The organism is Hydrogenophaga sp. (assembly GCF_050182545.1).
Lineage (GTDB): Bacteria > Pseudomonadota > Gammaproteobacteria > Burkholderiales > Burkholderiaceae_C > Hydrogenophaga.
On record NZ_JBFXCD010000018.1, the window covers coordinates 1 to 88,455 of the forward strand.

Consider the following 88,455-nt stretch of genomic DNA (forward strand, 5'->3'; position numbering starts at 1 on the left):
CGCTCCGCTTCGTTCGTGTCCCCCGCCAACTGCGTGGGCTCCTCCATAACCTACCGCAGCGGAGCGCCACGCCGTCCTGAGTCCGTCAACGATGTGGGCGCACCAAGGTCTTCAGTCATTGCGCGCAGCTGTGCAGGCAGCCGAGGTCAGCGGGGCGGATGCTGCAGCGAGCTCCAGGAGGAGCCCACGCGGTGGGCGGGGGACACGAACGGAAGCATCCGCCCCGCTGACCTCGGCCCCCACAAAAGCAGGCATGCAAAAGCAGGCACGCACCTCGCGCCGAATGAACAGCCAATGACCCTCACAGCACACCCCAACCGGAGCACCCCATGAGCCACTTTCTGGACCGATTGACCCACTTCTCCCTGCCCAAGGAAGCCTTCTCGGGCAAACACGGCCAGACCACCGGCGAAGACCGCACCTGGGAAGACGCCTACCGCAACCGCTGGGCGCACGACAAGATCGTGCGCAGCACCCACGGCGTGAACTGCACCGGCTCGTGCTCGTGGAAGATCTACGTCAAGGGCGGCATCGTCACCTGGGAAACCCAGCAGACCGACTACCCACGCACACGCTGGGACATGCCCAACCACGAGCCGCGCGGTTGCGCGCGGGGGGCCTCCTACAGCTGGTACCTCTACAGCGCCAACCGCGTGAAGTACCCCATGGTGCGCGGCCGCCTGCTCGAGCGCTGGCGCACCGCATTGAACGTGGCGAAGACCCCGGTCGACGCCTGGGCCTCCATCGTCGAGAACCCCGAAGCCCGGCGCGACTACCAGCAGGTGCGCGGCATGGGCGGCTTCGTGCGCAGCACCTGGGACGAGGTCAATCAGCTGATCGCCGCAGCCAATGTTTACACCATCAAACAGCACGGGCCCGATCGCATCATCGGCTTCAGCCCGATCCCGGCCATGAGCATGGTCAGCTACGCCGCCGGCAGCCGCTACCTTTCGCTCATCGGTGGCGTGTGCATGAGCTTCTACGACTGGTACTGCGACCTGCCGCCGGCCAGCCCGCAGATCTGGGGCGAGCAGACCGACGTGCCCGAGTCGGCCGACTGGTACAACAGCAGCTACATCATCGCCTGGGGCTCCAACGTGCCGCAGACGCGCACGCCCGACGCGCACTTCTTCACCGAGGTGCGCTACAAGGGCGCCAAGACGGTGGCCGTCACGCCCGACTACTCCGAGGTCGCCAAGCTCTCCGACCTCTGGCTGCACCCCAAGCAGGGCACGGACGCCGCGCTCGCCATGGCCATGGGCCATGTGGTGCTGAAGAACTTCTATTTCCCCGCGGGCGGAAAACCCAGAAGCAGCTACTTCGACGACTACGCGCGCCGCTACACCGACCTGCCGTTGCTGGTGATGCTGAAGGAGCATGTGCTCGCCGACGGCACGAAGACCCTGGTGCCCGACCGCTACCTGCGCGCCAGCGACTTCAACGGCCAGCTCGGCCAGAAGAACAACCCCGAGTGGAAGACCGTGGCCTTCGACACCGGTGGCAAGGCCGTGCTGCCCAACGGATCCATCGGCTTTCGCTGGGGCGAGGCCGGACGCGCCGACGAGGGCAAGTGGAACCTGGAGGCCAAGGAGGCCCGCGGCGACACCGAGGTCAGGCTCAAGCTCTCGGTGATCGAGGACGGCGAGCAGGACCACCAGGTGGTGGACGTGGCCTTCCCCTACTTCGGTGGCAACGCCGCGCCGCACTTCACCGCCAATGCGCAGAACGGCGCCATCAACCACGCCCGCGTGCCGGCCGTGCGCCTGCGCCTGGGCAAGGCCGGCGAGGAACGCCACGCCCTGGTGGCCACCGTGTTCGACCTGCAGGTCGCGCAGTACGGGATCGACCGCGGGTTGGGCAGTGGCGCGAAGGACTTCGACGACAACGCCGCCTACACGCCGGCCTGGCAGGAGAGCATCACCGGCGTGCCGCGCGACCAGGTCATCACCGTGGCGCAGCAGTTCGCCGACAACGCCGACAAGACGCATGGCAAGTCGATGGTGATCATCGGCGCGGCCATGAACCACTGGTACCACGCCGACATGAACTACCGCGGCGTGATCAACCTGCTGATGATGTGCGGCTGCATCGGCCAGAGCGGTGGCGGCTGGGCGCACTACGTGGGCCAGGAAAAACTGCGCCCCCAGACCGGCTGGACCGCGCTGGCCTTCGCGCTCGACTGGATCCGCCCGCCGCGCCAGATGAACAGCACCAGCTTCTTCTACGCCCATACCGACCAGTGGCGCTACGAAAAGCTCGGCATGGAAGAGATCGTGAGCCCGCTGGCCGACAAGGCCGCGTTCGGTGGCAGCATGATCGACTTCAACGTGCGCGCCGAGCGCATGGGCTGGCTGCCCAGCGCGCCGCAGCTCAAGACCAACCCGCTGCAGGTGGTGCAGGACGCCACCGCGGCCGGCCTGGACCCGAAAGACTACGTGGTGCGCGCGCTCAAGGACGGCACGCTGGCCATGAGCTGCGAGGACCCCGACGCGCCGCAGAACTGGCCGCGCAACATGTTCGTGTGGCGCAGCAACCTGCTGGGCTCCAGCGGCAAGGGCCACGAATACTTCTGCAAGCACCTGCTGGGCACCGAGAACGGCGTGCAGGGCAAGGACCTCGGTCGGGATGAAGCGAAGCCCGAAGAGGTCGTGTGGCACGAGCACGCGCCGCAGGGCAAGCTCGACCTGCTGGTCACGCTCGACTTCCGCATGAGCACCACCTGCCTGTATTCGGACATCGTGCTGCCCACCGCGAGCTGGTACGAGAAGAACGACCTCAACACCAGCGACATGCACCCCTTCATCCACCCGCTGTCGGCGGCGGTGGACCCGGTGTGGCAGAGCCGCAGCGACTGGGAGATCTACAAGGGCTTCGCCCAGGCCTTCAGCGAGGTCTGCGTGGGCCACCTGGGGGTGGAGAAGGAGGTGGTGCTCACGCCCATCATGCACGACACCCCGGGTGAACTCGCGCAGCCCTTCGACGTGAAGGAGTGGCGCAAGGGCCACTGCGAACTCATCCCGGGCAAGACCGCGCCGCAGATCACCGTGGTCGAGCGTGACTACCCCAATGTGTTCAAGCGCTTCACGGCCCTCGGCCCGCTGATGGACAAGCTGGGCAACGGCGGCAAGGGCATCGGCTGGAAAACCGGCACCGAGGTCGAGCAGCTCGGCCAGCTCAACGGCACCACGCAGGACGAAGGTGTGAGCAAGGGCATGCCGAAGATCGTGAGCGACATCGACGCCTGCGAGGTGATCCTGCAGCTCGCGCCCGAGACCAACGGCCACGTGGCCGTGAAGGCCTGGCAGGCCCTGGGCAAGCAGACCGGGCGCGACCACACCCACCTGGCCTTGTACCGCGAGGACGAGAATATCCGCTTCCGCGACATCCAGGCGCAGCCGCGCAAGATCATCAGCAGCCCGACCTGGAGCGGCATCGAGAGCGAGACGGTGAGCTACAACGCCGGCTACACCAACGTGCACGAACTGATTCCGTGGCGCACCCTCACCGGGCGCCAGCAGTTCTACCAGGACCACCCCTGGATGATTGCCTTCGGCGAAGGCCTGGGCAGCTACCGCCCGCCGGTGGACCTGAAGACCACCGAGGGCATCCACAACATCAAGCCCAACGGCCACAAAGAGATCCAGCTGAACTTCATCACACCGCACCAGAAGTGGGGCATCCACTCGACCTACAGCGACAACCTGATGATGCTCACCCTCAACCGGGGTGGCACCGTGGTCTGGCTCAGCGAGGACGATGCGAAGAGCGCGGGCATCCAGGACAACGACTGGGTCGAGCTGTTCAACATCAACGGTGCGGTGGCCGCGCGCGCGGTGGTCAGCCAGCGCGTCAACCCGGGCATGGTGATGATGTACCACTCGCAGGAAAAGATCATCAACACCCCGGGCTCCGAGATCACCGGCGTGCGCGGCGGCATCCACAACTCGGTCACCCGCATTGTGCTCAAGCCGACCCACATGATCGGCGGCTACGCGCAGCTCAGCTACGGCTTCAACTACTACGGAACCATCGGCACCAACCGCGACGAGTTCGTCGTGGTCCGCAAGATGGACAAGGTGGACTGGCTCGACACACCGGCCGACGACCACCTCATCCGCGCCTACCAGTCCCAAGGAGAGAACCCATGAAGATCCGCGCGCAAATCGGCATGGTGCTCAACCTGGACAAGTGCATCGGCTGCCACACCTGTTCCGTCACCTGCAAGAACGTCTGGACCAGCCGGCCCGGCGTGGAATACGCCTGGTTCAACAACGTCGAGACCAAGCCCGGCATCGGCTATCCCAGGGAATGGGAGAACCAGGAGAAGTGGCACGGCGGCTGGACCCGCAGGGCCGACGGCAGCATCGTGCCCCGGCAAGGCGGCAAGTGGCAGCTGCTGATGAAGATCTTCGCCAACCCGCACCTGCCGGAGATCGACGACTACTACGAGCCCTTCACCTTCGACTACGACCACCTGCAGTCGGCGCCCGAGATGAAGCACGCTCCCACCGCGCGCCCGCGCAGCCTCATCACCGGCCAGCGCATGGAGAAGATCGAGTGGGGCCCGAACTGGGAGGAGATCCTGGGTGGCGAGTTTTCCAAGCGCAGCAAGGACGCCAACTTCGACGGCTTCGAGGCCGCGCAGAAGGCCATGGTGGGGGAGTTCGAGAACACCTTCATGATGTACCTGCCGCGCCTGTGCGAGCACTGCCTCAACCCGGCCTGCGTGGCGAGTTGCCCCTCGGGCTCGATCTACAAGCGCGAGGAAGACGGCATTGTGCTGATCGACCAGGACAAGTGCCGCGGCTGGCGCATGTGCGTGAGCGGCTGCCCCTACAAGAAGATCTACTACAACTGGAAGAGCGGCAAGGCCGAGAAGTGCATCTTCTGCTACCCGCGCATCGAGGCGGGCCAGCCCACCGTGTGCAGCGAGACCTGCGTGGGCCGCATCCGCTACCTGGGCGTGCTGCTGTACGACGCGGACCGCATCCAGGAAGCCGCCAGCGTGCCCAACGAGATCGACCTCTACAAGGCGCAGATCGACCTCTTCCTGGACCCGCACGACCCGGCGGTGATCGCGCAGGCGCGCGCCGACGGCATCCCCGAGAACTGGCTGGAGGCCGCGCGCCACAGCCCGGTCTACAAGATGGCGGTGGACTGGAAGGTGGCGTTGCCGCTGCACCCCGAGTACCGCACGCTGCCCATGGTCTGGTACGTGCCGCCGCTCTCGCCCATCACCGCCGCGGCCAACGCCGGGCAGGTGGGCAGCAACGGCGAGATCCCGGACGTGAGCCAGCTGCGCATCCCGGTGAAGTACCTGGCCAACCTGCTGACCGCGGGCGACACGATCCCCGTGGTGCGCGCGCTCGAACGCATGCTGGCCATGCGCAGCTACCAGCGCGCCAAGCACGTGGACGGCGTGGTCAACCAGGACGTGCTCGACCAGGTGAGCCTGAGCGTGCGGGAGGTCGAGGACATGTACCGCACCATGGCGATCGCCAACTACGAGGACCGCTTCGTGATTCCCACCACCCACCGCGAGTACGCCGAGAACACCTTCAACATCAAGGGTGGCTGCGGCTTCAGCTTCGGCAACGGCTGCTCCGAGGGCCAGACCGAGACCAGCCTGTTCGGCAGCGAGAAGAAGCGCACCATCCCGATCAAGGCGGGGGTCTGACATGGCGTTCTTCTCGTCCGCTCAAAAGCCCGCCGTGCACACGCTGCGCGTGCTCGCCCACCTGCTGCGCTACCCCACCACCGCGTTGCGCGAGCACGCCGCTGAACTGCGCGACGCGCTGCGCGCCGAGGCCGCCTTGTCGCCCGCACGCCTGGTCGAGCTCGATGCGCTGCTGGCGCACCTGAGCCAGCAGCCGGCGCTCGACGTCGAAGCCGCCTATGTCGAGCTGTTCGACCGCGGGCGCAGCACCGCGCTGCACCTGTTCGAACACGTGCTCGGCGATTCGCGCGACCGGGGCCCGGCCATGATCGACCTGATCCAGACCTACGAGAAAGCCGGCCTCTACCTCGATGCGGCCGAGCTGCCCGACCACCTGAGCGTGCTGCTGGAGTTCGCCTCCACCCAGCCCGCCCCCGTGGCGCGCGAATTCCTGGGCGAGAGCGCGCACATCGTGCGCGCCATCTTCAGCGCGCTGCTCAAGCGCCAGAGCCCCTACGCCAGCGTGCTGGCCGCAGTGCTGGAGATTGCCGGCGAGAAGGCCGAGCCGGTGCCGGTGGCCGCCGACCCCGGCATCGACGAGAGCTGGGCCGAACCCGCGGTGTTCGGCGGTTGTTCCACCGACGGCCAGGCCAAACCTGGCCAGCCCCAGCCCATCCGCATCGTGAAGGCGGTTCCCGGCCGCCACCCTTCCCCTTCACCAGGAGCGCAGGCATGACCTCACTGCATCACTTCCTCTTCGGCGTCTATCCCTACATCTGCCTGGCGGTGTTCCTCATGGGCAGCCTGGCCCGCTTCGACCGCGACCAGTACACCTGGAAAAGCGATTCCTCGCAGCTGTTGCGCCGGGGCCAACTGCGCTGGGGCAGCAACCTGTTCCACATCGGCATCCTGTTCCTGTTCTTCGGCCACTTCGTGGGCCTGCTCACGCCGCACTTCTTCTACGAAGGCTTCATGGATGCCGCGGTCAAGCAGCGCCTGGCCATCTATGCGGGCGGCACGGCCGGCGTGATCTGCTTCGTGGGCTTGTCCTTGCTGCTGCACCGGCGTATCTTCGACCCGCGCATCCGCCTGACCAGCCACCGCACCGACCTGGCCATCCTCGTCATCCTGTGGGTGCAACTGGTGCTGGGTCTGATCACGCTGCCGTATTCGTACTCGCACGCCGACGGCAGCGCCATGCTGGTGCTGGCCGAGTGGGCGCAGCGCATCGTCACCTTCCGTCCCGACGCGGCCGCGCTGGTCGACATGGACTGGCCCTACAAGGTGCACCTGGTGCTGGGCATGACGATCTTCCTGCTGTTCCCGTTCTCGCGGCTGGTGCATGTGTGGAGTGGTTTCGCCAGCGTGGCCTATCTGGTGCGGCCCTACCAGGTCGTGCGCAGCCGCCGCCTGGGCGTGCCGGCCAACCCGAACAACCCGGCGCACCCGGCCAAGCCCCACTGATTCACCCCACACCCCCGGGAGCCGCCATGAGCCAGGACCTTTCCACCTCCACCTCCACCGGCTGCGGCAGCAGCGCATGTGCCTGCAAAGGCACAGAGGCCGCTGCGGCCCCGGCCGCGATCGCCAGCGTCAACGGCATCGCCCTGCACGAAGCTGGCGAGGTGCTGGACGCGCAAACCCTGCGCGAACGCGCCTGCGCCGAGCTGCTGCGCCAGCAGGCGGTGCGCGCCGGCCTGCTGCCGCGCTACACCGGCCTGAGCGCGCCCGAGCCCGATGCCGACACGCGCGCGGCGATCGAGGCCTTGCTCGAAGCCGAGGTGCACTCGCCCGAGCCGGGCGCGGACGAATGCCGGCGGCATTACGAGGCCCACAAGCCGCGCTTCGTGATCGGCCAGGCGCTGCACGTGCGGCACATCCTGTTCGCGGTCACGCCGGGCGTGCCGGTGAACGCGCTGGCCCAGCGCGCCGAGGCCGCGCTGCTCGAACTCTCGCGCCAGGGCGCGCCGGCCGATCGTTTCGCGCAGCTCGCGGCCGAACTCTCCAACTGCCCGTCGAGCGCCCAGGGCGGCGACCTCGGCTGGATCACGCCGCAAGACTGCGCGCCCGAGCTGGCCAGGGCCCTGTTCCTGCAGAACGACGCCATCCAGGCTGTGGGCCTGCACCCGCGCCTGGTGCACAGCCGCTTCGGCCTGCACATCGTCGAGGTGCTGGAGCGCCAGGAAGGGCGCCTGCCCGATTTCGCCGAACTGCAGGCGCAGATCGGTGCGCGGCTGGCCCTGCAGTCGCAGGCCACGGCGCTGCGCCAGTACCTGCAGCTGCTGGTGGGTCAGGCGCAACTGGAGGGCGTGGAGCTGGAGGGGGCCGACACGCCTCTCGTTCAATGAGCGGGCCGGCCGCCGACGCCGCAGCAGCGGACGAGCTGCTGTTGCGCCTGCGGCATTTCCGCTCCGACTACTTCCCGCGCCACCAGCAGCGCTTCCAGGACCTGGTGGCCGAGGGCCAGCACCCCAAGACGCTGTTCATCGGCTGTTCCGACTCGCGCCTCGTGCCCTACCTGCTCACCGGCGCCGGACCGGGCGAGCTCTTCCTTGTGCGCAACGTCGGCGCGCTGGTGCCGCCCTATGACCAGTCGCACGGTTTGCACGGCACCATGGCCGCGATCGAGTTCGCCGTGCTCAGCCTGCAGGTGGAGCGCATCGTGGTCTGTGGCCACAGCCACTGCGGCGCGATCCGCGCCGCCTACGACGGCGCACCCGCCGAGGCGGTGGCGCTCACGGCCTGGCTCAAGCTGGTGGACGAAGCCCTGTTGCCGGTGCAGGCCTGCGCGGAATCCCTGCGCCGCACCGAGCAGCGCGCCGTGGTGCTGCAGCTCGAGCGCCTGATGGGCTACCCCATGGTGCGGCGCCAGGTCGAGGCCGGCGCGCTCACCCTGCACGGCTGGCACTACGTGATCGAGGACGGGGAAGTGCATGTGTTTGACGCACAGCAAGGCGATTTCATCGCGGCCTCATTAGCCTCCAACAGCGGCACCGGGCCGTACCAACCTTATGTGGAGCACGATGGACAAATCATCAGCGACTTACGACGCGGTGGCACGGGCGGCCGAACTGCGGGCCCTGGCGAGCCAGGGCGGCCTGCGCACCTGGCGGCTGCGCGGCCGCGAGCTGCTGCCGGTGGTGCAGGGCGGCATGGGCGTGGGGGTGTCGGCGGCCTCGCTGGCGGGCACGGTGGCCGGCCTGGGCGGCGTGGGCACGGTCTCCTCGGTCGACCTGCGCCGCCGCCACCCCGACCTGATGGCGGCGACCGCCCACCTGGACAAGGAAGCCGACGCGCGCGCGCGCATCGACGCGGCCAACCTGACCGCGCTGGACCGCGAGATCCGGGGCGCGCAGGCCATTGCGTGCGGCCGCGGCCTGGTCGCCGTCAACGTGATGAAGGCGCTCAGCGCCTACGAACCCTACGTGCGCCAGTCACTGCTGAGCGGCGCCGACGCGGTGGTGGTGGGCGCGGGCCTGCCGCTGGACTTGCCCGAGCTGGCGCGCGACCACCCCGACGCCGCGCTCATTCCCATCCTGTCGGACGCGCGTGGCGTGCAGCTGCTGGTGCGCAAGTGGGAGAAGAAGGGCCGCCTGCCCGATGCCATCGTGATCGAGCACCCGCGGCTGGCCGGCGGTCATCTCGGCGCGGCGAAGGTGGACGATCTGCGGGATACCCGCTTCGATTTCGAGGTCGTGATCCCGCAGGTGCTCGAATTCTTCCGGTCCGCCGGCATCGAGCGCGAGATCCCGCTGATCGCCGCTGGCGGCATCGGCAGCCGCGACGACATCCTGCGCCTGCAGGGCCTGGGCGCCAGCGCGGTGCAACTGGGCACGGCATTTGCCGTCACCCTGGAATGTGACGCCGATGCCGGGTTCAAGCGCGTGCTGGCCGAGGCCCGACCCGAGGACCTGGTGGAGTTCGTCAGCGTGGCCGGCCTGCCCGCGCGCGCCGTGCGCACGCCCTGGTTGGACAAATACCTGCGCCTGGAGCCGCGACTGAAGGCGGTTGCACATGTGAAGAAAAAGTGCAACATGGCGTTTGACTGCCTGGCCCATTGCGGCCTGCGCGACGGCAAGGGCGAGATGGGCCAGTTCTGCATCGACCAGCAGCTCGGCCATGCGCTCGACGGTGATGCGCAGAAGGGCCTGTTCTTCCGGGGTGCGGGCGTGCTGCCGTTCGGCCAGCAGATCCGCCCGGTGCAGGACCTCATGCTGTGGCTGCTGGGCGGCGTGCGGCCCGCCCTGGCCATCTGAAGGAATCCTCGAACATGAAACGCGACGCGATCAAGAACGCCAGCACCGCCATCGGCCAGCAACCCATCACGCTGGACGTGCTGCAGGAGAAGTACCTCAAGGAAGGCGAGACCGGTGCGCCCGACATCTACCGCCGCGTGGCGCGCGCCCTGGCCTCGGTGGAACCCGAGGCCGACCGCGCCCGGTGGGAGCAGCGCTTCTTCGACAACCTGCAGGCCGGCGCCATCGGGGCCGGCCGCATCATGAGCGCGGCCGGCACGGCGATCCAGGCCACGCTGATCAACTGCTTCGTGCAGCCGGTGGGCGACTGCATCCAGGGCGTTGACGAGGGCGGCTACCCCGGCATCTACGAAGCCCTGCGCGAAGCCGCCGAGACCATGCGCCGCGGCGGCGGTGTGGGCTACGACTTCTCGCGCATCCGCCCGCGCGGCGCCGAGGTCAAGGCCACCGGCTCGCTGGCCTCGGGCCCGTGCAGCTACATCAACGTGTTCGACCAGTCCTGCGCCACGGTGGAGAGCGCGGGTGCGCGCCGCGGCGCGCAGATGGGCGTGCTGCGCATTGACCACCCGGATGTGATCGAGTTCATCACCGCCAAGCGCACGCCCGGGCGCTGGAACAACTTCAACGTCTCGGTGGGCGTGAGCGACGCCTTCATGCGTGCACTCGCCGACGACCAGCCCTGGGAGCTGGTGCACCGCGCGCGCCCGGGCGCGGCGCTGCTGGCCCAGGGCGCGCACCAGCGGGCCGACGGCCTGTGGGTCTACCGCAGCCTGAGCGCGCGCGAACTGTGGGACACGGTGATGCGCTCGACCTACGACTTCGCCGAACCCGGCATCCTGTTCCTCGACCCTATCCAGCAGGACAACAACCTGCGCTACTGCGAGACCATCGAGGCGACGAATCCCTGCGCTGAGCAGCCACTTCCGCCGTACGGCTGCTGCGACCTCGGGCCGGTGATCCTGCCGCGTTTCGTGCGCCATCCCTTCGGCTTCGGTGGCCTGCCCAGCTTCGACTTCGAGGCCTTCGAACAGGTGGTGGCGCTGCAGGTGCGCGCGCTGGACAACGTGCTGGACCTGACCTTCTGGCCGCTGCCGCAGCAGCGCGAGGAGGCCATGGCCAAGCGCCGCATCGGCGTGGGCTTCACCGGCATGGGCAATGCGCTGGCCATGCTGTGCGTGCGCTACGACCGCGCCGAGGGCCGTGCCCTGGCGGCGCAGATCGCCGAGCGCATGCGCGACGCGGCCTACACGGCCTCGGTGGCGCTGGCGCAGGAGAAGGGCGCGTTCCCGAAGTTCGACGCCGACGGTTACCTGGCCGAAGGCACCTTCGCCAGCCGCCTGCCCGAGGCGCTGCGCGCGGCGATCCGCGCGCACGGCATCCGCAACAGCCACCTGCTGTCGATCGCGCCCACCGGCACCGTCAGCCTGGCCTTTGCCGACAACGCCTCCAACGGCATCGAGCCACCGTTCTCCTGGATGTACCGGCGCAAGAAGCGCGAGGCCGACGGCAGCACCACCGACTACGCGGTGGAAGACCACGCCTGGCGGCTCTACCGCGAGCTTGGCGGCGACATGGCGCAACTGCCCGAGTACTTCGTGAGCGCGTTGTCCATGCCGGCGGCCGACCACCTGGCCATGATGGAGGCGGTGCAGCCCTTCGTGGACACGGCGATCTCCAAGACGGTGAACGTGCCGGCCGACTACCCCTACGACGACTTCAAGGACCTGTACCGCCAGGCCTGGCGCGCGCAGCTCAAGGGCCTGGCGACCTACCGGCCCAACGCCGTCCTGGGCTCGGTGCTCGACACCGGCCCCACGCCCGAGACGACGGCGAGCGTGGCCACCGTGGACCCGATGCGCACCGTGATCGAGAGCCGCCCACCGGGCGCGCTGCCCGCGGTGGCCGACAAGATCGAGTACTGGACGCAGGAGGGCCACCAGACCCTGTACCTGCTGGTGTCCTTTCTGCCGGTGCCCACCGCGGACGAGTCAGGCACGGTCGAACGCGCGATCGAGTTCTTCATGCCGGTGGGGCAGAGCGGCGAGTCGCAGCAGTGGGTGTCGTCCAGCATGCGCCTGCTCTCGCTGGCCGCGCGTGGCGGGTTTCTCGAGCGCGCCCTGCGCGACATGCGCAAGGTGGTGTGGGACCGGGGGCCGGTGCGCATGGGCACGCACCAGAAGGCCGACGGCACGCACGTGCCGATGTGGCACGACTCGGTGGTGGCCGCCATCGCCTACGCGGTGCAGACCCTGATCGCGCAGCGCGCCGGCGTCACGCCCGTCAACATGCCCGCGCCACCCGTGGCGGTGGCGCTCACGCCGGGCGTGATGCCGGGCAAGAAGTGTGGCGAGTGCGGCGCGCACGCGGTGATCCGCAAGGACGGCTGCGACTACTGCACGCAATGCGGTCACCTCGGGGTGTGCGGATGAACACGGCGCTGCACGCCCGACCACCGCGCGCCGACGACCTAGGTGGGACCGGGTGCCATGCCGTCGAACGCGAGTGCGCGCGCATGGCCGCCGACCTGATCCACGCGCGCCAGACCGTGCTGCCCAAACGCCTGCTGGCGCCCGGGCCCGACGCCGACCAGCTGCAGGCCCTGCTGGGTGCGGCCGCCGCCGCGCCCGATCACGGGCAGCTGCTGCCCTGGCGCTTCGTGATCGTGCCCCGCAGCGAACGCGGCTCGCTGGCCGAGGTGTTCGCCCAGGCCCTGCGCGAGCGCGATGCCGACGCCACGCCCGTGCAACTGGACCAGGCGCGCGAGAAGGCGCACCGCGCGCCCTTGCTGCTGCTGGTGGTGGTCGACGGCCAGCGCGGCGACCCGGCGGTGGACCTGTCCGAGCGCATTCTCTCGGCCGGGTGCGCGGTGCAGAACATGTTGCTCATGGCCACCGCCATGGGATACGGCTCGGCGCTCACCAGCGGCAAGGCGCTTGGCTCCACCGCCCTGCGCCTGCGCTTCGGCCTGCACGCAGGCGAACACGCCCTGTGCTTTCTCAGCGTGGGCACGGTGGCGGCGCGCCGGCCCGCGCGCGTGCGCCCGGCCGTGGCCGACTACTGCAGCACGCTGGGCCCCGCGCCCGACAACGCCCCATGAACCTGGAGACCCCGTGAACATACAGACCTTCGACGACCTGCTGAGCGCCGCGCGCAGCCAGCCCCTGCCGCAGCGCCTGCTGTTCGTGTTTGCCGGCGTGGAACTGCCCGACGATGCCACGCCAGCCCAGCGGCTCGAATTCGAGCGCGGCGAAGGCGGCGCACTGGTGCCGCGGATGTGCGTGGACAAGGGGCTGGACGAACTCGCCTCGTTCGACCAGCTCGTGCGCGAGGCCGAGGCCTTTGGTCAACCCTGGGGCATGGTGTTCGCCGCCGCGCTCGCGGGCGCGCCAGGCCGCCCGCCTGGCAGCGCCGAGGCCGAGCAGCCGCTGCAGGACATGGTCGAGGCGATCCGCCAGGGCCAGCTGCACGCCTTCGTCCCGTTCGACCCGCAAGGCCAGGCCGTGGCCCTGGGCTGAGATGGACAGCTCGATCCCGCTGTCATCCATCGGCCTGCCCGGGCACCACGCCCCCGCCGCCGGGTTCGAGGCGCCGTTCGAGATGCTCGGTGCCTGCCACGAGCGCGTCGAACGCATGCTGGGCCTGCTGGCCCGGCTGCAGCAGCACGTGCTGGTGCGCGGCTGGGACGAGAGCGTGGCCAGCGCGGCGCGCGACGTGATGCGCTACTTCGATGTGGCCGCGCCGCTGCACCACGAGGACGAGGAACGCCATGTGTTCCCGCCCCTGCTGGCGGGCAGCGATGCGGCGATGCACCTGATCGTGCAAAGCCTGCAGCAGGATCACCGCGACATGGAGGCTGCATGGGCGCGCGCGCGCGAGGTGCTCGCGTCCGTGGCGCAGGCGCCGCCCGCGGGCTGGGCCCATTTCCGCCCGCAGGAGGCGGTCGTGCTCACCGGCTTCGCGCGCCTGTACGAGCGCCACCTGCGCGAGGAGGACGGCCTGGTGTACCCGGCCGCGCGGGCCAGCCTGTCGCCCCGGGCCTTGCAGGCCATGAGCGAGGACATGATGCGGCGCCGGGGGCTGGAGCCCGCCTGAGCCCGGTGCGCGCTCAGGCCTGGGGGCCGACCGTCAGCGCGACCTCGCCGACGCCTTCCACACGGCCCGTGATCTTGTCGCCCGGCTGCACCGCGCCCACGCCCTCGGGCGTGCCGGTGTAGATCAGGTCGCCGGGTTGCAGGTGGTAGAACAGCGAGAGGTCGGCAATGATTTCGCGGATGTTCCAGATCAGTTTGTCCACGTCGGATTGCTGCTTCACCGCACCATTGACCAATAGCTCGATCGCGCCGCGCTCGATCACCACGCCCGGCATGGGCACGATCTCGCTGCACACCGACGAATGCTCCACGTCCTTGCCCAGGTCCCAGGGGCGGCCCTTGTCGCGCGCGACCAGTTGCAGGTCGCGCCGCGTCATGTCCAGACCGGCCGCATAGCCGTAAATGATGCCGTGCGCGTCCTCGGCCTTCACGCGAAAGCCCGGCTTGCCCACGGCCAGCACGAGTTCCATCTCGAAGTGGTAGTTGCCGGTCTCGCTCGGATAGGGCGTGGTCGCGCCCGAAAGCGTGAGCGTCTGCGGTGCCTTGGTGAAGTAGAACGGCCGTTCGACGGTCTTGTCCACCGGCTTGCCCATTTCCACCGCGTGCGCGTGGTAGTTGCGGCCGACGAAGAACAGGCGGTTGACGGGGAAGTGTGCGGCCGTGCCGCGCACGGGCAGCGACGCGACAGGGGGCGGAGGGAACAGGTAGGTGGTCATGTGGGCGCAGCCAGCTTCAGGGCATGTTGGGTTGGTTGTCGGGACGCACTTCGTAGACGCCGAGCTTGCGGTGCAGCGGCGACTCGTCGGCGATGAAGAGGAAGGCCGGCGCGCTCGCCGAGGCATTGGTGAGCGTGGTGGCGGTGTAGCCCGGGATGCAGCTCGTGTCCGCCTCCACCAGGTCGAAGCCTTGCGTCGCGGTGGCCACGCGCGCCGCGCCTTCGATCACGTGGTAGACCACCGCGGGTGAGCGCGCGGGCAGCTCCAGCGTCTGGCCCGGGCGCAGCATCAGCGCGTGAAAGCCCAGGATGTTCTCCACGTCCTCGCCGGTTTCGGGGTTCACGTAGCTCACCTGCACGGCGCCCACGTCGGGCCGGTCGGCTGCGAGCGACTCCAGCGCGGCCTTCGCGTCGGCCCAGGGGTAGCGCAGCATGGGGTAGCGCTTGCCGCTGCGGCCGAACACGGGCGTGGGCACCACGCCGCCGCGCGCGTAGGCGCGGTCGCCCTGCCCGGGCTTGACGTCCTGGCGTGTGCCGTTGAGGTGGTAGCTGACCTCCAGGTAGTGCGCCAGCGGCAGGTCGAGCACGTCGAGCCAGATCACCGGCTCGCTGCCGTCATGGCCATGCTCGTGCCACAGGCCCGTGGGTGTGAGGATCAGGTCGCCGCGCGACATGGGGCACTTCTCGCCGTCCACCGTGGTCCAGGCGCCCTCGCCTTCGACCACCATGCGCACCGCGTTGGGCGTGTGGCGGTGGCTGGGCGCCCATTCGCCGGGCAGCAGCAGCTGCATGCCGAGGTACATCGCGGCACTGGCCTGCATCTTCTCCAGCGTGTGGCCGGGGTTGGCCAGCACCAGCACGCGGCGCTCGGCCTTCTCAATGGGGGTGAGCTCGCCGGCCTTCAGCAGCAGCGGTTTGATCGTCTTGTAGGGCCAGTGCGTGGCCTGCGTCTGGCGCGTGGGGATGGTCGGCGGCAGCACGCCGCGCAGGCTGGGCCACAGCGGCACCAGGTTGAGCGCGCGCAGCTCGGCCACGTAGTCGGCGGGCAGGTCTTCGAGTCGTCCGAGGTCGTTCATGGGGTCTCCTGGGTGTTCAGTGCGGGGCAAGGCAATGGGCCACGTTCCATCCGTACAGCCATTCCATCGCATCGTAGAAACGCTCGGGCGTGCGGCCTTTCCACAGGTCGTTGCGCACCAGCCTCTCCACGCCCTTGGCGTGGTAGATGCGGCCCATCTCGCGCGAGCTGAGCACGATGCGCGCGGTGCGCGCCACGCGCGAACGCTGGTAGAGCCCGAAGGCCTTCTCGAAGTCGTTGTGGTTCACACGCAAGGCCTCGCCCAGCGTCACCGCGTCCTCGATCGCCATGCACGCGCCCTGCGCCATGTACTGCGTGGTCGGGTGGGCGGCGTCGCCCAGCAGCGTGACGCGGCCGAAGCTCCACTGGCCAATGGGCTCGCGGTCGGCCGTGGCCCAGCGCTTCCAGCTTTTCGGCAGGTCGATGAGCTGTCGAGCTTTGGGGCAGATGCCCTGGAAGTAGCTCTGCACCTCTGCCTTGCTGCCTTCGGTCACGCCCCACTGCTCGGGCTCGCGGCTGTGGAAGGTCACGACCACGTTGTACTGCTCGCCGCCGCGCAGCGGGTAGTGCACCAGGTGGCAATTCGGGCCGACCCAGATGCTCGCGGCGTTCCAGCGCAATTCCTCGGGGAAGTCGGCCTTGTCGACCACCGCGCGGTAGACCACATGCCCGGTCACGCGCGCCTCGTCGCCCACGTACTGCTGCCTCACGACCGACTTCACGCCGTCGGCGCCGACCAGGGCCAGGCCTCGGTGGGTGTGGCCGCGCTGGTCGTGCACCGTCACGCCCTGCGCGTCCTGCTCGATGCGCTCGACGCGCGTGGACGTGAGGAATTCGATCCGGCCGCTGGCCTGCACGCCGTCGAGCAAGGCGCCGTGCGCGTCGGCGCGGTGGATCACCGCGTACGGATTGCCGAAGCGCTGGCGGAAGGCCTCGCCGGTGGGGATCTTGCCCACCTGGTACTCATCGAGCGCGTCGTGCATGACCATGAAGTCGGTGTAGACGGCCTTGCCGCGCGCCTGCTCGCCCACGCCCAGCGCGTCAAAGGCATGGAAGGCGTTGGGGCCGAGCTGCATGCCGGCGCCGATCTCGCCCACCTCGGGCGCCTGTTCCAGCACCCTGACGCGAAAGCCCTGGCGCACCAGAGCCAGGGCCGCCGCCAGACCGCCGATACCGCCGCCGGCCACGAGCACGGGGTGTTCCAGGGATTCCGGGTTCATGCCTGTCTCCTGCAATTGCGCCGTGTGCTAATGATATGTGTACTTATTTTATGGGCGGTGCTAGCATCCCGGCAACCCCCGTCCGTCACCCGGGCGCTTCAGGACGTTCCTGCTTTCCGCCATGAAACACCGTGCGCCGCCGGCCATCGACATCGACCATCTGCCGGGTCACAACATCCGGCGCCTGCACCAGATTTCGGTGGGCATCTTCCTGCAGGAAATGGGTGAACTGGGTCTGACGCCGGTGCAATACGCCGTGCTGCAGACGGTGGCGAACAACCCCGGCATCGACCAGCGCACGCTGGCGCGCACCGTGGCGCTGGACGCGTCCACCACCGGTGGCGTGGTCGACCGCATGGAGTCGCGTGGCTGGGTCGAGCGCCGCACCGCGCCCGAGGACCGGCGCGCGCGCCAGCTCACGCTGACCACCGCCGGCCAGGGCGTGCTGGCCGAGGCGGTGCCGGCCATGCTGCAGGCCCAGGACCACATCCTGGCGCCCCTGAGCGAGCGCCAGCGCACCGAGTTCATGAAGCTGCTGCGCCTGCTGGTTCACACCAACAACGAGCACAGCCGCGCGCCCAGCGACGCACTGAAGTGAGCCCCGCTGCGGGTGTTCAGCCCTGCATGTGCCCGGCGACCGCGGCGCTCACGGCTGCATCGCGCAGCAGCCGGGTGTGTCCCAGGCCACTGGTCTCGATCAACCGCGCGCCGCGGATCGCGTCGCGGTAGGCCTCGGCGTCGGCGAAGCGGTTGATGCGGTCCTCGCGGTCGTGCACGATCAGCGTGGGGCTCGCCACGCGCGGGCCGACGGCGGCCGGCTCGAACTGGCGCATCAGAATGCCCTCGCGCGCCTCCACCCGTTGCTGCAGCCCGGCGCGCGTGCGCTCGCTCAGTCCGAACACCTTGGCGAACAGGCGCGTGTATTCATAGGGAGAGGCCGGTGGCGCCAGCAGCGCGATGCGCGCCACCGGCAGGCCGCGCGCGGCGGCGTACGCCAGGGCGTTGGCCGCCAGCGAGTGCGCCACCACCCCGCGCACCTCATGCCCCTGCTGCTGCAGGCGCGCGGTCAGGTACTCGATGGCGCGGGCGAACTGCGGCAGATTGCTGGTGCGGCCCTGGCTGCGGCCGTGTGCGGGCAGGTCCACCAGCAGGGGGCGCAGGCCGCGCTGTGCCAGGGCCTCGGCCAGCGGCAGCATCTGCGCCGCATGGCCGCCCCAGCCGTGCAGCAACAGCACCAGCGGTCCGTGCGGTCCGGGTGGTGGCTGGTACAGCGTGAGGCTGGCGTCCTCGAAAGCCCAGGTCTCGGCCCGCCACGAGCCCAGCGCGGGCTGGCGCCGGTACAGCCACTTGGGCGGCAGCGGTGTGCCGAACAGGCGCAGCGCGCCGCGCACGGCCAGCGCGGGCCAGACCCGTTCGGACAGGCCCAACGCCCAGCGCAACCAGCGCGTGCCTGGGTTGGCGTCGTAGTAGGCCGATGCGGTCTGCTGGGGCGATGTGTTCATGGTGGGCTCCGATAGGGTGGCTTGGTTCATAAATAGCACAATCGTGCGAAATGGGGGGAAAAAAAGGAATTCAGGTCTGGTAGCTTGCCACCAGCCGCGCCCAGGTGGCCTGGGCGCGCTCGGTGGCCCGTGGGTCGCGCAGGAAGCGCACGTCGTGCACCAGCCCGATCGCCAGGCTGCAGATCTCGCCCACCAGCTGTTCGGCGTCCGTGTCCGGACGCAGGTGGCCCGCCTCGACCGCTTGCAGCACCGTGCGGCGCAGCGCCGCGCGCCAGCGGGTCACCTCACCCAGCAGCAGGTCGCGCAGTTCGCCCTCGCGGTCGTCCAGTTCAAAAGCCCCCGAGGTGTACAGGCAGCCGGTGTGCACTTCGACGTCGCGCAGGCGGATGAACCAGCGCCGCACGATCTCGCTCAGGCGCGGCAGGCCCTTGGGGGACTGCATGGCCGGCACGAACACGTCGGCCAGGAAGCGGTGGCCGAACTCTTCGATCACCGCCTTCTGCAAGGCCTCGCGCGAGCCAACGCGCGAAAACACGCCGCTCTTGGAAATGCCGATGCGGTCGGCCACCGCCTGCAGGGTGATGGCCTCCAGCCCGTCGGACGCGGCCAGGTCCAGCGCGGCGCCGACAATGGCGGCGCGGGTCATCTCACTTTTCTGGGTGCGGGCGTCCATATCGGCCATTCTGGCACGATTGTGCGAAATTGCAAGTGCGCCCGGAACTGGCGGTGGCTTGGCGGCCTGGCAGGGGCTGGATATGATCCCGGCGTCCCGTGCATCCCCCTGTCATTCGCCGCGCCTTCACGTGGAACCCAACGCCACCGCACTGCTGTCGCCCGAGCACCTGGCCCTGATGGAGGGAGGGGTGTCGGTCATCGTCAGCAGTTGTGACGCGAACCTGGTGCCCAGCGTCATGCGCGCGGTGGGCAGCCAGGTGGGCGCGCAGGGTCGCCGGGTCACGGTGTACTTGTGCCGCAGCCAGTCGGCCCAGTTGCTGCGCGACGTGGCCCGCAGCGGCCGCCTGGCCGTGGTGTTCAGCCAGCCCAGCAGCCACCGCACGGTGCAGCTCAAGACCCGCCACGCCCGCCTGCGCGAAGCGCGCGACGACGATGCCCCGGTGTTGCGGCGTTACCTGAAGGGCATGGAGCACGAGCTCACGCTCATCGGTTTCGGCCCGGTGTATGCCCGTGCCATGCTGGCCCACAACCTCGACGACGTGGTCGCGATCGAGTTCGAACCCGAGCAGGCTTTTGACCAGACACCGGGCCCCAAGGCGGGCCGTGCCCTCGGGGTGCGGAATTGAGCGCCGCCGGTATGGACCTGGAGGAGGTGCGTCCCTGCCTGGAAGGTGCCATTCCAGCGATGATGGCCACCGCCGCGCCGGACGGAACGCCCAACGTGGCCTATCTCTCGCAGGTGCATTACGTGGACGCGCGGCATGTGGGTCTGTCGTTCCAGTTCTTCAACAAGACGCGCCAGAACCTGCTGGCCAATCCGCGCTCCACGCTGCTGGTGCTCAACCCGATCAACGCGGTGTTCTACCGCCTGCACCTGCGTTACTTGCGCACCGAAACACAGGGCCCGGTGTTCGAGGGCATGAAGGCGCAGCTGGCGGGGATTGCCTCGCACACCGGCATGGCCGATGTGTTCCGCCTGCTCGGATCCGACATCCACGAGGTGCTGCAGGTCGAGCGCCTGCCACAGGCGCCGCTGGCCGAGGCACTGCCGCCCCCGCGCGCGCGGCCCAGTCCTCTGGGCGTGCTGCGCCGCGCCAGTGCCCGCCTGTCTGCCGCGGCCAGCCTGGGCGAGCTGCTGGAGACCGCGCTGGAGACGCTGGAGAGCGAACTCGCCATGCGGCACGCCATGGTGTTGATCCTGGACAGCGCGACCCAGCGGCTCTATACCGTCGCCAGCCGCGGCTATGCCACCTCGGGCGTGGGTTCGGAGATTGCGCTGGGCGATGGCGTCATCGGGGTCGCCGCGCGCGAACGCACGCCGGTGCGGATCATGCACATGGCCAGTGCCTACCTGTACAGCCGCGCCATGCGCGACAGCCTGTTCGACGAGGGCAGCGGCCCGCCCGGCACCGACATCCCCTACCCCGGCCTGGCCGAACCGCACAGCCAACTGGCCGTGCCCCTGCTCTCCGCCGACCGCGTCATTGGCGTGCTGTTCGTCGAAGGCCGGGAGGACATGCAGTTCAGCTACGAGGACGAGGATCTGCTGGTGGCGCTGGGCGGGCAATTGGGCGCGGCGATCGACCTGATGCACGAGGCCGAGGCCCCCTGCGACGAGGCGCAGGCCGCGCAGGGCGTGACGGCCGGGCCGCCCGTGGCCGAAGGGCCGCCGCTGCACGTGCGCCATTACCGCAGCAACGACAGCGTCTTCGTCAACCACACCTACCTGATCAAGGGCGTGGCCGGCGCCATTCTGTGGAAGCTGTTGCAGGACCGGCAGCGCCACGGCCGCAGCGATTTCACCAACCGTGAGCTGCGGCTGGACGCCTCGCTGCGCCTGCCCGACGTGGCGGACAACCTGGAGGCGCGCCTGTGGCTGCTGCACCGCCGCCTGCAGGAGCAGTGCCCGCGGCTGCGCATCCACAAGACGGGGCGCGGCAGCTTCCGCTTCGAGGCGCTCGGGCAGGTCGTGCTGGAAGAGGTTGCGGCCTGACGGGCCTTCTCAGGCGCTCATCAGGGCGGGCACCACCGGCACGCCCAGGCCGCGCGCCAGCTTGGCCCAGTCGCCCTGGGGCAACAGCCCGCGCAGCGCATCCAGCATGCCCTCGAACACCGGAGCTGGCGCGCCGGCGCGCATGCCCTGCAGGGCTTCCAGCCGTTCCGGCGCGTTGAGCTGGGGCATCATCCAGCGCATGACCAGCATCATCTCGCCTGAGGGCAGGGCGGCCACGATCTCGTCGTGAATCGCGATGAGTTCGGCGTCGCTGTAAGCCGACCACAGCGCCGGGTTGTGCACCGTCTCCTCCACGTGCATGTGCCGCAGGTTGTCCGCGAGGAACAGGCCCAGGCCGAGGTAGAGCGCGTGCAGCGCCGCGCCGCGCTGCGCGGCATCGCCGCTGGTCAGCGCCTGGGCCACGCCGCGCAGGTGGGCGATGTGGTGGCGGTGGTCTTCGTGGTCCTGTGCCACGGGGCCGGCCACACCGGGGCAGCGCGCCTCCAGGGCCGGGTGCACGAACCGGTTTTCGTGTTCGACGTGGCCGGCGCACAGATCCATCAGCTCGACCACTTGCGCGACCGTGGCCGTCACTTCCCCGTCGTCGAACGGGTCGGTGCGGCCAACGCGCATGAGGGTGTCGGCCATGAAGGCGCGCAGGGCCTTGTGGATGCCCGCGTACGGGTTGAAGCGGCCTTCGCCGGTGCGGGTCGTGGCGACAACGTGCGCCATCTCGAGAGCGTGGGTGTGCATGTGGATTCCTTTACGGGCAGGGCCCGGCTTTTTTTGGGTGCTGACCGTGGAGCCCCATGCGCCACGTGTCATGGGAAGGCAGTCTAGGAAGCGGCGCCGCCGCGTGCTCCTAAATAGCGCTTAAAGGAACCGTAAAAAAACCTTAAGCGAAGCGGACCGATCGCATTCAGTCGAGGGCGCGCACCTTGCCGCGCAACTGCTTCACCGTCGAGCGCGTGGCCTTGCCCTCAAGCCGGCGTTGCATGGACCCGTAGGTCGGTCGCGTGGCCTTGCGCGCCCGGGGCACGGTGGCCACGCTGTCCACCAGGGCCTGCAGACGCGCCAGCGCCTCGGCCTTGTTCTGCTCCAGGCTGCGGCTGGTCTGCGCCTTGATGACCACCACGCCTTCGGTGGTGATGCGCTGGTCGCTCAGGGCGAGCAGGCGCGCCTTGACCGCATCTGGCAGCGAGGAGCCGTGGATGGCGAAGCGCAGGTGCACCGCGTTGGAGACCTTGTTCACGTTCTGCCCGCCGGCGCCCTGGGCCCGGATGGCGGTGAATTCGACCTCGGCAGGATCGATGGCGGTGGTCGGCATCGCAGCAGTGTGCCACGCGCTACAGCAGGCTCAGTAGCGCTCCTTCACGCCCGTGAGCATGGCCTTGACGAGACGGGTGCGCTCGATTCGGCCCATGACGATGGCTGCCGCAGCGTGCACGCCCACCAGTGGCATGAGCGCCTCGCCCAGCGCTTCGTGCAGGTCCTGCAGCCACTCCACGCCCCAGAACGCATCGAGCGACTGCATCCAGCCCGTGACGCCCAGGGCGAGCACCGTGGCCATGAGCGCCAGCGCCATCAGCCCGCCCAGCGGGTTGTGCCCCCAGTGGTGCTCAACGTCCCCGCGTCGCAAGGCGCGCAGGTGTTGCAGCAAACGCCTCGGGGTAGGGAAGAAGTCGCTGAAACGCGCATGGCGCGACCCGATGAAGCCCCACACCACGCGAACGCCTACCAGGACTGCCGCGCCGTAGCCCAGCCACTGGTGCAGCCACTCGCCGTCTTCCACGACGAAGAGGTTGAGCAGCACGCAGGCCACCAGCGACCAGTGAAAGACCCGCACCAGCGGGTCCCAGACCGGTCTGGATTCCCTGACCGCGTCCAGCGTCATTTCTGCTTCACGGGTTCGCCGCTGACTGGGTCGAAGTAGATCTCGACCTTTTTGCCGTTTTTGTCTGTGCCATAGATTTCATAGCACTGCCCCTTGGTGACCTTGAATGTCCTGATCTGGTAGCCCTGGGTTTCCAGGTGCTTCCTGAACGCGGCTTCGGGTTGCCACTGCGCCTTGGGCGCATCGCAGGTCGGAGAGGCCAGGGCGGAACCGGCCACGGCGACCAGCAGGGCGGAGAAAACGAGCGATTTCATGAGAGGTGTCCTTTCTGGTTGACCCCGCCGAAGTGCGGGTACAGGCATTGCAGCGCGCCAACTTGAAGACAGTCTTAAATGGGGTTGTGACTTGTGCAAGCAACGGTGAAAACCATGCGCTGGGATAATCCGGCCATGGCAAGCAAACAGCGCGTGGTGGTGGGGTTGAGCGGAGGCGTGGACTCCGCGGTAAGCGCACACCTGCTCAAGCAACAGGGGCACGAGGTCATCGGCATCTTCATGAAGAACTGGGAAGACGATGACGACGACGAATACTGCTCGACGCGCCAGGACTTCCTGGACGCCGCCAGCGTGGCCGACGTACTGGGCATAGAGATCGAGCATGTGAACTTCGCTGCCGAGTACAAGGACCGCGTGTTCGCCGAATTCCTGCGCGAGTATCAGGCCGGGCGCACGCCCAACCCGGACATCCTGTGCAACGCCGAGATCAAGTTCAAGGCCTTCCTCGACCATGCCATGCGCCTGGGCGCGGAGAAGATCGCCACCGGCCACTACGCCCGCGTGCGCGAGCGCCATAGCGCGTTCGAATTGCTCAAGGGCAAGGACCCCCTGAAGGACCAGAGCTACTTCCTGCACCGGCTCAACCAGGCGCAGCTGTCAAAAACGCTGTTTCCCGTGGGTGAACTGCCCAAGACCGAGGTGCGGCGCATCGCCGCCGAGATCGGACTGCCCAACGCGAAGAAGAAGGACAGTACCGGGATCTGCTTCATTGGCGAGCGGCCGTTCCGCGATTTCCTGAACCGCTACATCGCCCGTGAGCCCGGCCCGATCAAGGATCACAAGGGCCGGGTGCTCGGTGAGCACGTGGGCCTGAGCTTCTACACGCTGGGTCAGCGTCAGGGCCTGGGCATTGGGGGGATCAAAATGGGGTCGGATCCACGTAGCAAAGCGAAGCGGCGCGAAGACGGCTCTGACCCCGTTTTGAGCACCGCATCGCGCAGCGATGCCGGTATGCATCTGCCCTGGTTCGTGGCGCGCAAGGACGTGCCGACCAACACGCTCTGGGTGGTGCAGGGCCATGACCACCCCTGGCTGCTCACGCCGCGCCTGCGCGCGCAGGACGCGAGCTGGGTGTCGGGCCGCGCACCCGCTACCGGCGCAATGGCCGCCAAGACGCGCTACCGCCAGGCCGACGCGCCCTGCCGGTTCGAGGCGGAGGGCGACGAGGGCTTCGCACTCGCATTCACCCAAGCGCAATGGGCCGTGACGCCCGGACAGAGTGCGGTGCTTTACGAGGGCGATGTGTGCCTTGGCGGGGGGGTGATCACCACCGACGCCGCTTCGATCCGTGCCGACAGCACCGAGCGTTCGAGGCCCGTCGTCGCCTGACCTGTGCCGCCCGCTGTGGCTCAGTGCCCGGGATCTGCGGTCGAACCCAGACGCGCATGGATGCGCCGCGTGGTGCGCCATACAGCCCACAGCACCAGGGGAATCAGCGCGCCCACGGCCACCTCGGGCTGCAGTGGCAGGCCGGCGGCCTTGGCGCCCTTGGCTACGTACAGCAGCAGGCTGACCACGTAGTACGAGATGGCGGCGATCGACAGGCCTTCCACCGTGGTCTGCAGGTGCAGCTGCATGGCCTGGCCGCGCGTGAGCTTCTCCAGCAACTGCTGGTTCTGCGTCTCGGTGACGATGTCCACCCGCGTGCGCAGCAGAGCGCTGGCGCGCGAGATCCGTTCAGACAGTGACGCCAGGCGTTGTGCGCTCGCGGCGACCGTGGCCATGGCCGGAGACAGGCGCCGCTGCATGAACTCACCGATGGTCTGGGTGCCGGGAATGGGCTTCTCACGCAGCTCGGCAATGCGCTGGGCCACCAGCGTGTCGTAGGCGCGCGTGGCGGCGAAACGGTAGGTGCTCTCGGCCGTGGCGCGTTCGACCCGCGCGGCCAGCGAGACCAACTGGTCCAGCAGTTCCTGCTCCGAGGTGGCCTTGCTCTCCAGTTGCGCGGTGATGCCGGCAAGCTGTGTTTCGGACTGCGCCAGCATGGGCCCCAGCGCCTTGGCCACTGGCAGGCCGCGCAGCGCCATCAGTCGGTAGGTTTCGAGCTCAAGCAGGCGCTGCGAAATGCGCCCCGCCCGCGCATTGCTGGTGCCCGGCGGTGCGATGACCAGTATGCGCTCGAAACCCGAGGGTGGCAGCCGAAAGTCCGTCACTGCCCAGGAATGCCCGCCGCCCAGTTGGGACGCGAGCACAGTGCGGCCGCCGAACCAGTGCTGGGCCTGAGCCATCAACCGGGCCTGTGCCTCCGCCTCCGGTCCTGGCAAGTCCGCCTGCAGCATCACCAGCTGAATCGCGGCCACTGTGCGTCCGGGAATGTCGCGCAGCCAGCCCGGCGGGGTGGCCAGCGCGTGCAGAAGGGACGGGTCGCTGCTGCCCAGACCAGCACCCTCGGGCAGCGCCTGCACCAGCGAGTAGCGGGTGAATTCGGTGTGGCGCTCCCACTTGAGCGTGTGTTCGCCGAAGCGCAGTCGCTGGAAGTTGCCGCGCAACTGCTCAGGCGTGATCCCTTCCTGGCCCGGCAGCCGGCGCAGGTGCTCGCACTCCTCCTCCCGGCTCACCCCGTCGTTGAGTACGGCCACGAAGACGATCAGTGCCGGCAGCCGGATGTGCGCGGAAGGTCGCGCGTGTACCTCGTTGTGCAGTTCCTCGCGCAGAGGATCATCGGGCGGCAAGGTGCCGGCTGGATTGGACCGTTGGTTCGGACTGTGAGGGATGGACATGGTGGGCACTCGGACGGAGGGCCTCACTGTATGCCAGTGTCTCTGTCGACGCTTGCGTGCGGCAGGGGCTGGCGCGGTCACCTTGGGCATCGGACAAGTCCGGAGTCTGCACCGCGTGGCGCGCGATCAGCATCGGATGTTCGCGCAGGTTGCGGTGCCGTGCCAGAGCCGAACGCACCATGCGGCGGGCGTAGCGAGGACCCACGGGCTTACCGAGGAAGCGGAAGATCTGTCCTTCGTTGATCAGGTTGCGGATAGCCGTGCTGTCGCGCTCGCTGCTCAGCACCATGGTGACCACCTCGGGTTGGCTGCGCCGCACGGCGCGGATCAAATCGAGGGTGGGCGTCGAGCCTACGTGTGTCTCAAGCAGCAGCACTGCCACCGGCGCGTGGCTCAGCATCTCGGCGGCCTCAACCTGGTCCCGCGCCCACAGCAACGGCACCTCGAAGCCCAAGGCCGTTCGCAGCTGCTGCTCGGTGGCCGGGTCCGGGTCGAGGAGCAACACGGCATCGCCGCCGGTGACCTCGAGGTGGCTGCCCCCGCCGTTCAGAACGCCACTGACGGGTTCGTCCAGAGGCAGGTGGCGTGCCACCAGCGCGGCGTGGGCGACGATGTCCAGCAGTTGCTGGTTGTCCCAGGGTTTCTGGATGAAACGAAACACTTCGCTGGCGTTGACCGAATCCATCAGATCGGTGAAGCCCGGGAAGCCGGTGAGCAGCAGGCGCATGGTGTTGGGCGATTCGATCCGCGCGTGTTGCAGAAATTCGGTGCCCGGCATGTCGGGCATGCGCTGGTCGCTGATGACCACGTCGTAAGCGCTGCCGCGCAGGCGCGCCAGCGCCTCCTGTGGGTCGGTGGTGGTGGATACCTCGAACTGCCTTCTGAGCAGCCATTGCAGTGCGCGCAACACATGGGGATCGTCGTCCACGCACAGGACGCGCGGCTTGTCCATGCCAGGGCTCATGACGCGCTTCCGGCGGACAGTGGCAGGAAGACCCTGAACCGCGAGCCCACGCCCACCTGGGTGTCCACCTCGATCCGCCCGCCATGCGCCGCCACGATGTCCTGCGCGATCGCCAGGCCCAGACCGGTGCCTTCGCCCGCCGGCTTGGTTGTGAAGTACGGCTCGAAGATGTGCGGGAGCGCGTCCGGCGCGATGCCACGGCCGGTGTCCACCACGCTCACGCAGATGCATTCGTCTTCGATCTCCGTCGATACCGTGACCGTGCCCGAGCCCCGGATCGCCTGGGCCGCGTTGAGGATCAGGTTCAAAAACACTTGGTTGAGCTGCGATGCCTGGCATTCGATCTGCGGCAGTTCCTCGTAGACCTCCACCACGCGCACCTTGTTGGAAATGACCGAGCGGACGATGTGTGCCACGCTGGAGAGTGCGCTATTGAGCTGGACCCGCGAGAGCCTGGAGCCGTCCGCGCGGCTGAAGTGGCGCAGGTTGTCCACCAGCTCATGCATCTGGTCCATGCCCATCAGCACATCACCGAGCATTTCCTGTGCGGTTCGCATCTCGTCGGGAATCCGGCGCAGCGTGGAGACGAGAGCGTGATCGTTAAGCTCGTGTGGCTGCGTGGCCTCGGGATCGGTCGCGAACTCGCGCTCGAGCATGCGCGCACTGCTCTCGACCGTGGGCAGCATGGCGTCGAGCGACTGGATGGCCATGAACACGTTGCTCTTGGAGAAGGCCAGGGGCGCGTTGAGTTGGTGAGCAACGCTGGCCACCATGTGCCCGAGCGAGGTCAACTTTTCGACCTGCGCCAGCCGCTGCCGGCTGACGTCGCTTTCATGGGCCTGCCGCTCCATCTGACGTTGTGCGCGGCGGACCATGCCCAGCAGCGCGAGGTGCAGCGCCAGCAGCAGCGCCATCGCGAGCAGGGCCTGGTTGCGCAATGCCTGGGTCACCTCCGCCCGACGCACCATAGCTTCCTGCTCGGCGCGCCGTATTGCCAGGGTGGCCTCCGCAACCCGCGCGGGTGTGCTCGTGCCCTCGGCAGTCTCCGTGATCCGTGTGGGGAGAGGGTTCGGCGTGTGCGGGGCGCCTGAGTCCAGGGCGCCTTGCAGGATGTGCGACTGCCGCATGTGGAAGTGGAAAATCACCGCGGCAACCCCGATCAATGCCATGAGGCTGGCCAGGGTGAAGCGTCGTGACAGTGGGAATCGGGTGGGCATGACGGTGGCTCCGGGTGCATTCAACGAACTTTCCCGGCGTATGGGGAAGGCCTCGCATGAAGCGCTAAACAGCGCTTCGAACTCTCGCCCAACAGAGTGAGCGAACCGCCGCGCATCGTAGGTTTCGGTCATGGGCGCACACATACTCCGTCGGTACTATTTTTCAGGCACACAGGGCTGTGGCGCGGGCCGGTGTGCGATGTGTCATGAACGGCAAGAAATACTGCAGTTGTGGTATGGCGCGTGGCTCTGCGCGCTTTTCACAATCGCGGACGTGCGATGGTGGGGCCCGCCCCGTTCGAGAGGCGGTGCACAGTCTGGAGGCGCCCGTTCACGGGATTGCCGTCGCACCCGAAGCAGGAGTGCCCAACCCATGCGCCGAACGAAACATGCGCCGCGCAAGCCGCCCTTGCATGCGCTGAAGACATGGGCAACCGGCTTGTTCGCCCGGGTCCGCCCCGATGCGCCTGGCAAGCCGGTGGCGATGGCGCAAGGTGTTGGCGGCGCACCGTCTCAACCGCCCGCCCCAGATCGCGCCCGGCTGCTGCTCGCGGTGGCCGAGTACCTGCGCCAGCCTCTATACGCCCTGAGCCTGACGAGTGAGAGTCTGCTGCGCCATCCCCAGAGGCCACCCGGTCCGTCGGTACTGCTGCAGATGAAGGCCGCATTGCGCTCGCTCGACGAGCGCCTGGATGCGCTGCGGTTGATGGCCGGACTGGATTCGGGCTCTCTGCGTCCCGAGGTCAAGGACTTTTCCCTTCAGCCGCTGCTGGACCGCCTGGACCTGGCCTACGGCCCGCTGGCGGCCAGCAAGGGACTGCGATGGGACGTGACCCCCTCGGCGGCGCGTGTGCGCAGCAACCCGGTGCTGCTGGAGCGCATGTTGGGGAACCTGGTGGGCAATGCGGTGCGCTTCACCGCCCGGGGTGGCGTGGTCGTGTCCTGCCGGTTTCGCGGCCCGCACCTCCTGCTGCAGGTCTGGGACACTGGCGGCGGCATTGATCCCGCGCACGAACCGCATGTGTTTGACGCCTTCTTTCGGGGTGTCTCGGAAGCCGATGGCGACACCGGTGCCGGCCTGGGTCTGGCGATCGTGAAGAGCGCCGCAGTGGCACTGGGCATCGACGTCGGGGTGCGCTGCGCGGCGGGTCGGGGGACTTGTTTTTCCCTTCGCGTACCACTGACAGCGGGCGCGGCGCGAGGCCCGGCGTCGCTGGAGGGTTGAGGCCTTAGCGGCGCGGTGGACCCGCGCTCACGGACGGATCGGCGAACACGGTCTCCATCGGGTGGCGCCGGCCCGCCAGGTGGTCCTCCATGCAGCGCAAGACCAGCGGGCTGCGGTGTCGCGCGGCGCTCGCGCGAACTTCGTCCGGCGTCATCCACAGCGTGCGCACGATGCCCGTGTCCAGCGCGCGCCCGGCCACCACCTCGCCGAGCTCCCCGCAGTAGGCAAAACGCAGGTAGGTGATGTCCTCGTCCGGCGAGCCGTCGCGGCCCTGGCGCTGGAAGCGCGAGAGGTACACGCCCACCAGCGCGGTGGGCGTGAAGCGATGGGTGGTTTCCTCCAGCGTTTCGCGCGCCACCGCCTCCAGCAGGCTCTCGCCTGGGTCCAGATGGCCGGCCGGATTGTTCAGGCGCAGGCCCTCGGCCGTGTGCTCCTCCACCAGGAGGTATTGGCCATCGCGCTCGATCACGGCGGCCACGGTGACGCTCGGTTTCCATCGGGGTTCCATGGGGCGCATTATGGTGTGGCCCATGGGCTGACACATCGCTTTCAGGTAAGCTCCCCCGAAGTTTCATCCAACCCCGCGAGTGAGGAGACCTTCATGCAGATAGGCGTACCCGCTGAGACCACAGTGGGCGAAACCCGTGTGGCCGTGACGCCGGAGACGGCGAAGAAGTATGTGGCGCAGGGCCACACGGTGCGTGTGCAATCCGGCGCCGGTGTGGCCGCCAGCGCCACCGACGCGGCCTATGTGGCCGCAGGCGCGGAGATCACCGATGCGGCCGGCGCGCTGGGCTGCGAACTGGTGCTCAAGGTGCGCACGCCGTTTGACAACGAGCTTGCGCAGATGAAATCCGGCGCGACCGTGGTCGGCATGCTCAACCCCTTCGACGCCGCTGGCCTGCAGCGCATGGCCAGTGCCGGCCTCACCGCCTTCGCACTGGAAGCCGCACCGCGCACCACGCGCGCTCAGAGCATGGACGTGCTGTCCTCGCAGGCCAACATTGCCGGCTACAAGGCCGTGATGCTCGCGGCCCACCACTACCAGCGCTTCTTCCCCATGCTCATGACGGCGGCGGGCACGGTCAAGGCCGCGCGCGTGGTGATCCTGGGCGTGGGCGTGGCCGGTCTGCAGGCCATCGCCACGGCCAAGCGCCTGGGCGCGGTCATCGAAGCCTCCGACGTGCGCCCGAGCGTGAAGGAGCAGATCGAGTCGCTGGGTGGCAAGTTCATCGACGTGCCCTACGAAACGGCGGAAGAGAAGGAAGCGGCCGAAGGCGTGGGTGGCTATGCGCGGCCCATGCCGCCGAGCTGGCTGGAGCGCCAGAAGGCCGAGGTCGCCAAGCGCGTGGCGCTGGCCGACGTGGTCATCTCCACCGCGCTCATCCCCGGGCGCGCCGCGCCGGTGCTGATCACCGAGGACATGGTCCGGTCCATGAAGCCGGGCAGCGTGATCGTGGACATTGCCGCCGGCAAGGGTGCCGACGGTGTGGGCGGCAACTGCCCGCTGACCGAAGCCGACAAAACGGTGGTCAAGCACGGCGTGACGCTGGTGGGCGAGACCAATCTGGCGGCCATGGTGGGGGCCGACGCCTCGGCGCTGTACGCGCGCAACGTGCTCGACTTCCTCAAGCTCGTGCTGCCCAAGGACGCGACCGAGGTGCAGGTGCCGATGGACGACGACATCGTGGCGGCCTGCCTGATGACGCAGGGTGGCGAGGTGAAGCGAAAATGAGCCGCGTGATGCTGCGCGCGAAACTGCACCGCGCGACCGTGACCGAGGCCGACCTGCACTACGAGGGCTCCTGCGGCATCGACGAGGACCTGCTCGAGGCCGCCGACATGCGCGAGTACGAGAAGATCGAGCTCTACAACGTCAACAACGGCGAGCGCTTCTCCACCTACATCATCAAGGCCGCGCGCGGCTCGGGCGCCATCTCGCTCAACGGCGCGGCTGCGCGCAAGGCCCATGTGGGCGACCTGCTGATCATCTGCACCTACGCGCCGGTGGACGATGCGGCCGTGGACGGCTGGAAGCCGCGCGTCGTGCTGCTTGGCGAGGGCAACCGCATCAACGAGATCAAGAAAACCTGAACCGAGGAGATCCCATGGAAGCCGTATCCCCCACCGTGCTCAACCTCATCATCTTCGTGCTGGCCATTTACGTGGGCTACCACGTGGTGTGGAACGTCACGCCGGCGCTGCACACGCCGCTGATGGCCGTGACCAATGCGATCTCGGCCATCGTCATCGTCGGCGCCATGCTGGCCGCGGCACTCACCGAGACGAACCTGGGCAAGGCCATGGGTGTGCTGGCGGTGGCGCTGGCGGCGGTCAACGTCTTCGGCGGCTTCCTGGTCACGCGGCGCATGCTGGAGATGTTCAAGAAGAAGGAACGCAAGGCGCCCGCCGCCGAAGGGAGTGCCCAATGAGCATGAACCTCGTCACGCTGCTGTACCTGGTCGCCAGTGTCTGTTTCATCCAGGCCCTCAAGGGCCTGAGCCACCCGACCACCTCCATCCGCGGCAACCTCTTCGGCATGACCGGGATGGCCATCGCCATCCTGACCACGGCCGCGCTCATCGTCGAGCTTGCCGGCGGCAAGGCCGAGGGCATGGTCTGGGTACTGGTGGGCCTGCTCGTGGGCGGCACCATCGGGGCCATCATGGCCAAGCGGGTCGAGATGACCAAGATGCCCGAGCTGGTCGCCTTCATGCACAGCATGATCGGCCTGGCCGCGGTCTGCATCGCGGTGGCCGTGGTGGCCGAACCCTGGGCATTTGCGATCGTCGCCAAGGGCGAAGCCATTCCGGGTGGCAACCGCATCGAGCTGGCGCTGGGCGCCTTCATCGGCGCGGTCACCTTCAGCGGCTCGGTCATCGCTTTCGGCAAGCTCTCGGGCAAGTACAAGTTCCGCCTGTTCCAGGGCGCGCCGGTGCAGTTCGCCGGCCAGCACAAGCTCAACCTGCTGCTGGGCCTGGCCACGGTCTTCTTCATCTTCGGCTTCTGGCACTCGCAGAGCTGGATCGACATCGTGCTGGTGATCGCCCTGGGCTTCATCCTGGGCGTGCTGATCATCATCCCCATCGGCGGCGCGGACATGCCGGTGGTGGTGTCCATGCTCAACAGCTACTCGGGCTGGGCGGCCGCGGGCATCGGCTTCAGCCTGAACAATTCCATGCTGATCATTGCCGGCTCCCTGGTGGGCTCCTCGGGCGCGATCCTCTCCTACATCATGTGCAAGGCGATGAACCGCTCGTTCTTCAACGTGATCCTGGGCGGCTTCGGCGGCGAGGCCGGCGCGGCCGCGGCCGGGGGCGCGGTGCAGCGCAACGTCAAGAGCGGCAGCGCCGACGACGCGGCCTTCGTGCTGGGCAATGCGGAGACGGTGGTGATCGTGCCCGGCTACGGCCTGGCCGTGGCGCGCGCGCAGCACGCGGTGAAGGAACTGGCCCACAAGCTCACCGAGAAAGGCGTGACCGTGAAGTACGCGATTCACCCGGTGGCCGGGCGCATGCCGGGGCACATGAACGTGCTGCTCGCCGAGGCCGAGGTGCCGTACGACCAGGTGTTCGAGATGGAGGACATCAACGGCGAGTTCGGCCAGGCCGACGTGGCCATCATCCTGGGCGCCAACGACGTGGTGAACCCGGCCGCCCTGCAAAAGGGCAGCGCAATCTACGGCATGCCGATCCTGGAAGCCTACAAGGCCAAGACCGTGATCGTGAACAAGCGCTCCATGGCCGCGGGCTACGCCGGCCTGGACAACGAGCTGTTCTACATGGACAAGACCATGATGGTCTTCGGCGACGCCAAGAAGGTCGTCGAGGACATGACCAAGGCGATCGAGTAGCCCGGAAGCCGCCTGCACGTGACAGACGGCGCGTGTGGCAACACCGGCGCCGCGTTCTGGTAGGCGTTTTGGGGTAGTCTGTCAGACCCGCGTAAGGGAAAAACACGAGGTCTCATGCCTCGCTTCCCACGGACAATGCGCGGCTGCCGTATTCACAAGAACGAGGAGATCCCGAATGACCGAACCGACGGCCAACCGTCCCTGGCTGAGCGCCTACCCTGCCGGGGTGCCGGCCGATATCGACGTGGCACAGTACCCGTCCCTGGTGCACCTGATGGAGGAGAGCTTCCAGAAACATGCAGGTCGCACCGCCTACAGCTTCATGGGCAAGGACGTCAGCTTCGCGCAGACCGACAGCCTCTCGCAGGCTTTCGCCGCCTACCTGCAGGGCCTGGGGCTGGTCAAGGGCGACCGCGTCGCGATCATGATGCCCAACGTCCCTCAGTACCCGGTGGCGGTGGCCGGCATCCTGCGCGCCGGTTTCGTGGTGGTCAACGTCAACCCGCTGTACACACCGCGCGAACTGGAGCACCAGCTCAAGGACTCAGGTGCCAAGGCCATCGTGATCATCGAGAACTTCGCCCACACGCTGGAGCAATGCATCGCCAACACCCCCACCAAGCATGTGGTGCTCGCCGCCATGGGAGACCGGCTGGGCCTGCTCAAGGGCGCGCTGGTGAACTATGTGGTGCGCAACGTCAAGAAGATGGTGCCCGCGTTCAACCTGCCGCAGGCCGTGCGCTTCAACGACGCGATCGCCAAGGGAACGCGCGGCACGCTCAAGCGCCCGGACATCAAGCCCGACGACATGGCCGTGCTGCAGTACACCGGTGGCACCACGGGCGTGAGCAAGGGCGCGGTGCTGCAGCACCGCAACGTGATTGCCAACCTGTTGCAGTCCGAAGCGTGGAACGACCCGGTGATGAAGAAGGTGCCTGCCGGCGAGCAGCCCACCAGTGTGTGCGCGTTGCCGCTGTACCACATCTTTGCTTTCACGGTGAACATGATGCTGGCCATGCGCACGGGCGGCAAGACCATTCTGATTCCCAATCCGCGTGACCTGCCGGCGGTGCTGAAGGAGCTGAGCAAGCACACCTTCCACAGCTTTCCGGCCGTCAATACGCTGTTCAACGGCCTGGCCAACCACCCGGACTTCAACACCGTCAACTGGAGCAACCTCAAGGTCTCGGTGGGCGGTGGCATGGCGGTGCAGAGCGCGGTGGCCCGGCTCTGGCTCGAAAAGACCGGTTGCCCGATCTGCGAAGGCTATGGCCTGAGCGAGACCAGCCCTTCGGCCAGCTGCAACCCGACCACCAGCACCGAGTACAGCGGAACCATCGGGGTGCCTCTGCCCAACACGTACATGAAGTGCCTGGATGACGACGGCAATGAGGTGCCCGTGGGTGAACCAGGTGAGATCGCCATCAAGGGGCCACAGGTCATGGCCGGCTACTGGCAGCGCCCCGACGAAACGGCCAAGGTCATGACGGCCGACGGCTTCTTCAAGAGCGGTGACGTTGGCGTGATGGACGAACGCGGCTATTTCAGGATCGTGGACCGCAAGAAGGACATGGTGCTGGTCAGCGGCTTCAATGTCTATCCCAACGAGGTCGAGGACGTGGTCGCTCAGCTCACGGGTGTGCTCGAGTGTGCCGTGGTCGGCGTGCCCGACGACAAGTCCGGAGAGGCCGTCAAGCTGGTGATCGTGAAGAAGGACGAGGGCCTGACCGAGGCCCAGGTGCGCGAGTACTGCAAGGTGAACCTGACGGGCTACAAGCAGCCCAAGGTGGTGGAGTTCCGCACCGAATTGCCTAAGACGCCGGTGGGCAAGATCCTGCGACGCGAACTCAGGGACAAGAAATAGCGCTCGCTGCGCCACAATGCTGGGCGGCTTCGGCCGCCTTTTCTTTGTCTGTTGTCTGTGCAGGAGTGCCTGTCCCGTGACCGCCATCGCCATCGTCAGCGCCCTGCACGAGGAACTCGCCGCCGTGCTCGATCTCATGCCCGACGAGCGGCAGCAGCCCGTGGGGGGGCGCACCTTCTGGCGTGGGCACCTGCATGGACACGAGGTGGTCGCGGTGCTCTCGGGCATCGGCAAGGTGGCCGCGGCCACGACGGCCACGTGCCTGATCGAGCGCTTCGGCGTGCAGCGCATCGTGTTTACCGGCGTGGCCGGGGGGCTTGCTCCAGGTGTGCGGGTGGGTGACGTGGTGGTGGCCCGGCATTTTCTCCAGCACGACATGGACGCCTCGCCGATTTTTCCGCGCCACGAGGTGCCGGGTTATGGGCGGTCGACCTTCGATGCCGACACCGCGCTCACCGCGCGGATGGTCCTGGCGAGTGAACAGGTGTTGCGCGGCCTGCCCGCACGGCTTGACGCAGGGGTGATGAACACCTTTGGCCTGGAGGCGCCACGTTGCCACCAGGGCCTGTTGATCAGCGGCGACCGTTTTGTTTCCACCACCGCCGAGAGCCAGGTGCTGCGCGATGTGCTGCCCGATGCGCTCGCGGTGGAGATGGAGGGCGCGGCCTTTGCCCAGGTGTGCCATGACTACGGTGTGCCGCTCGCCGTGGTGCGCACCATCTCCGACCGCGCCGACGATGACGCGCATGTGGACTTTCCGCGCTTTCTGCGCGAGGTCGCCAGCCGCTACAGCGCGGCCATCGTCGAGGCACTCCTGGTGCAGCGGTGACTTCTCCAGAATGCCGCGGAACCGGCTTTGCCGGGCCGCAGGCATTGCCCCCTTTGAGGGGGTGACGGCCCGAGCATCGGACCGGCGCGGGGGTGGGCTATCTAAGCCACCCTCTCTTGCGGAAGTACAGCATCGGCAGCACGGCCGAGAGCACCATCAGCACCAGCGCCAGCGGGTAGCCGTAGCGCCACTGCAGCTCGGGCATGAAGGCGAAGTTCATGCCATAGCTGCTGGCCACCAGCGTCGGGGGCAGCAGCGAGACGCTGGCCACCGAGAAGATCTTGATGATCTTGTTCTGGTTGATGTTGATGAAACCGACCGTCGCGTCCATCAGGAAGTTGATCTTGTCGAACAGGAAGGCGGTGTGACCGTCGAGCGAGTCCAGGTCGCGCAGGATCTGGCGCGCGTCCTCGAACTGCTCGGCGCTGAGCAGGCGGCTGCGCATCATGAAGCTGACCGCGCGCCGCGTGTCCATCACGTTGCGCCGGATGCGGCCGGACATGTCCTCATGCCGCGCAATGGCAGACAGCGCCTCGCTGAGCAGGTTGTCCGAGGCGTTGCTGTTGAGCACCTTCTGGCTGACGGTCTCGATCTCGTCGTAGATGTCCTCCAGCGTGTCGGCGCAGTACTCGGCGTCGGCGTCGAACAGCATCAGCAGCACGTCCTTGGCGTCCTCGATCAGCCCCGGCATGCGGCGCGCGCGCATGCGCAGCAGGCGAAAAACCGGCACGTCCTCGTCGTGGATGGAGAACAGCACGCCCTTGCTCTTGAGCGTGTCGTTGTGCTCGTTGAGGATGAAGGCCACGCGCACGGCGCGCGGATCTTCGTCGTCGTCGATCAGGAAGTCGCTGCGCACATGCAGTTCGCCGTTGTCTTCCTCGAAGAAACGTGCGGACTCCTCGATGTCCTCGTCCATCGCGTCGGCGGGGATCGACAATTCGAAGTGCTGCTTGACCCAGCGGCGTTCTTCGGGCGTGGGGTCTTCCAGGTCGACCCAGATCGGCTTGAACCGGGCCAGTTCTTCGAGCGACTCGATCTCTTCCTGGAAGAGGCGGCCATTGGCCAGGGTGAATACGTTGAGCATGCGGTGCTCCCGGCAAAACTGCTGTCTGAAAGGACGGGCCGCCGAGGCGGACCCGCAGGCGGGGCGGGGTGCTTTCAGCCAGTTCGCCGCCCGACTTTGCGGCCGCGGCGGGGCGCGGCGATCAGAAGGCGGTCAAGGGAGTGGCTGAAAGCACGCAACTGGGTGGCGCGCTTTCCATGAGGCTCTCCATAGTTCGATGCAAGCGGTGGATTATGGCACCGCGGTCGTGCCGGAGTGACGCTGCGGTGGTGTCATGAAGCGCGTCAACTCCTCCTTGCGACGCCAGGCGTCGTGTTCGCCCAGTTCGATCAGTGCATTCACGAAACCCGGCTCGAACAGCAGGTAGCTGGCCAGCGCGGCGGCGCTGCCCGCAGCGCCGCGCGCGGTGTCGAGGGCACCCAGCCCGGCCAGCGTGTTGCGGGTGGGCGCTGGCAGTTCGCTGATGTGCTTGTGCGCGAGTTCGTCCAGCGAGAAGCTGGGCTGAATGGCCAGCACGTCCACCGGGCGGTACGGCAACACCCCGGCGAGCGCGGGGGGCAGGCGCAACAAGGTCTGGCTCACCCGTTGCGCTTGTTCGACATCCGCCTGGAGCGTGTCGTGGAATACGCTGGCCATGGCGTGGCCGGCGATCGTGCCCGCCGTGGGGTCTCCTTGCGCCTTCGCCCCCATGCCCGAGCGCTGCGGCTGGGCCACGCCAATCACCAGCACGCGGCGTGCACCGAAGTGGATGGCAGGCGACAGCGGCGAGAGCTGGCGCATCGAGCCATCGCCAAAGTGCTCCTTGTGCCCGTCCACCCACAAGGGTACCGAGGGAAACAGGAAGGGGATGGCGCTGGAAGCCATCAGGTGTTCGATGGTGATGGGCTGGAACTCCGAGCGACGCCCTGGTCGGTGCCAAGGTTGCGCCGAGTTGTCCGCCGCCGTCTGGCAGAACGTCCAGTGCTCGCCCGAGGTGTAGCTGGACGCCGTGACGCCCAGCGCGCGGATCGCGCCCAGCTCAAGGCCCATCTCCAGTCCTTGCAGGTCGATGGCGCGGTGCAAGGTATCCACCAGCGGCAGGGTGTCGAGCAGCGCGCGGTAGCGTTTGACCTGGCGCGCCAGCGTCCAGCCCGCCACGAGGCGGTTGGCGCGCACCCATCCGGGGGCCTCGATGCGGTACACCTGCTCCGAGCGCAGACTGCTCCAGAAATGCGCGAGTTGCGGCAACGCCGAGAGACCCTGACGCGCCAGGCTGGCGAGATAGGCGGCGTTGAGCGCGCCGGCCGAGGTGCCGAACAACCAGAGGAATGGAAAGGCCGAGGCGCCCGCCGGCTGCATCGCGGCCAGGGCCTTGAGCACGCCCGCCTGGCAGGCGGTTCGCGCGCCGCCGCCCATCAACACCAGCGCGCAGGCGTCCTGTTGCACCGCTTCCGGGTGGGGCAGCAGGGTGTTGTGGGTGATGAGCGTGTCGAGCGACATGAAGGGTCCTGATCGGTGGCGATGCCCGGCGTGATGGCCGTTCAATGGTTGCCGCAGATGAACCGGTACAGCGTTGCCGGCTCCACGGGTTTGTGCATCACCTCCACACTGGCTTCCCGTACGGTACGCATGACTTCGGAACTTGTGTCCCCGGTGACGATGGCCATCGGCAACAGAGGGCTGACATGCTCGCGCAGCCGCTCAACCACCATCAGACCGTTGATGTCCCGGGAAAGGTGGAAGTCCACCAGCGCAGCGTCCAGCGTGCCAGGGTGCGCCGTGGCGAGTTGCACGGCCTGCTCCATGCTGGAGGCCAGCAGAGGCGTATGTCCCCAACTGCGCAACAGAAGCGACATGGCGGCGAGTATGTCGTCATCACCGTCGACCACCAGCACGGTTCGGTTCTGGAGCGGCGCGGGCCCGGCGAACATCGCGGGGTCGAATGCCGACAGCGTTGCCGCGCCAGACGTGGGCGATAGCGATGCCTCGGATGAGGTCAGCGGTGCCGCTCGGGGTACGCTCACGGCGAACATCGATCCTTTGCCCAGCTGCGAACGCCAGTGCAGCCGCGCCCCCACCAGGTCGGCCGAGCGGCTCACGATCGACATGCCAAGACCAAAGCCACGGGCCTGGTGGGCATCGCCCGTGATGTTGCTCCCCTGGAAGAACTCCTCTGTGATGCGCGCCATGTCTTCGGATGCGATGCCGATGCCGGTGTCCCATATCTGAATCTCCACCCGCTCACCGCGTGGTCGCGCGCCGACCAGAATGCCGCCCCTTTCTGTGTAGCGTGCGGCGTTGCTCAGAAGATTGCCCAATATGGTGTGCAGCACGGCGGGATCGCTGTATACCCACAGGCCACCGTCATGCACCCGCAGCCGCAGGCCTTTGGCATCGCATTGGGGTGCCACCGCTTCGACCACCTCGGAAAGCACTGGTGCGAGCTCCAGGTCCTCCCTGTGCACACGCACGGCACCCGCGTCCAGCCGGGACACATCAAGCAGCCGATTCAGCAACTGACCCATGACGTCCAACGCTCCTTGCATGCGTTCGGCTATGGTCAGCAGAGACGGGACGGACAGCCGGTCCTGCTGAGCCATCCGCTTCATTGCCGGCACGAACAGGCTCATCGCATGGATCGGTTGACGCATGTCGTGGCTGGCGGTCGCCAGGAACCGCGTCTTGGCCCGGTTTGCGATCTCCGCCTTGTCCTTCTCCGCTGTGACCTGTTCGACCAGGTTCTGGTTCTCGAAACGCAGCCGCAGCGCGTCCTCGATCGTCGTGGAGATGCGCCGCGAGAAGTGTTCGACCATGACCAACAGCACGAGCATCAACATGCCAAGTGTGGCCAGTTGCGGGTTGTCATTTCTCAGGCACTGCAGCGCGAAGGGCAGCAGGCAGGGAACGGCAAACCCCAGATGGGCAGGGAAGTAGGGCCCCAGCGAGTGCGTGGCGCTCGACACAAGGGCTGCCAGCACCATGCCGATGAGCAGCAGCGTGTACGGCTCCTCGAGCGTGAAGAACATCCATGCCAGCGAGCCCCACAACAGACCGGAGACCACTGCGCCGACGACGAAAATCCGTGCCCAGGTCTGTGTCTGCGCGGCGTCGCGTTGCCGTTTTCCGTATGCGTGTGCCAGGTACCAACGCACCAAACTCTGCAGGATGATCGCCACCCACCAGCCCAGTACCCATGCGCGCGGCTGGTCATTCACCACCAGCAGAATGGCGGTCCCCGTGGCCAGCAGCAACGTACCTGCCACCAAGGTGGGCACGTTGCTCGCCAACAGCCGCACCTGTTCGTGCAGCAGCCGTTGGCTCAGGCTGGCTGGTTTCTGCATGCCCGAGAGCATAGGCCAAGCCGTTGCGCAACCGGAAGGCCGACAACACGGTGGCGGGATGCATGACAAGGTTCACATCCTCCGAAATTCCCGGGTATCGCAATATGTGTCAGCTTGCGTCGGAGCAAATTCATGGGCATAGTGGGCTCAAGACATCCCCGTGGCCGTCGGGAGGTCTTGCCCCCGGCGGCTTGTGTCAACCCGGAGCAAACAGGAGGTTCATGTATGAACTTGACGATCAGCGGTCATCACCTCGAGGTCACGCCCGCCTTGCGCGGCTACGTCACCACCAAGCTGGAACGCATTTCCCGGCACTTCGACCAGGTGGTCGACATAAAAGTGCTGTTGACGGTGGACAACCTCAAGGAAAAGGACCTGCGACAGAAGGCCGAATGCAACGTCCACGTCAAGGGCCGTGACCTCTTCGCAGAGAGCGTGCACGCCGACCTGTATGCCGCTGTGGACGAACTCGCCGACAAGCTGGACCGTCAGGTGCTGCGCTACAAGGACAAGACGCAAGACCATCATCACGGCACGGTCAAACGCTTGATGTAACGGATGTCGCTGCCCTTGTTCAGGGGGAGCGTGACATATGTTGCATTGCAACAAGCCGCCTGATATGTCAAGCGGCTTTTTTGTGCCTGCAGTCTAGCCAAGGGACACCAACTCGGCATAATTTGCGGTCCGAAAGGGCCCCCATGAACCGACTCTCCGCCATATTGCCCGCCGCGCAGGTGCTCGTCAGTGTCGACGCCTCCAGCAAGAAACGCGCGTTTGAAGAAGCGGGCCTGCTCTTCGAGACCCTGCACGGACTCAACCGTGCACTCATCACCGACAGTCTGTTTGCCCGTGAGCGCCTGGGCTCCACCGGCCTCGGCCATGGCGTGGCCATCCCTCACGGCCGCATCAAGGGACTCAAGCAGCCGCTGGCCGCCGTGTTCCAGCTCGCCAGCCCGATCGGATTCGACGCGCCCGATGAACAGCCGGTGCAACTGATGATCTTTCTCCTGGTGCCCGAGGCAGCCACGCAGAAGCACCTGGAAATCCTGTCCGAGATCGCCGAGCTGCTCAGCGACAGTGCCTTGCGCGAGCAGATGAAGACCTCCGCAGAGGCCGCCGCCTTGCACCAGCTCATCACTTCCTGGCAATCGGCCCACGCGGCGGCATAGCGTTGAACCCCGACGCCCCATCGTTTCACGGGTCGCTGTCCCCCAAGCGGGCTGACCAAGCCTGGGGCGGTCCGGCGGCCGGTCACCCGCTTTGAAACCCACCGTTGTCAGCGCCGATGTCCTGTTCGAGGACCATCGGGACGCCCTGAAATGGCAGTGGATCGCGGGCCTTGGGGCGTCCGAGCGCCGTTTTGACGAAGTCGCGATCCGGGCCGCGCGTTCAGGCGCTGACCTCGTCGGTTACCTCAACTACATCCACCCCTACCGCGTGCAGGTGTTCGGCGAGCGCGAAGTTGCCTACCTCACCAGCCCGAACGAAGACGACAACCGCCGCCGCGTGGCGCGCATCGTCACGCTGGAGCCGCCGGTGCTGGTGGTGGCCGATGGCCAAACCGCACCCGATGCGCTCACGGCGATGTGCGAGCGCGCGCAGATCCCTATGTTCGCCACGCACGAGTCGGCGGCCTTCGTCATCGACGTGCTGCGTGCCTACCTCTCGCGCCATTTCGCCGACCGCGCCTCCATGCACGGCGTGTTCATGGACATCCTGGGCATGGGCGTGCTCATCACCGGCGAGTCCGGCCTGGGCAAGAGCGAACTGGGGCTGGAGCTGATATCACGCGGTCACGGCCTGGTGGCCGACGACGCGGTGGACCTCTACCGCATCAACCAGACCAGCATCGAGGGCCGTTGCCCCGAACTGCTGCAGAACCTGCTGGAAGTGCGGGGCATCGGCCTGCTCGACATCAAGGCCATCTTTGGCGAAACCGCGGTGCGCCGCAAGATGCGGCTCTCGCTCATCGTGCATCTGGTGCGGCGCGAGACCATGGAGCGCGACTACGAGCGCATGCCGCACGAGCCGCTCTACCAGGACGTGCTGGGTGTGCCGGTGCGCAAGGCGGTGATCCAGGTGGTGGCGGGGCGCAACATCGCCGTGCTGGTCGAGGCCGCCGTGCGCAACACCATCCTGCAGCTGCGCGGCATCGATACCTACCAGGAATTTGTCTCGCGCCACCGCGCGGCCATGGCGCGCGGCGAGTAACGCGCGCTCACGACGCGCGGTGCGTGTGGCCGTGACCTTGGCCCTGACCCCTGTGCGGGCAGTCGGTCTTGCTGCAACTGGCGTAGAGTGAGAGCGCGTGCTCCTGCAGCACGAAACCGCGGCTCTTGGCCACCATCTGCTGGCGCTTCTCGATCTCGGCGTCGAAGAACTCCTCGACCCGCCCGCAGTCCAGGCACACGAGGTGGTCATGGTGCTGGCCCTCGTTGAGTTCGAACACCGACTTGCCCGACTCAAAATTGCTGCGCGTGAGCAGGCCGGCCTGTTCAAACTGCATCAGCACACGGTAGACCGTGGCGAGGCCGATGTCGGAGCGCTCCTCCAGCAGCACGCGGAACACGTCCTCGGCCGTCATGTGCCGCTGCTTGGCATTCTGGAACACCTCCAGAATCTTCAGCCGGGGCAGCGTGGCCTTGAGTCCGGTGCTCTTGAGTTCTTCGATGTTGGTCATGGCGGCAGGTGCACGGGGTTGAAGCTGCGTGGGCCGGGACACGCTGGGCCGCGAACCCCCGGGGCTACAATGACCGGATCATATCGTCAGCGGTCGCCGCGGTGGGCATTTCTCCCTGTGTCTTGCGCGGCGTTTCGCATTCCTGGCCCATCACATGCACCGTCTCAACCCCCGCCGCGTCCATCCCCCGTCGCCCAGCTTGAGCGCGGTGCGCGTCCTGTGCGCGCTGGTGTTCGCAATGGCCTTGCCGGCCTGCACCAGCGTGGCGAATCTGGTTACCCCATACCGGATCGACATCGTGCAGGGCAATGTGGTCACCCGCGAGCAGTTTCAGGTGCTCAAGGCGGGCATGGTGCGCGCGGAAGTGCGCGACGTGCTCGGCTCGCCACTGCTGAGCAGCGTGTTCCACGCCGACCGATGGGACTACGTGTTCACCTTCAAGCGCCAGGGCCAGGAGCCCCAGCAGCGCAAGGTTGCGCTGTTCTTCAAGGGGGACGTGCTTGAGCGTTTCGAGGCGGACGAGTTGCCGAGCGAGGCGGAGTTCGTGGCGTCGCTGGACACGCGCCGCAAGTTCGACAAGGTGCCGCCGCTGGAAGCCACCGAGGCCCAGCTCAAGGCGTTCCAGGAAAAGAATGCCGGTGCGCCCACGCCTCCGACGCCTCCCTCGCCCGTGCCCGGCACGAGCTACCCGCCGCTGGAGAGCACGCGTTGAGCGCCGCGGCCACAGCGCTGCGCGTGTGCGTGGCCGGTGCCAGCGGCCGCATGGGCCAGATGCTGGTGGAGGCGGTGCTCGCCAGTGGTGATTGCGCGCTCACGGGCGCGCTCGACGTCGCTGGCAGTCCGGCCCTCGGCCAGGACGCGGCGGGCTTTGCCGGCCGCACCAGTGGCGTGGCCATCACCGCCGACCTGGCAGCCAGTCTGTCGGGCAGCCAGTTCCTGATTGACTTCACCCGCCCCGAGGGCACGATGGCGCACCTGCGCGAATGCGTGAAGCACGGTGTGGGCGTGGTGATCGGCACCACCGGTTTTTCGGACGCCCAGAAGGTCGAGATCACCCAGATGGCGCAACAGATTCCCGTCGTCATGGCACCCAACATGAGCGTGGGCGTCAACGTCACGCTCAAGCTGCTGGAGATGGCAGCCAGGGCCCTGTCCACCGGCTACGACATCGAGATCATCGAAGCCCACCACCGCCACAAGGTGGACGCGCCCAGTGGCACCGCGCTGAAGATGGGTGAAGTCATCGCCGGCGCGCTGGGCCGCGACCTCAAGGACTGCGCGGTCTATGCGCGCGAAGGTGTAACCGGCGAGCGCGACCCATCCTCCATCGGTTTCGCCACTATCCGGGGCGGGGACATCGTGGGCGACCACACGGTGCTGTTCGCCGGCACAGGCGAACGCATCGAGATCACGCACAAGTCCAGCAGCCGCGCCACCTACGCCCAGGGCAGCCTGCGCGCGGTGCGCTTCCTTGCCGGCAAGCCGGCCGGGCTGTACGACATGTTCGACGTGCTCGGCTTGAAATGAGGCTCCCCCCTGCGCCGCTGAGCGGCTTCCCCCCTCCGTGGCGCGCCTGCGGTGCTTCGAGGGGGGACGGCACCTGGGGCCGGCGGAGCCGGACCCGCGGTGCCACTGGTGGGCGTTGCCTCTCTCGTTGCGAGTTGTTCGCCAGCGCGGCGAAAAACTGAGATGGACGGCGCACTGGGCCAGAGCCTGCTGCAAACCCTGGCCCAGGCCGATGCCCTCGGCCGCGCCGTGGCGCTGCTTCTGTTGGCCATGTCGGTCGCGAGTTGGGTGGTGATTCTCTGGAAGGGCTGGATGTTGCGCCGCGCCGGCAGCGACCTGCACCTGAGCACGGCGGCTTTCTGGCAGTCCGCAGACCTGGACGATGCCGAGCGGCGCCTGCGCGCCTTCGATCCGCAACAGATCGCTTTGCCCTTGCTGCAGGCCGCGCGCAGCCTCGACAACGCCGCGCCGCACACCCTGGCCGCCGCCGGCGACCGCGCGCAGCAGCTCACTCGGGTGCTGCGCGATGCTCTCCACCGCGTGCTGCACCGCCTGCAGTACGGCCAGGTACTGCTGGCCACGGTCGGGGCGACCGCGCCTTTCGTTGGCCTGCTGGGAACCGTCTGGGGTATCTACCACGCGCTCACCGGCATCGGTCTGGACGGCGCGTTCCGCATCGAGCAGGTGGCCGGCCCCGTGGGCGAGGCGCTGATCATGACCGCCGCCGGCCTGGCCGTGGCGATTCCTGCCGTGCTGGCGTACAACGTGCTCGGCCGCCAGGCCGCGCGCCTCGAGGCCGACCTCGAAGGCTTTGCGCGAGACCTGCGCGAGTTGCTTGCGCACAAGGCCAGCTGATGGGCTTCGGGCGGCTGGAACGGTCCACCGGGGACAAACCCATGAGCGACATCAACGTCACGCCACTGGTGGACGTGATGCTGGTGCTGCTGGTGATCTTCATCGTCGCCGCGCCTTTCATGGCCAGCCGGCTGGCGCTGGAGCTGCCGCAGGCGCAAGCGCGTGCCATGGCTGCGCCGGTGGCCGATGTCGCCGTGGCGGTCGCCCTGGACGCCCAGGGGCGGCCCCACTGGAACGACGAACCGGTGACCGAGGACCTGCTGCGCCAGCGGCTGGTCGAGGCCGCTCAACGCAACCCGGCGACGGAAGTTCAGCTGCGCGCCGACACCACCGTGCCCTATGGCCGCGTGGTGCAGTTCATCGGCCTGGCACAGGACGCCGGGCTTTCGCGCATCGGCTTCGTGGCCGACGCCGTGCCGCCGCCAGCGCGCTGAATGCCGGGGAGGCGGGCCTGCAGATCGGGCAAGGCCTAAAATCCCGCATCTCCCCGCGCCCGCGCGCACCGCCTCCCTTTTTCACCCGCTACCGGCAAGGCCCGGACCCTGGTTCATGCAAGACAAATACGCCCACAAGGAAGTCGAGCGCGCCGCGCACGCCCACTGGAACGCCACCGACGCCTACCGGGTGACCGAGGACGCGGGAAAGCCCAAGTTCTACGCCTGCTCGATGCTGCCCTATCCCAGCGGCAAGCTGCACATGGGCCATGTGCGCAACTACACCATCAACGACATGCTTGCGCGCCAGCTGCGCATGAAGGGCATGAACGTGCTGATGCCCATGGGCTGGGACGCCTTCGGCCTGCCGGCCGAGAACGCCGCGATCAAGAACGGTGTGCCACCGGCGAAGTGGACCTACGAGAACATCGCCTACATGAAGCAGCAGATGCAGGCCATGGGCCTGGCCATCGACTGGTCGCGCGAAGTGGCCACCTGCGACCCCAGCTACTACCAGTGGAACCAGTGGCTGTTCCTCAAGATGCTGGAAAAAGGCATTGCCTACCGCAAGACCCAGGTCGTCAACTGGGACCCGGTGGACCAGACCGTGCTGGCCAACGAGCAGGTGATCGACGGCAAGGGCTGGCGCACCGGCGCTGTGGTCGAGAAGCGGGAGATTCCCGGCTACTACCTCAACATCACGGCCTACGCCGACGAACTGCTTGACCATGTGCAGATCGGCAATGAGAAGGCCACGCTCAACGGCTGGCCCGACAAGGTGCGGCTGATGCAGGAGAACTGGATCGGCAAGAGCGAGGGTGTGCGCTTCGCCTTCCCGCACACCATCCAGGACGCCAGCGGTGAACCCATCAGCGGCGGCCGCATGTACGTCTTCACCACCCGCGCCGACACCATCATGGGCGTGACCTTCTGCGCCGTGGCGCCGGAACACCCGCTGGCCACGCACGCCGCCGCCTGCAACCCGTCGCTGGCCGCCTTCATCGAAGAATGCAAGACCGGTGGCACGACCGAGGCCGAACTGGCCACGCAGGAAAAGAAGGGCATGGCCACCGGCCTGTCCGTCACGCACCCGCTCACGGGCGAAGAGGTGGACGTCTGGGTGGGCAACTACGTGCTGATGAGCTACGGCGACGGCGCGGTGATGGGCGTGCCGGCGCACGACGAGCGCGACTTCGCGTTTGCCAACAAGTACGGCATTGCCATCAAGCAGGTCGTGGCAGTCGAAGGTGAAACGTTCAGCCTGGACGCCTGGGCCGACTGGTACGGCGACAAGCAGCGTGGCGTGTGCGTGAATTCAGGCGTGCTCGATGGCCTGGGCTACAAGGCCGCCGTCGACAAGATCGCTGCCCTGCTGGCCAACAAGGGCCTGGGCGAGAAGAAGACCACCTTCCGCCTGCGCGACTGGGGTGTGAGCCGCCAGCGCTACTGGGGCACGCCCATTCCCATCATCCACTGCGCTGAACACGGTGCCGTGCCGGTGCCAGAAAAAGACCTGCCGGTCGTGCTGCCGCAGGACTGCATCCCCGACGGCTCGGGCAACCCGCTGCACAAGCACGAAGGCTTCCACGCTGGCGTGGTCTGCCCGGTGTGCGGAAAACCCGCGCGGCGCGAGACCGACACCATGGACACCTTCGTGGATTCGTCGTGGTACTTCATGCGCTACTGCGACCCCACCAACAGCGAGAAGATGGTGGCCGAGGGCGCGGACTACTGGATGCCGATGGACCAGTACATCGGTGGCATTGAGCACGCCATCCTGCACCTGCTCTATGCGCGCTTCTGGACCAAGGTGATGCGCGACCTCGGCCTCATCAAGGTGGACGAACCCTTCACGCATCTGCTCACCCAGGGCATGGTGCTCAACCACATCTACAGCCGGCGCACTGAAAAAGGCGGCAAGGACTACTTCTGGCCGCACGATGTGGAGCATGTGCTGGACGAAGGCGGCAAGATCGTCGGCGCGAAGCTGAAAAACCCGGCCAGCAGCGGCGACGGGCTGTTGCCCGTGGGCACGCCCATCGACTACGAGGGCGTGGGCACCATGTCCAAGTCAAAGAACAACGGCGTCGACCCGCAGGACCTGATTGAAAAGTACGGCGCCGACACCGCGCGCCTGTACACCATGTTCACCGCGCCACCGGAGGCCACGCTGGAGTGGAACGACGCGGCGGTGGAAGGGAGCTATCGCTTCCTGCGCCGCGTGTGGGCCTTCGGGGTGAAGTTGCATTCTTCGATCCACGGCGCTGGGACTTTTGTCGCTCAACGGCTGAATGCTGATGCGTACTCCAAGGCCGCAAAAGCACTGCGCCTGGAGATCCACACCGTGCTCAAGCAGGTGGACTACGACTACCAGCGCATGCAGTACAACACCGTGGTTTCTGGCGCGATGAAGATGCTCAACGCGCTGGAAGACTTCAAGCCCGATGGCTCCGCTGCCGACAACGCCGCGCTGGCCGAAGGCTTCGGCATCCTGCTGCGCGCGATCTACCCGGCCACACCGCACATCGCGCACACGCTCTGGACCGAACTGGGCTACGCGGGCGAATTGCTCGACGCGCCCTGGCCCCAGGCCGACGAGGGCGCGCTCAAGCGCGACGAACTCGAACTCGTGCTGCAGATCAACGGCAAGCTGCGCGGCAGCGTCACCGTGGCCGCCAGCGCCGACAAGGCCGCCATCGAGGCGGCCGCGCTGGCCTCAGAGGCCTTCATCAAGCAGGCTGCGGGCGCGGCGCCGAAGAAGGTGGTGGTCGTGCCCGGCCGCCTGGTCAACATCGTCGTTTGAGAAAGCCGCCCGCATGAGATTCCTGCAGCCCCCATTCCTGGCGCGGCGCCGCGCGCTGCAACATCTGGTGGTGGGCACGGCGGTGCTCGGTGTCTCGGGCTGTGGCTTCGTGCTGCGCCAGGCTCCCACCTTCGCCTTCGAGTCTGTGCGCATCGCCGGCAGTGAGAACTCGCCGGTGGCGATCGAGCTGCGCACCGCGCTGCGGGTCAACGGCCTGCAGGTGCTGACTTCGGCCACGCCGATACCGCCAGAGGGCGCCGCGCCCGCGCAGGTGGTGCTGACCGTGATCACCGACCAGCGCGAACGCCTCGCCGTGGGCCAGACCGCCGCCGGCCAGGTGCGTGAGCTGCAGTTGCGCACGCGCTTCAGCTTCCGGCTGCGCACACCGAAGGAAAAGGAACTGATCGGCGACACCGAGCTGCTGCTGGAGCGCGACCTGAGCTTCAGCGAAACCGCCGTGCTGTCCAAGGAGGCCGAAGAAGCGCTGCTCTACCGCGACATGACCTCCGATGTGGTGCAGCAGGTGGTGCGCCGCCTGGCGGCGGTGAAGTCGCTCTGACGTCGGGCCCACACCCATGCAGATCGCCGCGCCCCAATTGACCGCTCAGCTGCAGCGCGGCCTGCGCAGCCTGTACACGCTGCACGGCGACGAGCCCCTGCTGGTGCAGGAAGCGGCCGATGCAATCCGCGCAGCCGCTCGCGAACAGGGCTACACAGAGCGCACGGTGCACACCGTGGCCGGCGCGCATTTCGACTGGGGCGAGGTGCTCGCCAGCGGCGGCTCGATGAGCCTGTTCGCGGACAAGCAGATCATCGAGATCCGCATTCCTTCGGGCAAACCCGGCAAGGATGGTTCGCAGGCGCTGCAGCAGATCGCCCAGGCAGCGCAGGACAACGACAGCACGCTCACGCTGGTGTTGCTGCCGCGCCTGGACATGGCGACGCAGAAAGGCGCCTGGTTCGCCGCGCTGGAGAACTTCGGCGCCACCATCAAGCTCGACCCGGTGGACCGCAAGGCCCTGCCGCAGTGGATCGCGCAGCGCCTGCAGCAGCAGGGCCAGCGCGTGGCCTCGGGCGAGGAAGGCCAGCGCACGCTGCAGTTCTTCGCCGACCGGGTCGAGGGCAACCTGCTGGCCGCGCACCAGGAGATCCAGAAGCTCGCGCTGCTGCACCCGGCGGGTGAACTGTCGTTCGAGCAAGTGGAGTCCGCCGTGCTCAACGTGGCGCGCTACGACGCCTTCAAGCTGGCCGAAGCGGTGCTGGGCGGCCAGGTGCAGCGCGTGCAGCGCATGCTTGATGGCCTGCAGGCCGAGGGCGAGGCGCCTGTGCTGGTGCACTGGGCGCTGTCGGAAGACATCCGCACCCTGCACCGCATCCGCACCGCGATGGACGCGGGCCGCCCGCTGCCCATGGCCCTGCGCGAGAACCGGGTGTGGGGCGTGAAGGAAAAGCTCATGGAGCGCGCGCTGCCGCTGCTGAGCCTGGCCACGCTGTCGCGCTGGCTCGACGATGCGCACACCGTGGACGGCATCGTCAAAGGCCTGAAGGCGCCTTCCTGGCCGGCCGATCCCTGGCAGGCCTTGCAGCAGATGGCCATGAAGGTGTCGCAGGCCTGTAGCGTGCGCTGAGCGGGTTCAGTCCCTTCGCAGCGCCGCCTCCCGGAAATCGCTTGGCGACTGCCCCGTGTGTTCGCGGAACACGCGGCTGAAGTGCGCACCGTTGTTGAAGCCCCAGGAGAACGCAATCTCGGTGATGGTGCGGTGCGCGCGCGCCGGGTGGGCCAGTTCGCGCATGCAGGCCTGGATGCGCTGGCGCTGGATGTAGTGCGCCGGCGTGTCGTCCTCGGCGCTGAAGGCGTTGTGCAGGTGCCGCTTGCTGCAGTTGAGCGCCTGCGCGATGTGGTCGAGCGTGAGCGCGGGATCGCGCAGGTGCTGGCCGATGTGCTCGCGGATGCGGTCGCGAAACGCCTCCAGCTGGGTGGTGCTGTTCTCGCGGCCCGCGAGCTCCTGCAGCGACAGGCGCACCAGTTCCACAATGAGCTCGCCCGCGCCGCGCGCGGCCGCATCGCTCATGCCTGGCAGTTCCTGGTAGGTGGTGCGCATGGTCTCCAGCGCCACGCGCGCGATGCCGCTGACGCCGCCCACGTGCCGCGCCATCAGGGGTTCCAGCTTGATGCCGCGTTCCGTGAGCTGCTCCTTGGGCAGCATCACGATCAGGTGCTCCACCCGCTCGGGGTTGGCGATCTCGTAGCTGCCGGTGGTGTCATAGATCGCCCAGCCACCGGGGCGCACCCACGCCTGCCGGTCGTGCTGTTGCACGCCCGCGCTGCCCCGCCAGGGCGCGACGATCTTCAGGTAGGCGCGCTCGCTGCCGCGCGCCAGCTTGGGGCTGCGCAGCACGCGGTGGCGGTTGGCCTCCAGCTTGGTCAGCACCACCTCACCCGCGTGCGAGGCGTGCATGTGGCCGTCGAACCCGGTGTCGCCGTACAGGTCGGACTCCAGGCCGCCGAAGTGCGTCCACACCCAGTCGCGCCAGATCGCCGCGCGCTCGCCGGGCGCGACGACGTCGGTGCTCATTTCGGACGTGGATGGCATGGGGGGCTCCGGGGCGGGCAGATGGGGAGAAATTATCGGCCGGGGTGCCCGGGTGCGCGCGGCACAGGGTCAAGGGTTAACCCGTACCGGTATGCACGTTCCGGCAAGCAGTCCGTGCGTCTTCAGCATAGCGGCGCGGGCCGCTTCTGCCTACGATGGGCACCCGGTCCACCACAACTCCAGGAGACATCACCATGGCCCATCATCCCAATCGACGTCTGGTCATTCAAAGCGCCGCCGCCACGGTGGGCGCCCTGTCGTTCGCGCCGCAGCTGCTCGCTCAGGCCGCGCCCGTGCGCATCGGCTATTCGATGTCGCGCACCGGCCCCTGGACGGGTGGCGCGCAGGTCAGCCAGGAGCCCAACTACCTCTTGTGGGCCGAGCAGCAGAACGCCGCGGGTGGCCTGGACGTGAAGGGCGTGAAACGCCCGATCGAGCTCATCAGCAGCGACGACCGCAGCGACACCGAGACCGTGGTGCGCACGTACGAAAAGCTCATGGGCAGCGACAAGGTCGACCTGATTCTTCCGCCCTGGGGCAGCAATGCCAACTTCGCCGTTGCGCCGCTGGCCAACCGCTTCGGCTACCCCTTCCTCGCGCCCACCGCGCTGAGCAAGCGCCTGGTGGAGATGAAGCTGCCCTACTTCTTCCTGCTGCTGCAGCAGCCCGCGCCCATGACCAATGCGCTGGTCGACATGTTCAAGGCCAACGGCGTGAAGACCGTGGCGCTGATCTACGTGGACGACCTGTTCGGCCTGGAGAACTTCGCCGCCTTCAAGGTCGCGCTGCAGGGCAGCGGCATCACCCTGGTGGAAGACAAGAGCTACCCCGGCGGCGTGAAGGACCTCTCGCCCGTGCTGCGCTCCATGAAGGACAAGAACCCCGACGCCTTCGTCGGCTTCACCTACCCGCCCGACACCATCCTGGCCAGCCGCCAGGCCAAGGAAATCGGCTTCAACCCGAAGTTCTTCTACGCCTCGGTGGGCACGGCCTTCCAGCTCTACCGCAACGTCATGACCCCGGCCGGCGCCGAGGGCGTGCTCGGCATGGGCTCGTGGAACGGCAAGACCAGCGCTGGCGCCAAGGCCTACTTCGATGCGCACACCAAGAAGTTCGCCGGCAAGGAGCCGGACCGCTGGGCCAGCGGCGCCTGCTGGGCGGGGCTGGAGATACTCACCAACGCCGTCAAGGCGAACGGCCTGGACCGCAAGGCGATCCGCGACTACGTGGCCGGCACCACGCACAAGACCATCATTGGCGACATCAAGTTCAACGGCAGCGAGAACGTGGGCACGCCGGGGACCGTGAGCCAGTGGCAGAACGGTGAGTTTGAAGTGGTGTGGCCGAAGAACGTGGCGACGGCGCCGTTGAACCCGAACAAGCCCGCCTGGAAGTGATGCGCCGCTCGTCCTGAGCCTGTCGAAGGACCAGAGTCTCCCTACCAACCCGATCCGTTCGGGCTGAGCCTGTCGAAGCCGCGCGAGCACTTCGACAAGCTCAGTGCGAACGGAGTTGTCATCCCCATGTCTTTCTCCGCCTGGCTCGAACTCCTCGCCTCCGGTCTCATCACCGGGGGTATCTATGCGCTCGTCGCGCTCGGGCTGAACCTGCAGTACGGGCTGATGCGCATCCTCAACATTGCGCACGGCGAATTCCTCATGGTGGGTGCCTACCTCACCTGGATGGCGCAGACCTCGATCAGGCTCAACCCCCTGTTGATGGTGCCGGTGTCCTTCGGCATGCTGTTCGCGCTCGGCTGGGTGGTGCACCGCCTGTGCTTTCGCCGGCTCACCGCCACCTCGCCCAACCTGGACGTGTTCGAGGCGCGCGGCCTCATGGTGGCCTTCGGGCTCATGTTCCTGGTGCAGAACTTCGCGTCCTGGATGTGGGGCGGTGACCTGCGGGGCTACGACTTCCTGACCGAACCGGTGCAGATTCCGCTGCCCGACGGCACCGCGCAGTTCGCCGGCAACAAGCTGCTGGTGTTCGGCCTGGCGCTGCTGTTCTCGGGCGCGCTCATCGTGCTGCTGCGCACCACGCTGCTGGGCAAGGGCGTGCGCGCGCTCATGCAGTCGCCCACCGGCGCGCAGCTCATGGGCATCAACACGCGGCGCCTGCACCCGCTCATGTTCGGCATCGGCCTGGGGCTCTCGGGCGTGGCTGGCTGCCTGCTGTCCATGGCGTACACCATCTCGCCGTCCATGGGCGAGCCCTACACCGTCACGGCGCTCATCGTCATCACGCTCGGCGGCTTTGGCAGCATGGGCGGCGCGCTGGCCGGCGGCCTGCTGCTCGGCGTGATCGAAGCGCTGGGCATGCACTTCACCAACCCCTCGCTCAAGGCCTTGTTGAGCTACGTGGTCTTCATCAGCGTGCTGCTGCTGCGCCCCGAGGGACTCTTCTCCCGAAAGAGCCGCAAGGCATGACTTCAAGACAGTTCCTCATCCGCGACCTGCTGGTCCTCTTCGGCCTCACCGGCTGGGCGCTGGCCCTGCCCGGCTTTGCCAGCGAGTTCGCCGTCTCCATGGCGCTGACCTGCCTGATGTACATCGCGCTTTCGTCGAGCTGGGCGCTGTTCTGCGGCACCACGCGCTACCTCTCGCTGGCCACCTCGGCCTTCTTCGGCATCGGCGCCTACACCAGCGCCGTGCTGCTCGAACAGGTGTCGTGGCCGCAGGCCATCGCGCTGGGCGCGCTCATCGCCGCCGGCGTGGCGGTGCTCATGGGCGCGGCCGTGCTGCACCTGCGCGGCACCTATTTCGCGGTGCTCACCTTCGGCATGACCGAGTTGATCCGGCACGCGATCAGCTACTTCGAGAAAAGCGTCACCGGCACCGTGGGCCGCGTGCTCATGGTCGTGCCCGAGCGCGACACCATCTACTTCACCGTGCTGGCGCTGGCCGTGATCACGGTGGCGCTGTCCATCGCCATCCGCCGCACGCGCTTCGGCCTGGCCATGCTCGGCATCGGCGCGGACGAGCAGCGCGCGCAGACCCTGGGCGTGAACACGCGCTGGGTCAAGACGGCGGGCTTCGCGCTCACGGCGGCGGTGGCCGGCGCGGTGGGCGCGGCCATGTCGGTGCGCTGGACCTACATCGACCCGCACACCGTCTTCAACCCCTTCATCGGTTTCCAGACCGTGCTGATCGCGCTCATCGGCGGCGCGGCCACGCTGTGGGGCCCGCTCATTGCCGCCATCGTCTTCAGCGTACTGGCCGAGACGCTGCGCCTGCAGGTGCCGCAGATCTACATGATGTCGCTGGGCCTGCTGCTCATCCTCTCGGTGCTGTACCTGCCGGGCGGCCTGGCCTCGCTGCGCGCTGACACCTTCCGGGGCTGGCGCGACGGCGCCAAAGCCTGGTGGACGGAGACCAAGGACGACCTGAGCGGCGAGACCGAGCGGCGCAAGCGGCGTGAGAAGGACCTGCGGGAGCGTCGCGATGTCTTCTGAAGCCACCACGAAACAGCCCCTGCTTGACGCCCGCGACGTCACCGTGCGCTTCGGCGGACTCACCGCAGTCGACACCGTCAGCGCGCGCTTCATGCCCGGTGAGCTGGTCGGCATCATTGGCCCCAACGGCGCGGGCAAGACGACCTTCTTCAACGCCATCTCGGGCGTGACCAAACCCACCAGCGGCGCGCTCTCGGTGCGCGGGCGCGAACTGGGCGGCAAGGGGCCGCACCGCTTTGCCGCGCACGGCCTGGCGCGCACCTTCCAGACGCCGCGCGTCTTCGGCGACATGCTGGTGCGCGACAACATCGCCTTCGGCCTCAAGTTCGCCGGCCGGCGGCCGCGCAAGTACATCCTGTGGGGCGAAGAGTCTTCGGTGCCGTGGGTGCTGCGCACGCCCGAAAGCATCCTGGGCCTCATCGGCCTGAGCGCGCAGGCCGATCTGCCGGCCGCGGCCATCACGCCGTCGCAGCAGCGCCTGCTGGAGATCGGCATGGCGCTGGCCACGCGGCCGCGCATGCTGCTGCTCGACGAAGTGGCCGCCGGCCTGACCGAGAACGAGGTGGAGGAGATGGCGCGCCTGATCCGCCGCCTGCGCGATGAACTGGACCTCACCGTGGTCTGGATCGAACACGCCGTGACCACGCTGCTGCGCCACGTCGAGCGCGTGATCGTGCTGCACCAGGGCCGCAAGATCGCCGACGGCACGCCGCGCGACGTGGTGCGCAACGCCGAGGTGATCGAGGCCTACCTGGGTGACGAGATGAACGAAGACAGCGTGGAGGCCGCCGCATGATGTGGTACCGCCCCAACCCCTTCGAGCTCGGCGGCGGCGCACGCGCGCGGCTCAAGGTCAGCGGCCTGTCCGCCGGCTACGGCGCCTTCCTGGTGCTGCGCGACATCGCGCTCGACATCCCGCCCGGCCTTACCGTCGTGCTAGGCCCCAACGGCGCGGGCAAGACCACGCTGCTCAAGGCTCTCAACGGCCTCATTCCGCGCAGCGGCACCGTGCTGCTCGACGGCCAGGAGCTGGCCGAGAAGACGCACGAGATCGTGCAGGCCGGCGTGGCCCTGGTGCCCGAGGGCCGGCAGCTGTTCCCGCAACTCACCGTGGCGGAAAACCTGGAACTCGGTGGCTGGCTGGTGCCCAAGGCGCTGCGCGCCGGGCGGCTGGCCCAGGCCTTCGTGGACTTTCCCAAGCTCAAGGAGCGCGCCACGCAACTGGCCGGCACCATGAGCGGCGGCGAACAGCAGATGGTGGCCGTGGCGCGCGCCATGATGTGCGCGCCACGCCTGCTCATGCTCGACGAACCCTCGCTCGGCCTGGCACCCAGGATGGTGGACGAGCTGCTCACCATCGTGCGCCGCATCGCCGACGCCGGCACCACCGTGCTGATGGTCGAACAGAACGTGAAGAAGGCGCTGGCCGTGGCCGACCGGGGCTATGTGATGGAGCGCGGCACGCTCGTGGCCAGTGGGCCGGCGAAGCTGCTGGCGCGCTCCACCGTCATCCGCGAGGCGTACCTCGGCGCCGACAAGGACCCCGCCACCGGCACCACCAGCGCAGCCGACGCCGTGCAGCGCCGCAAGGCCGTGGCCACGACCGCCTGAACACCCCAACGCACACACGCACACCCAAGGAGAAACCACCATGTCCGACATGTCCATGCTCATCAACGGCCTGAAAGTCACGGCCGAAAAAGGCGCCACCTTCGAACGCCGCAACCCGCTCGACGGCAGCGTGGCCACGCGCGCACCCGCCGCCAGCCCCGCCGACGCCGTGATGGCGGTGGAGTCCGCCGCCGAGTCCTTCAAGACCTGGAGCGAGACCGGCCCCAACGAACGCCGCGCCCTGCTGCTCAAGGCCGCCGACGCGCTGGAGGCCAAGCTGCCCAAGTTCGTCGAGGCCGTGGCCGCCGAAACCGGCGCCACCGGCATGTGGGCCGGCTTCAACACCATGCTGGCGGCCAGCATGATCCGCGAGGCCGCCGCGCTCACCACCCAGGTGGCGGGCGAGGTGATCCCGTCGGACGTGCCCGGCTCGCTCGCCATGGGCGTGCGCCAGCCCGCTGGCGTGGTGCTCGGCATCGCGCCCTGGAACGCACCCATCATCCTGGGCGTGCGCGCCATCTGCGTGCCCCTGGCCTGCGGCAACACCGTCATCTTCAAGGGCAGCGAGAACTGCCCGCGCACCCACCAGCTCATCGCCGAAGCCTTTCAGGACGCGGGCTTCCCGCCCGGCGTGGTGAATTACCTCACCAACGCACCGGCCGACGCGGGTGCGGTGGTGGAAGCCATGGTGGCGCACCCGGCCGTGCGCCGCGTGAACTTCACCGGCTCCACCAAGGTCGGCAAGATCATCGCCATGACCTGCGCCAAGTACTTGAAGCCCGTGGTGCTCGAACTGGGCGGCAAGGCGCCCATGGTGATCCTGGACGACGCCAACATCGAAGACGCCGTCAACGGCGCGGCCTTCGGCGCCTTCGCCAACAGCGGCCAGATCTGCATGAGCACCGAACGCATCATCGTGGACCAGAAGATTGCCGACGAGTTCGTGAAGAAGTTCGGCGACAAGGCGAAGAACCTGCCCCTGGGCGACCCGCGCAAGCCCGAGCCCGTGGTGCTCGGTTCTGTCATCGGCCAGGGCACGGTGGATCACTGCAACGCCCTCATCGACGACGCGCTGGCCAAGGGCGCCAAGCTGGTGTGCGGCGGCAAGGCCGACAGCACGCTCATGCCCGCCACCGTGCTCGACCACGTCACGCCGGCCATGCGCATCTACCACGAGGAAACTTTCGGCCCGGTCAAATGCGTGGTGCGCGTCAAGGGCGTGGAAGAAGCCATTGCCTGCGCCAACGACAACGAATACGGCCTGAGCGCCGCCGTCTTCGGCGGCGACATCGCCCGCGCCTTCAACGTCGCGCGCAAGATCGACTCCGGCATCTGCCACGTTAACGGCCCCACCGTGCACGACGAAGCGCAAATGCCCTTCGGCGGCGTCAAGGGCAGCGGCATCGGCCGCTTCGGCGGCAAGGCCGGCATTGCCGAGTTCACCGAACTGCGCTGGATCACGCTGCAGACCACGCCGCGGCATTATCCGTTCTGATTTCTGGTGGGTGGGGATGGGGGAAAGAGAGGCGAAGGCCTTGGAGGCAGTGCTTCCAGGGCCTTCGTTTTGGTGTGGTTGGAGGGCCGTTAAAGACTGGGTGCCGCCGCTTCAATCGGCGATCTCGATGTGCGATCTTCGCCACTTTTCAGTCATTCAAATGCTGGCCTTCGATGTCGATCGCTTGCGCAAATAGATGCTGTGACTAGACTGCCGCTGACAGGTTAAGGCGCGCACTGCTGAGCTCATTGTGAATAACACACACCTCATCACCTGACATCCGGGAGTAAGCCATGAGCGACTGGGATTTCCTGCACGAAATGCACGCGCTAGGCTACAGCGCCGATGAAATTGCGGACGCTGCAGGGTCCGGCGCGGCCCCATGGGAATGGGAGTACATCGACAGAGAGTTGACGCGTAGGGAGCTCAGAGAAGAGTTCCCATTCGGCACCCTAGAGCAGGTTGAGGTTTTCTGCGATCTCGTGGATTGCGCGGCGAGATACTTTGAGTCCACCGGCAGGCATATGCAGATCTGGGGTGAGCTTGGGGAGCTATATGCTGAGATCAAGTTTGGACTCATTCGCCACGTCGCGCATACAGCTGGGTCTGACGGAACGATTGACGGCCGCTTGATCGAGGTAAAGACGATCTCACCCGAGAAAGCCAGCGACCGTGTAATGGTCAAGAGTCAAGGCGACTTTGAACAGTTGCTGATCGTGCGCATCGACAGTGAATTCAGGTTCTCGAGCAAGTTGTTGGACCGAAGCGCTCTCAACGGGTCCGCTGGTAAATTCCTGAGCGGACGGTTCCAGGCGAGCCAAGGGCGTTGACAGTTTATTTCCGTCGGAGCGCTACGTGCCCCCTGTGTTGGCGAGGGGGATACGTTGAACAACGGACTCGTAGTGCTCTTGCGCGAGTTGTGCCGCTTTAGACTGATCAGAGTCGTTTGCAAGCGTCGGGTCGAATATCTGCATCGACTGCCAGTGGACGTTCAACGAACAACATCGTGGGCCCTCAATTCACAGACATGTCAGTTCACCAAGCAGCCATATGGCATGGAGCTGCTAGGAGCAAATCGGCTAGCCGCAATTTCTATCCTTGCAGCTTGAGGATGAACTGTGCCTAGTGGACGGGACTAGCTTGCAGCCTCGCTAGTCGGCATGGGTGTGTCGGCGGCAACCCCCGCCATGAAGTCAAGTGTAGAGAAGACACTTGGAAGCGCTTCCTTGTAGGTAGTCACGAGGCCGTTCGTAATGATTCCCCGCTCGAGATTGAGAAGTTCACGCTGAAAGAATTCCCTGTGCCTCTGCCAGAACAGTACCAAGTCTTTCCTGGGCAAAACTTTTGTAAGGGCGGACTCAATTGACGAGGACGTTACCTCTCCGAGAACGAGGTAGCTCGCCTCCCGCATGCTTCGAACGCAGAAGTCACCGAACACGAACGCGTGCTCTGGGCGTACCGACGGATCAAAACAAAAGTCCAGCAAGTAATGCGTCATTGCTGTTCGAATGCCGCATTGGTCATCTGCCCCGTCCTCGTCGTAGAAGCCGCAGCCAACTCCGGCTCCGGTGCCGCGCTGGTCATTTACTAGCTGATAGATAACAAACGTCTTGATAGTTGATCGCACCGCATCAGGGGTTTCTGACTTATCGCCATCTCCTTGCGGAGGACTCACGTGCCCGAATATCTCACTATCAGAAACCTCGTCCACAGCAAGATAGAAGTTCACGTTGACCTCGATGTACCTCGTCTTGAACAACTTGAAGATCCTTTGAGACATACGTCGCAAAGAATTGACTGCAAGAAACGACACTTCGCCACCGCCTGTGGCCTCAGGGTCCTCGAACTGGAGCAAGCCTCTATACACGTTGCTAAGGCTACCTTCTCGATCGATGCTGCATACTAGCCGGAAGACCATCAAGTCGTTCCAACCCAGAGGCCCACGCTCGGGCGCGGCAATCCTCTCTATGAGTGCTGGCGAATGGTTGCTCGACTCTCCCAAGATACGCGCTGCAATCTCACGTACGTTCGTGTTGTCTCGAATGCGCCCATTCCGCGGAGCGCCATATCCAACACGATCAAGAAGTGTCGCGAGTGCAAAGATACTTCGCTGTCTCAGGCCGCGACCTCGGCCTTCCGTCGAAGGGTAGGTCGGCAAGACATTAATCATTTGGTCAATTACTTCGTTCGCTTGAAGTGGCTGAAGTTCATGTGCGCTATTGACCAGTACCCGCCAGAGCTTATCTTGGACATGTTCCCCATGCCTAAGAGAGAACTGATCCGAACTTAGAACTTCCTTTATGGTTCTCGTTCCAGCAATCACAGCGTCCACGGCCTCCCTATAGAGCCGGAAGGTTTCAACATCTGTGGGCGCTGTGAAGCGTACGATCAGCTTCAGATAGTTTTCAAGGTTGCGGCTTTCGCTATTGAAGCAAGCACGCGATCGCCGCATGTCCTCGCTAGGTTGCTGGAGATTGCCGAACTTGAGGACGCGAATGTCGAATAGCTTCTTGACAAGGAACTTTCCTGTTTCGTCCAACTGCTTCGTGAACTCGTCGAAGCCGTCCGCGTTGCGAAGGTTTGCGGATTCTCGCGCGTCCCCTCGTTTCAGAGAGAACATGCCGCTGCGACCCTCGGTTTCTTCCAAGTAAATTTTGCGAAAGATGCCTGGGTACCGAAGATGTAGCAGGACCAAGTGCACAAGGTCCTGTGGATCAAAGTCGCTGCGACCAAGGTCAAACTTATCGAGTTGCATCAAAAGCATTGCATTGACGAGACGCTTCAGCTTTCTAAGGTCGCCGACAAGTGGCGCGTAGTGATGTGACTCCTTACCTGCGACCATGTTCGCGACGACATTCATGACGCCGGAGAGCTTGAACATGGTGTCAGCGGGAATAAGCGGGAAGCGGGAAGCATCCTTCTTCCAATCTGTCAGCAGGAATTTTCTTAATACCTCGCCGTCGACAAAGAGGCTCTGCTTTACGGCAATGAATTTCTCAAGAAAGTCTCGTGCCCGCCACCCTTCCTCTCTGCCGGCTACCAGCATCTCAGTGTCATAGCAAAGGATGTAGGCAGCTTGGCTTAGCCTGAAGGTCCTGCGAACTGTGAATAACACGTTGTTGACCAATCTCGGCTCCAGCCGGTCAAGATCCTCAATGATGACAATCAAGCGCCTCCTGGACTGTTTGAGGACGGCATCAACGTCCTCCAAGAGCTCGTCGATTGTTTCGGCGGATGGTTCCAGCGACAACCTGAATCCTAGGAACGACACATCCGTCTTGCCCTTAAGAATGCGGGAGTAACGGTCGGCAGCGGGCGCGAACTCGGGTGCGAAGGCTTGCTTCTGGATTGCAGTGCACATCTCTCGTATGAATCTATCCGATAGATCTGGCTCGGACGCGTACCTTAGGGTCTGGAAATTGACCACCACCGTGAATTCAGACTTTGCCCACTCACGCACCGCAATGTTTAGGAAGCTTGTCTTGCCTGTTCCCCATGGAGCATCGATTCCGAAGACGAGTCCCGTTTGCGCTCCTGCTGCCAAGACTGTCTGTGCAAACCCCTTCGCTTGTTCTGCGATCCCAAGTGCATCCTCCCGCTCGTCGCCAATTTCATCGTCGGGCAGAAAGTGCACCTGCCCGAGCGGCTTCGACCTCCGGGCAATGAAATCTCTGGTAACTGACGCCAGAAGAACTACGATGAGCATGCCCAACACAAGGGGAGCCCAGCCCATATCTTGCCTACTGATGGCGGCATGAACCTTTGCGAGTTTCGGCGCCACAAGGAAATCCGCCCAAATTCCGAGTGCCACACTAGCCAGAAGATCGATTCGCCAGCTGGCGATCATCCTTCGTAACTGTGCAATGGCCTGGCGCTTCCATCCATAGACGACAGGTATGGCAAAGCAAAAGAGCAGCGCAGCACAAACTATAGGCAGAGGGAGCGCATCGGAAATCCAATAGCCGAACGCCGAGCTAGCAAGGAACGCAAGGCGGAAGCCCTCTGCCAGCAAAAACCCAGAGATGACCATGCGGCCATAGACCAAAAGCTCGGGCATTCTCATCTGAGCATGTCTCGCCACGGGGATCTCCAAAAGATTGGCCTTGTCGGCGCGAAGCTTGTAGTGGCCGCCTTCAGTAGAGGGCGCCTAGTGTTCTGGCCGAAGGATAGCGCCCAGCCATTGAACCCGACCGGAGCATTGCATAGGGGTCAATATGGAAGACTGCAGGTCTCATTGACCCCACGGGCTCGTGAGCCTAGTCAGGTACGAGTGACCCCAAAATGTCTGCAACCTGTCACGCGGCCCGCAAACGCTAGCGACTGCTCCCGCTGCAGAGCCGACCACCACCTCAACCGCAATCACCCTCACCCACAGCCTGCAGGCTGACACGCACACCCACAACCCCGTGCCTGGTGGCAATGGCACGCGCCCGTCTTGCGGTTGAAGTGGCAGCCGCAGGCATTGAGGCCGCCGCCGTGGGCGAGGGTGGTGGTTGGTGGGGATGCGGTGCAGGCCGGCACCAGCCAGGGGGTGGAGGCAGATGCCGCACCCAGGGTGATGAGGGCGAGCAGCGCTGAGAGAGTCAAGGTGCGCATTCGCCTGGGTCACCGCTGCTGTGCTGCCATGCGCGTCGGCGCGAACATGCTGCGCCCCAGCCAGCGCCAGAGCCGCTGGCCGTTGCGGCCCGCGCCCTGCACCTTCAGGTCGCCCGACTGGATGGCCTGCTCGGGGTTGCTGTCGCCGGTCCAGATTTCGGTGAGTGCGCGCACCGTCGAGTCCACCAGCACGCTGACGTCGTGGCCCGGGTCGTCGCGGCAGAGGTCGGCCTCGTGGTGGTTCACCACCAGCCACCATTGGCGCTCGGCCGCCGGTGCATCGCTGAAGCGGAAATGCACGACGGTGCGCTCGTCATCGGGAAATTCATCCAGCCGCGCGAAGCGGCGGATGTCCCACATCAGGAAGCCCGCGTCGAGCTGCTCGCGCCGCAGCCGGCTGCCGATCCAGCGCGCACCCCAGTGGCCGATGCCCACGACGATGGGTCGCAGTTCCTCGCCGGCGGGCGTCAGGTGGTATTCCCAGCTTTTCTCGACGCGGCGCCGCTCCACGACGCCGATTTCTTCCAGCTTGCGCAGGCGCTGCGTGAGCAGCGTGGCCGACATGCGCGGCACGCCGCGGTGGATGTCGTTGAAGCGGTGGCTGCCGCACAGCAGCTCGCGCACCACCAGCGGTGTCCACAATTCGCCCAGCACCTCGGCGCCGCGGGCGACGGTACAGAACTGCATGTAGTCGATCATGCGGGCCAGTCTATCGGTGTGTTGCCGGAACGCCTACTCCAGATTCTGGACTTGAGGGCGCCCGGCATCGCGCCTACCTTGAAGACCGACCGTGCATGTCGCAACGGTCAAGTTCCAAGGAGCACTGCCATGACCGATACCCTCGTTTCACCTCCCTCTGCCCCGGCCGTCTTCGACGCCGAGAAGTTTCGCCAGACCACGCGCGCGCAGTGGGAAAACGCCGCCGAAGCCTGGGACCGATGGGGGCCGTTGCTGGCGCGCTGGCTCGGGCCGGCGACAGAGGCCATGCTGGACATGGCGGCCGTCGGCCCCGGCGTGCGCGTGCTCGACGTGGCGGCCGGCGCGGGCGAACAAACCCTGGTGGCCGCTCGCCGCGTGGGCACGCGCGGCCACGTGCTGGCCACCGACATCTCGCCCGCCATCCTGCGCCATGCACAGGCAGCGGCCAGGCAGGCCGGGCTGGCCAACGTGGACACCCTGGAGCTCGATGGCGAGCGCCACGACCTGCTGCCCGCCGCCTCGTTCGACGCCGCGGTCTCGCGCGTGGGCCTGATCTACTTTCCCGACCAGCAGCGGGCGCTGGCCGGCATCCGCCATGCGCTGAAGCCGGGCGGGCGCTTCGCCGCGGTGGTGTATTCCACCGCCGAGCGCAACCCCTTCTTCGCTGTGCCGGTCGGCATCATCCGGCGCCGCGCGCAGTTGCCGCCGCCCTTGCCCGGGCAACCGGGGCCGTTCTCGCTGGGGGCTGAAGGCGTGCTGGCGAAGACGCTGGAGCAGGCCGGCTTCCGCGACGTGGAGGTGCGCAAGGTCGATTCCCCCGTGCGTCTTCCCACGGCCGCCGAGTGCGTGCGCTTCGAGCGCGAGTCCTTCGGCGCCCTGCACCAGATGATGGCCAGCCTGAGTGACGACGAGCGCACCGACACATGGAGGGAGATCGAGGCGGCCTTGCTCCGCTTCGAAACCCCGGCGGCGGGTTTCGTCGGACCGTGCGAGATGCTGGTGGGGGCGGGCACGCGCTGAGCCGGCCGTCGCCGTCAGTTGACGTCTTCTTTAACATTCACCAAAATGGGTGAATGAAGAACGCGTTGACCGCCAGCCGACTCGACAACCTGTTCGTTGCCCTGGCCGACGAGACCCGCCGCGCCATCCTGGCGCGGTTGTCCTCGGGCGAAGCCCGTGTGACCGAGGTGGCCGCGCCGTTCGCCATCTCGCTCAATTCCGTGTCCAAGCACATCCGCATCCTGGAGCGCGCCGGCCTCATCACGCGCCGTCGCTCGGGGCGCGAACATGTCCTGCGTCTCGAGCCGCGCCCGCTGGCGGAGGCGTCGGACTGGCTTCAGTCGCGTCAGCGCGACTGGACGGGCCGCCTGCAGCGTTTGCAGGCGTTGCTGGACGCGGAGGATGCAGCTTCACCCCGGCACAGCAAAGGAGTTCGCCGACCATGAAGACCGAAATGAAGACCGAAGGCCATCTCGCCATCACTGTCCATCACCGGTTCCGCCAGCCGGCCGAGCGGGTGTTCGATGCCTGGCTGGATGTGCGCCTGGCGAGCCGGTTCCTGTTTTCCACCGAGACCGGCGAGATGGTTCGCTGCGACATCGATCCGCGCATTGGCGGGCGGTTCGTGCTGACCGACAGGCGCCCTGATGGCGATGTGGAGCACACCGGGGAGTACCTCGTCATTGATCGGCCACGGCATCTGGTGTTCACGTTCGGCATACCGGCCGCATCGCCCAGCTTCGACATCGTGACCATCGAGATCACGCCTGAGGCGGACGGCGGCTGCACGCTGCGCCTCACGGCAGAGATGCAGCCCGAGTGGAAGGACTACGCCGACCGCGCACGCCAGGGCTGGGCGCAGATCCTGGCCAGCCTGGAGGCGGCGCTGGATGTGACGGGCGCCTGAGAGCGCCAGCAGGTTGCCATGAGATCGGCGCACGCCGGCCCGCGCCGCTGGCGGCCTGCTACCGTGTGGCCACTCGACATTTCCTACCGAAGGACCGCCATGCGCCGCTTTGCCCTTCCCGTCTACTCCTTGCTTCTGGCCTGTGTTGCCCTCGCGCCTGCCGCCACGGCCGAAGAAATCGGCGAAGTCAGCACCGTGTTCAAGTTCATCGGCCCCAACCACAAGATCGTGGTCGAGGCGTTCGACGACCCGGGCGTGAGCGGCGTCACCTGTTTCGTCTCGCGCGCGAAGACCGGCGGCATTTCGGGCGCCTTCGGTCTGGCCGAGGACAAGTCCGAAGCCTCCATCGCCTGCCGTCAGGTGGGGCCCATCACCATCCCCAAGCCGATCAAGCCGCAGGAGGAAATCTTCAGCGAGCGCATCAGCCTGGTCTTCAAGCGGCTGCGCATCGTGCGCATGGTGGATGCCAAGCGGCACACGCTGGTCTACCTCACCTACTCGGACCGCGTGATCGAAGGCTCGCCGCAGAACTCGGTCACGGCGGTGGCGGTGGACCGGGCCACGGCCATTCCGCTGCGTTGAGGGTTCAGGCGACTGCGGGCGTCCACGTGGCCGGAAAGCGCTGCACCCGACCGGTGGGCAGCTTGACCATGGCCGCCTCGAACAGCGGATGCACCAGCCATTGCGCCAGCCAGCGTTGCAGGGCCGGCAAAGGCAGTTGCCCGAACCAGGCAGGCTCCACCGCCGCGAACTGGCGCACAAAGGGGAAGATCGCGATGTCCGTGGCGCAGGGGGTCTGGCCACTCAGTTGGGCCGCATGCTGCAACTGCGCGTCGAGCGGTTTCAGCAGCGCCTCGACGGCGGCAACGCGGTGCCGCGCCCGGTCGCCGGCATCGCCGAACCGCTCGGGGTACTTGTAGCGGTCGAGGTGGTGCTTGAAGGGGCCGTCGCACGCGGCCAGCAGATTGAGTTGGGCGCTGCCCTGCGCCCGCGCCCACCAGCCCTCGGGGTCGTGCGCGGCGAATGCCCATTGCACGATGTCCAGACTTTGTTCCAGCACACTGCCATCGGGCAGCAGCAGAACCGGCACCGTGCCCTTGGGCGAGAGCGCCAGCATCTCGGCGGGTTTGTCGCGCAGCACGATCTCGTGCACGTCGAACGCAATGCCGGCCACCAGCAGGGCCATGCGCGCTCGCATGGCGTAGGGGCAGCGCCGGTAGCTGTAGAGCAGGGGCACGGTGGACGGCGTCATGGTTCCCGATTACATCGCATGGCCCGCGTGCCCGTGCCACCCACCTTCCGGCTGAATGTGAACAGACCCTAGTCCAGCAGCGACAGCATGTGGCCCAGGCGCGGGTCGCCGCGCCCGCCCAGCACCAGCGCATGCGCCGCCTGCACGGCGTCGGGCCCCCGGTGGGTCTGCACCGCCAGCCAGGGCGCCGCGGGCTGGGTCACCTGGTCCATGAAGGCTTGCCAGGCGCGCGCCATCCGTTCGTTGAAGCCGGCCGCGCCCCAGTCGCCGTGGCGTTTCTTGGCCTGCGCCGGCGCGAAGAACAGCACCGGGCGCGGCCCGGGCAGATCGCGTGCGCCGGACAACTGGTCCACGTGGGTACCGCCGATGGAGCAGCTGTAGGCCAGCGCCGAGAAGCGGCTGTGGATCGCCTTGCGCAGCGCACCGTTGCCCGCAAAGTCGACGTAGACGCAGGGCGTGTTGGTGGCCAGCGTGTCGAGTTGCTCATAGGTGAGCACGCGGCCGTACACGCCCAGGCTTTCGCAAAACGCCACGTTGGCAGCCGAGGTGAGGCCGACCACTTCGACCTCCGGCCGCCGGGCCAGCTGGGCCGCCGTGGCATATGCCGTCTTGCTGCTGGCCGACGAGAGCAGCATCGCGCCGCGCTGGCCGCCCTCGCACGTGCCGAAGAAGTGGTTGTCGGCCAGGAAATCGTCGATCAGCCAGGCGGTGAGGAACAGCGGCCGCAGCAGCGCCAGCTGCGCTTCGTGGGCGGCGTCGTGCAGCGGGTCGGCCGCGCAGCGCAGGTACTGGTTGTAGACCGGGTGCAGCGCGGCGCGGTGCGGTGCGCCGTCGAAGAAGCCCTGGGGCGACACGCGGGCGGGCCGCAGCACCACCCCGGAGGCCATCGGCCAGTAACCATACAGGCGTTCGCCCACGGCCACGCCGGCGCAGCGCGTCTCCTGCACAACGCCGAAGCCCCACACCGGGATGAGCCCCCAGGCCCTGTCGCCGCCGTCGGGGGTGTCGCCTTGGGGCGCCACCAGGAAGAACTGCCAGTAGTTCATCGCGTCGCCGAATGCCGCGTAGGTGATGTTGTTGGACGTGTACGCGAAGTGCTCGATGCGCACCCGCACCTCGCCGTCTGCCAGCGGCTCATCGGGCAGCACCACGGTGCGAGTCGTCTCGAGGCGGTCCTTGCGGACCTGGAACTGGGTGGTGGGCATGGGGCGTCTCGCGGTGATGGCACTCGGACGCGATGGTGCACCGGCTTGTCGCGTGGGCGTGTCGCGCGCGCACCGCGAGCTGCAGTTCGGGTAAATACGCATGAATGTCCATCCATGGATAGGCAACGTCTATTCGGTGGATGCCGACAATCAAATGGCCGTTGGCGATGCGTCGACCTAAGCTGTCTGCTTTCGGCAATGCAACGGAGGTCCCCATGGTCAGCCCGGTTCCTGTGCCGCAGCAGTCGCCGCCGTTCTGGCTGGAGGCGCTCGCCGCGATGGCGGCAGCGCACTGACGGGCGGGGCTTCGCTGCCGCCATTGCCAACGAATCCGTCACGATCCCGTGATAGAAGAGCAGTGGCCTGTCGCCTGATCGGCGCGGGGTTGCTGTGCATCCATCCCACCACTACAAAAGGAGAGAAGCCATGTCCACGACAGAAGCCAAATGCCCGTACCACCACGCCGCCGGCGGTGGAGCCAGCAACCGAGACTGGTGGCCGAACCAGCTGCGCGTGGACCTGCTGAACCAGCACTCCAGCAAATCCAACCCGCTGGGCGAGGAGTTCAACTACGCCGAGGCCTTCAAGAAGCTCGACTACAAGGCGCTCAAGGCCGACCTGGTCAAGCTCATGACCGACAGCCAGGACTGGTGGCCCGCCGACTTCGGCCACTATGGCCCGCAGATGATCCGCATGGCCTGGCACGCCGCGGGCACCTACCGCACCATCGACGGCCGTGGCGGCGGCGGGCGCGGCCAGCAGCGTTTCGCGCCGCTGAATTCGTGGCCGGACAACGTCAACATCGACAAGTCGCGCCGCCTGCTCTGGCCGATCAAGCAGAAGTACGGCCAGAGCATCTCCTGGGCCGACCTGTTCATCCTCGCGGGCAACGTCGCGCTGGAATCCATGGGCTTTCGCACCTTCGGTTTCGCCGGCGGCCGCGAAGACGTGTGGGAACCGGACATGGACGTGAACTGGGGCCCGGAAATGAAGTGGCTGGCAGTGGATGCCGAGAACCGCATCGGCGACAAGCGCGAGCTCCAGGGTCCGTTCGGCGCCTCGCACATGGGCCTGATCTACGTCAACCCTGAGGGCCCCAACGCCAGCGGCGACTACATGCTGGCGGCCAAGGACATCCGGGAGACCTTCTACCGCATGGCCATGAACGACGAGGAGATCGTCGCCCTGATCGCCGGCGGCCACACCTTCGGCAAGGCCCACGGCGCCGCGCCCGAATCGCACAAGGGCCCCGAGCCCGAGGCCGCGCCGATCGAGGCGCAGGGCCTGGGCTGGAACAGCGACTATGGGCAAGGCCACGGCAAGGACACCATCTCCAGCGGTATCGAGGTCACCTGGACCAAGACCCCCGCGCTGTGGAGCAACAACTTCTTCGAGAACCTGTTCAAGTACGAATGGGAGCTGGAGAAGAGCCCCGCCGGCGCCAAGCAGTGGGTGGCCAAGAACGCCGAGGAAATCATTCCGGACGCGCACGTCAAGGGCAAGTTCCACAAGCCCAAGATGCTGACCACCGACCTGACGATGCGCTTCGACCCCGAGTTCGGCAAGATCTCCAAGCGCTTCCTCGACGACCCGCAGGCCTTTGCCGACGCCTTTGCCCGCGCCTGGTACAAGCTGACGCACCGCGACATGGGTCCCAAGGCGCGCTACCTCGGCCCGGAAGTGCCGAAGGAAGACCTGATCTGGCAGGACCCGCTGCCCGCCGCCACCCACAAGCCAACGGCTGCGGACATCACCGACCTCAAGGGCAAGATTGCCGCGTCCGGCCTGTCGGTGGGTGAACTGGTCTCGGTGGCCTGGGCCTCGGCCTCCACCTTCCGCGGCGGCGACAAGCGCGGTGGCGCCAACGGCGCGCGCCTGGCGCTGGCGCCGCAGAAGGACTGGGCGGTCAACAAGGTGGCCGTCAAGGCCCTGCCCAAGCTGGTGGAGATCCAGAAGGCGTCGGGCAAGGCCTCGCTGGCCGACGTGATCGTGCTGGCCGGCGTGGTCGGTGTCGAGCAGGCGGCCAAGGCGGCGGGCGTGAAAGTGGATGTGCCGTTTGCGCCGGGCCGCGTGGACGCGACGCAGGCGCAGACCGACGTGGAGGCGTTCGACGTGCTGGAGCCCGTGATCGACGGCTTCCGCAATTTCGGCCGTGGCAATGCCGGCGCGCCGACCGAAACCATGCTGGTCGACAAGGCCCAGCTGCTGACCCTGACCGCGCCCGAGATGACGGCGCTCGTCGGCGGCCTGCGGGTGCTGGGCGCCAACGCCGACGGCGGCAAGCACGGCGTGTTCACCGACAAGGTGGGCGCGCTCACGAACGACTTCTTCGTGAACCTGCTCGACATGGGCATCGAGTGGAAGCCGACCGACGCCAGCGCCGAGGTGTTCGAGGGCAAGGACCGCAAGAGCGGCAAGGTCAAGTACACCGGCACGCGCGCCGACCTGATCTTCGGCTCCAACTCGGTGCTGCGCGCCTACGCCGAGGTGTACGCCAGCGCCGACGGCAAAGAGAAGTTCGCCAGGGACTTCGTGGCCGCCTGGACCAAGGTCATGAACGCCGACCGCTTCGACCTGGCCTGAGCCACGCTCGCTTGAGAAGCCGCAAAGGCCACCTTCGGGTGGCCTTTGTTTTTTGCGGTTCGGGCCGTCACCCGGCCCGGCATGACCCCGCGGCCTTCCCAAATCACGGGCCTCTGCGAAAATCCCACACCATGAACGCCACCAACACCACCGAACTCATGAACACCCTGGGGCTGCAGGCCAAGGCGGCCTCGGCGCTCATGGCCAGGGCCAGCGCTGCCACCAAGATCGCGGCGCTGCGTGGCCTGGCGGCGCTGTTGCGCGAGAACGTACAGGCACTGCAGGTGGAGAACGCGAAGGACCTGGAGCGCGCGCGCGCCAACGGCCTTTCCGAGCCGATGGTGGACCGCCTCAAGCTCACGCCCAGGGTCATCGAGACCTGCGCGCAGGGCTGCGAGCAGCTCGCGGCCATGCCCGACATCATTGGCGACATCACCGGCATGAAGCAGATGCCCAGCGGCATTCGTGTGGGGCAGATGCGCGTGCCCATCGGCGTGTTCGGCATGGTCTACGAGAGCCGGCCCAACGTCACCATCGAGGCCGCCTCGCTGTCGATCAAGAGCGGCAACGCCGCCATCCTGCGCGGCGGCTCCGAGGCCATCGAATCCAACCGCGCCCTGGCCGCGCTGGTGCAGCGCGCGCTGACCGACGCCGGCCTGCCCGCCGACGCGGTGCAGCTCGTGCCCACCACCGACCGCGCCGCCGTCGGCCAGCTCATCACCATGCCGCAGTACGTGGACGTGATCATCCCGCGCGGTGGCAAGGGGCTGATCGAGCGCATCAGCGCCGAGGCCAAGGTGCCCGTCATCAAGCACCTGGACGGCAACTGCCACACCTACGTGGACGACCCCTGCGACATCGCGCTGGCGGTGAAGGTCACCGACAACGCCAAGACCCAGAAGTACAGCCCCTGCAACGCCACCGAGAGCCTGCTGGTGGCGCGGGGCGTGGCGGGCGAATTCTTGCCGAAGATCGGTGCCATCTTCGCGGCCAAGGGCGTGGAGATGCGCTGCTGTCCCGAGTCCTTGCCGATCCTCCGGGCCTCCGTTCGCCCTGAGCCTGTCGAAGGTCTCACCGGGACTTCGACAGGCTCAGCCCGAACGGTTCAGCTCATCCCCGCCACCGAACAGGACTGGTCCGAGGAATACCTCGCACCGGTCATCAGCATCAAGGTCGTGGCCGGCGTGGATGAGGCGATTGCCCACATCAACCACTACAGCAGTCACCACACCGACGCGATCATGACCACGAACCACGTGCATGCCCAGCGCTTCCTGCGCGAGGTGGATTCGGCCAGCGTGATGGTGAACGCGAGCACCCGCTTCGCCGACGGCTTCGAGTTCGGCCTGGGCGCCGAAATCGGCATCAGCACCGACAAGTTCCACGCCCGTGGCCCGGTCGGGGTCGAGGGCCTGACCTCGCTCAAGTACGTGGTGTTGGGCGAGGGCGAAGTGCGCGGCTGAGCCACCGGCGGCGCCAGAACGGCCATGGCCACCGACGCGACCTCATTTCCCGCCGAGGGCGGTTGCGACTGCCGCGCGGTGCGCTACCGCATGGGCAGCGCGCCGCTGTTCGTGCACTGCTGCCACTGCCGCTGGTGCCAGCGCGAGTCGGGCGCGGCTTTCGCGCTCAACGCCATGATTGAGGCCCACCGCGTGACCCTGCTCGGCGAAGCGCCCGAGCCGGTGCACACGCCCTCGGCCAGCGGCCAGGGCCAGACGATCCTGCGCTGCCCGCACTGCAAGGTGGCGCTCTGGAGCCACTACGCCGGCTCAGGCCCCGCGGTTGCTTTCGTGCGTGTCGGCACGCTGGACAACCCGGACCTGCTGCCGCCGGACATCCACATCTTCACCGCGTCGAAACAGCCCTGGGTCGTGCTGCCCGAGGGCGCGGCCGCGGTGCCCGAATACTACGAGCGTGAGGCGCACTGGCCGGCCGAGAGCCTGGCGCGCCGGCAGGCGCTGCTGCCGGCCATCGAAGCCTGGCAGGCAGCCCGTGACGCCCGACAGACCTGAGGAGCCCGCCACCATGTGCCGCAGCATCAAGACCCTGTTCAACTTCGACCCGCCCGCCACCGAGCTGGAGATCCGCGACGCCTCGCTGCAGTTCGTGCGCAAGCTCAGTGGTTTCAGCGTGCCTTCGCAGGCCAACGAGGCCGCGTTCGAACGCGCGGTGGAGCAGGTGGCCGCTTCGGCGCGCGAACTCATCACGTCCCTGCGCACCACGGCCGCACCGAAGAACCGGGAGGTGGAGGCGGCGAAGGCGCGGGAGCGGTCGGCGGCGCGCTTCGGGCAGGCGGGCTGAGACCACCCCGGGGTGGGGCGCGCCGGCCTTGAATTGCCGTCATGCGCCCCCATTACACTGACTGCCTCTTCCGCCGCTCATACCCCTCCCCCCTATGGTTCCGCACCTCGTCACCGCCCTGACCGGCCCCATCAACGAGCTCGAGCAGCGCATCCTCGAATCCACCCCGGTGATCGAGCGCTGGTTCCGGCTGGAGTGGATGGAGCACACGCCGCCGTTCTACACCTCGGTGGACGTGCGCAACGCCGGCTTCAAGCTCGCGCCGGTGGACACGAATCTCTATCCGGGCGGCTGGAACCACCTCACGCCCGAGATGCTGCCGCTGGCGGTGCAGGCGGCCATGGCGGCCATTGAAAAGATCTGCCCCGAGGCGAAGAACCTGCTGCTGGTGCCCGAGAGCACGACCGACACCTTCTATCTGAGCAACCTCGCGCAGCTGCAGCGCATCTTCTACATGGCCGGGCTCAATGTGCGCCTGGGCTCGCTCTCCAACGACATCAAGGCGCCCAAGACCATCGAGCTGCCTGGCGGTGAAAAGGTGGTGCTGGAGCCGCTGATCCGCAGCAAGCGCCGCCTCGGCCTGAAGAACTTCGACCCCTGCACCATCCTGCTCAACAACGACCTGAGCGCGGGCGTGCCCGGCATCCTGGAAGACCTGCATGAGCAGTACCTGCTGCCGCCGCTGCATGGCGGCTGGGGCACGCGGCGCAAGAGCCACCACTTCAAGGCCTACGAGGAAGTGTCCAAGCGCTTTGGCAAGCTGCTGGGCATGGACCACTGGCTCATCAACCCGATGTTCAGCCAGTGCGGCCAGGTCGATTTTGGCGACGACGCCGGACTCGATTGCGTGCGCAGCAATGCCGACGCGCTGCTGGGCAAGATCCGGCGCAAGTACAAGGAATACGGCATCAACGAAAAGCCGTTCGTGGTGGTCAAGGCCGACAACGGCACCGGCGGCATGGGCATCCTGACCGTGCGCGACGCCAAGGACATCGACAAGCTGTCGCCCGCCACGAAGAAGCGCATGGCCGTGTCGCAGACCGGCCAGGCGGTGCACGAGGTCATCATCCAGGAAGGTGTGCTGACCAACGAGCGCATCAACAGCGCGGTGGCCGAGCCGGTGGTCTACATGATGGACCGCTACGTGGTGGGCGGTTTCTACCGCGTGCACGCCACCCGCGGCGTGGACGAGAACCTCAACGCGCCCGGCTCCAGCTTCGTGCCACTGGCCTTCGAGCAGAGCGCGCAGCTGCCGCAGCCGGGTGTGAAGCCCGGCGCCAGCGTGCCCAACCGCTTCTACATGTACGGCGTGATCGGCCGCCTGGCCATGCTCGCGGCGAGCTACGAGCTGGAGGCGACCGACCCGGATGCCGAGGTCTACGAATGAGTTGTTGCGGTGCAACATTCCTGGTCAAGGCCGGGGTTTAGGGAGCGGGTTCGCTGACAGGGCGTCGCCCCCGGGCGCAGAATTGCAGTCCCGCGACAACGCAAGCCCGGGTCCACTGGCCCGGGTCGTTTTGTGTCAGTTTCCAAATCGTCACTCGCGGCGCTCACCCTGGGCGCCATTGGCGTGGTCTACGGCGACATCGGCACCAGCGTGCTGTACGCCGTCAAGGAGGTCTTCGGATCCGGCCACGTTCCCTTCACGCACGCGAACGTCTACGGCATCCTGTCCATCCTGTTCTGGACGCTGACCGTCATCGTCTCGCTCAAGTACGTGGTGCTGGTGCTGCGCGCCGACAACAACGGCGAGGGCGGCCTGATCGCCATGCTCGCGCTGGCCTCCACCGCCGTGAAAGACCAGCCGGCCTTGCGCCGCACGCTGCTGGCCATCGGCATCTTCGGCACCGCGCTGTTCTATGGCGACGGCGTGATCACGCCCGCCATCTCCGTGCTCTCGGCGGTGGAAGGTCTGGAGGTGATCTCGCCGCATTTCCGGCACTACGTGGTGCCGATCACGCTGCTCGTGCTGTTCGCGCTGTTCGCGGTGCAGAAACGCGGCACCAGCGGCATCGGTCGCTTCTTCGGACCGATCACGCTCACCTGGTTCCTCACCATCGCCGCGCTGGGCGTGTCGCAGATCGTCGATCACCCGGAGATCCTGGGCGCGCTCAGCCCCCTGCACGCGCTGCGTTTCATGTGGCAGTTTCCGGGCACCACCTTCATCATGCTGGGCGCGGTGGTGCTGTGTGTCACCGGCGCCGAGGCGCTCTACGCCGACCTGGGCCACTTCGGCAAGCGGCCGATCCGCCTGGCCTGGTTCGCCGTCGTGATGCCCTGCCTCACGCTGAACTACTTTGGCCAGGGCGCGCTGCTGCTGGCGCGCCCGGAAGCGGTGAAGAACCCGTTCTTCAACATGGCGCCCGAATGGATGCTGCTGCCGCTGGTGGCGCTGGCCACGATGGCCACTGTGATTGCTTCGCAGGCGCTGATCACCGGCGCCTTCAGCGTGACCAAGCAGGCCATCCAGCTCGGCTACCTGCCGCGCCTGAAGATCCAGCACACCAGCGTGCGCCACACCGGGCAGGTCTACATGCCGTTCGTGAACTGGAGCCTGTTCACCGCCATCGTGCTCGCGGTGGTGATGTTCAAGTCCTCCAGCAACCTGGCGTCGGCCTACGGCATCGCCGTCACGCTGGACATGCTCATCACCACGGTGCTCACCTTCTTCGTGATCCGCTACAGCTGGAAGTACCCGCTGTGGCTGTGCGTGGTCGCCACCGGCTTCTTCTTTCTCGTCGACCTCGCCTTCTTCAGCTCCAACCTGCTCAAGCTGTTCGCCGGCGGCTGGTTCCCGCTGGTCATCGGTGGCGCGGTGTTCACGCTCATGATGACCTGGAAGCGCGGGCGCGAACTGATGGCGGACAAGCAGCACGCCGACGCGATCGAGCTCGGCAGTTTCCTGGACGCGCTGTTCATCGCGCCGCCCGGGCGGGTCGAGGGCACGGCAGTGTTCCTCACGGCCGACATCGGTACCGTGCCCAATGCCATGCTGCACAACCTCAAGCACAACAAGGTGCTGCACGCGCAGAACCTGTTCGTGACGGTGCGCGCCCATGAGGTGCCCTGGATCGGGCTGGACCGGCGGCTGCAGATCGAGCCACTGGGGCACGACTGCTGGCAGGTGGTCGTCAACTACGGTTTCAAGAACGATCTGGACTTGCCGGAAGCGCTTGAGCCCTTGCGTGGTCGAGGCTGCGACGTGAACCCGATGACGACCAGCTACTTCCTCTCGCGCGACGTCGTCGTGCCCACCATCAGCAGCGGCATGGCGCCGTGGCGCGAGAAGCTGTTCGCGCAGATGCACCACAACGCCAGCGCGGCGGCGGAGTTTCTCAACCTGCCGAGCAACGCCGTCATAGAGCTGGGCTCGAAAGTCGAGATCTAGATGCAGATCTTTGCCCCTCGTTCCACCGCTGCGCGGATCGCAAGCCGTGCTTTGTCCAGCGTCACCGCGGAACTGGCTTTGCCAGGCCGCAGGTGACGCCCCCTGGGGGGTGACGCCGCAGGCGGCGCGGGGGGCTCCCTACAATCCCGCGATGTCTTTTTTCCGTGATGTGAACCTCTCGGCCGCCACCGCCGGTTTCGTGGCCGTGCTGGTGGGCTTCACGAGCTCCGTGGCCATCGTCTTCCAGGCCGCACAAGCCTTTGGCGCCACGCCCGCGCAGATCACGTCCTGGATGTGGGCGCTCGGCCTGGGCATGGGGCTTTGCTCGGCCATTCCCTCGCTGGTGCTGCGCCAGCCGGTCATGATCGCCTGGAGCACGCCCGGTGCCGCCGTGCTGGCCACGGCCGGTCTTGCGGGCGGCTTCACCATGGCCGACGCGGTGGGGGCCTTCCTGATCAGCGCCGCGCTCATCGTGATCGTGGGCGCCACCGGCTGGTTCGAGCGGGTGATGAACCGCATCCCGGTGGCGATCGCGGCCGCGCTGCTGGCGGGCGTGCTCGCGCGCTTCGGCCTGCAGGCCTTTGCTGCCGCACAGACCGCGCTGCCGCTGGTGCTGCTGATGCTGCTGGCCTACCTGCTGGGTCGGCGCCTGCTGCCGCGCTACGCGGTGCCGCTCACACTCGCGGTGGCCATCGTCTACGTGGTCGCGCGCGGCCAGTTCAACGGAGGTGCGGTCACCTTCGAACTCGCCATGCCGGTATTTGTCATGCCCGCTTTCAGCCTGGTCGCGTTCACCAGCCTGGCGCTGCCCTTGTTCGTGGTCACCATGGCCTCGCAGAACCTGCCGGGTGTTGCCGCGATCCGCGCGGCCGGCTTCACCGCCATGCCGATCTCCCGGATCATCACGCTCAGCGGTGCGGCCACGCTGGTGCTCGCGCCTTTCGGTGCGTTCGCGCTCAACCTCAGCGCCATCACCGCCGCCATCTGCATGGGCCCCGAGGCGCACGCCGACCCGCAGAAGCGCTACACCGCCGCCGTGGTCTGCGGCGGCATCTATGTGCTGATCGGCCTGTTCGGCGCGGCCATCACCGGCCTGCTCATCGCCTTCCCCAAAGAGCTGGTGCTGGCCATCGCCGGCATTGCGCTGCTCGGCAGCATCGGTGCCGGCCTGCACACCGCGCTGCGCGACGAGACGCACCGCGAGGCCGCGCTCATCACCTTTCTCGTCACGCTCAGCGGCGTGGTCATCGGCGGCATCGGCTCGGCCTTCTGGGGCGTGGTCGCCGGCGCGGTGGCGCTCTTTGTGCAACAGTACGCCCTCAATCCCAGGAAATGATCCGCCAGATGAACATCCTCGTCGTTGCCGACCCACTCGAAGTCTTCAAGACCTACAAGGACACCACCTTCGCCATGATGCGCGAGCTGCAGCGGCGCGGCCACGCGCTGGCGGCCTGCGAGCCGCAGCACCTGCAATGGCAGAGTGGCCAGCCGGTGACGGCTCAACTGCGCCATGTCACGCTCACCGGCGATGCCGATGCCTGGTTCACCGTGGTGCGCGAGGGCCGCGAGCCGCTGCACACCTTCGACGCGGTGCTCATGCGCAAGGACCCGCCCTTCGACAGCGAGTTCTTCTACGCCACGCACCTGCTGGAACAGGCCGAGCGCGAAGGCGCGCGCGTGTTCAACAGCCCGCGCGCACTGCGCGACCACCCGGAAAAACTTGCGCTCATGGAATTCGCGCAGTTTGCGCCGCCCACGCTGGTGACGCGCCAGGCCGCGGCGGTGCGTGCCTTTCACGCGGAGCACCGGGACATCATCCTCAAGCCGCTCGACGGCATGGGCGGCATGGGCATCTTCCGCGTCGGCCCGGACGGCATGAACCTGGGCTCCATCATCGAAACCCTGAACCAGGGCGGTGCCACCAGCGTGATGGTGCAGCGTTACCTGCCCGAGATCGTGCAGGGCGACAAGCGCCTGCTGCTCATCGGCGGCCAGGTCGCGCCCTTCGTGCTCGCGCGCATCCCGCAGGGCAGCGAGGTGCGCGGCAACCTGGCCGCGGGCGGCAAGGGCGTGGCCCAGCCGCTGAGCGACGTGGACCGCGCCGTGGCCGAGGCCATCGCGCCCACGCTGGCCGCGCGCGGCCTGCTGCTGGTCGGGCTGGACATGATCGGCGACAAAGTGACCGAGATCAACGTCACCAGCCCGACCTGCTTCCAGGAGATCCAGCAGCAGACCGGTTTCGACGTGCCGGCGATGTTCGTCGACGCCCTGGAAGCGGCGCTGAAGTGAACGACAAGGCCCCTCCAGTCCAGCCGCGCAACCCGTTGCATGGCCTCACGCTGGAGGCGATCCTGACCGCGCTGGTGGACCACTACGGCTGGGGCGGCCTGGGCGAGCGCATCCCCGTGCGCTGCTTCAACCTCGACCCCAGCATCCCGTCCAGCCTGCGCTTCCTGCGCAAGACGCCCTGGGCGCGCGAAAAGGTCGAGGGCCTGTACCTCTTCATGCTGCGCGACCAACGCCGCGCGGGCCGAAGTTGAGCGGCGAGCGCCGCGCGCTCAGTGCACGCTGCTCTTGGAGAACAGGTTGAGCACCACCACGCCGGCAACGATCAGGCCCATGCCGATCAGGCCGGCCAGGTCGATGCGCTGGTCGTAGACCAGGTAGGCCACCAGCGTGATGAGCACGATGCCCAGGCCCGACCAGATGGCGTAGGCCACCCCCACCGGAATGCTCCTGAGCACCAGCGAGAGGCAGTAGAACGCCACGCCATAGCCCAGCACCACGACCAGTGAAGGCCCGAGGCGCGTGAAGTTCTCGCTGGCCTTCAGGGCGGTGGTGCCGATCACCTCGGCCACGATGGCCAGTCCGAGCATCATCCAGGCGTTCAATCGGTGGTCTCCCTTGTTTGCAAAGTTGTCGAGCAACAGGGACTCTGCCACAGGAGGCCAACCCATGTCCCCCTGTCGTGCACTCGAAGAACGCATTGCAGCCGACCGAAGAGGGGTGACCGGTCAGCGCATGGGCGTCACTGCACCATGGCGCTCATGGCTTGCGCGCGCGCCGGCACCGCGTACGTCAGGGGCGCCAGCGCGGTCTGGATGCGCTCCATCTGTGTGCCGCTGACGAGCTTGCCCAGCATCTGCTGGAAGCGCGGCTCCAGTGCGCCCGAGACGATGTACTGCCAGCGGTAAGCCTTGAGCACGGTGGCGTTCACCTGTTCGGCGCGTGCGCCCTCCTGCGCCATGCCGCAGACCTGCAGGAAGTACCCCGCATCGGCCTTTGCCTGCGCCTGCAGGATGCCGTCAACGCCGACCACCAGAGCGATCAGATCGTCCACTGCCGCGTCGCGCTGTGCGTCGTTCTCCAGCTTCGCGTCTTCGCGTTCCCACTCGAGCTCGTCGATGACCGCGTGCTGCGACTCTTCCCGCCAGTGGAACAGGAAGACATCCTTGAACAGCGGTGACAGGTCCGGGGCGGTGTCGATGCTGGCGCGGTAGTGCGCCTGCGAGAACAGTTCGATGTGGCAGGTGAGCGCCAGCACGGCCCAGGTGCACTTGCCCAGCACGAACGCGGCCACGTCGTTGGGGGACACGTCGAAACGGTAGCCTGCCGGCATGTGGGCGGCCACCAGCAGTTCAATGCGGCGAAACAGCTCCTGGTGCTTGAGCTCCTCGTCCGTGACGCGCACGATCGCCTCCAGCGCGGTCTGGTCGCCCAGCCAGTGGTCGCGGCTCAACTCGAGCATCTTCGCGCCAATGAAGCGCTCCACCAGGCCGAACATGTTGGCGTAGGTGCGGCCCTGCACCTGGCTCAGGAACCGGTGCTCGGAGGGGCTGAGAAAGGGCAGTTCATCGGCCAGCGACAGACCGTCGGGCAGGAAGGGGTGGGCCAGGTCGAAGTTGCGGCCACGAATCACGTCGTGGTCGATGTCCCAGCGCACGCGTTTGGAGACTTCAATGGTCTTGGCGTAGCGCGGGCTGTTCAGTGCGGTGGCGGTGTGGGTTTGCATGGTGTTTCCTTTCGGGGGTTCCGTCGGAGCGACGTGAGCCAAGGATTCCCCTGCGCGCGCCACCGCGCATGGGGCAGTTGTCCCGTTTCCCCCGTCGGTGGGATGTTGCAAGCCGCCAGGCGTGGGACCTGCGGCCCGGAAGCGGCGCATGCGCACGACAATCGGGCATGCCTGCCGTTCCGAGCCCGCCCGCGAACCTGCGTCAGAGCCTGCGCTTCTGCAGCGCGGCCGACGGCACGCGCATCGCGATCGCTTCCATCGGTTCAGGCCCACCGCTGCTGCGGGCCGCGCACTGGCTCAGCCATGTCGAACACGACCTGCACAGCCCGGTCTGGCGCCCCTGGCTCGCCGAACTCGCGCGCGACCACCGCTACATCCGGTACGACCAGCGAGGCTGCGGCCTGTCCGACAGCGCGGTGGCCGATTTCTCGCTCGACGCCTGGGTCGGTGACCTCGAGGCCGTGGTGGACAGCCTGGGCCTGCGCCGCTTTCCGCTGATCGGCATGTCGCAAGGCGGTGCGGTGGCCATTGCCTACGCGGTGCGCCACCCTGACAAGGTGTCGCACCTGATCCTGCCAGGCGCCTATGCGCGCGGCGCGCTGCAACGCGCAGCCAGCGACGCCGAGCGGCTCGAAGCCCAGACGCTGGTCAACCTCATTCGCCTGGGCTGGGGGCGCAACAACGCCGCCTTTCGCCAGGTGTTCACCAACCAGTTCATCCCCGGGGGCACGCCGATGCAGCACCAATGGTGGAACGAGCTGGAACGCCTGACCGCGAGCCCGGAGAACGCGGCGCGCACGCTCGAGGCGTTCCACCGCGTCGACGTGACCGACCTGGCGCGCCAGTTGCGTGTGCCCACGCTGGTGCTGCACGCGCGCGGCGATGCGCGCGTGCCGTTCGACGAAGGGCTGCGGCTCGCCGCACTGATACCGGGGGCGCGCTTCGTGCCGCTGGACAGCGACAACCACGTGCTGCTGGACACCGAACCGGCGTGGGCCACCTTTCTGTCAGAGCTGCGCGGCTTTCTGGGCACGGCACCGGCCGACGCCACCGAAAGCGCCGGCAGCGCGGCGCTGACCCCGGCAGAGCGTGAGGTGTTGCGCCTCGTGGCGCTCGGCCTGGACAATCTCGCGATTGCGCAGCAGTTGCACAAGAGCGAGAAGACGGTGCGCAACCAGGTGTCGAGCATCTTCGACAAGTTGGGCGTGCGCACGCGGGCCGAGGCGATTGTTCACGTGCGCGATCGCCAAGGTTGACGGCGGTGGTGGCGCTCCGCTCCCACCGCATGCCCTGAGGCCGTGTGTATCCTGGCGCACAGTGTTCTCATGGAGTTCACACGTATCCTCGGGTTCTTCGTTTTGCAGAGGTGATGCCATGTCTACAGATTTCACACCCTGGTTCACTGTCGATGCCAATGGCACCCCGGCCCGCGAGGGCGTCTATGAGACGACGGGGCTGGGCATTCCCGGCGAAAGTCACAGCGTGCTGCAGCATGGGTTCCGCTACTGGGGCGGCACGGGTGCATGGGGCGACCTGGGCGCGACGCCTGCCGCCGCCGCCTCGGTCAAGGACCACAATCCGGTGTTTCCATTCACCGTTCGCCACTGGCGGGGCAGAACCGCGCCAGCCCCCTGACCGGCAAGCCCGGAAGCCCTCTGCCGTGTGCGCGGCGGCCGCAGCCGGGACCGTCGCCGTCCTACAGCTGTGCCTCGCGATGGCCTACACGCCGCCCCGTTCTCCTGACCCTAGGATGGGCCATGCACATTCCTGGAGCACATTCATGAACACCATCATCTATATCGTCGGCCTGATCGTCGTGGTCGGCTTCATCCTGAGCTTCTTCGGCTTGGGTTGACGCCGGGGCGCTTCAGAGCTTCTCCGTCTCACCCACCTTGGGCTGCCACTTCATCAGCCGTTTCTCGATCCGGCCCACCGCCGCGTCCAGCGCCAGCGCAAACGCGGTCAGCACCACGATGCCGGCCATCACGGTGTTGATGTCGAAGCTGCCCTCGGCCTGCAGGATGAGGTAGCCCACGCCCTGGCTGGAGCCCAGGTACTCGCCCACCACCGCGCCGACGAAGGCCAGGCCCACCGAGGTGTGCAGCGAGCTGAATACCCAGCTGGTCGCGCTGGGCAGGTAGACGTGGCGCAGCAGTTGCTTCTGGCTCGCGCCCAGCATGCGCGCGTTGGCCAGCACGACCGGGCTCACTTCCTTCACGCCCTGGTAGACGTTGAAGAAGACGATGAAGAACACCAGCGTCACACCCAGCGCCACCTTGCTCGCGATGCCCAGGCCGAACCAGACGGCAAAGATGGGCGCCAGGATGATGCGCGGCATCGAGTTCATGGCCTTGATGTAGGGCTCCAGGATCGCCGAGGCCATGGGGCTGAGCGCCAGCCACAGCCCGCCGCCCAGGCCGCCGATGGCGCCAATGGCGAAGGCCAGCACGGTCTCGGTCAGCGTCACGCCCAGGTGTTTGTAGATGTCGGCGTCGGTGACGAACCAGGTCCAGATGCGCTCGGCCACGCGCACCGGCTCACCGAAGAAGAAGGCGGCTTGGCGGTCGTTGTCGAACATGAAGGGCGGGATCAGCCCGGGCGTGGTCATCGCGTACCAGAACAGGATGAGCGCGACCAGCAAGGCCAGTTGCCACAGGCGCAGCGTCTTCGGCTGCGGTTTGATGAGGTTCCACATGGTGGTCACGCGGCTTTCTTCAGCTGCTGTTCGTAGCCCTTGAGCACTTCCTCGCGCATCACCGCCCAGATGGCGGCGTGCAGCTCGACGAAGCGCTGCGTGGTCTTGATCTCGGCCACGTCGCGCGGGCGCGGGATGTCGATGGCGAACTCGCCGATCGGGTGACTGGCCGGGCCCGCGCTGAGCACCACCACGCGGTCGCTCATGGCGATGGCTTCGTCCAGGTCGTGGGTGATGAACAGCACCGCCTTCTTCTTCGCCGCCCAGAGGTCCAGCACCTCGTTCTCCATCAGCTGGCGGGTCTGGATGTCGAGTGCCGAGAAGGGCTCGTCCATCAGGATGATGTCGGGGTCGAGCACCAGGGTCTGCGCCAGGCTGGCGCGCTTGCGCATGCCGCCGCTCATCTGGTGCGGGTAGCGGTCGCCAAAACCGCCCAGGCCGACGCGGCGCAGCCATTCCTCGGCCTGCGCGCGCGCCTCATCATCGGGTGCGCCGCGAAACGACAGGCCCGCCATCACGTTGCCCAGCGCGGTGCGCCAGGGCATCAGGCTCTCGGTCTGGAACATGTAGCCCGCGCGCCTGTTGATGCCTTGCAGTGCCTCGCCGAACACCTTGACGGTGCCCGTGCTGGGCGCGAGCAGGCCGGCCGCGACGTTGAGCAATGTGCTCTTGCCGCAGCCGGTCGGCCCCACCACGCTGACGAACTCGCCCGCGCCCACGGTCAGCGTCACATCGCGCACGGCGGTGTAGCGCTGACCAGGGTCGTCCTTGCTGATGAAAGTGCAGGACACGCCCTGCAGGTCGATCGCAGGACTCGTCACATCAACCTTTCGGGTACTTGGCGTTGGCCTTCTGCACGAAGGCGTTCGTGTAGACCGCGTTCAGGTCCAGCTTGGCCGCGGCGATCTTGTCGTCCACGCTGGCCAGGGCCCGGAAGGCGGTGTCCGCGCCCTTGGCGGGGAAGCTGCCGTCCCGGGAGAGCGCGCCCTTCGCGGCCATGAAGGCGTCGATGTAGACCGCGCGGTCGCCCAGCAGGTAGCTCTCGGGCACGGCGTTGATGATGTCGCCCGGGCCGGCGGCCTGGATCCACTTGTTGGCGCGCACGATGGCATTGGCCATGGCCTGCGCGGTGTTGGGGTTCTTGTCCAGGAAGGGTTGGGGCGCATACAGGCAGCCGGCGGGCATGGGGCCGCCGAACACCTTTTCTGCCTCGGAGACGATGCGCGTGTCGGTGACGATCTTCAGGTCGCCCGAGCGCGCCAGCAGGGTGATGACGGGGTCGAGGTTGCTGATGGCGTCGATCTGGCCCGAACGCATCGCGGCCACCGCGCCGTTGCCCGCGCCTACGCCGACGATGCTCACGTCGCTGGGCTTGAGACCGGCCTTGGCGAGCACGAAGTTCACCATCACATTGGTCGAGCTGCCGGGGGCGGTCACGCCGACCTTCTTGCCCCTGAGGTCGGCCACGCCCTTGAAGTTCGGCATGGTCTTGGGGTTCACGCCCAGCACGATCTGCGGCGCCAGGCCCTGCAGCGCGAAGGCGCGCATGGGCTGGCCCTTGAACTGCATGTTGATCGTGTGCTCGAACGCGCCCGAGACCACGTCGGCGCTGCCGCCGACCACCGCGGCCAGTGCGCGCGAGCCGCCCGCGAAGTCGACGATGGTGAGGTCCAGCCCCTCGTCCTTGAAATAGCCCAGCTGCTCGGCGATGGTCAGCGGCAGGTAGTACAGCAGATTCTTGCCGCCCACGGCGATGGTGGCCTTGGGCTTTTCCAGGTTTTGCGCGAACGTGAAGCCAGGCAGGGTGGCGGCGGCCAGACCGCCCGCAATGAGGTGTCGTCTCTGCATGTCAAAGTCTCCTTCGTTGGTTTTCGATGGGGGCGTCGGCCCCGGGGGAAGCCCGATGATAGTAACCCCCTGGAGTACCCCGGGGACGCCCTGGGGACTTCGGTTCAGAGCGGCAGGCCGTCCACGAAGACCTTGAGCTCATCGGGCTCGAAGGCGGTCCACTGCTCGTTGCTGGTCAGCGGCGTGGTCACCACCACGGCGGCGCGGTCGCCCGGGTGGTTGAGCTCGGCGAAGTTCACCGTCCAGTCCCGGTCCATCAGCGTGGCCTGGGCAAACGGGTGCTGGCGCACCAGCCAGTGCAGTTTGGTGCTGCAGTGCGCCCACAGCGCCTCGCCGTTCGAGAGCAGGAAGTTGAAGCTGCCGAAGCGGCGCACCTGCGGCACCAGTTCGCGCAGCGTGAGGGTGAGTTCGTGCACGTCGGGCAGGCTGGCGTGCGACTTGGCCAGTTCCTGCATCAGCCAGCAGAAGGCGCGTTCGCTGTCGGTGGTGCCCACTGGGCGAAACAGGCTGTGCAGCGGCGGGTCGTAGTCCTTCAGGTCGCCGTTGTGCGCAAACACCCATTGCCGGCCCCAGAGCTGGCGCACGAAAGGGTGGGCGTTCTCCAGCGCGACCTCGCCGATGGTCGCCTTGCGCACATGGGCAATGATGTTGCGGCTCTTGAGCGGGTAGCCCTGCAGGAACTCGGCCATGGGCGAGTCGGCCGCGCTCTGGTGGTCCACGAACAGGCGCAGCCCCTTGCCCTCGAAGAAGGCGATGCCCCAGCCGTCGGCGTGGTGGTCGGTGCGGCCGCCGCGCTGGCAGAAGCCGGTGAAGCTGAACGACGCGTCGGTGGGCGTGGCGCAGTTGAGACCGAGCAGTTGGCACATGCCGCTTATTGTGCCCCCACGCTCCGCCGCTGCGCGGGTCGCTGCCCCCCGCGGGGGCGCGTTTCGCCTTGGGGCGGCCCGGCGGCGAAACGTGCCATTTGCAGGAGGCGAAGCATCAGCGATCCCGGAGTTTCAGCGCAGCGGTCAAGGCCAGGGCACAGATGGCCGCCAGCATGAGAAAGGTTTCCTCGAACGCCGCCACGCGCGCGGGCACGTTGGCGCTGGCGGCGGTGAGGCTGGCGCCGTGCGCGGCCAGGCGCCATTCGAGCACGATACCGCACAGGCTCACACCGGCGGCGCCGCCGAGCATGCGCAGGAAGTTGATGACGCTGGTGCCCTGCGGAATGTGGCTGCGCTCCAGGCCGCGCATGGCACCGATGTTGAGCGAAGGCAGGATGAAGCCCAGGCCGATGCGGCCCAGGATGGCCCACACCACCAGCAGCGGGATGACCTGCGCCGGGCGGCCCGGGTCGATGGTGACCATCAGCGCGAACGAGGCGCTGAGCAGCACCAGGCCGATGCTGACCAGCCGGTGCGTGGGCTGGTGGTCGGCCAGTCGGCCCACGCCAGCGATCACCACCGCCAGCACCAGGCCCGAGGGCAGCAGGATGGTGCCCACGTGCGAGGCCGACAGCCCCAGGCCGCTCTGCATGTAGACCGGCAGCAGGTAGGTCGAGCCAAACAGCGCAATGCCGTAGATGAAGGCCACGATGCTGCCCATGCCAAAGCGCCGGTCCTTGAACAGCATGAGGTTCATCAGCGGGTCCACGCCCTGGTCCGGGTGGGCCCGGCGTGCCCGCAGCGTGCGCCGCTGCAGCACCACGAACAGCACCAGGATGAAAGCCGCGCCACCCAGCAACGCCGCCGCAGCCAGCGCGGTGCCGCCGTGCAGTTCCACCAGGCCGTTGAGCAGGCACAGCGTGCCCACGGCCGCCAGCAGCAGGCCGCGCCAGTCCAGGCCCGCGCCCTGCGGGTTGGCCGCTTCGCCACCCGGCGAGGTGGTGGGCACGAAGCGCCGCGCCAGCCACAGCGACGTGATGCAGAAAGGCACCACCATGAAGAAGATCGAGCGCCAGCCGAAGCCATCCACCAGGAGACCACCGATGCTGGGCCCCAGCGCGGGCGCAAGCACCACGCCCATGCCGAAGATGCCGCTGGCGCGCCCCTGTTCGTGCGGCTGGAAGGCGCGCAGGATGATGATGGCGGGGATGGGCTGCACCACGCCGGCGGCCAGGCCCTCGGCCACGCGCGCGGCCAGCACCAGTGGGTAGTGGTTGGCCAGGCCGCCGGCCACGCCTCCGATCAGCAGCAACCACATGCAGCCTTCATAGGTGCGCCGGTAGCCGTAGCGCGCCAGCAGCCAGGGCGTGGTCAGCATGGAGACCGTCATGGCCGCCATGAAACCCGAGGTCACCCACTGCGCGCGCTCCTGGCCGAGCGTGAAGTGGTGGCTCATGTCCGGAATGGCGACGTTGATGACCGTCGAGGACATGATGGCCGCCATGGTCCCCACCATCACCGAGAGCAGCAGCAGCCAGCGGTAGCGCTCGCCATAGCGATCGCGCAGGGCGGGCAGGGAAGAGTCGCTGGGTGTGGGAGTCATGGTCGGACGCGGCGGGTAGCGCGGTCAAGCTTAGCGGGTTTGAGCGCGTGGGCGCTGCACAGGCGCGCCATGGGGCTCGGGTATATTGGTCCGGGTCCGCCCTGTCCCCCGCGCTGCCTGTTTCCATGCCACCTGTCCCGAACGCCTCCCTGATCATCCGCGGCCTGTTGCTGCTGATCGTGGCCGCCGGCGTCTATTTCTTCCGGGGCTTCCTGGTGCCGGTGCTGGCCGCGCTCATCATCGGCTTCGCCAGCTGGCCGCTGTACCGCCGCGCGGTGCGGGGCTGCGGCGGCAACACCACGCTGGCGGCCAGCCTGGCGCTGGTGCTGGTGATCGTGGTGCTGATCGTGCCGCTGAGCATCGCGCTGCACTACGCGCTGCAGGAGGCCAGCGCCTTCGTGGACTGGCTGCTCGCCGTCAACCGCCACGGCGCCCCGCCCCCGGCCTGGATCACGGCCCTGCCCTGGGTGGGCGAGACGCTGGCCACCTACTGGCGCGAGCACCTGGGCGAACCACATGCGCTGGGCGACTGGGTGCAGATCCTCAGTGGGCAGCACATCGGCAACATCTACCGTTGGGTGCTCAGCGCCACCGGCGATGTGGCCCACCTGGCGCTCACGCTGCTGTTCATGCTGATCACGCTGTTCTTCGTCTACAAGGATGGCGCTCGCATCGCCGGCCAGCTCGACACCATTGGCGAGCGCCTGCTGCCGCTGCAGTGGCAGCGCTTCTCGCGCGTGGTGCCGGCCACCGTCAGCGCCACCGTCACCGGCCTGGGGCTGATCGCCGTGGGCGAGGGCGTGGTGCTGGGCGTGGCCTACTGGATCGCGGGCGTGCCCTCGCCCGTGCTGCTGGGCGTGGCCACCGGCTTCATGGCGCTGATTCCCGGTGGCGCTCCGCTGTCCTTCACCCTGGTCTCGCTCTACCTGGTGGGCTCCGGCCATTTCTGGGCCGGCCTGGGCCTGTTCGCCTGGGGGTCCATCGAGCTCTTCATCGTCGACAAGACCCTGCGCCCCCGCCTGGTGGGCGGGCCGGTGAAGCTGCCCTTCCTGCCGACCTTCTTCGGCCTGGTGGGCGGCGTGACCACCATGGGCATCGTCGGCCTGTTTGTCGGGCCGGTGCTGATGGCGCTGCTGGTGGCGATCTGGCGCGAGTGGGTGCACAGCATGAGCCCGCCCGCGGCGCTGCCCCCGCCCGAAGAAGACGAAGCGCGCTAGCGCGGCACCGCCGCCGCGGCCACACAGGCTGCGCAGATGCAGGCCTGCCCGCGCGCCGCATCCGGAATGCGCTCGAACAGCGCCGGGTCGAACGTCTCGCTCATGCACCAGCAGGGCGGTTGTGTCTGGCCGGTGGCGCGCTCGATCTCCATCGCGCAGCGGTTGTCGCCACCGCACAGGGGGCAGCGGGTGGGGTCCGGCACGGTGGCTTGCGGGGTGCTCATGGCGGCAGTGTAGGGCCTGTTCACACTATTTTTCCCAGTGCGAATGGGGTGGAAACAGCGCCAATCGAGGCGCGCGACGACGGCCAGACTGGGTGTCTGGCCTGGGAGTGCAACGAAGAGTGGCGCTGTTTCCACCCCATCCCCTTCGGGTTGCGGCCAAAAGGGCCATGCGCGGCGTTGCGAAGCCTTGCCGGGGGGCAACCCCGGCTGCGTTTCGCGCC

At 67.1% G+C, this 88,455-nt stretch carries 85 protein-coding genes and 1 pseudogene; 56 read left to right on the top strand and 30 right to left on the bottom strand.

What is annotated here, in order from left to right:
• Positions 1-329: 329 nt before the first annotated feature.
• From AB7P10_RS16185 to AB7P10_RS16235, 11 genes and pseudogenes are all read left to right on the top strand, one after another.
• Entirely contained in the window at positions 330-4,148 is a 3,819-nt protein-coding gene (locus AB7P10_RS16185) for a nitrate reductase subunit alpha (protein ID WP_428294881.1), read from the top strand.
• Complete coding sequence (narH, locus tag AB7P10_RS16190; RefSeq protein ID WP_428294882.1) at positions 4,145-5,677, top strand: nitrate reductase subunit beta; 1,533 nt, start codon at positions 4,145-4,147, stop codon at positions 5,675-5,677. The genes AB7P10_RS16185 and narH overlap by 4 nt, the downstream gene beginning before the upstream one ends.
• A gap of 1 nt (position 5,678) precedes the next feature.
• Positions 5,679-6,392 carry a nitrate reductase molybdenum cofactor assembly chaperone gene (gene narJ, locus AB7P10_RS16195; protein WP_428294883.1) on the top strand — a complete coding sequence of 238 codons (714 nt, stop codon included), beginning with the start codon at positions 5,679-5,681 and terminating at the stop codon, positions 6,390-6,392.
• A complete protein-coding gene (narI, locus tag AB7P10_RS16200; RefSeq protein ID WP_428294884.1) occupies positions 6,389-7,120 on the top strand; it encodes a respiratory nitrate reductase subunit gamma in 732 nt (243 codons plus the stop codon). The genes narJ and narI overlap by 4 nt, the downstream gene beginning before the upstream one ends.
• A 26-nt stretch (positions 7,121-7,146) precedes the next feature.
• The gene (locus AB7P10_RS16205; RefSeq protein WP_428294885.1) at positions 7,147-8,004 is read left to right on the top strand and encodes a peptidylprolyl isomerase; all 858 of its coding nucleotides are present in this window, start codon (positions 7,147-7,149) and stop codon (positions 8,002-8,004) included.
• Positions 8,001-8,699: pseudogene (locus AB7P10_RS16210) on the top strand (carbonic anhydrase); the annotation flags it as partial. The gene AB7P10_RS16205 and the pseudogene AB7P10_RS16210, both read left to right, overlap by 4 nt.
• Positions 8,680-9,912 (top strand): NAD(P)H-dependent flavin oxidoreductase, encoded by a 1,233-nt coding sequence (locus AB7P10_RS16215; protein ID WP_428294886.1) that lies wholly within the window; start codon positions 8,680-8,682, stop codon positions 9,910-9,912. The pseudogene AB7P10_RS16210 and the gene AB7P10_RS16215, both read left to right, overlap by 20 nt.
• A gap of 14 nt (positions 9,913-9,926) precedes the next feature.
• Complete coding sequence (locus tag AB7P10_RS16220; RefSeq protein ID WP_428294887.1) at positions 9,927-12,341, top strand: adenosylcobalamin-dependent ribonucleoside-diphosphate reductase; 2,415 nt, start codon at positions 9,927-9,929, stop codon at positions 12,339-12,341.
• 83 nt (positions 12,342-12,424) lie between these two features.
• Positions 12,425-13,009 (top strand): nitroreductase family protein, encoded by a 585-nt coding sequence (locus AB7P10_RS16225; RefSeq protein WP_428294888.1) that lies wholly within the window; start codon positions 12,425-12,427, stop codon positions 13,007-13,009.
• Between the two features lie 13 nt (positions 13,010-13,022).
• Entirely contained in the window at positions 13,023-13,427 is a 405-nt protein-coding gene (locus tag AB7P10_RS16230; protein WP_428294889.1) for a ribonucleotide reductase subunit alpha, read from the top strand.
• A gap of 1 nt (position 13,428) precedes the next feature.
• The gene (locus AB7P10_RS16235) at positions 13,429-14,004 is read left to right on the top strand and encodes a hemerythrin domain-containing protein (protein WP_428294890.1); all 576 of its coding nucleotides are present in this window, start codon (positions 13,429-13,431) and stop codon (positions 14,002-14,004) included.
• A 13-nt stretch (positions 14,005-14,017) separates the two neighbouring features.
• On the opposite strand, the gene AB7P10_RS16240 is transcribed toward AB7P10_RS16235, so the two are convergent.
• From AB7P10_RS16240 to AB7P10_RS16250, 3 genes are read right to left on the bottom strand one after another with little or no spacing between them, the layout of a single operon-like run.
• The gene (locus AB7P10_RS16240; protein ID WP_428294891.1) at positions 14,018-14,719 is read right to left on the bottom strand and encodes a fumarylacetoacetate hydrolase family protein; all 702 of its coding nucleotides are present in this window, start codon (positions 14,717-14,719) and stop codon (positions 14,018-14,020) included.
• 16 nt (positions 14,720-14,735) lie between these two features.
• The gene (locus AB7P10_RS16245) at positions 14,736-15,794 is read right to left on the bottom strand and encodes a cupin domain-containing protein (RefSeq protein ID WP_428294892.1); all 1,059 of its coding nucleotides are present in this window, start codon (positions 15,792-15,794) and stop codon (positions 14,736-14,738) included.
• A 16-nt stretch (positions 15,795-15,810) separates the two neighbouring features.
• Positions 15,811-17,013, bottom strand: coding sequence for a 3-hydroxybenzoate 6-monooxygenase (locus AB7P10_RS16250; protein ID WP_428294893.1), 1,203 nt, complete (start codon positions 17,011-17,013; stop codon positions 15,811-15,813).
• Positions 17,014-17,134: 121 nt separating this feature from the next.
• Between AB7P10_RS16250 and AB7P10_RS16255 the strand changes: the two genes are divergently transcribed.
• Positions 17,135-17,611, top strand: a complete 477-nt coding sequence (locus AB7P10_RS16255) for a MarR family winged helix-turn-helix transcriptional regulator (protein ID WP_428294894.1) — start codon at positions 17,135-17,137, stop codon at positions 17,609-17,611.
• 16 nt (positions 17,612-17,627) lie between these two features.
• Here AB7P10_RS16255 and AB7P10_RS16260 read toward each other — a convergent pair whose 3' ends face one another.
• Both AB7P10_RS16260 and AB7P10_RS16265 read right to left on the bottom strand, forming a co-directional pair.
• Complete coding sequence (locus AB7P10_RS16260; protein WP_428294895.1) at positions 17,628-18,515, bottom strand: alpha/beta fold hydrolase; 888 nt, start codon at positions 18,513-18,515, stop codon at positions 17,628-17,630.
• Positions 18,516-18,585: 70 nt separating this feature from the next.
• A complete protein-coding gene (locus AB7P10_RS16265) occupies positions 18,586-19,188 on the bottom strand; it encodes a TetR/AcrR family transcriptional regulator (RefSeq protein WP_428294896.1) in 603 nt (200 codons plus the stop codon).
• Between the two features lie 130 nt (positions 19,189-19,318).
• Here AB7P10_RS16265 and AB7P10_RS16270 point away from each other — a divergent pair, with 130 nt between their 5' ends.
• A complete protein-coding gene (locus tag AB7P10_RS16270) occupies positions 19,319-19,816 on the top strand; it encodes a hypothetical protein (protein WP_428294897.1) in 498 nt (165 codons plus the stop codon).
• Positions 19,813-21,183: a GAF domain-containing protein gene (locus tag AB7P10_RS16275; protein WP_428294898.1), complete on the top strand. Its 1,371-nt coding sequence runs from the start codon at positions 19,813-19,815 to the stop codon at positions 21,181-21,183. Before AB7P10_RS16270 ends, AB7P10_RS16275 begins: the two co-directional genes overlap by 4 nt.
• Positions 21,184-21,192: 9 nt before the next feature.
• On the opposite strand, the gene AB7P10_RS16280 is transcribed toward AB7P10_RS16275, so the two are convergent.
• From AB7P10_RS16280 to AB7P10_RS16295, 4 genes are all read right to left on the bottom strand, one after another.
• Positions 21,193-21,936, bottom strand: coding sequence for a hemerythrin domain-containing protein (locus tag AB7P10_RS16280; protein ID WP_428294899.1), 744 nt, complete (start codon positions 21,934-21,936; stop codon positions 21,193-21,195).
• A gap of 166 nt (positions 21,937-22,102) precedes the next feature.
• Positions 22,103-22,510, bottom strand: coding sequence for an alternative ribosome rescue aminoacyl-tRNA hydrolase ArfB (gene arfB, locus AB7P10_RS16285; protein WP_428294900.1), 408 nt, complete (start codon positions 22,508-22,510; stop codon positions 22,103-22,105).
• A 30-nt stretch (positions 22,511-22,540) separates the two neighbouring features.
• Positions 22,541-23,077 (bottom strand): cytochrome b/b6 domain-containing protein, encoded by a 537-nt coding sequence (locus AB7P10_RS16290; protein ID WP_428294901.1) that lies wholly within the window; start codon positions 23,075-23,077, stop codon positions 22,541-22,543.
• Positions 23,074-23,331, bottom strand: coding sequence for a PepSY domain-containing protein (locus tag AB7P10_RS16295; RefSeq protein ID WP_428294902.1), 258 nt, complete (start codon positions 23,329-23,331; stop codon positions 23,074-23,076). The genes AB7P10_RS16290 and AB7P10_RS16295 overlap by 4 nt, the downstream gene beginning before the upstream one ends.
• 135 nt (positions 23,332-23,466) lie before the next feature.
• Between AB7P10_RS16295 and mnmA the strand changes: the two genes are divergently transcribed.
• Positions 23,467-24,681, top strand: coding sequence for a tRNA 2-thiouridine(34) synthase MnmA (mnmA, locus tag AB7P10_RS16300; RefSeq protein ID WP_428294903.1), 1,215 nt, complete (start codon positions 23,467-23,469; stop codon positions 24,679-24,681).
• 20 nt (positions 24,682-24,701) lie between these two features.
• Here the strand turns inward: mnmA and AB7P10_RS16305 are convergent, their stop codons facing one another.
• Genes AB7P10_RS16305 through AB7P10_RS16315 form a run of 3 tightly spaced genes read right to left on the bottom strand, consistent with a single transcriptional unit; the run spans position 24,702 to position 28,385 of the window.
• Positions 24,702-26,072, bottom strand: a complete 1,371-nt coding sequence (locus tag AB7P10_RS16305) for a DUF3422 family protein (protein WP_428294904.1) — start codon at positions 26,070-26,072, stop codon at positions 24,702-24,704.
• Entirely contained in the window at positions 26,011-27,024 is a 1,014-nt protein-coding gene (locus tag AB7P10_RS16310) for a response regulator (RefSeq protein ID WP_428294905.1), read from the bottom strand. Before AB7P10_RS16310 ends, AB7P10_RS16305 begins: the two co-directional genes overlap by 62 nt.
• 8 nt (positions 27,025-27,032) lie before the next feature.
• Entirely contained in the window at positions 27,033-28,385 is a 1,353-nt protein-coding gene (locus tag AB7P10_RS16315; protein WP_428294906.1) for a sensor histidine kinase, read from the bottom strand.
• A 241-nt stretch (positions 28,386-28,626) separates the two neighbouring features.
• Between AB7P10_RS16315 and AB7P10_RS16320 the strand changes: the two genes are divergently transcribed.
• Positions 28,627-29,478 (top strand): sensor histidine kinase, encoded by an 852-nt coding sequence (locus AB7P10_RS16320; RefSeq protein WP_428294907.1) that lies wholly within the window; start codon positions 28,627-28,629, stop codon positions 29,476-29,478.
• 4 nt (positions 29,479-29,482) lie between these two features.
• On the opposite strand, the gene AB7P10_RS16325 is transcribed toward AB7P10_RS16320, so the two are convergent.
• Complete coding sequence (locus AB7P10_RS16325; RefSeq protein ID WP_428294908.1) at positions 29,483-29,986, bottom strand: NUDIX hydrolase; 504 nt, start codon at positions 29,984-29,986, stop codon at positions 29,483-29,485.
• 93 nt (positions 29,987-30,079) lie between these two features.
• Between AB7P10_RS16325 and AB7P10_RS16330 the strand changes: the two genes are divergently transcribed.
• From AB7P10_RS16330 to AB7P10_RS16355, 6 genes are all read left to right on the top strand, one after another.
• The gene (locus AB7P10_RS16330; protein ID WP_428294909.1) at positions 30,080-31,213 is read left to right on the top strand and encodes a Re/Si-specific NAD(P)(+) transhydrogenase subunit alpha; all 1,134 of its coding nucleotides are present in this window, start codon (positions 30,080-30,082) and stop codon (positions 31,211-31,213) included.
• Positions 31,210-31,572 carry an aspartate 1-decarboxylase gene (gene panD, locus AB7P10_RS16335; RefSeq protein WP_428294910.1) on the top strand — a complete coding sequence of 121 codons (363 nt, stop codon included), beginning with the start codon at positions 31,210-31,212 and terminating at the stop codon, positions 31,570-31,572. The genes AB7P10_RS16330 and panD overlap by 4 nt, the downstream gene beginning before the upstream one ends.
• Positions 31,573-31,586: 14 nt before the next feature.
• On the top strand, positions 31,587-31,910 hold the full coding sequence (locus AB7P10_RS16340) for an NAD(P) transhydrogenase subunit alpha (protein ID WP_428294911.1): 324 nt from the start codon (positions 31,587-31,589) through the stop codon (positions 31,908-31,910).
• Positions 31,907-33,331, top strand: coding sequence for an NAD(P)(+) transhydrogenase (Re/Si-specific) subunit beta (locus AB7P10_RS16345; protein WP_428294912.1), 1,425 nt, complete (start codon positions 31,907-31,909; stop codon positions 33,329-33,331). The genes AB7P10_RS16340 and AB7P10_RS16345 overlap by 4 nt, the downstream gene beginning before the upstream one ends.
• 175 nt (positions 33,332-33,506) lie before the next feature.
• Positions 33,507-35,195 carry a long-chain-fatty-acid--CoA ligase gene (locus AB7P10_RS16350; protein ID WP_428294913.1) on the top strand — a complete coding sequence of 563 codons (1,689 nt, stop codon included), beginning with the start codon at positions 33,507-33,509 and terminating at the stop codon, positions 35,193-35,195.
• Positions 35,196-35,331: 136 nt separating this feature from the next.
• On the top strand, positions 35,332-36,024 hold the full coding sequence (locus AB7P10_RS16355; RefSeq protein ID WP_428294962.1) for a 5'-methylthioadenosine/adenosylhomocysteine nucleosidase: 693 nt from the start codon (positions 35,332-35,334) through the stop codon (positions 36,022-36,024).
• Positions 36,025-36,121: 97 nt separating this feature from the next.
• Here AB7P10_RS16355 and corA read toward each other — a convergent pair whose 3' ends face one another.
• From corA to AB7P10_RS16370, 3 genes are all read right to left on the bottom strand, one after another.
• A complete protein-coding gene (gene corA, locus AB7P10_RS16360) occupies positions 36,122-37,108 on the bottom strand; it encodes a magnesium/cobalt transporter CorA (RefSeq protein ID WP_428294914.1) in 987 nt (328 codons plus the stop codon).
• A 210-nt stretch (positions 37,109-37,318) separates the two neighbouring features.
• A complete protein-coding gene (locus AB7P10_RS16365; RefSeq protein ID WP_428294915.1) occupies positions 37,319-38,566 on the bottom strand; it encodes a patatin-like phospholipase family protein in 1,248 nt (415 codons plus the stop codon).
• Between the two features lie 41 nt (positions 38,567-38,607).
• On the bottom strand, positions 38,608-40,407 hold the full coding sequence (locus tag AB7P10_RS16370) for an ATP-binding protein (protein WP_428294916.1): 1,800 nt from the start codon (positions 40,405-40,407) through the stop codon (positions 38,608-38,610).
• 225 nt (positions 40,408-40,632) lie between these two features.
• On the opposite strand from AB7P10_RS16370, the gene hpf reads away from it, so the two are divergent.
• The 3 genes from hpf (at position 40,633) to hprK (ending at position 42,618) form a co-directional block, all read left to right on the top strand.
• Positions 40,633-40,962, top strand: a complete 330-nt coding sequence (gene hpf / locus AB7P10_RS16375) for a ribosome hibernation-promoting factor, HPF/YfiA family (RefSeq protein WP_291113681.1) — start codon at positions 40,633-40,635, stop codon at positions 40,960-40,962.
• A gap of 143 nt (positions 40,963-41,105) precedes the next feature.
• Positions 41,106-41,576 (top strand): PTS sugar transporter subunit IIA, encoded by a 471-nt coding sequence (locus AB7P10_RS16380; protein WP_428294917.1) that lies wholly within the window; start codon positions 41,106-41,108, stop codon positions 41,574-41,576.
• 91 nt (positions 41,577-41,667) lie between these two features.
• Positions 41,668-42,618 carry an HPr(Ser) kinase/phosphatase gene (gene hprK / locus AB7P10_RS16385; RefSeq protein WP_428294918.1) on the top strand — a complete coding sequence of 317 codons (951 nt, stop codon included), beginning with the start codon at positions 41,668-41,670 and terminating at the stop codon, positions 42,616-42,618.
• A gap of 7 nt (positions 42,619-42,625) precedes the next feature.
• On the opposite strand, the gene fur is transcribed toward hprK, so the two are convergent.
• On the bottom strand, positions 42,626-43,087 hold the full coding sequence (fur, locus tag AB7P10_RS16390) for a ferric iron uptake transcriptional regulator (protein ID WP_428294919.1): 462 nt from the start codon (positions 43,085-43,087) through the stop codon (positions 42,626-42,628).
• Between the two features lie 154 nt (positions 43,088-43,241).
• On the opposite strand from fur, the gene AB7P10_RS16395 reads away from it, so the two are divergent.
• The 7 genes from AB7P10_RS16395 to holA all read left to right on the top strand — a co-directional run bounded on the left by AB7P10_RS16395 (position 43,242) and on the right by holA (position 50,313).
• A complete protein-coding gene (locus AB7P10_RS16395) occupies positions 43,242-43,799 on the top strand; it encodes an outer membrane protein assembly factor BamE (RefSeq protein ID WP_428294920.1) in 558 nt (185 codons plus the stop codon).
• A 50-nt stretch (positions 43,800-43,849) separates the two neighbouring features.
• Positions 43,850-44,614: a 4-hydroxy-tetrahydrodipicolinate reductase gene (gene dapB / locus AB7P10_RS16400; protein ID WP_428294963.1), complete on the top strand. Its 765-nt coding sequence runs from the start codon at positions 43,850-43,852 to the stop codon at positions 44,612-44,614.
• A gap of 162 nt (positions 44,615-44,776) precedes the next feature.
• On the top strand, positions 44,777-45,448 hold the full coding sequence (locus tag AB7P10_RS16405) for a MotA/TolQ/ExbB proton channel family protein (RefSeq protein WP_428294921.1): 672 nt from the start codon (positions 44,777-44,779) through the stop codon (positions 45,446-45,448).
• A gap of 41 nt (positions 45,449-45,489) precedes the next feature.
• Positions 45,490-45,882, top strand: coding sequence for an ExbD/TolR family protein (locus AB7P10_RS16410; RefSeq protein WP_428294922.1), 393 nt, complete (start codon positions 45,490-45,492; stop codon positions 45,880-45,882).
• Between the two features lie 115 nt (positions 45,883-45,997).
• Positions 45,998-48,685, top strand: coding sequence for a leucine--tRNA ligase (gene leuS / locus AB7P10_RS16415; RefSeq protein ID WP_428294923.1), 2,688 nt, complete (start codon positions 45,998-46,000; stop codon positions 48,683-48,685).
• A 13-nt stretch (positions 48,686-48,698) separates the two neighbouring features.
• On the top strand, positions 48,699-49,244 hold the full coding sequence (gene lptE, locus AB7P10_RS16420) for an LPS assembly lipoprotein LptE (RefSeq protein WP_428294924.1): 546 nt from the start codon (positions 48,699-48,701) through the stop codon (positions 49,242-49,244).
• A gap of 16 nt (positions 49,245-49,260) precedes the next feature.
• Positions 49,261-50,313, top strand: a complete 1,053-nt coding sequence (gene holA / locus AB7P10_RS16425) for a DNA polymerase III subunit delta (protein ID WP_428294925.1) — start codon at positions 49,261-49,263, stop codon at positions 50,311-50,313.
• A gap of 6 nt (positions 50,314-50,319) precedes the next feature.
• Here holA and AB7P10_RS16430 read toward each other — a convergent pair whose 3' ends face one another.
• Positions 50,320-51,279: a helix-turn-helix domain-containing protein gene (locus AB7P10_RS16430; RefSeq protein WP_428294926.1), complete on the bottom strand. Its 960-nt coding sequence runs from the start codon at positions 51,277-51,279 to the stop codon at positions 50,320-50,322.
• A 194-nt stretch (positions 51,280-51,473) separates the two neighbouring features.
• Between AB7P10_RS16430 and AB7P10_RS16435 the strand changes: the two genes are divergently transcribed.
• The 7 genes from AB7P10_RS16435 (at position 51,474) to AB7P10_RS16465 (ending at position 58,666) form a co-directional block, all read left to right on the top strand.
• The gene (locus AB7P10_RS16435; RefSeq protein ID WP_428294927.1) at positions 51,474-52,676 is read left to right on the top strand and encodes an amino acid ABC transporter substrate-binding protein; all 1,203 of its coding nucleotides are present in this window, start codon (positions 51,474-51,476) and stop codon (positions 52,674-52,676) included.
• 126 nt (positions 52,677-52,802) lie between these two features.
• Positions 52,803-53,705 carry a branched-chain amino acid ABC transporter permease gene (locus AB7P10_RS16440; RefSeq protein WP_428294928.1) on the top strand — a complete coding sequence of 301 codons (903 nt, stop codon included), beginning with the start codon at positions 52,803-52,805 and terminating at the stop codon, positions 53,703-53,705.
• Positions 53,702-54,730, top strand: coding sequence for a branched-chain amino acid ABC transporter permease (locus AB7P10_RS16445; protein WP_428294929.1), 1,029 nt, complete (start codon positions 53,702-53,704; stop codon positions 54,728-54,730). Before AB7P10_RS16440 ends, AB7P10_RS16445 begins: the two co-directional genes overlap by 4 nt.
• A complete protein-coding gene (locus AB7P10_RS16450) occupies positions 54,720-55,526 on the top strand; it encodes an ABC transporter ATP-binding protein (RefSeq protein WP_428294930.1) in 807 nt (268 codons plus the stop codon). Before AB7P10_RS16445 ends, AB7P10_RS16450 begins: the two co-directional genes overlap by 11 nt.
• Positions 55,523-56,341 carry an ABC transporter ATP-binding protein gene (locus tag AB7P10_RS16455; RefSeq protein WP_428294931.1) on the top strand — a complete coding sequence of 273 codons (819 nt, stop codon included), beginning with the start codon at positions 55,523-55,525 and terminating at the stop codon, positions 56,339-56,341. Before AB7P10_RS16450 ends, AB7P10_RS16455 begins: the two co-directional genes overlap by 4 nt.
• A gap of 40 nt (positions 56,342-56,381) precedes the next feature.
• Entirely contained in the window at positions 56,382-57,836 is a 1,455-nt protein-coding gene (locus AB7P10_RS16460; RefSeq protein WP_428294932.1) for an aldehyde dehydrogenase, read from the top strand.
• 293 nt (positions 57,837-58,129) lie between these two features.
• Positions 58,130-58,666 carry a hypothetical protein gene (locus AB7P10_RS16465; RefSeq protein WP_428294933.1) on the top strand — a complete coding sequence of 179 codons (537 nt, stop codon included), beginning with the start codon at positions 58,130-58,132 and terminating at the stop codon, positions 58,664-58,666.
• 305 nt (positions 58,667-58,971) lie between these two features.
• On the opposite strand, the gene AB7P10_RS16470 is transcribed toward AB7P10_RS16465, so the two are convergent.
• Positions 58,972-61,899 (bottom strand): P-loop NTPase fold protein, encoded by a 2,928-nt coding sequence (locus AB7P10_RS16470; RefSeq protein WP_428294934.1) that lies wholly within the window; start codon positions 61,897-61,899, stop codon positions 58,972-58,974.
• 542 nt (positions 61,900-62,441) lie between these two features.
• Positions 62,442-63,131: a winged helix-turn-helix transcriptional regulator gene (locus tag AB7P10_RS16475; protein WP_428294935.1), complete on the bottom strand. Its 690-nt coding sequence runs from the start codon at positions 63,129-63,131 to the stop codon at positions 62,442-62,444.
• Between the two features lie 129 nt (positions 63,132-63,260).
• On the opposite strand from AB7P10_RS16475, the gene AB7P10_RS16480 reads away from it, so the two are divergent.
• From AB7P10_RS16480 to AB7P10_RS16495, 4 genes are all read left to right on the top strand, one after another.
• Complete coding sequence (locus AB7P10_RS16480) at positions 63,261-64,151, top strand: class I SAM-dependent methyltransferase (protein ID WP_428294936.1); 891 nt, start codon at positions 63,261-63,263, stop codon at positions 64,149-64,151.
• 53 nt (positions 64,152-64,204) lie between these two features.
• A complete protein-coding gene (locus AB7P10_RS16485; protein WP_428294937.1) occupies positions 64,205-64,576 on the top strand; it encodes an ArsR/SmtB family transcription factor in 372 nt (123 codons plus the stop codon).
• Positions 64,573-65,037: an SRPBCC family protein gene (locus AB7P10_RS16490; RefSeq protein WP_428294938.1), complete on the top strand. Its 465-nt coding sequence runs from the start codon at positions 64,573-64,575 to the stop codon at positions 65,035-65,037. Before AB7P10_RS16485 ends, AB7P10_RS16490 begins: the two co-directional genes overlap by 4 nt.
• A 99-nt stretch (positions 65,038-65,136) precedes the next feature.
• Entirely contained in the window at positions 65,137-65,619 is a 483-nt protein-coding gene (locus tag AB7P10_RS16495) for a CreA family protein (RefSeq protein WP_428294939.1), read from the top strand.
• Between the two features lie 4 nt (positions 65,620-65,623).
• On the opposite strand, the gene AB7P10_RS16500 is transcribed toward AB7P10_RS16495, so the two are convergent.
• Together AB7P10_RS16500 and AB7P10_RS16505 are read right to left on the bottom strand one after the other, a co-directional pair.
• Complete coding sequence (locus tag AB7P10_RS16500; RefSeq protein ID WP_428294940.1) at positions 65,624-66,289, bottom strand: glutathione S-transferase; 666 nt, start codon at positions 66,287-66,289, stop codon at positions 65,624-65,626.
• Positions 66,290-66,357: 68 nt separating this feature from the next.
• Positions 66,358-67,494, bottom strand: coding sequence for a DUF2855 family protein (locus AB7P10_RS16505; protein WP_428294941.1), 1,137 nt, complete (start codon positions 67,492-67,494; stop codon positions 66,358-66,360).
• A gap of 140 nt (positions 67,495-67,634) precedes the next feature.
• Here AB7P10_RS16505 and AB7P10_RS16510 point away from each other — a divergent pair, with 140 nt between their 5' ends.
• The 10 genes from AB7P10_RS16510 to AB7P10_RS16555 all read left to right on the top strand — a co-directional run bounded on the left by AB7P10_RS16510 (position 67,635) and on the right by AB7P10_RS16555 (position 78,309).
• On the top strand, positions 67,635-67,790 hold the full coding sequence (locus AB7P10_RS16510) for a hypothetical protein (protein ID WP_428294942.1): 156 nt from the start codon (positions 67,635-67,637) through the stop codon (positions 67,788-67,790).
• A gap of 130 nt (positions 67,791-67,920) precedes the next feature.
• Positions 67,921-70,077: a catalase/peroxidase HPI gene (gene katG, locus AB7P10_RS16515; protein ID WP_428294943.1), complete on the top strand. Its 2,157-nt coding sequence runs from the start codon at positions 67,921-67,923 to the stop codon at positions 70,075-70,077.
• Positions 70,078-70,208: 131 nt separating this feature from the next.
• Positions 70,209-71,540, top strand: coding sequence for a glutamate-5-semialdehyde dehydrogenase (locus AB7P10_RS16520; RefSeq protein ID WP_428294944.1), 1,332 nt, complete (start codon positions 70,209-70,211; stop codon positions 71,538-71,540).
• 24 nt (positions 71,541-71,564) lie between these two features.
• Positions 71,565-72,092 (top strand): GFA family protein, encoded by a 528-nt coding sequence (locus AB7P10_RS16525; RefSeq protein WP_428294945.1) that lies wholly within the window; start codon positions 71,565-71,567, stop codon positions 72,090-72,092.
• A 13-nt stretch (positions 72,093-72,105) separates the two neighbouring features.
• Positions 72,106-72,381, top strand: a complete 276-nt coding sequence (locus AB7P10_RS16530) for a DUF2277 domain-containing protein (protein ID WP_428294946.1) — start codon at positions 72,106-72,108, stop codon at positions 72,379-72,381.
• 94 nt (positions 72,382-72,475) lie between these two features.
• The gene (gene gshA / locus AB7P10_RS16535) at positions 72,476-73,768 is read left to right on the top strand and encodes a glutamate--cysteine ligase (protein WP_428294947.1); all 1,293 of its coding nucleotides are present in this window, start codon (positions 72,476-72,478) and stop codon (positions 73,766-73,768) included.
• Positions 73,769-73,900: 132 nt separating this feature from the next.
• A complete protein-coding gene (locus tag AB7P10_RS16540; RefSeq protein WP_428294948.1) occupies positions 73,901-75,769 on the top strand; it encodes a potassium transporter Kup in 1,869 nt (622 codons plus the stop codon).
• Positions 75,770-75,920: 151 nt separating this feature from the next.
• Complete coding sequence (locus AB7P10_RS16545; protein ID WP_428294949.1) at positions 75,921-77,105, top strand: benzoate/H(+) symporter BenE family transporter; 1,185 nt, start codon at positions 75,921-75,923, stop codon at positions 77,103-77,105.
• 8 nt (positions 77,106-77,113) lie between these two features.
• A complete protein-coding gene (gshB, locus tag AB7P10_RS16550; protein WP_428294950.1) occupies positions 77,114-78,058 on the top strand; it encodes a glutathione synthase in 945 nt (314 codons plus the stop codon).
• A complete protein-coding gene (locus AB7P10_RS16555; protein ID WP_428294951.1) occupies positions 78,055-78,309 on the top strand; it encodes a VF530 family DNA-binding protein in 255 nt (84 codons plus the stop codon). The genes gshB and AB7P10_RS16555 overlap by 4 nt, the downstream gene beginning before the upstream one ends.
• 18 nt (positions 78,310-78,327) lie before the next feature.
• Here the strand turns inward: AB7P10_RS16555 and AB7P10_RS16560 are convergent, their stop codons facing one another.
• Together AB7P10_RS16560 and AB7P10_RS16565 are read right to left on the bottom strand one after the other, a co-directional pair.
• Entirely contained in the window at positions 78,328-78,660 is a 333-nt protein-coding gene (locus tag AB7P10_RS16560; RefSeq protein ID WP_428294952.1) for a DMT family transporter, read from the bottom strand.
• 137 nt (positions 78,661-78,797) lie between these two features.
• Positions 78,798-79,781 (bottom strand): hypothetical protein, encoded by a 984-nt coding sequence (locus tag AB7P10_RS16565; protein ID WP_428294953.1) that lies wholly within the window; start codon positions 79,779-79,781, stop codon positions 78,798-78,800.
• A gap of 167 nt (positions 79,782-79,948) precedes the next feature.
• Here AB7P10_RS16565 and AB7P10_RS16570 point away from each other — a divergent pair, with 167 nt between their 5' ends.
• Positions 79,949-81,037, top strand: a complete 1,089-nt coding sequence (locus AB7P10_RS16570; RefSeq protein WP_428294954.1) for an alpha/beta fold hydrolase — start codon at positions 79,949-79,951, stop codon at positions 81,035-81,037.
• A 118-nt stretch (positions 81,038-81,155) separates the two neighbouring features.
• Positions 81,156-81,416: a hypothetical protein gene (locus tag AB7P10_RS16575; protein WP_428294955.1), complete on the top strand. Its 261-nt coding sequence runs from the start codon at positions 81,156-81,158 to the stop codon at positions 81,414-81,416.
• A gap of 232 nt (positions 81,417-81,648) precedes the next feature.
• On the opposite strand, the gene AB7P10_RS16580 is transcribed toward AB7P10_RS16575, so the two are convergent.
• The 5 genes from AB7P10_RS16580 to AB7P10_RS16600 form a co-directional block, all read right to left on the bottom strand.
• Positions 81,649-82,389: an ABC transporter permease gene (locus AB7P10_RS16580; protein ID WP_428294964.1), complete on the bottom strand. Its 741-nt coding sequence runs from the start codon at positions 82,387-82,389 to the stop codon at positions 81,649-81,651.
• A gap of 92 nt (positions 82,390-82,481) precedes the next feature.
• Positions 82,482-83,297: an ABC transporter ATP-binding protein gene (locus AB7P10_RS16585; protein WP_428294956.1), complete on the bottom strand. Its 816-nt coding sequence runs from the start codon at positions 83,295-83,297 to the stop codon at positions 82,482-82,484.
• A gap of 1 nt (position 83,298) precedes the next feature.
• On the bottom strand, positions 83,299-84,324 hold the full coding sequence (locus tag AB7P10_RS16590; protein ID WP_428294957.1) for an ABC transporter substrate-binding protein: 1,026 nt from the start codon (positions 84,322-84,324) through the stop codon (positions 83,299-83,301).
• Between the two features lie 104 nt (positions 84,325-84,428).
• A complete protein-coding gene (locus AB7P10_RS16595) occupies positions 84,429-85,190 on the bottom strand; it encodes a class II glutamine amidotransferase (RefSeq protein ID WP_428294958.1) in 762 nt (253 codons plus the stop codon).
• Between the two features lie 115 nt (positions 85,191-85,305).
• Positions 85,306-86,793, bottom strand: a complete 1,488-nt coding sequence (locus AB7P10_RS16600) for an MFS transporter (RefSeq protein ID WP_428294959.1) — start codon at positions 86,791-86,793, stop codon at positions 85,306-85,308.
• 125 nt (positions 86,794-86,918) lie between these two features.
• Between AB7P10_RS16600 and AB7P10_RS16605 the strand changes: the two genes are divergently transcribed.
• On the top strand, positions 86,919-88,010 hold the full coding sequence (locus AB7P10_RS16605) for an AI-2E family transporter (protein WP_428294960.1): 1,092 nt from the start codon (positions 86,919-86,921) through the stop codon (positions 88,008-88,010).
• Here AB7P10_RS16605 and AB7P10_RS16610 read toward each other — a convergent pair.
• Complete coding sequence (locus tag AB7P10_RS16610) at positions 88,007-88,234, bottom strand: cysteine-rich CWC family protein (protein WP_428294961.1); 228 nt, start codon at positions 88,232-88,234, stop codon at positions 88,007-88,009. The two genes, AB7P10_RS16605 and AB7P10_RS16610, sit on opposite strands and share 4 nt — an antisense overlap.
• Between the last annotated feature and the right edge of the window lie 221 nt (positions 88,235-88,455).

What these genes read in the sequence shown, in the direction of transcription:
- AB7P10_RS16185 (WP_428294881.1), top strand. Translation starts at nt 330, where the DNA reads ATGAGCCACTTTCTGGACCGATTGACCCACTTCTCCCTGCCCAAGGAA.
- narH (WP_428294882.1), top strand. Translation starts at nt 4,145, where the DNA reads ATGAAGATCCGCGCGCAAATCGGCATGGTGCTCAACCTGGACAAGTGC.
- narJ (WP_428294883.1), top strand. Translation starts at nt 5,679, where the DNA reads ATGGCGTTCTTCTCGTCCGCTCAAAAGCCCGCCGTGCACACGCTGCGC.
- narI (WP_428294884.1), top strand. Translation starts at nt 6,389, where the DNA reads ATGACCTCACTGCATCACTTCCTCTTCGGCGTCTATCCCTACATCTGC.
- AB7P10_RS16205 (WP_428294885.1), top strand. Translation starts at nt 7,147, where the DNA reads ATGAGCCAGGACCTTTCCACCTCCACCTCCACCGGCTGCGGCAGCAGC.
- AB7P10_RS16215 (WP_428294886.1), top strand. Translation starts at nt 8,680, where the DNA reads ATGGACAAATCATCAGCGACTTACGACGCGGTGGCACGGGCGGCCGAA.
- AB7P10_RS16220 (WP_428294887.1), top strand. Translation starts at nt 9,927, where the DNA reads ATGAAACGCGACGCGATCAAGAACGCCAGCACCGCCATCGGCCAGCAA.
- AB7P10_RS16225 (WP_428294888.1), top strand. Translation starts at nt 12,425, where the DNA reads ATGGCCGCCGACCTGATCCACGCGCGCCAGACCGTGCTGCCCAAACGC.
- AB7P10_RS16235 (WP_428294890.1), top strand. Translation starts at nt 13,429, where the DNA reads ATGGACAGCTCGATCCCGCTGTCATCCATCGGCCTGCCCGGGCACCAC.
- AB7P10_RS16240 (WP_428294891.1), bottom strand. Translation starts at nt 14,719, where the DNA reads ATGACCACCTACCTGTTCCCTCCGCCCCCTGTCGCGTCGCTGCCCGTG.
- AB7P10_RS16245 (WP_428294892.1), bottom strand. Translation starts at nt 15,794, where the DNA reads ATGAACGACCTCGGACGACTCGAAGACCTGCCCGCCGACTACGTGGCC.
- AB7P10_RS16250 (WP_428294893.1), bottom strand. Translation starts at nt 17,013, where the DNA reads ATGAACCCGGAATCCCTGGAACACCCCGTGCTCGTGGCCGGCGGCGGT.
- AB7P10_RS16255 (WP_428294894.1), top strand. Translation starts at nt 17,135, where the DNA reads ATGAAACACCGTGCGCCGCCGGCCATCGACATCGACCATCTGCCGGGT.
- AB7P10_RS16260 (WP_428294895.1), bottom strand. Translation starts at nt 18,515, where the DNA reads ATGAACACATCGCCCCAGCAGACCGCATCGGCCTACTACGACGCCAAC.
- AB7P10_RS16265 (WP_428294896.1), bottom strand. Translation starts at nt 19,188, where the DNA reads ATGGACGCCCGCACCCAGAAAAGTGAGATGACCCGCGCCGCCATTGTC.
- AB7P10_RS16280 (WP_428294899.1), bottom strand. Translation starts at nt 21,936, where the DNA reads ATGCACACCCACGCTCTCGAGATGGCGCACGTTGTCGCCACGACCCGC.
- arfB (WP_428294900.1), bottom strand. Translation starts at nt 22,510, where the DNA reads ATGCCGACCACCGCCATCGATCCTGCCGAGGTCGAATTCACCGCCATC.
- AB7P10_RS16290 (WP_428294901.1), bottom strand. Translation starts at nt 23,077, where the DNA reads ATGACGCTGGACGCGGTCAGGGAATCCAGACCGGTCTGGGACCCGCTG.
- AB7P10_RS16295 (WP_428294902.1), bottom strand. Translation starts at nt 23,331, where the DNA reads ATGAAATCGCTCGTTTTCTCCGCCCTGCTGGTCGCCGTGGCCGGTTCC.
- mnmA (WP_428294903.1), top strand. Translation starts at nt 23,467, where the DNA reads ATGGCAAGCAAACAGCGCGTGGTGGTGGGGTTGAGCGGAGGCGTGGAC.
- AB7P10_RS16305 (WP_428294904.1), bottom strand. Translation starts at nt 26,072, where the DNA reads ATGTCCATCCCTCACAGTCCGAACCAACGGTCCAATCCAGCCGGCACC.
- AB7P10_RS16310 (WP_428294905.1), bottom strand. Translation starts at nt 27,024, where the DNA reads ATGGACAAGCCGCGCGTCCTGTGCGTGGACGACGATCCCCATGTGTTG.
- AB7P10_RS16315 (WP_428294906.1), bottom strand. Translation starts at nt 28,385, where the DNA reads ATGACCGAAACCTACGATGCGCGGCGGTTCGCTCACTCTGTTGGGCGA.
- AB7P10_RS16320 (WP_428294907.1), top strand. Translation starts at nt 28,627, where the DNA reads ATGCGCCGAACGAAACATGCGCCGCGCAAGCCGCCCTTGCATGCGCTG.
- AB7P10_RS16325 (WP_428294908.1), bottom strand. Translation starts at nt 29,986, where the DNA reads ATGGAACCCCGATGGAAACCGAGCGTCACCGTGGCCGCCGTGATCGAG.
- AB7P10_RS16330 (WP_428294909.1), top strand. Translation starts at nt 30,080, where the DNA reads ATGCAGATAGGCGTACCCGCTGAGACCACAGTGGGCGAAACCCGTGTG.
- panD (WP_428294910.1), top strand. Translation starts at nt 31,210, where the DNA reads ATGAGCCGCGTGATGCTGCGCGCGAAACTGCACCGCGCGACCGTGACC.
- AB7P10_RS16340 (WP_428294911.1), top strand. Translation starts at nt 31,587, where the DNA reads ATGGAAGCCGTATCCCCCACCGTGCTCAACCTCATCATCTTCGTGCTG.
- AB7P10_RS16345 (WP_428294912.1), top strand. Translation starts at nt 31,907, where the DNA reads ATGAGCATGAACCTCGTCACGCTGCTGTACCTGGTCGCCAGTGTCTGT.
- AB7P10_RS16350 (WP_428294913.1), top strand. Translation starts at nt 33,507, where the DNA reads ATGACCGAACCGACGGCCAACCGTCCCTGGCTGAGCGCCTACCCTGCC.
- AB7P10_RS16355 (WP_428294962.1), top strand. Translation starts at nt 35,332, where the DNA reads ATGCCCGACGAGCGGCAGCAGCCCGTGGGGGGGCGCACCTTCTGGCGT.
- corA (WP_428294914.1), bottom strand. Translation starts at nt 37,108, where the DNA reads ATGCTCAACGTATTCACCCTGGCCAATGGCCGCCTCTTCCAGGAAGAG.
- AB7P10_RS16365 (WP_428294915.1), bottom strand. Translation starts at nt 38,566, where the DNA reads ATGTCGCTCGACACGCTCATCACCCACAACACCCTGCTGCCCCACCCG.
- AB7P10_RS16370 (WP_428294916.1), bottom strand. Translation starts at nt 40,407, where the DNA reads ATGCAGAAACCAGCCAGCCTGAGCCAACGGCTGCTGCACGAACAGGTG.
- hpf (WP_291113681.1), top strand. Translation starts at nt 40,633, where the DNA reads ATGAACTTGACGATCAGCGGTCATCACCTCGAGGTCACGCCCGCCTTG.
- AB7P10_RS16380 (WP_428294917.1), top strand. Translation starts at nt 41,106, where the DNA reads ATGAACCGACTCTCCGCCATATTGCCCGCCGCGCAGGTGCTCGTCAGT.
- fur (WP_428294919.1), bottom strand. Translation starts at nt 43,087, where the DNA reads ATGACCAACATCGAAGAACTCAAGAGCACCGGACTCAAGGCCACGCTG.
- AB7P10_RS16395 (WP_428294920.1), top strand. Translation starts at nt 43,242, where the DNA reads ATGCACCGTCTCAACCCCCGCCGCGTCCATCCCCCGTCGCCCAGCTTG.
- dapB (WP_428294963.1), top strand. Translation starts at nt 43,850, where the DNA reads ATGGGCCAGATGCTGGTGGAGGCGGTGCTCGCCAGTGGTGATTGCGCG.
- AB7P10_RS16405 (WP_428294921.1), top strand. Translation starts at nt 44,777, where the DNA reads ATGGACGGCGCACTGGGCCAGAGCCTGCTGCAAACCCTGGCCCAGGCC.
- AB7P10_RS16410 (WP_428294922.1), top strand. Translation starts at nt 45,490, where the DNA reads ATGAGCGACATCAACGTCACGCCACTGGTGGACGTGATGCTGGTGCTG.
- leuS (WP_428294923.1), top strand. Translation starts at nt 45,998, where the DNA reads ATGCAAGACAAATACGCCCACAAGGAAGTCGAGCGCGCCGCGCACGCC.
- lptE (WP_428294924.1), top strand. Translation starts at nt 48,699, where the DNA reads ATGAGATTCCTGCAGCCCCCATTCCTGGCGCGGCGCCGCGCGCTGCAA.
- holA (WP_428294925.1), top strand. Translation starts at nt 49,261, where the DNA reads ATGCAGATCGCCGCGCCCCAATTGACCGCTCAGCTGCAGCGCGGCCTG.
- AB7P10_RS16430 (WP_428294926.1), bottom strand. Translation starts at nt 51,279, where the DNA reads ATGCCATCCACGTCCGAAATGAGCACCGACGTCGTCGCGCCCGGCGAG.
- AB7P10_RS16435 (WP_428294927.1), top strand. Translation starts at nt 51,474, where the DNA reads ATGGCCCATCATCCCAATCGACGTCTGGTCATTCAAAGCGCCGCCGCC.
- AB7P10_RS16440 (WP_428294928.1), top strand. Translation starts at nt 52,803, where the DNA reads ATGTCTTTCTCCGCCTGGCTCGAACTCCTCGCCTCCGGTCTCATCACC.
- AB7P10_RS16445 (WP_428294929.1), top strand. Translation starts at nt 53,702, where the DNA reads ATGACTTCAAGACAGTTCCTCATCCGCGACCTGCTGGTCCTCTTCGGC.
- AB7P10_RS16450 (WP_428294930.1), top strand. Translation starts at nt 54,720, where the DNA reads ATGTCTTCTGAAGCCACCACGAAACAGCCCCTGCTTGACGCCCGCGAC.
- AB7P10_RS16455 (WP_428294931.1), top strand. Translation starts at nt 55,523, where the DNA reads ATGATGTGGTACCGCCCCAACCCCTTCGAGCTCGGCGGCGGCGCACGC.
- AB7P10_RS16460 (WP_428294932.1), top strand. Translation starts at nt 56,382, where the DNA reads ATGTCCGACATGTCCATGCTCATCAACGGCCTGAAAGTCACGGCCGAA.
- AB7P10_RS16465 (WP_428294933.1), top strand. Translation starts at nt 58,130, where the DNA reads ATGAGCGACTGGGATTTCCTGCACGAAATGCACGCGCTAGGCTACAGC.
- AB7P10_RS16470 (WP_428294934.1), bottom strand. Translation starts at nt 61,899, where the DNA reads ATGAGAATGCCCGAGCTTTTGGTCTATGGCCGCATGGTCATCTCTGGG.
- AB7P10_RS16475 (WP_428294935.1), bottom strand. Translation starts at nt 63,131, where the DNA reads ATGATCGACTACATGCAGTTCTGTACCGTCGCCCGCGGCGCCGAGGTG.
- AB7P10_RS16480 (WP_428294936.1), top strand. Translation starts at nt 63,261, where the DNA reads ATGACCGATACCCTCGTTTCACCTCCCTCTGCCCCGGCCGTCTTCGAC.
- AB7P10_RS16485 (WP_428294937.1), top strand. Translation starts at nt 64,205, where the DNA reads ATGAAGAACGCGTTGACCGCCAGCCGACTCGACAACCTGTTCGTTGCC.
- AB7P10_RS16490 (WP_428294938.1), top strand. Translation starts at nt 64,573, where the DNA reads ATGAAGACCGAAATGAAGACCGAAGGCCATCTCGCCATCACTGTCCAT.
- AB7P10_RS16495 (WP_428294939.1), top strand. Translation starts at nt 65,137, where the DNA reads ATGCGCCGCTTTGCCCTTCCCGTCTACTCCTTGCTTCTGGCCTGTGTT.
- AB7P10_RS16500 (WP_428294940.1), bottom strand. Translation starts at nt 66,289, where the DNA reads ATGACGCCGTCCACCGTGCCCCTGCTCTACAGCTACCGGCGCTGCCCC.
- AB7P10_RS16505 (WP_428294941.1), bottom strand. Translation starts at nt 67,494, where the DNA reads ATGCCCACCACCCAGTTCCAGGTCCGCAAGGACCGCCTCGAGACGACT.
- AB7P10_RS16510 (WP_428294942.1), top strand. Translation starts at nt 67,635, where the DNA reads ATGCCGACAATCAAATGGCCGTTGGCGATGCGTCGACCTAAGCTGTCT.
- katG (WP_428294943.1), top strand. Translation starts at nt 67,921, where the DNA reads ATGTCCACGACAGAAGCCAAATGCCCGTACCACCACGCCGCCGGCGGT.
- AB7P10_RS16520 (WP_428294944.1), top strand. Translation starts at nt 70,209, where the DNA reads ATGAACGCCACCAACACCACCGAACTCATGAACACCCTGGGGCTGCAG.
- AB7P10_RS16525 (WP_428294945.1), top strand. Translation starts at nt 71,565, where the DNA reads ATGGCCACCGACGCGACCTCATTTCCCGCCGAGGGCGGTTGCGACTGC.
- AB7P10_RS16530 (WP_428294946.1), top strand. Translation starts at nt 72,106, where the DNA reads ATGTGCCGCAGCATCAAGACCCTGTTCAACTTCGACCCGCCCGCCACC.
- gshA (WP_428294947.1), top strand. Translation starts at nt 72,476, where the DNA reads ATGGTTCCGCACCTCGTCACCGCCCTGACCGGCCCCATCAACGAGCTC.
- AB7P10_RS16545 (WP_428294949.1), top strand. Translation starts at nt 75,921, where the DNA reads ATGTCTTTTTTCCGTGATGTGAACCTCTCGGCCGCCACCGCCGGTTTC.
- gshB (WP_428294950.1), top strand. Translation starts at nt 77,114, where the DNA reads ATGAACATCCTCGTCGTTGCCGACCCACTCGAAGTCTTCAAGACCTAC.
- AB7P10_RS16565 (WP_428294953.1), bottom strand. Translation starts at nt 79,781, where the DNA reads ATGCAAACCCACACCGCCACCGCACTGAACAGCCCGCGCTACGCCAAG.
- AB7P10_RS16570 (WP_428294954.1), top strand. Translation starts at nt 79,949, where the DNA reads ATGCCTGCCGTTCCGAGCCCGCCCGCGAACCTGCGTCAGAGCCTGCGC.
- AB7P10_RS16575 (WP_428294955.1), top strand. Translation starts at nt 81,156, where the DNA reads ATGTCTACAGATTTCACACCCTGGTTCACTGTCGATGCCAATGGCACC.
- AB7P10_RS16580 (WP_428294964.1), bottom strand. Translation starts at nt 82,389, where the DNA reads ATGACCACGCCCGGGCTGATCCCGCCCTTCATGTTCGACAACGACCGC.
- AB7P10_RS16590 (WP_428294957.1), bottom strand. Translation starts at nt 84,324, where the DNA reads ATGCAGAGACGACACCTCATTGCGGGCGGTCTGGCCGCCGCCACCCTG.
- AB7P10_RS16595 (WP_428294958.1), bottom strand. Translation starts at nt 85,190, where the DNA reads ATGTGCCAACTGCTCGGTCTCAACTGCGCCACGCCCACCGACGCGTCG.
- AB7P10_RS16600 (WP_428294959.1), bottom strand. Translation starts at nt 86,793, where the DNA reads ATGACTCCCACACCCAGCGACTCTTCCCTGCCCGCCCTGCGCGATCGC.
- AB7P10_RS16605 (WP_428294960.1), top strand. Translation starts at nt 86,919, where the DNA reads ATGCCACCTGTCCCGAACGCCTCCCTGATCATCCGCGGCCTGTTGCTG.
- AB7P10_RS16610 (WP_428294961.1), bottom strand. Translation starts at nt 88,234, where the DNA reads ATGAGCACCCCGCAAGCCACCGTGCCGGACCCCACCCGCTGCCCCCTG.